General features: G+C 45.7%; 94 protein-coding genes and 2 pseudogenes (2 of these 96 running past the window's edge). 48 read left to right on the top strand and 48 right to left on the bottom strand.

Going from position 1 to position 115343, the window contains the following annotated elements; all coding sequences use genetic code 11:
• Both LY387_RS06640 and LY387_RS06645 read right to left on the bottom strand, forming a co-directional pair.
• A protein-coding gene (locus tag LY387_RS06640) for an ester cyclase (RefSeq protein ID WP_234495779.1) crosses the window boundary here: on the bottom strand, positions 1-383 show its beginning. 637 nt of this gene lie to the left of the window's left edge; the window shows 383 of its 1020 coding nt (coding positions 1-383); its start codon is at positions 381-383; its stop codon lies beyond the left edge, outside the window.
• A gap of 54 nt (positions 384-437) precedes the next feature.
• Complete coding sequence (locus LY387_RS06645) at positions 438-1454, bottom strand: ester cyclase (RefSeq protein WP_234495780.1); 1017 nt, start codon at positions 1452-1454, stop codon at positions 438-440.
• A 388-nt stretch (positions 1455-1842) separates the two neighbouring features.
• On the opposite strand from LY387_RS06645, the gene LY387_RS06650 reads away from it, so the two are divergent.
• The 6 genes from LY387_RS06650 to LY387_RS06675 all read left to right on the top strand — a co-directional run bounded on the left by LY387_RS06650 (position 1843) and on the right by LY387_RS06675 (position 8592).
• On the top strand, positions 1843-2970 hold the full coding sequence (locus LY387_RS06650; protein WP_234495781.1) for an ABC transporter ATP-binding protein: 1128 nt from the start codon (positions 1843-1845) through the stop codon (positions 2968-2970).
• Between the two features lie 107 nt (positions 2971-3077).
• On the top strand, positions 3078-4292 hold the full coding sequence (locus LY387_RS06655) for an ABC transporter substrate-binding protein (RefSeq protein WP_234495782.1): 1215 nt from the start codon (positions 3078-3080) through the stop codon (positions 4290-4292).
• A gap of 168 nt (positions 4293-4460) precedes the next feature.
• On the top strand, positions 4461-5486 hold the full coding sequence (locus LY387_RS06660; protein WP_234495783.1) for a carbohydrate ABC transporter permease: 1026 nt from the start codon (positions 4461-4463) through the stop codon (positions 5484-5486).
• Between the two features lie 24 nt (positions 5487-5510).
• Positions 5511-6743, top strand: coding sequence for a carbohydrate ABC transporter permease (locus tag LY387_RS06665; RefSeq protein WP_234495784.1), 1233 nt, complete (start codon positions 5511-5513; stop codon positions 6741-6743).
• A 49-nt stretch (positions 6744-6792) separates the two neighbouring features.
• Positions 6793-7761, top strand: a complete 969-nt coding sequence (locus LY387_RS06670; RefSeq protein WP_234495785.1) for an ester cyclase — start codon at positions 6793-6795, stop codon at positions 7759-7761.
• Between the two features lie 138 nt (positions 7762-7899).
• Positions 7900-8592 carry a hypothetical protein gene (locus tag LY387_RS06675; RefSeq protein WP_234495786.1) on the top strand — a complete coding sequence of 231 codons (693 nt, stop codon included), beginning with the start codon at positions 7900-7902 and terminating at the stop codon, positions 8590-8592.
• A 207-nt stretch (positions 8593-8799) separates the two neighbouring features.
• Here the strand turns inward: LY387_RS06675 and LY387_RS06680 are convergent, their stop codons facing one another.
• Positions 8800-10098 carry a carbohydrate porin gene (locus LY387_RS06680; protein ID WP_234495787.1) on the bottom strand — a complete coding sequence of 433 codons (1299 nt, stop codon included), beginning with the start codon at positions 10096-10098 and terminating at the stop codon, positions 8800-8802.
• Between the two features lie 479 nt (positions 10099-10577).
• Between LY387_RS06680 and LY387_RS06685 the strand changes: the two genes are divergently transcribed.
• Positions 10578-11465, top strand: a complete 888-nt coding sequence (locus tag LY387_RS06685; RefSeq protein WP_234495788.1) for a MalM family protein — start codon at positions 10578-10580, stop codon at positions 11463-11465.
• A 105-nt stretch (positions 11466-11570) separates the two neighbouring features.
• Here LY387_RS06685 and LY387_RS06690 read toward each other — a convergent pair whose 3' ends face one another.
• Positions 11571-13877: a di-heme oxidoredictase family protein gene (locus tag LY387_RS06690; protein ID WP_234495789.1), complete on the bottom strand. Its 2307-nt coding sequence runs from the start codon at positions 13875-13877 to the stop codon at positions 11571-11573.
• Positions 13878-14281: 404 nt separating this feature from the next.
• Here LY387_RS06690 and LY387_RS06695 point away from each other — a divergent pair, with 404 nt between their 5' ends.
• Both LY387_RS06695 and LY387_RS06700 read left to right on the top strand, forming a co-directional pair.
• Positions 14282-16030: a family 31 carbohydrate-binding protein gene (locus LY387_RS06695; protein ID WP_234495790.1), complete on the top strand. Its 1749-nt coding sequence runs from the start codon at positions 14282-14284 to the stop codon at positions 16028-16030.
• Positions 16031-16308: 278 nt separating this feature from the next.
• Entirely contained in the window at positions 16309-17352 is a 1044-nt protein-coding gene (locus LY387_RS06700; protein WP_234495791.1) for an aldose epimerase family protein, read from the top strand.
• Positions 17353-17429: 77 nt separating this feature from the next.
• Here the strand turns inward: LY387_RS06700 and LY387_RS06705 are convergent, their stop codons facing one another.
• Complete coding sequence (locus tag LY387_RS06705; protein ID WP_234495792.1) at positions 17430-19466, bottom strand: HAMP domain-containing methyl-accepting chemotaxis protein; 2037 nt, start codon at positions 19464-19466, stop codon at positions 17430-17432.
• Positions 19467-19851: 385 nt separating this feature from the next.
• On the opposite strand from LY387_RS06705, the gene LY387_RS06710 reads away from it, so the two are divergent.
• From LY387_RS06710 to LY387_RS06730, 5 genes are all read left to right on the top strand, one after another.
• Entirely contained in the window at positions 19852-21117 is a 1266-nt protein-coding gene (locus LY387_RS06710; RefSeq protein WP_234495793.1) for an ABC transporter substrate-binding protein, read from the top strand.
• 117 nt (positions 21118-21234) lie between these two features.
• Entirely contained in the window at positions 21235-22185 is a 951-nt protein-coding gene (locus LY387_RS06715) for a carbohydrate ABC transporter permease (protein WP_234495794.1), read from the top strand.
• Between the two features lie 9 nt (positions 22186-22194).
• Positions 22195-23022 (top strand): carbohydrate ABC transporter permease, encoded by an 828-nt coding sequence (locus tag LY387_RS06720; RefSeq protein ID WP_128649500.1) that lies wholly within the window; start codon positions 22195-22197, stop codon positions 23020-23022.
• A 21-nt stretch (positions 23023-23043) separates the two neighbouring features.
• The gene (locus LY387_RS06725) at positions 23044-24141 is read left to right on the top strand and encodes an ABC transporter ATP-binding protein (protein WP_234495795.1); all 1098 of its coding nucleotides are present in this window, start codon (positions 23044-23046) and stop codon (positions 24139-24141) included.
• A gap of 104 nt (positions 24142-24245) precedes the next feature.
• Entirely contained in the window at positions 24246-25712 is a 1467-nt protein-coding gene (locus tag LY387_RS06730; RefSeq protein WP_234495796.1) for a glycosyl hydrolase, read from the top strand.
• Between the two features lie 155 nt (positions 25713-25867).
• Here LY387_RS06730 and LY387_RS06735 read toward each other — a convergent pair whose 3' ends face one another.
• The 3 genes from LY387_RS06735 to xylA all read right to left on the bottom strand — a co-directional run bounded on the left by LY387_RS06735 (position 25868) and on the right by xylA (position 29379).
• Positions 25868-26068: a hypothetical protein gene (locus tag LY387_RS06735; RefSeq protein ID WP_234495797.1), complete on the bottom strand. Its 201-nt coding sequence runs from the start codon at positions 26066-26068 to the stop codon at positions 25868-25870.
• A 249-nt stretch (positions 26069-26317) separates the two neighbouring features.
• A complete protein-coding gene (locus tag LY387_RS06740; RefSeq protein WP_234495798.1) occupies positions 26318-27934 on the bottom strand; it encodes a glycoside hydrolase family 43 protein in 1617 nt (538 codons plus the stop codon).
• 125 nt (positions 27935-28059) lie between these two features.
• Complete coding sequence (gene xylA, locus LY387_RS06745) at positions 28060-29379, bottom strand: xylose isomerase (protein ID WP_234495799.1); 1320 nt, start codon at positions 29377-29379, stop codon at positions 28060-28062.
• Positions 29380-29714: 335 nt separating this feature from the next.
• On the opposite strand from xylA, the gene LY387_RS06750 reads away from it, so the two are divergent.
• The 3 genes from LY387_RS06750 to LY387_RS06760 all read left to right on the top strand — a co-directional run bounded on the left by LY387_RS06750 (position 29715) and on the right by LY387_RS06760 (position 34828).
• Positions 29715-31103, top strand: a complete 1389-nt coding sequence (locus LY387_RS06750; RefSeq protein ID WP_234495800.1) for a glycoside-pentoside-hexuronide (GPH):cation symporter — start codon at positions 29715-29717, stop codon at positions 31101-31103.
• Between the two features lie 96 nt (positions 31104-31199).
• Positions 31200-32312 (top strand): substrate-binding domain-containing protein, encoded by a 1113-nt coding sequence (locus tag LY387_RS06755; RefSeq protein WP_234495801.1) that lies wholly within the window; start codon positions 31200-31202, stop codon positions 32310-32312.
• A gap of 149 nt (positions 32313-32461) precedes the next feature.
• A complete protein-coding gene (locus LY387_RS06760) occupies positions 32462-34828 on the top strand; it encodes a glycoside hydrolase family 3 N-terminal domain-containing protein (protein ID WP_234495802.1) in 2367 nt (788 codons plus the stop codon).
• 58 nt (positions 34829-34886) lie between these two features.
• Here LY387_RS06760 and LY387_RS06765 read toward each other — a convergent pair whose 3' ends face one another.
• Positions 34887-36179 (bottom strand): DNA-binding transcriptional regulator, encoded by a 1293-nt coding sequence (locus LY387_RS06765; protein ID WP_326492000.1) that lies wholly within the window; start codon positions 36177-36179, stop codon positions 34887-34889.
• Between the two features lie 150 nt (positions 36180-36329).
• Here LY387_RS06765 and xylB point away from each other — a divergent pair, with 150 nt between their 5' ends.
• Together xylB and LY387_RS06775 are read left to right on the top strand one after the other, a co-directional pair.
• On the top strand, positions 36330-37781 hold the full coding sequence (gene xylB, locus LY387_RS06770; protein ID WP_234495803.1) for a xylulokinase: 1452 nt from the start codon (positions 36330-36332) through the stop codon (positions 37779-37781).
• Positions 37782-37840: 59 nt separating this feature from the next.
• On the top strand, positions 37841-38815 hold the full coding sequence (locus LY387_RS06775; RefSeq protein ID WP_234495804.1) for an aldo/keto reductase: 975 nt from the start codon (positions 37841-37843) through the stop codon (positions 38813-38815).
• 54 nt (positions 38816-38869) lie between these two features.
• Here LY387_RS06775 and LY387_RS06780 read toward each other — a convergent pair whose 3' ends face one another.
• The 5 genes from LY387_RS06780 to LY387_RS06800 form a co-directional block, all read right to left on the bottom strand.
• Entirely contained in the window at positions 38870-39829 is a 960-nt protein-coding gene (locus tag LY387_RS06780; RefSeq protein ID WP_234495805.1) for an aldo/keto reductase, read from the bottom strand.
• Positions 39830-40003: 174 nt separating this feature from the next.
• Positions 40004-41143: a permease gene (locus LY387_RS06785; RefSeq protein ID WP_234495806.1), complete on the bottom strand. Its 1140-nt coding sequence runs from the start codon at positions 41141-41143 to the stop codon at positions 40004-40006.
• A gap of 162 nt (positions 41144-41305) precedes the next feature.
• On the bottom strand, positions 41306-42673 hold the full coding sequence (locus LY387_RS06790) for an L-cystine transporter (RefSeq protein ID WP_128649488.1): 1368 nt from the start codon (positions 42671-42673) through the stop codon (positions 41306-41308).
• 167 nt (positions 42674-42840) lie between these two features.
• A complete protein-coding gene (locus LY387_RS06795) occupies positions 42841-43524 on the bottom strand; it encodes an oxidoreductase (RefSeq protein ID WP_234495807.1) in 684 nt (227 codons plus the stop codon).
• Between the two features lie 74 nt (positions 43525-43598).
• Positions 43599-44483, bottom strand: coding sequence for a sigma-70 family RNA polymerase sigma factor (locus LY387_RS06800; RefSeq protein WP_234495808.1), 885 nt, complete (start codon positions 44481-44483; stop codon positions 43599-43601).
• Between the two features lie 727 nt (positions 44484-45210).
• Between LY387_RS06800 and LY387_RS06805 the strand changes: the two genes are divergently transcribed.
• The 5 genes from LY387_RS06805 to LY387_RS06825 all read left to right on the top strand — a co-directional run bounded on the left by LY387_RS06805 (position 45211) and on the right by LY387_RS06825 (position 48651).
• Positions 45211-45501, top strand: coding sequence for a hypothetical protein (locus LY387_RS06805; RefSeq protein ID WP_234495809.1), 291 nt, complete (start codon positions 45211-45213; stop codon positions 45499-45501).
• A 155-nt stretch (positions 45502-45656) separates the two neighbouring features.
• Positions 45657-46685 (top strand): nicotinate-nucleotide--dimethylbenzimidazole phosphoribosyltransferase, encoded by a 1029-nt coding sequence (gene cobT / locus LY387_RS06810; RefSeq protein ID WP_234495810.1) that lies wholly within the window; start codon positions 45657-45659, stop codon positions 46683-46685.
• A complete protein-coding gene (locus LY387_RS06815; protein WP_234495811.1) occupies positions 46682-47470 on the top strand; it encodes an adenosylcobinamide-GDP ribazoletransferase in 789 nt (262 codons plus the stop codon). Before cobT ends, LY387_RS06815 begins: the two co-directional genes overlap by 4 nt.
• 12 nt (positions 47471-47482) lie before the next feature.
• On the top strand, positions 47483-48031 hold the full coding sequence (gene cobU / locus LY387_RS06820) for a bifunctional adenosylcobinamide kinase/adenosylcobinamide-phosphate guanylyltransferase (protein ID WP_234495812.1): 549 nt from the start codon (positions 47483-47485) through the stop codon (positions 48029-48031).
• Positions 48028-48651 (top strand): histidine phosphatase family protein, encoded by a 624-nt coding sequence (locus tag LY387_RS06825; protein WP_234495813.1) that lies wholly within the window; start codon positions 48028-48030, stop codon positions 48649-48651. Before cobU ends, LY387_RS06825 begins: the two co-directional genes overlap by 4 nt.
• On the opposite strand, the gene LY387_RS06830 is transcribed toward LY387_RS06825, so the two are convergent.
• Together LY387_RS06830 and LY387_RS06835 are read right to left on the bottom strand one after the other, a co-directional pair.
• Positions 48640-50355, bottom strand: a complete 1716-nt coding sequence (locus tag LY387_RS06830; RefSeq protein WP_234495814.1) for a bifunctional protein-serine/threonine kinase/phosphatase — start codon at positions 50353-50355, stop codon at positions 48640-48642. The two genes, LY387_RS06825 and LY387_RS06830, sit on opposite strands and share 12 nt — an antisense overlap.
• 19 nt (positions 50356-50374) lie before the next feature.
• Positions 50375-51208: a formate/nitrite transporter family protein gene (locus tag LY387_RS06835; protein ID WP_042472574.1), complete on the bottom strand. Its 834-nt coding sequence runs from the start codon at positions 51206-51208 to the stop codon at positions 50375-50377.
• 326 nt (positions 51209-51534) lie between these two features.
• Here LY387_RS06835 and LY387_RS06840 point away from each other — a divergent pair, with 326 nt between their 5' ends.
• The 4 genes from LY387_RS06840 (at position 51535) to btuD (ending at position 56341) form a co-directional block, all read left to right on the top strand.
• Positions 51535-53334 carry a M3 family oligoendopeptidase gene (locus LY387_RS06840; protein WP_234495815.1) on the top strand — a complete coding sequence of 600 codons (1800 nt, stop codon included), beginning with the start codon at positions 51535-51537 and terminating at the stop codon, positions 53332-53334.
• A 192-nt stretch (positions 53335-53526) separates the two neighbouring features.
• Positions 53527-54555, top strand: a complete 1029-nt coding sequence (locus LY387_RS06845; RefSeq protein ID WP_234495816.1) for a succinylglutamate desuccinylase — start codon at positions 53527-53529, stop codon at positions 54553-54555.
• A 45-nt stretch (positions 54556-54600) separates the two neighbouring features.
• A complete protein-coding gene (gene btuC, locus LY387_RS06850) occupies positions 54601-55599 on the top strand; it encodes a vitamin B12 ABC transporter permease BtuC (protein ID WP_234495817.1) in 999 nt (332 codons plus the stop codon).
• A complete protein-coding gene (btuD, locus tag LY387_RS06855) occupies positions 55583-56341 on the top strand; it encodes a vitamin B12 ABC transporter ATP-binding protein BtuD (RefSeq protein ID WP_234495818.1) in 759 nt (252 codons plus the stop codon). The genes btuC and btuD overlap by 17 nt, the downstream gene beginning before the upstream one ends.
• An 83-nt stretch (positions 56342-56424) precedes the next feature.
• Here btuD and LY387_RS06860 read toward each other — a convergent pair whose 3' ends face one another.
• The 5 genes from LY387_RS06860 to LY387_RS06875 all read right to left on the bottom strand — a co-directional run bounded on the left by LY387_RS06860 (position 56425) and on the right by LY387_RS06875 (position 59843).
• Positions 56425-56997 carry a nucleoside triphosphate pyrophosphohydrolase family protein gene (locus tag LY387_RS06860; protein WP_128650266.1) on the bottom strand — a complete coding sequence of 191 codons (573 nt, stop codon included), beginning with the start codon at positions 56995-56997 and terminating at the stop codon, positions 56425-56427.
• Between the two features lie 336 nt (positions 56998-57333).
• A complete protein-coding gene (locus LY387_RS06865) occupies positions 57334-57594 on the bottom strand; it encodes a hypothetical protein (protein ID WP_234495819.1) in 261 nt (86 codons plus the stop codon).
• 132 nt (positions 57595-57726) lie between these two features.
• Positions 57727-57855, bottom strand: a complete 129-nt coding sequence (locus LY387_RS27175; RefSeq protein WP_267967701.1) for a hypothetical protein — start codon at positions 57853-57855, stop codon at positions 57727-57729.
• A gap of 133 nt (positions 57856-57988) precedes the next feature.
• Positions 57989-58549: a DUF1415 domain-containing protein gene (locus LY387_RS06870; protein WP_042472588.1), complete on the bottom strand. Its 561-nt coding sequence runs from the start codon at positions 58547-58549 to the stop codon at positions 57989-57991.
• Positions 58550-58631: 82 nt separating this feature from the next.
• Positions 58632-59843 (bottom strand): MFS transporter, encoded by a 1212-nt coding sequence (locus tag LY387_RS06875; RefSeq protein WP_234495820.1) that lies wholly within the window; start codon positions 59841-59843, stop codon positions 58632-58634.
• A 104-nt stretch (positions 59844-59947) separates the two neighbouring features.
• Between LY387_RS06875 and LY387_RS06880 the strand changes: the two genes are divergently transcribed.
• On the top strand, positions 59948-60817 hold the full coding sequence (locus LY387_RS06880) for a LysR family transcriptional regulator (protein WP_234495821.1): 870 nt from the start codon (positions 59948-59950) through the stop codon (positions 60815-60817).
• Here the strand turns inward: LY387_RS06880 and LY387_RS06885 are convergent.
• The 3 genes from LY387_RS06885 to LY387_RS06895 form a co-directional block, all read right to left on the bottom strand.
• Positions 60801-61547 carry a hypothetical protein gene (locus LY387_RS06885; RefSeq protein ID WP_234495822.1) on the bottom strand — a complete coding sequence of 249 codons (747 nt, stop codon included), beginning with the start codon at positions 61545-61547 and terminating at the stop codon, positions 60801-60803. The two genes, LY387_RS06880 and LY387_RS06885, sit on opposite strands and share 17 nt — an antisense overlap.
• Positions 61548-61610: 63 nt before the next feature.
• Positions 61611-61841, bottom strand: coding sequence for a glutaredoxin family protein (locus LY387_RS06890; protein ID WP_042472593.1), 231 nt, complete (start codon positions 61839-61841; stop codon positions 61611-61613).
• 86 nt (positions 61842-61927) lie between these two features.
• A complete protein-coding gene (locus LY387_RS06895; protein ID WP_234495823.1) occupies positions 61928-62827 on the bottom strand; it encodes a DMT family transporter in 900 nt (299 codons plus the stop codon).
• Positions 62828-62944: 117 nt separating this feature from the next.
• Between LY387_RS06895 and LY387_RS06900 the strand changes: the two genes are divergently transcribed.
• A complete protein-coding gene (locus LY387_RS06900) occupies positions 62945-63427 on the top strand; it encodes a MarR family winged helix-turn-helix transcriptional regulator (RefSeq protein ID WP_234495824.1) in 483 nt (160 codons plus the stop codon).
• 82 nt (positions 63428-63509) lie between these two features.
• Here LY387_RS06900 and LY387_RS06905 read toward each other — a convergent pair whose 3' ends face one another.
• Positions 63510-63947, bottom strand: a complete 438-nt coding sequence (locus tag LY387_RS06905; protein WP_128650261.1) for a GlcG/HbpS family heme-binding protein — start codon at positions 63945-63947, stop codon at positions 63510-63512.
• A gap of 84 nt (positions 63948-64031) precedes the next feature.
• Entirely contained in the window at positions 64032-65648 is a 1617-nt protein-coding gene (gene aceB / locus LY387_RS06910) for a malate synthase A (RefSeq protein WP_234495825.1), read from the bottom strand.
• Positions 65649-65959: 311 nt separating this feature from the next.
• On the opposite strand from aceB, the gene gcl reads away from it, so the two are divergent.
• From gcl to LY387_RS06930, 4 genes are all read left to right on the top strand, one after another.
• On the top strand, positions 65960-67753 hold the full coding sequence (gcl, locus tag LY387_RS06915; RefSeq protein WP_234495826.1) for a glyoxylate carboligase: 1794 nt from the start codon (positions 65960-65962) through the stop codon (positions 67751-67753).
• Positions 67754-67763: 10 nt separating this feature from the next.
• Complete coding sequence (gene hyi / locus LY387_RS06920; RefSeq protein WP_234495827.1) at positions 67764-68540, top strand: hydroxypyruvate isomerase; 777 nt, start codon at positions 67764-67766, stop codon at positions 68538-68540.
• A gap of 25 nt (positions 68541-68565) precedes the next feature.
• Positions 68566-69459 carry a 2-hydroxy-3-oxopropionate reductase gene (locus LY387_RS06925; RefSeq protein ID WP_419153426.1) on the top strand — a complete coding sequence of 298 codons (894 nt, stop codon included), beginning with the start codon at positions 68566-68568 and terminating at the stop codon, positions 69457-69459.
• A gap of 261 nt (positions 69460-69720) precedes the next feature.
• On the top strand, positions 69721-70335 hold the full coding sequence (locus tag LY387_RS06930; RefSeq protein ID WP_234495828.1) for a TetR/AcrR family transcriptional regulator: 615 nt from the start codon (positions 69721-69723) through the stop codon (positions 70333-70335).
• 108 nt (positions 70336-70443) lie between these two features.
• On the opposite strand, the gene LY387_RS06935 is transcribed toward LY387_RS06930, so the two are convergent.
• From LY387_RS06935 to uraH, 4 genes are all read right to left on the bottom strand, one after another.
• On the bottom strand, positions 70444-71805 hold the full coding sequence (locus LY387_RS06935; protein ID WP_234495829.1) for an 8-oxoguanine deaminase: 1362 nt from the start codon (positions 71803-71805) through the stop codon (positions 70444-70446).
• Positions 71806-71946: 141 nt separating this feature from the next.
• Complete coding sequence (locus tag LY387_RS06940) at positions 71947-73356, bottom strand: nucleobase:cation symporter-2 family protein (protein ID WP_234495830.1); 1410 nt, start codon at positions 73354-73356, stop codon at positions 71947-71949.
• A gap of 165 nt (positions 73357-73521) precedes the next feature.
• Positions 73522-74865, bottom strand: coding sequence for an NCS2 family permease (locus LY387_RS06945; protein WP_042472615.1), 1344 nt, complete (start codon positions 74863-74865; stop codon positions 73522-73524).
• A gap of 229 nt (positions 74866-75094) precedes the next feature.
• The gene (uraH, locus tag LY387_RS06950) at positions 75095-75448 is read right to left on the bottom strand and encodes a hydroxyisourate hydrolase (RefSeq protein ID WP_234495831.1); all 354 of its coding nucleotides are present in this window, start codon (positions 75446-75448) and stop codon (positions 75095-75097) included.
• A gap of 356 nt (positions 75449-75804) precedes the next feature.
• Between uraH and puuE the strand changes: the two genes are divergently transcribed.
• From puuE to LY387_RS27245, 6 genes and pseudogenes are all read left to right on the top strand, one after another.
• Positions 75805-76722, top strand: a complete 918-nt coding sequence (gene puuE / locus LY387_RS06955; protein ID WP_234495832.1) for an allantoinase PuuE — start codon at positions 75805-75807, stop codon at positions 76720-76722.
• 23 nt (positions 76723-76745) lie between these two features.
• Positions 76746-77261 carry a 2-oxo-4-hydroxy-4-carboxy-5-ureidoimidazoline decarboxylase gene (gene uraD / locus LY387_RS06960; protein ID WP_234495833.1) on the top strand — a complete coding sequence of 172 codons (516 nt, stop codon included), beginning with the start codon at positions 76746-76748 and terminating at the stop codon, positions 77259-77261.
• A 67-nt stretch (positions 77262-77328) separates the two neighbouring features.
• Complete coding sequence (alc, locus tag LY387_RS06965; RefSeq protein WP_234495834.1) at positions 77329-78315, top strand: allantoicase; 987 nt, start codon at positions 77329-77331, stop codon at positions 78313-78315.
• A 20-nt stretch (positions 78316-78335) separates the two neighbouring features.
• On the top strand, positions 78336-78905 hold the full coding sequence (locus LY387_RS06970) for an ureidoglycolate lyase (protein ID WP_234495835.1): 570 nt from the start codon (positions 78336-78338) through the stop codon (positions 78903-78905).
• A 21-nt stretch (positions 78906-78926) separates the two neighbouring features.
• Positions 78927-79862, top strand: a pseudogene (locus LY387_RS06975) (urate hydroxylase PuuD); the annotation flags it as partial.
• 75 nt (positions 79863-79937) lie between these two features.
• Positions 79938-80195, top strand: a pseudogene (locus LY387_RS27245) (hypothetical protein); the annotation flags it as partial.
• 116 nt (positions 80196-80311) lie between these two features.
• Here LY387_RS27245 and LY387_RS06980 read toward each other — a convergent pair.
• A complete protein-coding gene (locus tag LY387_RS06980) occupies positions 80312-81781 on the bottom strand; it encodes an HD-GYP domain-containing protein (protein ID WP_234495837.1) in 1470 nt (489 codons plus the stop codon).
• Positions 81782-81956: 175 nt separating this feature from the next.
• Positions 81957-82889, bottom strand: a complete 933-nt coding sequence (locus LY387_RS06985; protein WP_234495838.1) for a 2-dehydropantoate 2-reductase — start codon at positions 82887-82889, stop codon at positions 81957-81959.
• Between the two features lie 101 nt (positions 82890-82990).
• Between LY387_RS06985 and LY387_RS06990 the strand changes: the two genes are divergently transcribed.
• Positions 82991-83461, top strand: coding sequence for a DMT family transporter (locus tag LY387_RS06990; protein ID WP_234495839.1), 471 nt, complete (start codon positions 82991-82993; stop codon positions 83459-83461).
• A gap of 13 nt (positions 83462-83474) precedes the next feature.
• Here LY387_RS06990 and LY387_RS06995 read toward each other — a convergent pair whose 3' ends face one another.
• The 9 genes from LY387_RS06995 to LY387_RS07035 form a co-directional block, all read right to left on the bottom strand.
• The gene (locus LY387_RS06995; protein WP_234495840.1) at positions 83475-83837 is read right to left on the bottom strand and encodes a YgiW/YdeI family stress tolerance OB fold protein; all 363 of its coding nucleotides are present in this window, start codon (positions 83835-83837) and stop codon (positions 83475-83477) included.
• 290 nt (positions 83838-84127) lie between these two features.
• On the bottom strand, positions 84128-84799 hold the full coding sequence (locus tag LY387_RS07000) for a helix-turn-helix domain-containing protein (RefSeq protein WP_234495841.1): 672 nt from the start codon (positions 84797-84799) through the stop codon (positions 84128-84130).
• 592 nt (positions 84800-85391) lie between these two features.
• Positions 85392-86063, bottom strand: coding sequence for a hypothetical protein (locus LY387_RS07005; RefSeq protein WP_234495842.1), 672 nt, complete (start codon positions 86061-86063; stop codon positions 85392-85394).
• 1007 nt (positions 86064-87070) lie between these two features.
• Positions 87071-88405, bottom strand: coding sequence for a guanine deaminase (gene guaD, locus LY387_RS07010; protein ID WP_234495843.1), 1335 nt, complete (start codon positions 88403-88405; stop codon positions 87071-87073).
• Positions 88406-88469: 64 nt separating this feature from the next.
• The gene (gene xdhC / locus LY387_RS07015; RefSeq protein ID WP_234495844.1) at positions 88470-89297 is read right to left on the bottom strand and encodes a xanthine dehydrogenase accessory protein XdhC; all 828 of its coding nucleotides are present in this window, start codon (positions 89295-89297) and stop codon (positions 88470-88472) included.
• Positions 89298-89309: 12 nt separating this feature from the next.
• The gene (xdhB, locus tag LY387_RS07020; RefSeq protein WP_234495845.1) at positions 89310-91700 is read right to left on the bottom strand and encodes a xanthine dehydrogenase molybdopterin binding subunit; all 2391 of its coding nucleotides are present in this window, start codon (positions 91698-91700) and stop codon (positions 89310-89312) included.
• The gene (gene xdhA, locus LY387_RS07025; protein ID WP_234496071.1) at positions 91693-93081 is read right to left on the bottom strand and encodes a xanthine dehydrogenase small subunit; all 1389 of its coding nucleotides are present in this window, start codon (positions 93079-93081) and stop codon (positions 91693-91695) included. Before xdhA ends, xdhB begins: the two co-directional genes overlap by 8 nt.
• Before the next feature lie 466 nt (positions 93082-93547).
• A complete protein-coding gene (locus tag LY387_RS07030) occupies positions 93548-94285 on the bottom strand; it encodes a GntR family transcriptional regulator (RefSeq protein WP_234495846.1) in 738 nt (245 codons plus the stop codon).
• A gap of 190 nt (positions 94286-94475) precedes the next feature.
• Complete coding sequence (locus tag LY387_RS07035) at positions 94476-94664, bottom strand: hypothetical protein (protein WP_042472651.1); 189 nt, start codon at positions 94662-94664, stop codon at positions 94476-94478.
• 553 nt (positions 94665-95217) lie between these two features.
• Between LY387_RS07035 and LY387_RS07040 the strand changes: the two genes are divergently transcribed.
• Complete coding sequence (locus tag LY387_RS07040; protein ID WP_234495847.1) at positions 95218-96444, top strand: DUF819 domain-containing protein; 1227 nt, start codon at positions 95218-95220, stop codon at positions 96442-96444.
• A 94-nt stretch (positions 96445-96538) separates the two neighbouring features.
• On the opposite strand, the gene LY387_RS07045 is transcribed toward LY387_RS07040, so the two are convergent.
• From LY387_RS07045 to LY387_RS07060, 4 genes are all read right to left on the bottom strand, one after another.
• A complete protein-coding gene (locus LY387_RS07045) occupies positions 96539-98032 on the bottom strand; it encodes a tripartite tricarboxylate transporter permease (protein ID WP_234495848.1) in 1494 nt (497 codons plus the stop codon).
• A 9-nt stretch (positions 98033-98041) separates the two neighbouring features.
• Positions 98042-98488 (bottom strand): tripartite tricarboxylate transporter TctB family protein, encoded by a 447-nt coding sequence (locus LY387_RS07050; protein ID WP_234495849.1) that lies wholly within the window; start codon positions 98486-98488, stop codon positions 98042-98044.
• Positions 98489-98562: 74 nt separating this feature from the next.
• Positions 98563-99489: a tripartite tricarboxylate transporter substrate binding protein gene (locus LY387_RS07055; RefSeq protein ID WP_234495850.1), complete on the bottom strand. Its 927-nt coding sequence runs from the start codon at positions 99487-99489 to the stop codon at positions 98563-98565.
• Between the two features lie 14 nt (positions 99490-99503).
• Entirely contained in the window at positions 99504-99974 is a 471-nt protein-coding gene (locus tag LY387_RS07060) for a hypothetical protein (RefSeq protein WP_234495851.1), read from the bottom strand.
• 387 nt (positions 99975-100361) lie between these two features.
• On the opposite strand from LY387_RS07060, the gene LY387_RS07065 reads away from it, so the two are divergent.
• Positions 100362-101477, top strand: a complete 1116-nt coding sequence (locus tag LY387_RS07065) for a phosphoserine transaminase (protein ID WP_234495852.1) — start codon at positions 100362-100364, stop codon at positions 101475-101477.
• Between the two features lie 124 nt (positions 101478-101601).
• Positions 101602-102771 (top strand): phosphoglycerate dehydrogenase, encoded by a 1170-nt coding sequence (locus tag LY387_RS07070; protein WP_234495853.1) that lies wholly within the window; start codon positions 101602-101604, stop codon positions 102769-102771.
• 62 nt (positions 102772-102833) lie between these two features.
• Here LY387_RS07070 and LY387_RS07075 read toward each other — a convergent pair whose 3' ends face one another.
• Positions 102834-104252, bottom strand: coding sequence for a DUF3131 domain-containing protein (locus LY387_RS07075; RefSeq protein ID WP_234495854.1), 1419 nt, complete (start codon positions 104250-104252; stop codon positions 102834-102836).
• Positions 104253-104488: 236 nt separating this feature from the next.
• On the opposite strand from LY387_RS07075, the gene LY387_RS07080 reads away from it, so the two are divergent.
• The 3 genes from LY387_RS07080 to LY387_RS07090 all read left to right on the top strand — a co-directional run bounded on the left by LY387_RS07080 (position 104489) and on the right by LY387_RS07090 (position 108247).
• Complete coding sequence (locus LY387_RS07080) at positions 104489-105124, top strand: hypothetical protein (RefSeq protein WP_128650073.1); 636 nt, start codon at positions 104489-104491, stop codon at positions 105122-105124.
• Between the two features lie 108 nt (positions 105125-105232).
• Positions 105233-106933: a type I secretion system permease/ATPase gene (locus tag LY387_RS07085; protein ID WP_234495855.1), complete on the top strand. Its 1701-nt coding sequence runs from the start codon at positions 105233-105235 to the stop codon at positions 106931-106933.
• A gap of 9 nt (positions 106934-106942) precedes the next feature.
• Positions 106943-108247, top strand: coding sequence for an HlyD family type I secretion periplasmic adaptor subunit (locus LY387_RS07090; protein ID WP_234495856.1), 1305 nt, complete (start codon positions 106943-106945; stop codon positions 108245-108247).
• Positions 108248-108634: 387 nt separating this feature from the next.
• Here the strand turns inward: LY387_RS07090 and LY387_RS07095 are convergent, their stop codons facing one another.
• Entirely contained in the window at positions 108635-113074 is a 4440-nt protein-coding gene (locus tag LY387_RS07095; protein ID WP_234495857.1) for a beta strand repeat-containing protein, read from the bottom strand.
• A 242-nt stretch (positions 113075-113316) separates the two neighbouring features.
• Positions 113317-114300, bottom strand: coding sequence for a hypothetical protein (locus LY387_RS07100; protein ID WP_234495858.1), 984 nt, complete (start codon positions 114298-114300; stop codon positions 113317-113319).
• A 151-nt stretch (positions 114301-114451) separates the two neighbouring features.
• On the opposite strand from LY387_RS07100, the gene LY387_RS07105 reads away from it, so the two are divergent.
• Positions 114452-115343, top strand: the 5' portion of a protein-coding gene (locus LY387_RS07105; protein WP_234495859.1) for a fused response regulator/phosphatase. The gene runs 335 nt beyond the window's last position; 892 of the gene's 1227 nt are visible here — the first part of the coding sequence; the start codon lies at positions 114452-114454; the stop codon falls past the right edge of the window.

Raw genomic sequence — 115343 nt, forward strand, 5'->3', positions numbered from 1 at the left:
ACTATTTTGCCGTCTTTTACTCGGTAGAACTCATGAAAACGCATAGAGACTTGTTTGCCGGTGGGTGGAATATCAAGCCAAGGCTGTTCAAAGGTTCCTGTGTAGTAACCGCCCGCACCAACCCATTCGTCACCATTTGCTTCATTGGCCATGAGGATGTAAGTGCGTTTTTCTAGATCTGGAATAGCGTTGAAAAGAGGCTCGAAAGCTTTAGTGTAATATTCTTGTGGTCCTTGCAAGGTTTCAAAAGGGAAACACATGTGAACGCTCGCATCCTGTGACAAGGTATCATTGAGTAGGGTAGAAAATTGCTCAGGCTGGCCGTTATAAAGCGCGTCGTTAAGCGTGTTGATTAGAGCTTTATTTGATGAATACATTGTCATTTTTTCTCCGTGTTAAGGATTGTAGGGAGTGGTCTAAAAGAAAGTTATACGAGATTAAGCATTTTCTAATGCCGTGTCAGACAAGGCAGGAAGTCTATCAAGAAGGTCGACACCACACTGTTGCCCAAACTCAATGAGGTCTATGAGTACCCAGTTCTCATGAAGCTTGTCATCGCGGCGAACGTAAAAGTCCATAATGTTCATGCCTATCGCGCGATTTGTCGGTTGAAAGCCTCTAAAGGGTTTTCCAGTAAAGTGGCCTTTCAAACTTGGCCACCCCGTAAAGGCTGAAGTTAATCCATCTGCTATTCGTGCTTGATGATAGCCGCCGGTGCGACCGGGAAAACTCGCGACAGACGGCCCTTGAGCAAACTCTTGGAACTCTCTGAATCCGTAGCAAGATCCAACGCCCCAAGGACCATGCCATACCATATCTTCATGCCAAAAATCGGCCATTCCCATGCTCGCGAGTTTGCTACCTTTTAGGCGGTTGCACCCCCCGAGCATATCTTCGACAAGCTCTAGAGTTTTGCGTGATTCATTGGGATCTTGGTCGTTGTAACAGAGCCCATTATCAAGGGCAGGGCCGGGCGCTACATCGCTACGACCTTCGAAGGGAGGAAGGAGTGGGAAACCGGCTTGAGCCGCCAACCCCAAAATGTCGAATAAACAGCGGATCTCGATAATCTGTTCATTTTCTATTTTGTAGAATTCGCCAAAGCGCATTTTTACGGGCTTTTCACTCGGTGGAATACCTAAATATGGAGCTCGCATTTCACCGACAAATTCGCCCGCAGAGACGACCCAAGTTCCGCCTTCAAACTCGCCACCTAAAAAGAGGTACTCCTTGCGATGCACGACTGGAAATGTTTTTGCGAGTGGCTTGTACACATTACTAAAAAGCGTTTCGATGCCAGAGAGTTCACCAATAGGTTGCGGCCCAAAAAACGCGATGCTGTTTGAGAAGACGGCTTCGTCTGGTAGTTGGTAAGTTGATTGAGGTTCGGCGAGATGCTTCCAAAGGTGTTCGACAAGCTTTTTTGCACGTTTAACTGATGTTGAAGGCGACATAGAGTTCTCCGGGAGGGTGCACATATCAAGGTGTAGTCATGATTGGTAATGAATTTTGCATACCTATCCATTTGTTGTTTGCGTAATATTTACTCAATGAATCGGTTTTTGTAAACAACCTGTTTCATCGATTGTGAGGTTTTTTAGTGCGGTAATGTTTTATTTTGTTCTTTGTATAATTGACCCCGGTTGCTTAAAAAATCTCTATTTGGTTAAAAGTTGGTTTTTTAATTTGTTAATTACGGCGAATTAGAGTGTATTTTTCTGTTGGGTGTTTTTTGCTCAAAGTCTCATTATTAACAATACGGCCATTTAAAAATTTGCATTCGTATCCATTGTGTGAAAACTTTTGGTTAACTTGTTGCGTAAATGTTACTTCGGAGGAAGTGTGGCTAGAATTCAACTCAAATCCCTGACCAAAAAGTGGGGAAAAGTCTACGGCGTAAATGACGTTAACCTAGATATCCAAGATCAAGAGTTTGTGGTCTTTCTCGGGCCATCTGGTTGCGGGAAGACGACAACGATGCGCATGATTGCCGGCTTGGAAGATCCTTCTGGTGGTGAAATACACATTGGGGATCGTGTCGTTAATGAGCTCGACCCTAAAGACCGAGATGTAGCCATGGTGTTTCAAAGCTACGGTCTGTATCCCAACCTAACTATCTACGAAAACATCCGCTTCCCACTCAAGGTTCGCAAAGTCGATCCAACGACTCATGATGAAAGAGTCAAACGCGCCGCGGAAATGGTCGAACTGGGGGACTTGCTGGATCGCTATCCTCGAGAACTATCGGGTGGACAGCGTCAGCGTGTGGCACTTGCTCGCGCTGTTGTCCGTGAACCCACAGTTTTCTTGATGGATGAACCGTTATCTAACCTTGATGCCAAGTTAAGGGTATCAACGCGAGCTCAGCTCAAGCACCTCCAGCATGAGCTGAAAGTGACGACCATCTATGTTACCCACGATCAAATTGAAGCGATGACATTGGCTGATCGCGTGGTTGTGATGAACGGCGGCGAAATTCAACAAGTGGGTACTCCAACAGAAATCTACAACAATCCGGCCAACGTGTTTGTTGCGAGTTTTATTGGCTCTCCGGCAATGAATCTCGTTGAAGGTACGATCAATGACGGTGTTTTTGAGGCTGAGAATATTCGTATTAGCGGGCTACGCACTGAAGTGACAGGCGAGGTTATATTGGGTTATCGCGCAGAAGATGCACAAGTTACCGAGCATCAAGCGTTAAGCAGTGTACCTCTCTACAAAAGCTACAGCGAACTGGGGGCAGCGGCCCGAAAGCGTCAAGAATTTGAGCCGCAAGTTGCTATCAGTGCACCCGTTTACAGCATGGAATTGTTGGGTGATGCCACTATGGTGACGGTTAAAACAGGTAATGCTCTATTTGCTGCGAAAGCCGATAAACATTTCAGAATTGATATCGACCAGCCCGTGAGTTTTGAACTGGATGTCTCTCATTGTCACTTGTTTGATAAGAAAACAGGTCAGCGTATTTAATTTCAATCTATATAAGTATCGGCTTGTTTATGTGGTTCTTAGCGCCAATACGCCGAGTTTTTACTTATCTAGATTGATGCAACGTACAGAAATATAAAGGATTAACAATGTATAAACGTATATTGACTGCCGTCGCCATCACTTCAACTTTGTTTGCTACTTCTGCGAATGCTGACTGTGGGTTTACTAATGAAACGGAGATCAAGTCACTCTCAGCTAGCTTTCAAGCATGGAAAGTTATTGCGGGAGAAATGCAAAAATGCGGAAAAGTCTCTACTGAGCTAGATAACGAATTTAAGATCAAACAACCAGCAGCGTTTGCGACTCAGCCTTCGCTCTATCATATCGCAGGCGTATCCAATGAAACGCTTCAGCCTTTGCTGAATGAGAAAACGGTTCGCCCTCTGGATGACTTGGTTGCTAAATACGGTGAGAATTTATCCCCAAATCAGCTGATTAAGGTCGATGGAAAAATCATGGCAATCGCGATGATGATTAACACTCAGCATCTGATCTATCGACAAGATATCTTGGAGGAGCTCAATATCGCGACCCCAACGACGTATGATGAGGTGCTAGAGGCAGCGAAGAAAATACGTGAAGCGGGCGTGATGCAATATCCGTTGGCAGGAACCTATAAAACGGGTTGGGATCTGGGTATGGAGTTTACCAATTTGTACATCAGCTATGGCGGCCAGTTCTTTAATGACTCTAATCAGCCGATGGTGAATAGTGAAGCCGGTAAGCGAACACTGATGACGATGAAAGCGTACACGGAATATATGGATCCTGAGTACCTCATCGCAGACTCAACTCAAGTTCAGAAAAAACTCCAGCAAAACAAAGCCGCTATTGCCAATTTATGGGCATCACGTGCTGGCGCTGTTGATGATGAAGCCGAGTCTTTAGTGTCAGGTAAGATCGCATTTGCAGCAGCTCCTTCAGCACTTCCCGGTGGAAAGCCTGCGGCGACCTTGTGGTGGGATGGTATGACTATCGCTGCCAATATTACCGATGAAGAAGCCGAAGCAGCGTTCCGTACTGCTGTGTCTGCACTGACCCCAGAAATGGCAAACGAAAACAGCACAGTCGCAACATGGCTTATCAAAGGCTATGAGCCTAGCAAGTACTCAGCGGGCTCTATCGCGAATGCTCAAAAGGGCACCCCAGCGTATCCCGCTTCGGTGCCTATGGGCATGATGCAAGCTGCCTTAGGTAACACAGTGTCAAACTACCTAATTGGTAGCACTTCTCTTGATGCAACCTTACAAGAGATTGAGTCTAAATACCTAGCAACGGCTAAAGAGTCAGGGCTACTTTAATGCCTTTATAACGTTACCTCTCGGTAAATGAGGGGTAACGCCATCATTGCCTATCTCTTTATCGCCTAGATCTAGCGGCGTCAACTTAAAGTGCGTAAGACAAAAATGCACTCCGGCCCTGCCGGACGCTAGGCGATTCAAGGACGACGTATATTTCAGGAGAAAGTAATGCGACGCAGTACCTTTCTGGCATTTATTGCCCCCTCCATTTTTATGATGGTGTTTTTTATTGCCGCACCATTATTGACCGTTTTTTGGCAAAGCCTACACGTCACTAAACCTGTTTTTGAGGAAGTGAAGATAGAAAAGTGTTCGCCCGGCTTTATGGAACAAATCTGTACGACGGAAGTGACCAGTCGCCCAACGTTTGATAGTGAGGGCAAACCGATCCAAGTTACGGAGTTCGTTGGTCTAAATAGTTATCGAGAGATGCTTCAGCCAGAGCGAGTAATCGCAGCGTTGACGGAAGAAGGTGGAAGCCTAGCGAATGTATTTTCTATCGACTTCTACAAAGCACTGCGCTTTACCTTAACCTTTACCCTTATTACCTTGCCGCTGGTACTGGGTTTAGGGCTCGCACTAGCCATCGCCGTTCAGAACACGGTGAAATCGTTGCGCGGTCCGATCATCTTTGTCTCTTTGTTGCCATTTATCATTACGCCTGTCATCGGTGCATTATCCATCCGTTGGCTATTTGTCAGTGATGGCATTTTGAGTGTTGGCCTAAATCACTTGTTGGGCTATGAATTCTCGATGTTTGCTCAATCGTGGACCATTGAGATATTGATGATGTTTTATCGGGTTTGGCACGTCGCTCCGTTCGCTTTTATCATTTTTTATGCCGGTTTGCAGTCCGTTAATCAAGATACACTCGATGCCGCTATTGTCGATGGCGCGTCACGTTGGGAGCGCACGCGCTCAGTGATTATTCCGCATTTAATGCCTTTGATTATCTTTGTCTCTATGGTGCACCTCATGGATGCTTATCGGGTGTTTGAAGAAGTCATAGGCTTTAGTAGTGAAGCTCATGTGATTTCATTGCAATGGCTCACCTTTGATTTGCTCACTCCAGACAACACGGGCAACCGTTCTATATCACGTGCTTCGGCCTCATCTATGTTGACCCTAATTGGAATTGTGGTGCTGCTGATCCCCGTTCTACAACGTACTTGGCGCGATCATAAACGCAGCTAATCAAGAAATCAGAGGAATAAATTTATGGTTATTTCAGAAGTACCACGCGCGTTTCGTCAGCCCGTTAGCCTTAAGCTAACCACAAATGCGTTATTGGCAGTATGGGTGGTCGTGGCCTCATTTCCGCTGGTATGGATCGCGGTAATGTCGTTCAAACTGCCGATGGATTCGTTTGCGAACAATCCACTGCAGGTGTTAATGGGTTTTGAAACCCTGCAGAATGCTGGTGGCCTGTCGACATTTCAAGTGATGCTTTGGGCAAGTTTTGCTTACATTGTTTTTAAGGCGCCGGCGAAATATGGCGCTAAGCTAGTGAGCTACTTGTCGAGTCGCAGTGACACGCCTCGTCCTCAGTGGGTCAGTTACTCCTACGCGGTAGGGATCTATTTATTAGCGCTTACTGGCGGTGCATTCGTAATTATACCTACAGTGAGTTTCCTGGCGACATTTGCGCTAGGGTCGATTCCGTTTATTGGCGGACTAGTGGAGCCAATAATCGGTTTTACTTGGCAACACTATCAATCTGTGTGGATAGATAACGGATTTTATAATCAGTTCACCAACTCGATGATTGTTACCGCTGGGGTAGTATGTATCTCGCTATCAATTGGTACCCTGGCTGGCTATGCGTTGTCTCGAACGAACTCAAATCTGGCATTTTGGCTGCTGATTATTGCGCTGATCTTACGTGCGCTGCCACACTCAGTACTGGTCGCAGGGTATTTACCCGCGTTTATTAATTCCAGTGAGATCTTAGCGCCACTTTGGGAAAGTGCTTGGACAGGGTGGTTGTTCGGTTTGTTTAGTGATACAGCGCCAACTCTCTATGGCAAACCGATGGCAATCATTATAGTGCTGGTTGCTATCAACCAACCTTTCACGATTTGGATGTTGCGTTCATTTTTCCAAAATATTCCACAAGATCTAGATGAGGCTGCGATGGTGGATGGTTGTACTCGCTTTGAGGCGTTTCGACGTGCGGTTTTACCGGTTGCTTGGCCGGGCATTATCACCGCAGGGCTGTTTTCATTCTTATTGGGTTACAACGACTTCCTTGTCACTTCGCTGTTACTGGACGCTCAGTCTCAGACCATGGTGCCAGCTATCAGCCAGTACTTTAATCGCGAAACGACCATGACGGATCAAGTGGAAGCCGTTGCCGCAGCAGTATCAATCACAGCGCCGCTTTTCTTGCTCGTTATCGTGTTCCAGAAGCAGATAGTATCTGGCTTAACTCAAGGCGCAGTGAAAGGCTAGGGTGCCGGCAGTGAACACTATCTTTAAACTACGATGGAAGAATATTTAAATGAAAGGCTTTAATCCGAAGTGGAAAGATTTTCCTGACTACATTATCGGTGTGACCAAAGAGATATGGGAAGATCGTGGAGTCCACACATTAAAACATTACTATGCGCCCGACATTATCGTGCGTTCACCGGCCTCAGTGGTTCAAGGTAACGAGGGCGTGATAGCGGCAACCATGTCAACGCTGGCAGAGCTGCCAGATCGCCAACTTTTCGGCGAGGACGTGATTTGGGCGGGTACGCCTGAGCAGGGGATGTTGTCGTCACATCGCTTGTTATGTACTGCGACACATAGCCACTTTGGTGCTTACGGGGAACCGACGGGTAAACAAATCAAGTATCGAATCTTGGCGGATTGCCATGCCATCAATGACCAAATCAATGATGAGTGGTTGGTTAGAGATCAGGGGGCGATTGCATTACAGCTTGGTAAAACTCCAATGGAATACGCTCGAGAGCTCATAGATATAGAGGGTGGTGTAGAGAAGTGCGTGAAACCCTTTACACCAGCCCTCGATATAGAAGGGCCGTATCAAGGTTACGGAAACGAGAGTGAATGGGGCGAGGCATATAAAGACACGTTGAATCGAATCATGCACGCAGAGTTTTCCGTTATTCCGGCTGTCTATGATCGTGCTTGTATCGGAGAGTATGCAAGCAATAAAACGGCGCTGTCTCATGGTGAGATCGACCAGTTCTGGATGAGTTTGAGATCGAGCCTGCCAGATGCCGAGTTTAAAATTGAGCATGTGATGGGCAATGACGATGCCATGATGTCGCCAAGGGCAGCAATACGTTGGTCACTGCATGGCACGCATAGTGGATATGGATTGCTTGGCAAACCAACTCAACAACCTGTCTACATTATGGGGATCTCTCATGCGGAGTTTGGGCCTTGGGGCATTCGCCGAGAATACACACTGATCGATGAGGTGGCGATTTCGAAGCAAATTTTGCTCGGCCAAGGCTAGAGCTTCGTGAAAGGTTCTTTAATATCATTTACTCTCTGATATTCAGAGAGTAAATATCAGAAATAGATTTTGCCCTATAGTTTGTGTGAGTCGAGGTGGTTAGGATTTACACATCACAAAACATGAAGGCAAAACATCATGAAATTAACCTCGATTCAAAAATCTAAACTCCTTTGCTCTGCACTTGCTGTCGCTCTACTTGCCGGTTGCTCATCAAGTGGCGGAAGCTCATCCCCAACAGAACCGTTACCTGAGTTTGATGGTGACCTAGGTTTTGAAAATGTGGATCCTGGCTATGGCAACAGTGCGCCAGAAGGCTCAGAACCCACAGAGCCGGATTTTGGTTTTGATCTCGGCTATGTTTACATTCCAGATTTAGGTCTAGATGTCCCTGTGCATCTGCCGGAGTATGAATCACCGGTTAATCCGAATGCGAAGATCTCTACGGTCAAAGAGCGTGATTTGGATGGTGAGACCTTGTACTCGATTACGTACAACGGTAAGCGTATTGGTGAAATATTAATCAAAGATGATGTAATTACTATTTCTTCGTTGCACTCTGAACACACTATTACAGGTAGCAAGAATGACAATGGAACGTGGACGGTCCGAGATTCTTATGGCAATGTTCGCGGAGATGTAAAGCGTATCGATGACGGTAAGTGGATCGTTCGAGAGGAGATTAGCCGTGCGTCTTATATCGTTGTTTATCATGAGGGTGAATGGAAAGCCGTTCCAGTGGCAGATATTAAGCCCAAGCTAAAAGAGCAGGTTAACAAAGAGCGTATCGATCGCGTTAAACAACGCGTCAAGATGAGCCGTCCGAGTTAATTTATCGACTGCATAAAAAAGAGGTCGAACCCTTGCTGCCGCTTATCTTGGGATGGTTCGACCTTAAAACCCCGCAAAAGGGGTGGGGGTTATTGCTGTTGCTAGCAATGAAAAAAAACACTAGAAACTGATACGTCTATCGAAATTGCTCACCTCCTTCCATTGAGATAATGCTGCCCCTTCAAAAGTGAAGGGGCAGACAATCGGTTACCACCACATGTCCACTTGAACACCTACGATAAAATCGTGGTCGTCTTCACCAGCGTTTGAAGAAACGCCAGGGTTACCTTTAAGGTATGTCGCCAATAGACGGATTTCTGGAGCTGGACCGAATCCAGTACCTACTGTCCATGTTGGAGCGATGGTTGCTTTATAAGTCGCATTGCCGCCATTGTCGCGGTTCGCACTGTTGTCGGTGTAGCCAAATTCAGCTGCGATTGCGAAGTCATCAATAGAAGGCATGGTGTAAACAGGGCGAACCATTGCATACCAGTATGAGAAGTCATCTACGTTGTCTTCATACGATGTTTGTTCGTAACCCACAGCAGGGAAGAACAACCAGTTTTCACCGATATAGCCACCGTATGCTTGTGCGCGAACTGTTCTATCACCGTCTTTTACTGCAGACATCAATGTTTGCTCAGTCGAACCATCAATGAAGCCAACGCCGCCTGGACTGTATGCGTTATAGTTGGTAAATGTACGACCTAGCATGGTTGAACCACCCAGACCTTGACCGTATTGAACACCGACTTTAGAGAAGCCGTTTCCAAAGCCAAAGAAGTTAGAAGGAGAGTATTGAACGTGACCTTCGAAACCAGATTTCGCGAACTCATCGCCGTTCACGTTTTCACCCATCTGTTTTGCCATACCTTCGATACGCCATTGACCATAGTCTGCACGAACGTGGAAAGCATTTAGCATCTCGTTGTCACCAACTGAGTTGTTACTAGCGATATAGGCAAAGTCCCATAGGCCACCACCTAATTCAGTACCTTTAACACCGATACCAGTACCGGAATAATCAGTGTAGAAGAAGTCAGTCATGAAGATATAGTTGTCACGACCGTAGTAACGCTGACCGCCCCAAAGTGTACCCGTGTTCGTTACACCATCAAATTCAACGAATGATTCGATCAGACCTGTCGCTTTACCATCGATATTCGCATAGCCGTTACTACCATTGCCATTAGGGTTGTCCTGACCTAGACGCGCGTTGATACGAACACTTTTACCGTCTGAGTCTTCCGTTTTTTCCCAGTCCCAGCGCTGCATAAACGCCAGCTCCCAGAAATCGTCAGCTTCTAAGCCTAAACGCCCCAATGTCTCCTTTTGCCCACCCCATTGGTGCTGTTTGAAATTTTCTTTGGCACTAGTGAATGCACCTGCACGGAAATAACCGTGAAATTCAAAATCTGAGGTTGGTTTTTCGGCTAAAGCTGGCATTGAAGATATTGCAGCCACTCCTGCAATAAATAGAGCTTTGCTTAATGCTGTTTTTTCCATGTTGTTCTCCAACTAATTATATGAATAGCATTGAGTACTTATCGTGTATGGTAAGAGATAAGTTGCCATTGATAATAAGTAGAGAATCTATATATTTAGGTGATGTTGATCACTTGTGAATAATGAATTTTGTTGACATTTGTCACGATAAAAAAAGAATGAAAAATATGAAAATTAGAATGGGATATTACGTAATAGTTACGTTTTTTTACAATGATGTTTATCTATCTATTACTAGCCGAGCAGATGCCTTTTTACAAAATTTATCAATTGGATTTCGAAATTTATCATTTTAAATGAAACCCAGTTTATCTCACATAACGGCCATGGATTAAAGTGATGTCGTTAATTAGAATTAGGAGGTGAATATATAAAGAATAAGCAAGTTATGTGATGGTTTTATTGCTTCTACAAAAATATGACGTGATAGACTTAACCTGAGTTATTTAGCTTGATTAGTTTCCACATGGAGGAGTTCAATGAAACGTGTGTTTTTAGCTGCCGTCGTCGCGTCTTTGATAGGATGTACGTCTTCACAAGTTCAAACTAGTGAATCTAGCCCTTTAGGCATTACCGAGCTAAGTCGTCAAAAGGATTGTTGTACCACGCTGAGTAAAGTGGGTTATGAACCTATTACCAAATCGGGTGATCTCACCGCGGTGATTGATACCAACTCAGAGAAAGTGGGTTTAGTAAGTGGAGTTAGTTACGTGAAAGGCTATGAACTCCCAGTTTTTGATGGAGAGGCAAACTTAGAGGTTATCTCTCTGGTTGGTAATCAAGTCTTTGTCCCATCGATCCTTATTTTAGACAATGAATACAAAGCACTGGATGTACTCTCTAGTTCGGATTTGAGCTATCGCAACAGTGGAATTATGTACTCTACACACTACGCGATGGAAAAAACGATTTCCCAAAAATACCCGAATGAGAAGTCCCCCCGTTACTTGGTCATTTTCACCACGGATAAAGACCTTAAGGACTCTACACTAGTTAAACCTTCAAGTGACTCTGCAATTCGATCTGGAAGTGTAGAAGCAAATCTTGCGGCTAACACGGAGTGGAATATCCCACATGCAGCCGTTGGAACTGTGGAGCTTGAGCTCGACTATTCTGGTCCCGCAGTAAGACAAGAGTCAAAACAACAGCAGCAAGACCGAGAAGCGGCACTCGCTGCCGTAGTGGTTACAGATCAGCAATCGGTGATGGATACAGAGTTCGTTGAGTTGTTCGATGACAGAATTCGCGCAGCCGTTCGAGCCGGTGAGTTTGATCGTGCTTTGGATATAATGAAACAAGCCGAAAAGCAGGGATCGCCCACGGCAAGAGAGACGTTTGTTGAAGCGATGAAGAAGTTTGAAGGCTAGGCATTTTCTTTTAGTGCTTCTGATTCCACCCTTTTTTTAAACTAAAAGCCCACAATATAAATTGCGGGCTTTCTTCTTGGTTAATTATCAGTACTAACCAAAAACCTAAAGCGCCATTAGATATTCAACCAGTTCGTTTCGAGCTTGCTGACTCGCATTGAAGTAGTTATCTGATTGAGCTTGGGCATCACCGCCGTGTCTTTGCATTACGGCATCAACGCTGGTCGCTTGTCCATCATGCATTAGCGTCAGCGCATTGGCATCGCCACTTTTTACGTAGCCGCTCAAACCGACTCCCCAGAGTGGGGCAGTACGGAATGCGCCCTCACCAAGGTCGTGAAGGAGTAGGTCGGTATACGGATGAATCGTCTGATTCGATAGCTCTGGAAATTCAGTGTCAGTACCAGTTTGTACCGTCATTTTATGGCAAGAGTTACACCCAAACTCTTGGAAACGGTTATGTCCAGGCATGGTTGTTAGGTTTTGACGAGGCGTGGGTACGGCCACAAGCTTCGTATACACTACCATATCTTGAACATGATTATCTGCGAGCTCCACGGGGCCAAAGCCCTCGAAACTGGTGCCAATACCCATATCGTCATGCAGCGCCTTAGCGATTTGATGCTCAACACTCATAGTTTCTGCTCGCCATCCAAAGCGGCCAACGTACTGTTGTCCTTCTACCGTCACGTAGTTAACCGTTCCTCCATTTTCCTGAGCCCACTGTTCAATAGTTTCTTGAGGGATGTTCTCGAGTAAACCTAAACCAAACATCTTAGGAGGGACAACATCCTGTCTTGCTTGCATATCTCCCACGCCATTGAGCGTGTGACATTGGGTACAGCTTGGTTGAATGGGGTCAGTGGTTAATCCTGCCATTTCAGGGAAAGGTAGGTTGCCGTTGATCGCTTGTGGACCCGGTAGGAACTCCTCGACGTGATCACCCGTTGTAAAGTTAGTGTGGATCAGGCGACGTCCGTCTAGCCATGATTGTACGTTTCCTCTATCAAGATTGTATGCATGTTGCATAAAACTTAAGCGTTGCTGTGCACCACCGCTTGCAGAGAGCTGCGGTACAGTTGTATCTCCACCGAGCTGAGCGAAGCTGTCATTAATGTTGAGTGGTCCTACTGCATTATCGCGATTGTTTACGGTCAACCCCTGCCCCAAGACATATCTAAAAGTTTGTCCGTAGTAATTGACGTTATCGCCTGTTGTTTGAGCTCGGTCGAAGCTGATAGTGGTCTCAAACTCAATCTGCTCGCCGGCTTCAAATGGTCGATTGATATGAGGCCAACGTTGCATAACGGCGCGCCATGTCGTGGCTGTCGCTCGTTGGTCACGAGTTGCTTGGCACGCAGGGACAACTGAACCATCGTTTAACACCACATCCATAACATAGCCGTAGGAGAAGTTTGTCTCATCACCATAAATCTTGTGGTAACGCCAGTTAGGTGTTTGTTGGTTGCAAGATTTTTCATTGCCAAACACATCGGTCATTGCGAGCGGTATTGCGCTGTTTAATGTCACAACGACACAAGGTTCCGTCGTGTCACAGGCTGATTGTCTTAAATCACTCGCGCTTGGCTGAGTATAGTCCTCTAATACAAAGGAGCCGAAGCGACCTTCCCAATACTCCACATTAAAGTTGTTGAAGTCATTACCCGAAAGTTCATGTCGGACACGATAACGTTCCGCGATTTCATTAACTACGACACCATCACCGCCCGAAACGGGATTCCGAGCGAACACAGAGTCCGTGAACTGACCCGTTTCACCCTGGTTATCAGTAGCTTGGTAGGTAACCTGATAAGTCCCTTGTAATGAAGGTGTGAACTGCCATGCACCTTGTGCTTGTGAAATAGTTTCGTTTAATACGATTTGATTATCTGGCGCGGTTATGCGAACTGAAAGTGTAGTAATTGAAGCCTGTTCACTGGTAGCAGTTGCAGAAATAGAAACGACCTCGCCGACGGTTGCATTGCTCGGTGAAGCGCTTGTGCTGATTGTAGGAGCGTCGGGTTCAATCGGGGGCGGTGTTGTGCCGCCTCCATCGCCACCTGCGTCTGCAGTAATGGTGTATTCAGGTGAAATGTACTGCGAGAGCACATTGTCTTGGACTTTTAGCTGCAATCGATAGGATTCGCCGGTAACAATGGCTTGCTCTGCCACCGTCCTTTGCCAAAATCCATCGACGAGCTGTGCACTACCGCAGTAATCATCGACACACAAATAGGCCCATTGGCCTGTCCAACCACCATCTTCCGCATACGCAATCGCAGGGTTGCCTGACTCGATGCGGGTATTGATCTCTGCGTAAGAGAGTGGACTGTATATAGCGACGATTATAGAGCCTAACCCTAATGCCTTTAGGTATTTGTGGTTAGGAGGAGAGTACTCGCTTTTATGCATAACATTAACTTCCATATTAATTGATGTTATTGGTTTGATTTCCCTATTATCTCTAGCAGCTGATGAGGGGAAGGGTATTACGAAAACTCACTTGTTGTTTACCGAATTTAATTAACTTGAGATGAATTTGTTTTTCTTGTTACGCAGATGACAATTGTCACATTTTGCTTCTTTAGTAAATTATTTTTGATCTTTTCATAACTAACGAATTTTTGTGATGTGAGTCATTGCTGCTAGGTATTTTTCGTTGGTTGGATCAACTTTATTATTATCATAGTAATCAATATCAATTATGATTTTTTCTGATTATATTTTCATATTTTTCTTGTGTGATTTTGCTCAAATAATATATCGACATCTTTAATCTATGCTCTTTCTCGATTCGTCATACATGGAGAAAAGTAATGAAACGAACCTATTTGTCATTAATCGCTGCAGGAGCAATGTCACTATCTGCGTCAGCATGGAGTTTGGACGGAGTGTTAGTGCCCGAGAGTGGTATTTTAGTCTCTGTCGGTCAAGACGTGGACAGCGTAAACGATTATGCAAGTGCTTTGGGAACAATACCGGCGGGTGTGACAAACTACGTCGGAATCGTCAATTTGGATGGTCTGAATTCCGATGCGGATGCTGGCGCTGGTCGCAACAATATTGCTGAACTTGCTAACGCTTACCCAACAAGTGCACTAGTGATTGGCGTGTCGATGAATGGTGAAGTCGATGCGGTTGCTAGCGGGCAATATAACGCTAATATCGATACGTTATTAAATACCCTTGCTGGTTACGATAGGCCTGTTTATCTTCGCTGGGCATATGAGGTTGATGGACCATGGAATGGCCATTCACCGAGTGGTATTGTGACTAGCTTCCAATATGTCCATGATCGCATCATTGCCTTGGGACATCAGGCGAAAATATCCTTAGTGTGGCAAGTGGCTTCGTACTGTCCGACTCCAGGTGGTCAACTTGATCAATGGTGGCCGGGCTCTGAATACGTAGACTGGGTAGGTCTATCTTATTTTGCTCCTCAAGATTGTAACTGGGATCGTGTTAATGAAGCCGCTCAGTTTGCGCGAAGCAAAGGCAAACCACTTTTCTTAAATGAATCGACGCCTCAACGCTACCAAGTTGCCGATCTTACCTATTCAGCAGATCCAGCTAAGGGCACTAATCGACAGAGTAAAACTTCTCAGCAGCTGTGGGATGAGTGGTTTGCACCTTACTTTCAGTTTATGAGTGATAACTCAGACATTGTAAGAGGTTTCACCTACATCAATGCTGACTGGGATAGCCAGTGGCGTTGGGCCGCTCCTTATAATGAAGGATATTGGGGTGACAGCCGAGTTCAAGCTAATGCATTGATTAAATCGAACTGGCAGCAGGAGATTGCGAAAGGACAATACATCAACCACTCTGAGACACTGTTCGAGACATTAGGCTATGGCTCAACTGGCGGTGGTGGTGATAATGGCGGTGGAGATAACGGTGGTGGCGATAATGGAGGAACGAATCCAACAGAGCCGTGCAATGAAGACTTCGGGTACCGATACGTGAGCGATTCTACCATAGAAGTTTTCCACAAAAATAATGGCTGGTCAGCGGAATGGAACTACGTCTGTTTGAATGGACTCTGCTTGCAAGGAGAACTCAAGAATGGTGAGTATGTCAAACAGTTTGATGCGCAGCTGGGCTCGACATACGGTATCGAGTTTAAAGTGGCAGATGGAGGAGCGCAGTTCATAACCGACAAGTCTGTCACTTTTGAAAATCAACAATGTGGCTCTACTGGCACACCAGGTGGTGGCGATAACGGCTCTGGCGTTGACAATGGAGGTGACAACGGAAGTGGTGGCGACAATGGTTCAGGTGGCGGCACCGATCCCAGTCAATGTAGCGCTGATTTTGGTTACAATTATCGCTCGGACACAGAGATTGAGGTATTTCATAAAGATCTTGGTTGGTCTGCAAGTTGGAACTACATCTGCTTAGATGACTATTGTGTACCAGGTGATAATTCTGGAGATCGCTATAGTCGTAGCTTTAATGCAACTTTAGGTAGTGACTATAAAATTACATTTAAAGTAGAAGACAGCGCCTCTCAGTTTATTACCGAGAAAAACATCACGTTCGGGAATACAAGTTGCGCTCAATAAGTAACCACTAAAAATAGAGGGGTTAATAGCCTCTCTATTTTTATTTAAATAAGACAATATATCTTACTGTTATGGTTTCATATGGTGAAGTATGAGGCCCAGTTTATTTGTAATACTACTTTTTGTTGTCAGTTCTTAATTCTACCTTACAACATTTCATACTCTTCATTCACGATGTGATCTCGCACATCGTTATCATTTTACATCAACCTAGAGCTAAATATCATAATAGCGCAATGCTATCCGCTTTCTAAAATCGTAATAAAAAAGGAGTGGATATGGACCATAAAACAACATTAGTCGAGCCTTCTGCCTGGGGCGACTACTCACTGTATTGTTTAGAAAACAGTAACGGTGTCCGCGTCGAAATTAGTGACTTAGGCGCATCCATAGTGAGCTTCAAACTCAAAGATAGATACCATAGAGAAAGAAACATAGTTCTTGGTTACAACCGTCCAGAGCATTACCTAGCGGGACAAGCGTACGTGGGCGGTGTTGTTGGACCTTGGGGCAATCGTATTGAAAATGGTCGCTATGATCACGCTGGAAATCCTATTCAGCTATGCCAAAACGAAGGGAGTAACCATCTACATGGTGGTGATTGTGAACTTCACAAACGTCGCTGGGACGTTACTATCTTGGCCGCTCAGGGGGTTACGCTTGAGACGCAGGTAAACAAAGGAGAGGGGGGCTATCCTGCAAATTTGAGGATTTGCGTAACCTATCGTTTAAGTGACGCTAATGAACTGACGGTTCACTATTGGGTTGAATCGGACGATGATTGTCCCGTTAATCTGACGCATCACGCTTACTTCAATCTAAGCGGAGGCAAGCATGATGTTCAGGGGCATATAGTGGCGATTGATGCTGACGAGTACTGGGATACTAATGCTGAGCAAATCCCTACGCAATCACGTTCAGTGATGGGCACTGCCATGGACTTCCTTCAACCGAAACGAATTGCTTTGGGCTTTGCCACAGAAGAAGCGGCGCTTGTCTCCGCTGGTGGCTACGATCATTGTTTTATTCTGAATGGTGAGGGGTTGAGACCCGTAGGGTGGGCATTTGAGCAATCAGGTGGGATTGTCCTCGAGGTGATGTCAGATAGACCCGCAATGCAGTTCTACACTGGAAATCACTTGGGTGACCATAAAGATTCATTCGACAAACCGTTTGGTACACATATGGGATTTTGTTTCGAGACCCAAAGTTACCCAAATCAAGTCAATATGCCAGATATCGCTGATCAAGTATTAGTAACACCTAATCGTCCTTTTAACTCTACAACGGTGTTTAAAGCGAGCGTGGAGGGTCACGCGTAACATTCTGTTTTAAAGCAATAAATAAAAAGGACAGTCAATAAACTGTCCTTTTTTGTGGTCAATAATAAATGCTCAAGTTAGGTGGGTTTGATGTCTGTACTCGTGCTGATATCGAACCTTTGAATAATGTGAGTATTAATCTGTACGACGTTCTCTAGCTCTTGGCACTGCGCCTCTGTCTTCTGACACATGTCGCTGATTTGCACAGATTCGTCTTTTAGTACATTCATGCTTTCAACGAGTTGTCGTGCCACTATGCTTTGTTCTTCGGCGGATGCGCTGACTTGAATGCTCATGCCGTTAACAATATTAATGTCTTCAAGTACCTTGGAATAACTGTTTCCAACTAAGGTCGCATCGTCAGCGTTTTGTTTTGAATGACTCACACATTCACGCACTTCTGTAGCGATATCAGCAATCTCAGCGTTTAAGTCACCCAAAATAGATTGAATCGTCAAGGTTGAGTTTTGAGTCTTCTCTGCTAATTGTCGAATTTCATTTGCGACTACAGAGAACCCTCTGCCGTGTTCACCAGCGCGAGCTGACTCGATTGCCGCGTTCAGTGCAAGAAGGTTAGTTTGCTCTGCAATGTTTTGAATAACTTGTAAGACGGACTCAACCGATTGACTGCGCTCCAGCAAGCTGTCCATTTTCTTATCACATTGGCCAAGCTGTTCGGCAAGCGACAATATAGAGTTGATGCTGTTGTTAGTAACTCCCGCGCACTCATCACCGTTAAGCTTCGCACGACCAATGGCATCTTGAGTCGAGGTTGCAGCCGAAGCGACTTCTTGAATGGCAAGATTCATTTGCTCTAGAGAAACAGACATAGCCTCGATGTTTAGATTCTGCTTGTTAGTGACTTGCGCAGTGTGTTCTGTGCGAGTCGCAATAGTATGACTCGCTGACAATAAAGATTTAGAACCAGATTGGAGCTGAGACACGATATCAAGTAAGTGGCTCTGCACTTGGTTCGTTGCCGAACTAAGTTGTCCAAACTCATCTTTACTGACGGGAATATCTTCGTTAGTTAAACGTCCGTTGGCGATACGAGTTAGAGAAGTGATGAGTTTGGACATAGCAGAGCGAATGCGAAGAGTAAGCAGCGAACTCGCACCTATAGCAATGACCAACGCCATCGCTAGCAGACCTAATGTTACCTGTGTCGCTGTCGTGGCGGATTGGCGTGAGCTATTTATCTTGTTCTGTGTCATCAAAACGAGTTGAGCCTCCACTTCATTGAGTTGGCTCTTAAGGGAGCTGTTGGCTTGCATTAACAGTGCTTGCTGCTCCACAGTCACGTTTTGTTGCTCTAAGTTATTTAGGTGCAGTGTCAGCACACCATCAGCGGAATTTATGGCTGTAAAAAGCGGTTCAAGTATAGATGCTGCTTCTAGAGAAAATGCCGGGTTTTTCTTGGCGATGAAGTCGATTTTCTTTTCAAGCATACGGTTGTGTCGGTCTAGCCCGGATTTAACCACCCAGACTTCATCTGATGTAGTAAGTAATAGTATCTGACGGATCAGTTTATCGGCGGAATTAAAATGAAACTGCAAAAATTGTATGTCTCGTTCTCTTACCCCTTCTGTTGCTTGCAGTTTATTAAGGTTATTCCCTATGGTGTCTGCCGATTGACTGTATAAAACCGCACTAAGCTGAGCACCGATAGAGGCTTGCGCCGAGATATCCTTACTTGCGAGCTGTGCCTCCATCAGAGGTACGAAGTCGGCTAGGGTGGTCGACAGCGTGTCGAGTTTAACTTGATCAAGAGTTGGCAACCAACTCACGATATCGAGCGCTGACAGCCAAGTGGCAAGCGCCTCCAGCTCATTAATGAGTTCACTGCTGTCTACTGCCGTGGTTTCATTTTGTCGTACGCTTTCATCTCGGCGTGAGGTGTCTGGGTTGTATAGCGCGACTAAGTTAGACGCTTCTAAAAGACGATTCCTTAATTGGTTAAACTGATTGAGAGGGTCGATAACTTGAGATTCAACACTGTCGATTTGCTCGGTCATGTGTTGTGCATTTCGGTATGCGCTGGCAGACAATAAGAATACACTGAGAGAGATAAGCGCGAAGACAAATATAATTTGTTTTATTATAGAATTTAGCATCTGATTCCTTCCTATTATTGTCCTTTAATTGTAGTTTTGGTTCGATAATACCAAGTGTGATGTGAAGCATGATTAATTGATAATAATATTGATGGATGTCTCATATTCGACTAGTCTAAATTCTGAATATATTTTCAAGGATTGAAACAAAAACTATGGCAAGTATTATTATATTTCTCACCACATTTATTCTATTTATTTCCAGTGAATAACAATATTTAGTAATGTCATTATGAAAAGTGATATTTATTATCTGATGTTACGCTGGTCACATTTCAAAGCTTGCCAAAGTTTCCATAACAACAAAAATAATATGTAACTCTCACGTGAAGCTTACCCAGTTCGAGAGTCATATTGGATAAAAATTAAAAAATGGAGTAATACCATGCTAAGAAACCACAAACTTAGTAAAGTGTTTAGTGCTACAGCGATTTCCCTATTTCTTTCTTCTACAGCATTCGCTGACACCACGGTTCGAATGATGCACATCGAAACGGACCCGAACGTGCTTGGTGTATGGGAAGAGATTGCCAAAGACTTTGAAGCAAAGAACCCAGACATCAAGGTTAACCTCGAGTTTCTAGAGAACGAAGCGTTCAAAGCAAAACTGCCAACGCTACTTCAGTCACAACAAAAACCTGACCTTTTCTATAGCTGGGGCGGTGGTAACTTCCAAGTTCGCGCCGAGTCTGGTTTGTTGGAAGACATGGAAGGTTACTCTGCAACTCTTAATCAAGAGCTGTCTGCTGCGGGCATGAATGCTTTCAAAATTGACGGCAAGCAGTACGGCGCGCCATACATGGTTAGCCAAGTGGGTTTTTGGTACAACAAGAAATTGTTCAAGCAAGCAGGAATCGATGGCGAAAGCATCCAAACATGGGATGAGTTCCTATCCGCTATTGAGAAACTAAAAGCAGCGGGTATTACTCCTATCGCAGTCGGTGGCGCAGATAAGTGGCCAATGCACTTTTACTGGAGCTACCTAGTAATGCGTGCGGGTGGTCAAGAAGCGTTTGCCGCAGCAATGCAAGACCAAGGCGATGGATTTGCTGGTGAAGCCTTTGTTCGTGCAGGTGAAGAACTTAAGCGCCTGGCTGCGCTAGAGCCGTTCCAGCCTGGCTTTATGGCAGCGGGTTATGGTGAATCTGCAGGTTTATTTGGTGACTACAAAGCCGCTATCCACCTAATGGGTGACTGGGATTATAACTTCCAAGCCCAACAAGCGGTTGATAAGAAAGGTGTGGTTGATTCAGACCTTGGCTTCATGAACTTCCCGGTTCTTAAAGGTGGAGCAGGTGCGGGTAGTGACACGCTTGGCGGTATTAATGGTTTTGCATTCGCTAAAGGCGCTAAACCAGAAGCTGCAAAATGGCTCGAATTCTTCCTAAACGAAAACAGTCAAACCAAACTTGCTGAAATTGACCAAATCATTCCAGTTGCAAAAGGTGCAGACAAAGGTCTGCAAAATCCATTCAAGCAAAAAATTTCCCAAACGATTTCAAGCGCTCAATGGCACCAAGTGTTCTTTGACCAAGCTCTAGGTGCAGATGTTGGTGGTGTTGTTAATGACATCTCTGTTGGCATCGTTAACGGCGACGTAACCCCGAAAGAGGCTGCTGAGCAAGTGCAAGAAGCGTGGGAGATGCGTTAATTCAACGTAATGGATGACGTTTAACGTTATTTAGCGTTCGTAAAAGCTGGCTATACCGACCTTGTCGGACTTCGTTCACCTATTAGCCAGCTTTACCTCACAAATTAAGGAGTATGTATGAGTGAGAAGTTAGCAGCCATGGTTGACGATCCTCAAGAAAGTAAATCCGCTGGTTTTGGCCACTGGCTAAAAGAAAGGAACCACGGGAATCGATTGTTAACCCTAGTGTTTTTCCTGCCGCCCGCACTATTGCTGTTTACTGTTTTTGTCATGTTACCGCTCGGAGAAGCTGCCTATTACAGTTTTTTCAAGTGGAACGGTTATGGTGAACCAACACAGTTCGTCGAGTTTAAAAACTATGCACGAATTCTAAAGCACAGTGCGTTTGAAACCGCTGCGTGGAACACAGTAAAAATCATTTTAGTTTCATTGGTCATTCAGTTGCCTTTGGCATTGATTGTCGCCTTGAGTATTTACAAACAAAGCTGGTCAAACAGCGTCTTTCGCTTGATCTTCTTTTTGCCTTACATTCTTGCAGAAGTTGTCGCGGGTCTGATCTGGCGTTTCGTATTCGACGGTGACTACGGAATGATGGCAGGTATTGCCGAATCATTGGGCACCGACCCTTGGTACATTCTCGCTGACAGAGATTGGGCATTTACCGCTATTTTGGTGGTCATTGTTTGGAAGTATTTTGGTTTCCACATGATGATCTATATCGCCGCACTTCAAGGTGTGCCTAAAGATCTGATCGAAGCCTCCAAGCTGGATGGAGCGTCAAAACTGCAAGCAATCTGGCATGTAAAAATCCCACTTATTATGTCGGGGATAAAGGTTTCCATATTCTTCAGTATCTTGGGTGCTCTGCAAACCTTCGATCTCATAATGCCATTAACAGGTGGTGGACCATCGCATAGCAGTCACTCATTGGTGAGTTATTTATATACCTTCGGTATTACACGAATGAATGTTGGTTTTGGTAGTGCGGTTGGTGTCGTGTTGTTTATAGCCTGTGTTGTGTTCGCATTCACTTATCAGAACACCATCATGAAAGAAGACAAGAAGTAGGGGCTCATCATGGAAAAGATTAAGAATATTCAGTGGGTCAGGATGTCCTTCTTGATGCTGGTAGCCGGGTTTGTACTTTTGCCGATGGTGGCAACGCTATTTGGTGGCTTTAAAAGCCTCGGCGAGCTTCGTACTAACCCATTTGGTATCCCTGAAGTGTGGGAACTCGAACACTACGCGACCGTATTTGCTGATGGCAGCATTTGGATTCTGATGAAGAACTCTCTCATCATCGCGGCACTATCGGTCATTCTTACGCTACTCGTTGGAACAATGACGGCGTTTACGTTCTCGCATATAAAATTTGCTGGTTACAAGTACGTCTATAGCTACTTTCTAATGGGGATGATGTTCCCAGCGGCGGCGGCAATATTACCTCTGTTCCTGCGTATACGAGACCTAGCGCTGCTTGATACTTTACCAGGTATCGTCATTCCGCAAGTCGCGTTTGGGCTTGGGTTTAGCATCCTTTTATTTAGAACCTTCTTTGAACAGCTACCAGCTGAGTTATTTGACGCGGCACGTGTTGATGGTTGTAGTTATGCCAAGTTCTACCTACACATTATTCTTCCGCTATCTACGCCAATACTTGCAACCGTTGGGGTATTTGTCTTGGTGGGCAGTTGGAACAACTATCTACTGCCACTGCTCGTTTTGAATACTGAAGATATGTATCCATGGACCCTCGGTATCATGAAGTATCGCGGAGAGTACGGTATCGCATGGAACAAGATCCTAGCGTATGTATCGGTGACGATTACCCCAGCGATCGTATTCTTCTTGCTGGCACAAAAATACATAGTTGCGGGTTTGACCGGCGGCGCGGTGAAAGGTTAATTAGGAAAGGAATTATCAAAAATGGCTTCAGTTTCATTTAAGAATTTAGAGAAAGTGTATTCTGGCGACGTTCGTATAGTAAAGGACTTCAACCTAGATATTAAAGATGGTGAATTCATCGTATTTCTTGGTCCATCAGGCTGTGGTAAGTCGACAACATTGAGAATGCTTGCGGGTCTCGAGGACATCACCGGTGGGGAGATTTCGATTGGTGGTCAGGTAGTAAACAACCTAGAGCCAAAGGATCGTAATATCGCAATGGTATTCCAAAGCTACGCGCTTTATCCGCACATGACAGTGTATGAAAACATTGCCTTTGCGCTCAAACTTGCAGGTGCTAGCAAAGAGGAAATAGCAAATAAGGTTCGCCCTGTAGCCGACATGCTCCAGCTCACGCCGCTACTGGATCGTAAACCTAAGGCGTTATCCGGTGGTCAACGCCAACGCGTGGCAATGGGCCGTGCAATGGTTCGTACACCAGAGGTATTTTTGTTTGATGAACCACTATCAAACTTGGATGCAAAACTGCGTAACGCAATGCGAAGCGAAATCAAAGCACTTCATAAGAAACTTCAGAAGACAACCATCTATGTGACGCACGACCAAGTAGAGGCGATGACGTTAGCAGATCGCATTGTCATTCTTCGTGATGGTCGTATAGAGCAAGTCGGTACACCGAAGGAGATTTACCAAAACCCTGCGAACAAATTTGTCGCTGGTTTTATCGGCAGCCCAACAATGAATCTATTGCCCGCTGAACTTGCGAATGACGATAGCGGCTGGCACCTAGAGCTAGCAGGTCAGAAGTTATCTCTAGCAGGCGATGTTGATGCACAAGTGGATAGAGAAAAAGTCACTATGGGGATTCGCCCAAGCGATGTTCATTTAACACCAGAGCTTCTTGAACACCCAATTAAAGTGACTGCAACAGTGGAAAGCTACGAGTTACTGGGGTCAACCATTCAGGTAATGAACCGATTTGGTGACCATAGTCTGGTGGTTGAAGCACCTTCGACACAGGCAGTCAAAGAGGGTGATCAAATTGATTTATATCTAGATGGCTCACAGCTGCATGTGTTTGACACAAGCAAAGAAAAATCTGTGTATGTCGCACACTAACTGCCATTAAGTAGACATTAACTCTCAAGACTCGATAAGCAAACACTCATCGGATACCAAAGGCCCTCCGGGGCCTTTTTTTTACCTCAAAGAAAGGATTTTATATGAGAAAACTTATTATCCCTGTTATTGCCTCTGTGGCCAGTGCTGTCATCATTGCGGGGTGTAGCAGTCAGCCAAACACGGTGGCGGTGGATACGGCGCCGAAAGCACTACCTGCAGACATTGCAGAAAAGCCCATTGAACTATTTGTAGGCCAAGACCTTGGTGCAGTTGGTGGGTTAAAAGATTACGACCAAGGCTATGTCGACTATTTTGGCATCCCAAGCGGTGTAACGGTTTATACCAGTCTAAAAGATCTTGAAGGTCTCGAGCAGAAGGTGAACTACGGCGCGGGTGATAACCACGCAAATCTCTACTTAGAAAGTGACGCGTTTAAGGGCGTTGATATCGCGATGGGGCTCTACTTGGTAGACCAACTTGATGATATCAACGCGGGTAAGTTAGACAGTAACATTTCCAAATTGGCTAACTGGATCAGTCAATCAGAAAGAACGGTTTACCTGCGAATCGGTTATGAGTTTGAGGGTAGTTGGAATGGTTACGCTTCTGATGATTATAAAGAGGCATACCGACGTATTGTTGATGGTTTAAACAAACTTAATGTTGATAACGTTGAATACGTGTGGCAATCCAGTGGCTATGAAGAAGATAGAGAGGAACTATTGAGCTACTATCCAGGCGATGCTTATGTAGACTGGGTAGCCTATTCATACTTCAACCACGACCCAAAACTGGCGGGACAAGAGATGCTGCGCATTGCTCGTGAACGTGGAAAACCGGTAATGATTGCAGAGCTTACTCCGCGCGGTTATAACCTGATGCTGGATGATGGTAAGAAAACATGGGATAGCTGGTTCAAGCCTTTTTTGAATCATCTAAAAGAAAACCAAGACGTTATCAAAATCATCGCGTACATCAATGCCGACTGGGATGTACAGCCGATGTGGAAAGGTCAAGGTTGGGGTGACACACGCCTTCAATCGAACTTATACATCGCGAATAAATGGCGCAGAACCATCAAGAGAGAAGAGTGGTTGGTTACGTCAACGGTTGCCATTCCACCAATCTTCTTGCTTCCAGACGACTACGATGAGTTGAAACAAGCACGAAACAAAGCCGCTGAAGACACTGTACCACAAGAAAACCAATGGCAGGCTGAAGATGCGACGCCAACCGGCAATGTACGTATCTACCCAGATGGCGCTGCAGCAGGCGGCAAGGGGATGGCATATATGTATCAGTTGGGTGACTCTTTGACCTTTAAAGGTGTCCCTCAGTCTAACTATTTTGTGATTCGCTATGCGTCGGAACGGTCAGGCAAAATTGGCCTGTTTGTCAACGGTCAACGATCTTATGACATAGAGTTCGATTCGACAGGTTCTTGGGTTGGAACGTACAACAAAGTAGAGATGCGAGTTGATATCCCAGAAGGGGCTGATGTAGCCATCAAGTGGGAAACCGGTGATACGGCACTAAACACGGACTACGTGGTTTTTGACAGACGATAATTGTCGAAAGGTCTCAGAAACATTGATTTATAAGGCGCTGCGTTTACGTGGCGCTTTTTTGTTTTTTCGTAGTAAGGTCGAGGCTTGGGGAGGATTAGAGCTGATCTAAGGAGGACGACACCGCCCACCCTGATTGATTTAGAATTGATAGATTATTATGCAGCACGTTTTGATACCTCGTGACGATAAACGCGCATACCCGTCTTTGTATTTTCATACACGGCTGATTCGTTTAGGTACGACCAAGCGTGGACATCTGTGTTAGTTTGCGCTGCTAGTCGTTCGATCACTGCGTCAATGTTACGGCCTGCATAGTCTTTTGTTGGTACGAATAGATTCTTAATTACTGATAGCATATTAGTGCTCCTTGTAAGTTTGTTACCAAAGTTGGTGTAATAACTATACAATGAAATAAAAATGTGATCAATGTCCGTAATAAACTTTCATAAAATTTTAATGCTCGTAATTAATAGATCAGAATAAGAGCTTAGTTTACGGACGTGCAACATAAAAAATGGCTATCGAACAAAAGCTCGATAGCCATAGTTTAGTAATTAGATGCTATTGGTATTTCAATCTATCGCGACGATTAGGGGAACTAATACTTATGCTTCGTGTTCCTGATAGCTGAAGTAGTCAAAATCCGCGGGCTGCATTCTGCCTGTGATGTCGCAAGCAAACAACGCTGCAAAGCTACCTGTGAATCTAAAGATATCCGGTCCACCTTCGTCAGATAAAGGGGTACTGTTGAGCGCAGGACCAATAGTTAGCCAGTTTTCACCATCAAGTGAATAAGAGAACTGATACCACTGGCACTTAAGCTCTAGGCGAAGATAGACCGCGTCGCAATCACCAATACGGACCTCTTCACTATACTCGCCATAAACATCGTTAATGTTTCCCGCAATCTGTAGCACTTTCTCGCCGGCATCGTTAGCAGTCATTTTCAAGAAATAGTGACCATTTCGAGCATAATAAGCGCTTAGCCCCGCCATTTCGTAAGGTGTTGTTGGATTAAACTCCAACTTAGTTTCTACCGTTGCATAGTGGCTTTGGAATCGGCGTGCAACCAAGCTATTTTGATAACGAGAACTTAAATAGTGACGTCCTTTTAGTCTCAGGTAACCTGGCTTTTCAGTCAGTGAAGCCCAAGAATCATCTAACGGCTCTCTCAGTGTTTGGAAGTTGATATCAAGCTCTGGTGAATCGAAGTTGTCGGTCTTTGGCAGTTCTGGCCAAGGGCAAGGTTCGAGTTCAGGCGCGTTAACCTCCACGACCGGCGTCTTACCTGTAGTTACGTATGGCCAACCATTTTCCCAATGTGCTTTTTGGATTGCACTCTCACGCCCAAGAATAGAAAAGCCATTGTCATACTTGGGAATAAACTGATAGCCCTCGGGATTTGGAATACGTCGACCACAGAGGTGGCTTAAGTACCATTCGCCTTGCTGAGTTTCGACTAAAAATCCGTGGCCAGCGCGAGACAATTCAGCGTCCTCTTGGAAGCGACTTGTTAGAATTGGATTATCTGGATGCACCTCGTAAGGTCCCCAAACATTCTTTGAACGGCAAACTGTCACTGCATGGTTGCGTTCAGTGCCGCCCTCTGCAGTGATGAGATAATAGTAACCATCTTTCTTGAGCATCTGTGGACCCTCTGTACAGCCCAGATACGTGCCTTCAAAGATGTTTCGAGGTTCACCCACGAGCTCACCACGTTCAGCATCGAACTCTTGCATGACGATGCCGCCGAAGAAGTTGGTTTTTGCTCGCCCATCCCAGATCATGTTTAGCATGTATTTTTTTCCATCGTCATCATGGAAAAGCGATGGGTCAAAACCGTAATTACCGATCGGTGTTGGCTCACTCCAGGGACCCTCAATATTGTCTGCGGTCACCACAAAGCTTGGTGTTGCCATCCAGTTACCACCACGGCAAGAGTGTACATTCGAAAAACACACCCAGAATTTACCATCCGCATAGGTTAGGGCAGGAGCGTACACACCCTCTGAGTTGTCCATACCAGTCATGTCAAGTTGAGAGGTTCGAGTAAGGACATGGCTGACTAAACGCCAATTGACTAAGTCTTTTGAATGATGAATTTGAATGCCAGGAAACCATTCAAATGTTGACGTCGCAATGTAATAGTCATCACCAACACGAACAATTGATGGATCAGGATTAAAACCTTTAAGTACAGGATTTTGAATAGTTTGCGTCATTGGAAAATACTCACAAAGAAAGGGCATTGAAAAAGGTGCTGAGAAAACTCAACACGCACGCAATAAAAAAGCCCAAGCACATCCCCCGATTATACTTGGGCTTGAAGCAAATGTTCACACAAGGATTACTTGTAGATGAACCCGTTCACAATGTTTTCTAGATGTTCTTGACGGCCAGATTCTTTCACTGGAGATAGGTTGTTATCCACCGCGTAATTAGCCACCTGCTCTAGGTTTAGATCGCCCGTTAGGATTTTCTTACCAAGATCTTCGTTCCAACCAGAATAACGCTGTGCAATATTCTTAGATAGAACGTCGTTCTCAATCATGTCAGCTGCACGCTCAAGTGATAGAGCCATTACGTCCATACCACCGATGTGACCATGGAAGAAATCCTCTAGGTCGATAGAAGGGCGACGAACGCGTGCGTCGAAGTTGAAGCCACCTGTAGTGAAACCGCCTGCTTTTAGGATTTCGTACATCACTAGTGTGTTTTCTTCAACACTGTTAGGGAACTGGTCAGTATCCCAGCCTAGTTGCGCGTCACCGCGGTTAGCATCGATAGAGCCGAATAGACCTAGTGATGTAGCTGTTGCTACTTCGTGGTGGAAGCTGTGACCTGCTAGCGTAGCGTGGTTCGCTTCGATGTTTACTTTAACTTCGTTCTCAAGACCAAACTGCTTCAAGAAACCGTAAACTGTTGCAGTATCGTAATCGTACTGATGCTTAGTTGGTTCTTGCGGCTTAGGTTCAATTAGGATTGCACCTTTAAAGCCAATCTTGTGCTTATGTTCTACTACCATTTGCATCAAGCGACCTAACTGCTCACGCTCTTGACGTAGGTCAGTGTTTAGCAGTGTCTCATAGCCTTCACGACCACCCCAAAGTACGTAGTTTTCACCACCAAGGCGCTTAGTTGCACCCATAGCGTTGAAGATTTGAGTTGCAGCATAAGCAAATACTTTAGGATCTGGGTTTGTGCCTGCACCTGACATATAACGCGGATGTGAGAATGCGTTAGCCGTACCCCAAAGAAGTTTAAGACCTGTTTCTTCTTGCTTCTGCTCTAATACATCAACCATTGTTTGGAAGTTGTTTACGTACTCTTTGATAGAAGCGCCTTCCGGTGCAACATCAGTATCGTGGAAACAGTAATATGGGACATCTAGCTTTGAGAAGAACTCAAATGCAGCATCCGCTTTAACGCGAGCGTGTTCCATTGGGTCTGATACCTTTAACCACTCGTGGTCGAAAGTACCGTCACCAAATACGTCAGAACCAGGCCAGCGGAAGTTATGCCAGTAGCAAGCAGCGAAACGAAGATGCTCTTTCATCGACTTACCGAGAATCATGCGGTCCGCATCGTAGTGACGAAACGCTAAAGGATTCGTCGATTCTTTTCCTTCAAATTTGATTTTATTAATGTTCTTAAAAAATTCAGTCATAGCCTAATTTCCAATTTTCTGGTTGTGGACTTCGTTCGTATTTAATATTCAACCTTTTCGACCACACCATCAATTATGATTTTTGATACCAAATTTCACCTATTTACTAAATGTGCCCTAGTTCTCAAAAATAAGGTTTGTTTTTCCATTTTTTGCTTAGGGGGTTTTTTAAGTTATTGATTTTTAATAAAACTAAGACTTTATGATATGAGATTAGGCGATTTGAATCACATATGAAAAATATCGTAAATTAGTAACCAGATTGGGTAAATTGAATTAATTTATCGATGCGTCAAGAATGTGAAGCAGACACATTAGGTACCCGGAGAATTAAAATGAACACTATCAAGTTATCCGTAAAAGAGAAGATAGCTTATGGGTTAGGCGATACTGGCTGTAACTTTGTATGGCAGACAGTAATGCTATTTCTTGCATATTTTTATACCGATATTTACGGTTTGTCGCCTGCCCATATGGGAACCATGTTTTTGTTAGTCCGCTTTATCGATGCGGTAACTGACCCAATCATGGGCTCTATTGTAGATAGAACGAAATCGAAACATGGTCGTTATCGCCCTTATTTGTTATGGATGGCGATTCCGTTTGGGGGAGCTTGTATGGCAGCCTTCTTTACCCCAGACTTCGGCGAGACAGGTAAGATAGTCTATGCCTATGTTTCTTATATATTTTTAACGTTAATGTATACGGCTATTAATGTTCCGTATTGTGCTATAGCGAACGCGATGACTAACGACTCGAAAGAGCGTACTTCTCTTCAGTCTTATCGTTTCGCACTGAGTACTGCTGGTGGCTTGGTCGTGGCTATGGTTGCGCTACCGCTAGTGGATGTTATTGGTCAAGGGGACGTGCAAAAAGGCTATATGGGCGCGATGGCAGTTATGGGCTTGGGCGCGATTGCATTGTTCTTTTTCAGCTTTGCTAACACCACCGAGCGTTGCGTTCCAGAGATTGAAGAAAAGCAGTCTGTATGGGATGACTTGAAGCTTCTAATGAAGAATAACCAGTGGCGCGTATTGTTTATCGTCAATGTTGTCCTTCTGACCGGTATCGTTCTTAAAGGTGCTTCCACCATGTACTACGTGAACACGGTTATGGGACGAGCGGACCTGGCTACTGCCTTTATGGTTACTGGTATGCTAGCTAACATCGTCGGCGCTATATTCTCTGCGCCAGTGCTTGGTAAATACGACAAGCCAAAGGTATATCGTGCGCTGATTGTTGCTTCAGGTTTCTTATCAGCGGTTCTGTTCTTAGTCGACCCTCAGAATGTATTTATGGTGTTTGCCCTAGTGATTATTCTTGGTGTGGTTCAAATGAGTACAACGCCAATTCTATGGAGCATGATGTCGGACGTTGTCGATTATGAGAAAACGCGCAGCAATCGCTCACTAAGCGGTATGGTTTTCTCAACCAATCTATTTGCGATTAAGCTCGGTATTGCGATTGGTGGCGCAGCAGTAGGTTGGATTCTCGCTTGGTCAGGTTATGTGGGCGGTGCGGAGACGCAAACTGCTGAGGCAGTCACAGCTATTAACTTACTTTACACAGTAATACCTGGCGTATTCTTCGCTTCAATTGCGGTATTTATGATGCTCTACAAACTAGACAACGAACATCTAGAGAAGATCAAAGCACTCCTTGTTCTTGATGCGAAAGAGAACGAACAACGTAAACCTGTTGCTCACAATGCAGAGCTAGGCTAATGAGAACCCCTAAAACGTCTTGTCGCTCCTGATAAGCCGTTATAAGCCCTACTCACCAGTAGGGCTTTTTTTAGCACTAATCTTAGGAAGTAAGTTATGAAAAAGCTGCTTATTCTTCTCGACAGCATGGTCTATTTTGACCGCCAAGTGCTTAAGGGTATCAAAGCTCGTTCTGATGAATCCGATCTCAAGCTCAGTCTTTATTTAGAATGTGCGAGTAACTTAGACTACATACTCAGCGAAAGGTGGGATTACGTTATTGCGGATTACAATAAACCAGCAGTAAAACACCTCGTTAATACATTGGGCGCAAAGCGTGTGGTGTATGCCAATCATTCACCGGTTGATCTCCCTGATACTTTGTCTTCTGTCATTCTCGATAATGAAGGGCTAGCTCGTTTAGCAATCCGCACTTTTGCAAAAAGCGGACTTATGCATGTCGGGTATTTCGCAAACCAGCAAGATCTTGTTACGCCATGGAGTCAAGAGCGACACAAAGCGTTTCAAAGAGCGGCCCCTAAACACTCTCTTAACTATTGCGACAATGTACACGATGCCATTAAAAGTCGGATGTTTCCTTTAGGTGTTTATTGTTCGTCAGACAGGTCAGCTCGTCGCATAGCAGAGGTATGCGAGTTAGAAAACATCAATGTGCCAGAGCAAGTCGCGATTATTGGTACCGACTATGACGACACTGAACGTTTGTTGTCACCTATGCCGTTAAGTTCGGTAGAGCTTGATCCGTTTGAACTTGGGCGTAGCTGCATGGAGACGCTAGAACAGGTAATTCGTTACAAGCGGTCAGTATCTAAGCTGTTCTCATCAAACACAGTCATTCATGCGAAAACTACTGCAAGTGAAGGGGATGAAGATAAGGTTGTGGTAAAAGCCGAGCTTTATATGCGAAATCATTTCCATTCTAATATAAAGATCAAACAGGTCACGGATTTCTGCCGAATCTCACGCAAGACATTGGATACTCGGTTTCTAATCGTTCACGGTGTCACTGCTCATCAATATTTAACCAATCTCCGTGTAGAGCGTGCTAAACATCTGCTAGAGACCACAAATGACCGTATGGAGAGTATTGCAAAACAGTGTGGTTACCCCAGTCAGTCTTACCTATCTCAGGTTTTTATTAAGCAGCTAGGCTTGTCACCGGCGAAGTACCGTCAACACAATGCGAAGCATGCCGTGGTTGTGTTGTAAATCATGCAGTCGTTGAGTTGTAAATAAGGATCAAAAGGACGTTATCTGGTAACTGAATGTACGAATTTGGCAATTAGATCGAGTCGCCCATAATCCAATGCAGGATTGATACATAGTACGGATATCAAGAACGAAACAGGTATCAGACTATGCTTTACAAAGACCTTTACAAGAATCCAAATGTTGACACAGCAGAGCGCGTTAACGATCTTCTATCACGAATGACCCTGCTGGAGAAAATGGCGCAGTTAGGTGCTCAATGGCTTATCCTCGACGAGCATGGTGACCACCAAGACCGAGATTTAGAGATGGGATCTCATGAGTCGAAAAAGCCAATTCATGAACGCCTTAAACATGGTATTGGACAAATTACTCGTCCTCTTGGTACTCACTCTGTCTCGCCTGTCGAAGGAGTAAAAGCTCTTAACGCGTTGCAAGATTATTTGGTTAATCAAACGCGGCTTGGAATACCAGCACTTTCTCATGAAGAATGTTTGGTCGGCTTGATGTCAAAAGATGCGACGCTTTATCCATCTTCACTTAACTACGGTCATACATGGAACCCTGCACTCATCGAAGAAATGTCATCCGACATTGGCAGGCAAGTTAGGGCAGTGGGTGCCCATCAGGGGTTGGCGCCTGTTCTGGATGTATCTCGAGATGTAAGGTGGGGGCGAACCGAGGAAACCTTAGGAGAAGACCCTTATCATGTCGGCTTGCTCGCAACCGCTTATGTCAAAGGTTTACAAGGTGCGAAGCGCGATGTATTGGCAACACTCAAGCATTACGTTGGACATTCATTCAGTGAAGGGGCTCGCAATCATGCGCCGGTCCACATTGGCTTTAAAGAGTTAAATGACACTTTTCTTTTACCTTTTGAGATGGCGGTTAAGCTTGGTAACGCGGGATCTATTATGCCTGCTTACCATGACATTGATGGTGAGCCTTGCCATTCTTCTGAATACCTACTGACCGAAGTGCTTCGTCATCGCTGGGGATTTGATGGGTTATTGGTTGCTGATTATGGTGGTGTTGACTTGCTGTACTCTCATCACGGTATCGCTTCGGACTCAGCGGGTGCTGCCGCTCTATCGTTTAATGCTGGTCTTGATATCGAACTGCCTGATGATGCGTGCTCAACAAAGCTGGAACTTGCCATGGAACGAGGAGAGTTCTCTATCACTAAGCTAGACGAAATTGTGACACGCATTCTGACGATGAAATTTAAACTAGGACTGTTTGAAAATCCCTACTGTGAGTTACCTGCTGAGCCTTTGCACAATGAAGAATCAGAGCGACTTGCGTACCAAGTCGCTGCGGAGTCTATAGTGCTGCTCAAAAACGATGGACTGCTTCCTTTGTCTAATCAAACAAAAGTTGCCTTATTAGGGGCGACGGCGGATGATCAACTCGCTCTATTAGGGGGTTATAGCTTCCCTGTCCATCTAATTCTTAGCAGTGAAGAGAGTGATGCGCGAGTTGCGGCAACCTTGCGCGAAACATTTGAGCAAGCTTTTGATAGTGTGTGCTTTGCAAAGGGCTGCAATATCCTGACAGAAAGACATGCGAATGCCCCTGTATTTCCAGGAGATGTCGACCTTGCGCTATCGCAGTGCTTAGATTCTCCAATCGATATGGATACATCAGGATTTATCGAAGCTGGTGGTGTCATTCAAGACTCAGAGGTTGCTGTTGTTTGCGTGGGTGACCTTGCTGGGCTTTTCCAAACAGGAACGGTTGGAGAAGGGTCTGATGCTGATAGCCTCGATTTACCGGGTGTACAACAAGGGCTTATCGATATGGCGTTAGACTCTGGCAAACCCGTTGTTGTGATTGTTACTGGCGGTCGTCCATACAACTTAGGGCGAGCCGAGAGCGAAGCTGCGGCTATTTTGTATGGCTGGGCTCCAGGACAATGCGGCGCGCAAGCTATTACCGATGCGCTGCTTGGCAAGGTAAATCCGAGTGGTCGTCTGACGGTATCTATTCCGAAGAATGTTGGCGCTGTGCCTTACTACTATAATCATAAGCTAAAGAGCGGCGGTACTCCGATTGCCTACCACTTTGGTTCGAACTACCCCTTCGGATACGGTCTGAGCTACACGACGTTTGAGTATGATGATATTAACATCAAAGCTCATGAGGTGGAGCACGACGAATCTATCGAGGTTACCATGAGCGTGCGGAATACAGGTCAGGTGGCAGGGTATGAGGTTGTCCAGTTGTACGTGAGAGACTTGATTAGTTCACTAGTCCGCCCGATTCGAGAATTAAAAGGGTTTGGTAAGGTGTTTTTGGAGCCAGGAGAACAGAAAACGTTATGCTTCTCGTTACCTGTCGATATGCTCAACTTGACCAACCATCTTCATCAGAGAATTGTGGAAGCGGGTGACTTTGACATTATGATTGGAAAGTCATCAACCGATATTGTGTTTAAAGAGACTATTACCGTGAAGGGTAAGACACGAATTCTGCCGCAACAGTGGCGTATGGTGTGTGAAACTTCGATTTCATAGCATTAAAAAGGAGAGGGGGGCCTCTCCTTTTTAATTTGGTTGGGTAAATGCAGTCTGATTAGTCAGCAGTGTTAACAGACGCCTCGCGGTACTCTTTCGGTGTTTGGTCCAAGTTCTTTTTGAAGACTGTGTACATATATTGTAGTGAAGGGTAACCGCACAACTCGGCAATCTCGACTATCGGCAGTTCCGTGTTACCAAGCAGGTTACATGCACGCTTGAGCTTGGAGTTGTGGATTTCTTGATGGATTGAGTGTCCACGCTCCGCTTTAAATCTCGCCTCCATATTCGAGCGAGAGATACCGACATAACTTAGCACTTGATCAACTTTGATTCCTTTACAGGCATTGTGGCGGATAAAGTGCATCGCTTGAATAACATAGGTATCTTTTAGCGCTTGATAGTCAGTACTTTGACGTTCAAATACCTGAGTCGGTGGAACCATAACTCGGGCATGTTTCAATACTTGGTTTGGGTTAGCCGCTTCGTCTTTGTCTTTGGCATCTAGAAGACGATGAAGCATCTTAGCTGCACGATAACCCATCTGTTTGGTACCTTGCCCTACAGAGCTCAATGATACTCGCGTAAGGTATCGCGCAAGTTCTTCGTTGTCGATGCCAATAACGGACACCTTGTCTGGCACCATGATGTTAAGGTGCTGGCAAACCTGTAACAGGTGACGAGCTCGTGAGTCAGTAACGGCTATGATTCCTGTCGGGGTAGGTAGGCGTTGTAGCCAATCCGCCAACCGATTCATATCATAGGTCCAGGTTCTAGAGTTGGTCTCACTGCCCCGATAAATTGAGCCTGTGTAACCCTCTTTTTTGACAATATTTGAGAAGGCTTTCTCGCGCTCGTGCGCCCAGCGGTTGCACTTGTCGTGTGGCTTACCGTAAAAGGCGAAGTTTTCTAACCCTTTTTCTCGTAAATGTTGGTATGCCAGTTCAACGAGTGCTTGGTTATCGGTAGCGACATAAGGGATGTCTGGGTAGTCTTCATCATTTTCATAAGATCCCCCTACACCGACAACCGGTATATCTGAGTCTTTTAGCAGTTCAGCAATTTTGGGGTTGTCGAAATCGGCGATGACGCCATCGCCTTTCCAGTTATGAAAATTATCTAGGTGTGTTGTGAATTCCTCCTCAAGAAAAATATCCCAATCGCACTGAGATGCTTGTAGGTATTCACCAATACCTTCGATGACCTCTCGGTCATAGACCTTATTGGCATTAAATAGCAGCGTAATTCGAAAACGTTTATCCATGGTGCCCTGATTTTTATTAATGGTGTTATCAGTTTCGAAATTGAGTTTATCAGCGACTCTCTGCGCGTGGTGTGATCTCAGACTCACTCGTGAAATCCGTGAATTCACCTGTAAAAAAACATAATTGTTTGACACGCCTGCTAGGCAGATACTGAATACAGATTAGACGCAGTAGGCTATGCGGAAAAATGCAAGTCTGATCGCGCAACTAAATATGAGAAGTTAAAGGAAACAAATATGTATATAGGTATCGACTTAGGCACTTCGGGAGTTAAGTCTGTCGCGATGACGGAGCAGGGTGAGATCATTGCTTCTTGTACCGTCTCTTTGGAGGTCTCTCGCCCTAAGCCATTATGGTCGGAGCAAGATCCTAGCGCTTGGTGGGAAGCGACATGTGAATCTATTAATGGTCTCAAAGCCTCAGTAAACCTGAGTGATGTTATTGCGATTGGTCTTTCTGGACAAATGCACGGTGCGACGCTTCTTGATGCAAATGGTGATGTATTGAGGCCTGCGATCTTATGGAACGATGGACGCTGTGAGGCGGAATGTAAAGAGCTTGAAGCGGCTGTGCCAAACTCTCGTGATATTATCGGCAATATTATGATGCCTGGCTTTACGGCACCGAAGCTAAAATGGGTGGCAAACCACGAGCCTGAAGTGTTTGCAAAAGTCGATAAGGTACTGCTGCCTAAAGACTATTTGCGTTTCAAAATGACCGGAGACTTCGCGTCGGACATGTCTGATTCTGCTGGTACTTGTTGGTTGGATGTAGAGAAGCGTGCGTGGAGTGAGGAGCTTCTTGTTGCAACGGGGTTATCTGTCTCTCAAATGCCAGAGCTTTTTGAAGGCAGCGCAGTAACTGGTATTTTGAGTCCTGAGATCGCGAATGCATGGGAAATGCCTCAGGTAGCTGTGATCGCTGGTGGCGGAGACAATGCTGCGGGTGCGGTTGGCGTCGGGATTACTCAACCAGGACAAGCGATGCTATCGCTGGGTACATCTGGTGTGTATTTCGCAGTAAGTGATGGTTTTGTCTCGAATCCTGAGTCAGCGCTGCACAGTTTCTGTCATGCGCTGCCGAATACCTGGCACACCATGTCCGTGATTCTTAGTGCGGCTTCCTGCTTAAGTTGGGTCGCTGAGCTGACTGGGTTTGAAGACGTTGGTGAGATGATCGCAGACGTTGCCAAGAACGCAGATGAGTCGTCACAGGTGGTGTTCTTACCTTATCTATCGGGTGAAAGGACCCCCCATAACAACCCGAATGCAAAGGGCGTATTTTTCGGAATGACTCACTCAACAACCAAGCTTGAACTGGCGCAAGCAGTCCTTGAAGGCGTTGGTTTTGCATTTGCAGATGGATTCGATGCCTTGCACGTAACCAAGAATATTCCAGACGAAGTGTCGCTGATTGGTGGCGGTGCTAGAAGTGAGTATTGGCGTCAAATGCTTGCCGATATTGTTGAAATGCCGCTGGTTTACAGAAAAGGTGGTGAAGTTGGTCCTGCGCTTGGTGCAGCAAGACTTGCTGTACTTGGTACAAAAGAGGGGGCCACTTTATCTGACGTGTGCCCAGTACCTGAACTCGTACAGAGCCACATGCCAAACCCAGACAAGCAAGCTTACTATCAAAGTAAACGAGCAACTTATCAAACACTGTACAAACAATTAAAAGGTCTGTTTTAAAACAGTCTAAGTCAAACCATTGCCACCCACTCGGGTGGCATTTTTCAAGGAAGATAACGATGATTGAATCTCGCAAATTAGGCGACATCGAAGTAAGCGCGCTCGGTATGGGCTGCTGGGCTATTGGCGGCCCATTCTGGGAAGGGGATACGCCTCTTGGCTGGGGAGAAGTTGATGACAGAGAATCTATTCGAGCTATACACGAGGGGCTCGATAACGGCATCAACTTGATTGACACTGCGAATATTTACGGGGCAGGGCACAGTGAGTATGTCATTGGTAAGGCAATCGCAGGTCGCCGAGACAAGGTTGTGCTTAGCAGCAAATTTGGCTTTGATGCCAACGAAGAGACCAAGCAAGTGCTGGGCGCTTTTCATCAACCCGGTGAGATTAGAGCCATGCTTGAAAACAGCCTTCGTCGCCTAAAAACGGATTACCTAGACATATTCTATTTCCACATCGGTGACCACCCAGTAGAGCACGTTGATTGCGTGGCTAACACGCTAGATGTCTTAGTAGCAGAAGGTAAAATTCGCAGTTATGGCTGGAGTACGGATGACATAGAGCGAGCTGAGTCACTCACTGACCGCAACGCTTATACCTCTGTTCAGTTTGAAAGTAATGTGTTCAATCGAAATCATGCCATGATGGCTGTCTGCGAGAAACATAACTTAGCGGGTCTGAACCGAAGCCCTCTCGCAATGGGACTCTTGACTGGTAAATACACCGATGGTTCAAGCTTATCGTCGTCAGACATTCGAAAGATTTCTCCGGAGTGGATGACCTATTTTAAAGATGGCAAGCCAGCACCAGAGCTTCTTGCTAAGCTTGAACAACTTAAAGCAATTTTGACCAGTGATGAGAGAACATTAACTCAAGGTGCATTGGCATGGCTTTGGGCTGCAAGCCCAAATAATGTTCCCATCCCGGGATTTAGAACGGTAGAGCAGGTGCGCGGACATATTGGTGCGTTGGAGAAAGGAGCACTGACTCAGTCACAATTGTCTGAGATAGACCTACTGCTGTCGAAGTAGTTGATCTATGTTGTTACGGTAGAGTCAGCACTAGCTGAACTACCGTAAACTCACTTATTCGTCCCAAACATTTTCTAGCGTATATGGGCTCCCCTCCATCACCCAGAACTCTCCGTGTAGATAGCGATAATGTCTGTCCATCGCCGCGATGTCAGCCATGTCATTTTCACTTAATTGCAGCGCCGAAGAGGCTAAGTTGAGTGCCTGCCTATCAGGATTACTCGACTTTGGAATGACGGTCAGCCCGCGATTGAGTTGCCAGCCGATAAGCACTTGCGCTTCGGTCATTTGATGCATTGTTGCTATACTCTTGATTGTTGGATGATCGAGAAGTGATGGTTCATCGAGTTTTGTCAATGAATCTGGACGATCGCCTGAGCCAAGCGGTGCGTAGGCGGTAACACAAATTTTGTTATCACGGCAAAACTCTATGAGAGAGCTTTGTTGTAGATAAGGGTGCGACTCAATTTGATTCACTGCTGGTACAATCGAGCCTGCATCGATGATTTCCTCTAACTTTTTGACGCTAAAGTTGGAAACGCCAATGTCTTTTGCGAGCCCTTGTTTTACTAGATTTTCCATCGCTAGCCACGTGACGCTTAAAGGCAGTTCATCGAGAGAAATGAAGTCACTGCCTTTCTCAGGAAAACCAACATGTGATTTAATAGCCACTGGCCAATGCATAAGATAGAGATCTATATAGTCCAGTTGAAGATCGTCAAGGGTGCGCTCAAGAGCTGGCTGCACATCATATAGGTGATGAAAAGCGTTCCATAATTTAGAGGTAATAAACAGCTCTTCGCGAGTAATTTCGCCCTCCAAAATCGCGTCTTTAACAGCGAGACCGACTTCCTTTTCATTGCCGTAGCCTGAAGCACAGTCAAAATGTCGATAACCCAGTTTTAGAGCGCTTCTTATCGCATTGTAGGTTTCATTAGGTTGGTCACTTTTCCATGTGCCTAAACCTATACTGGGCATTGCTCTACCCGTAATGAGATGGTGCGTAGGTGTCATCTGTTTATCCTTTTACTGAATGAAGTAACGCAATGGAATTATGTTATTTCAGCGAGTAAGTGATAGGAAGACGGACATTAGTTTTCATAACGGGATTGATAGATCTGATAAAGAGAAGTGAGACCTGAAAAGCAGTGAGACAACTTACACTGTTGTCTCACTGATTTGATACGATTAACCAAACATAAAGCTATATAGATAACCTGCACTGATAGCCATGCTTAGAATAACCACCAAAAATGCTGCAATCATCTGATTTTTAAAGATAGATTTTAGCAAGATGACTTCCGTTAGACTTGCGCCAGCACTACCAATGATTAAAGCCATTACTGAGCCTAGCGCCATGCCTTTTTGCACGAGTGCTGCGCTCAGTGGGATGACCGCTTCCGCACGAATGTAGAGTGGAATACCAATTACTGCTGCAATAGGAATCGCATACCAAACACCTTCGCCTGCGTATTGCGCGATAAGGTCAGTTGGAATAAATCCATAAATAAATGACCCTAGAAGAATACCAACCATTAGGTACGGGAAAACCTGTTTGAAGTCTTTCCACGTTGATTTCCAAATGCGAACCCAACGATTGTCCTCTTTTGGTGTTGCAGCTGTTGTGTCACAGCAAGCCGTCCCGTCAGCATTGATGTTAGTAATAGTCGGCTCTGGCGTTTTCTCCGAGCAGCAAGATGTCGCAGGAGCTGGCGCTGAGCAAGAGCTGTCTGCCGTACAACTAGCGGCTACTGGCTTTAATGACTCAATCTTCGGTGACCCACAGCTTGTAGAGGTTGCACAAGATGATTTTTCATCTTTTGCAGGTTTGCTGTCACCACATGATGTGCCGCATGAACTCGCAGCTTGTGCCTCATACGCCTCGGGTTTTACATAACGCTCAAAGCCTAGTTTCTCTAGTACATAGCCTGCAGTCACAGAAACAAACATAGCAATTGCAAAATAGAAGACCGCGACCTTGATACCAAACGTCACCACAAATAGTCCAATGATGACAGGGTTAAGTAGTGGGCTTGCAAACAAGAATACCATCATAGGTCCAAACCCTGCGCGAGCGCGAAGCAATCCTTTTAAGAAAGGAATGGTCGAGCATGAGCAAAACGGGGTAATAGAACCAAGCAAGGCTGCGACAAAATAGCCTCTGCCGTTTTTTGAGCTCAGGATAGATTGGATCTTTTCCGGAGTCAGAAACTCTTGTAGTACACCGACGATGTAGCTAATTGCCAAAAACAGAATGATTAACTCAGTTGCGAGAAAAGCGAACATGTTCGCTGTCTCGGTCGCCATGGAAAGGAATTCAGGGCTCATATTAGTTCCTCCTAATAATTCGATATGTTTCGAATTATAGAAATAACTAGGCATAGATCAAGCTTTTATTTCGATAAAATTCGAAATAAATATTAACTCATTGAATATAAACAAAAACAGCGCCATCAGGCGCTGTTTTACTAGAAGGGGTTGTTAAGCGGGTTAGGCTTTCGCTTCTTCGAGCGATGCTTCTTTCTTTTTGAGCAATCGACTTGTAATAGTACCCGCTGTCATTGCGCCAGAAACGTTTAATGCAGTACGTGCCATATCGATTAGAGGCTCGATAGAAATCAACAATGCAGCGATTGTAACAGGCAGTCCCATTGCCGGTAATACGATTAGGGCTGCAAATGTTGCACCACCACCAACACCAGCAATACCAAATGAACTGATGGTAATAATAGCAATCAGAGACAGGATGAAGTTGATGTCCATAGGGTCGATACCAACGGAAGGAGCAACCATTACCGCGAGCATTGCTGGGTAGATGCCCGCACAACCGTTTTGACCGATTGTCGCGCCAAAAGAAGCTGATAGGTTAGCAATCGCTGGTGGTACGTTAAGTTTCGTTACCTGAGCTTCTACGTTAAGCGGAATAGTCGCTGCTGAGCTACGAGATGAGAATGCGAACGTCAGCACAGGCCAGATCTTCTGGAAGTACTCTTTTGGGCTAACGCCAACTAGTGACACAAGCACACCGTGTACAACAAACATCAGGAAGATGGCTAGATAAGATGCAACGATAAATCCAAGTAGGTTTAAAATGTCACCAGCGCTTGACGTCGCGACGACTTTTGCCATCAGTGCGGCAATGCCGTATGGAGTAAGCGCCATAATCATCTTAACAAGACGCATCACAACAGATTGAGTCGCTTCCACAAATGTGCGGATTGGGGATTCGAGTTCTTCTTTTTCTGCCATGACTTTACGGGCAGCAATACCCGTTAGTACGCCAAAGATAACCACGGCGATAATAGAAGTAGAACGAGCGCCAGTTAGGTCAGCAAATGGGTTAGTAGGGATAAAGCTTACTAGCATTTGCGGAATCGTTAGGTCGCTAACACGGTCAACTCGGTTTTCAAGTACTGCAATGCGAGCCGTTTCACGAGCGCCTTCTGTCAGACCTTCGGCGCTTAAGCCAAACGCTTGAGTAACGACAATACCAATGAGCGCAGAAATCGCCGTAGTAGCGAGTAGGACAGATATTGTTAATCCACTGATTTTGCCAAGTGAACCGCCTTTTTCAAGCTTCACTACCGCGGCAATCATAGATACCAATACGAGCGGCATGATGATCATCTTCAGAAGACCAACATAACCACGACCGACTACGTTGACCCACTCTAACGTACCACCGATTGCTGCGTGTCCTTCGCCAAAAATAAGCTGAAGCGACAAACCAAAAGCACTGCCTAATACAAGACCAAATAGCACAAGACGGGATAGAGTATGGTTTTTTTGTTGCTGCCCATACAAGAAATAGAGAATGCCCAAAAATACCGCTAGCGATGCGATAACTGCAATTGACATGTAAATATCCTTTTTTATTTCAACTGACGTAATCCCTATAAAGAATATGGGGATTGGATGTGTAGACGGCTAAAATACCGTTTGATGAGAAGCGTTCACAATAAGTAAATGTTATGAACTAGAACTGAAAGTTATATAAATGGACGTGGTTCGTTGGTTTTTGCGAGTTACTTTGTATATTGGTTAAGAAGGTCGCGCATGTTTGCAGAGTTATATGCGACTGACTTAGCATCACTTAGCTCTAACACACTGTAGAGCATTGCTTTTGCGACATAGTCTGCGGGGATAGGAGCGATAGCACGAAGAGGACCACGCATTAAAGGTGAAAGTACGGTAAATAGCTTCTGTACAAATACCTCATCTGATCGGATCTCTTCTTCACGCCCTGCCAAAGGACCGGGACGCATAAATACCACTTTCTCGAAGCCCATTTGATTGATTCGGCTTTCAACTCGGCCTTTACACTTGAGGTAATGTGAAAGAGAGCGAGCTGATGCTCCTAGACTTGAGACCACGGCGATACGTTTAACACCAACCATCTTCATCGTTTGTGCCACGTCGCAGACAAGATCAACATCGACTTTTTCAAGTGCTTGCTTGCTGCCTGCTTTTTTAAGCGTGGTGCCTAAACAGATAAAGCCAAGCGTTGGAGTAGGGCGACTGTCATCCCATTGAGTGACTCTAAGCGCGCCATCCATGATCTGAGTGGTTTTGCTATGTTGATGTTTTAGAGGAGAGCGACAAAGTGCGTAGATAGACTCAATGTGGTCAGTTTGCTCTAGTAAAGTCAGCAGTTTGCTGCCTACCAGACCAGAAGCGCCAGCGATCATTACTCTAAAGTCATTGTGCATTAAAAAGTCCCACTCATCGAGATGTAGTGGGACTATAGTCAATTATTCGCTAACGTGTTGTGATAGAGGCAAAATTAATCAATTTCCGCGGCGGTGAGATTCTGCTTTCTGAGCTGATCGCGCAATGCTTCCATCGCCACTTTTTGAATCTGCCTTACTCGTTCTCTTGTCACACCAACGATCAATCCGACTTCTTCAAGCGTTTTTGGCTCATCATCGAGCAGACCGAAACGATGGTAGAGGATAGTTTTATGCTTATCCGGCAAGCCGTCGACAAGATTAACCAATGCCTTGTTCATATTTTGCGTGACAATGTCACGTTCAGGCAGTTCGAACACATCATCGTCATCAATAGTTTGAAGGTGGTCTTTCTTGTCCCCGTCGTCATCCCAGCCATTATCTAGAGATAATGATTGCTCAGAGAGTTTAAGTAGTTTGCTTACTTCTTCTGGTGAGCGTCCAGTTCTTTCAGCGATTTCAGCAGACGTGGGTTCATGTTTGCCTTCTTTACGAAGTTGGTGCGCCGCTTTACTGCACTCACGAATTTGCTTAGTCACGTGTACTGGAACACGAATCGTACGACCTTGATTCATGATGGCACGATCAATAGATTGCTGAATCCACCACACTGCATAGGTGGAAAAGCGATATCCAAGCTCAGGGTCAAATTTGTCCACGGCTTGTATTAATCCGATGTTACCTTCATTAATAAGGTCGTAGAAATCGAGACCGCGATTAGAATAACGTTTGGCAGTTCTAATAACTAAACGTAAATTCGCGTTAATTAAGCCTTGTCTCGCTTGTGTATCACCCGCACGAGCCTTGCGTGCTAGTAATTTCTCTTCTTCAGCTGTTAACAGGTTGTGGTTAGAAACCTGTTTAAAATAGCTAGTACCAATATTGGCAGCGTCTTCCCTGTTCGTTGAACTGTGGTGAGTATGCTTCTCTACTACTTTCAAAATACCCCCTTACCAACTGCTTAATTGGTTATTATTAGATTTATAAACGACATGAATTTCGTTTCCTGTCGAAATATCAAATTACTATATTTTTTTATCGAATGACAGCCCGTGTTAATAAAAATCAAACACGGCGTTAACATTTTTTTAAGCAGCTATTTAGATTAAAGACTCAATAGAAACTAAGTCAGGTGGCTGTTATAGCAGCTAGGAGAATTTATAAAATTGGATGCATATTTATCTTGTTGATAAATAAGGACTAATATTATTGATAATGATAATTAATATTGAGGGTAACAATAGGGAGGAAATATAGTGATCGCTTGTAAACCATAATGAAAATACAGGGTTTACAATAATGCGTTAATTGACTAACTGGTCACTAATGCTTGTTCGTTCGCTTTGTGTAACCAAAAGTTCTAGAAACCTATCCTAATTTTGTATTATCTACTTTTTGCTTGTAAGGGTTTGGAAGGTTTTGTCGTATTTTTGTAAGGGTGAAAAATTGTGACATTGTGCCCAAAATGCTTTGTAAGAGAGAGGAGTGTAGGTGGTTGTTTTACAAGAATATTACATAAGAGAGTGACTTTATATAATTTATATAAATATGTAGAATATGATAAACCTATCACTTTTGGTTAAGTTATATGTCGAAACGGCACAACGACTTAAACTTTAGTCTAAGCTAACGATAGAGTGCTTAGTTTCTAGTTTGGATACAGTTACAATGAATGAACAATTACAACAAAAACTCGAAGAGCTACTACTGCTCGCTAAATCACAAGGTGTTTCTATCGTAGGGGTCGTAGATATTCCAGGCGCAGAAGAATGCCATATATTTAAGAACATAGAGGCTGACTGCAAGGCAGGGACACGCAACTTAGACAGCGTGTTGATGAGCCAGCATTGCACTCAAGGCCAAAAAAACTGTCAATCTTGTCATCTATCTAAGTCAGGAATCTCTGATGATGGACTGGCACTTCTGTTCACTGAGTTGAATGCAAACGAACCCGCTTAATCGGGTTCAAACCCTTTCCTATAATTTATTGCGGCACATCTAGTGTTGGTTTGTCGCACTGACATGCGTACACTACGTCTTAAGGATTAAATACATGCAGAAGTGCATGTATTTTTGTAAGTATTGCCACCTGGCACTCTTTAAGAACGGAAACCATGTTAGACACACAATTCGATGCTCAAATTCAAAACCATATCGACCAAAAAACGAAACCCCTGGGCGCGCTTGGGCAACTCGAGACGATTGCTGTTCAGCTTGCTCGGATCCAGAGCCAAGCATCAGGCTCTTTTCCCAATTCGATAGATATCTCTTCTCCAAAAGTTATCGTTTTTGCTGGTGACCATGGCATCAGTGATCAGGGTGTGAGTATCGCTCCGAGCGCAGTTACCCAGCAGATGGTAATGAACTTCTTAGCGGGTGGGGCGGCTATCAACTGTTTTTGCCGTGCCAATAATATTGACTTTCAAGTAGTGGATTGTGGCATGGTTGCTGCGGTTGAATCTGATTCTGACCAGTTAGTATTGAGTAGGCTTGGAGAAGGCACGAAGGATTTTTCAGCCTACCCAGCGATGACTGCGGCTCAATTGGAACAAGGACTGAGCGCTGGCTCAAAGATTGCTACTCAAGCGATTAAAAACGGAACGAACGTTTTGATGTTTGGTGAGATGGGGATCGGTAATACCAGTTCAGCCTCTGCCATACTGTCAGCTTTGACACCGTTAGCTATCGAACAAAGTGTTGGTCGCGGCACAGGCATAGATGCGCAGCAATTGACTAAGAAACAAGATCTAATTGCAACGGCACTAAATCGATTTGACCAACGTGATGTGAAAACGGTTTTGCAGCAGGTCGGTGGCTTTGAAATCGTTCATATGGTTGGCGCGTTTCTAGCCGCTTATGAGCAGAAAATACCCGTACTGGTGGATGGTTTCATCGTATCTATCGCCGCGCTTGCTGCCTGCCAAATCGAGCCAAACGTCAGAGATTATTTGATATTTGCCCACGTCTCCAACGAGGGTGCCCATCGCTTTGTTTTAGAGACACTCAATGCGACCCCGTTGCTCGATTTGTCGCTGCGTCTTGGTGAAGGAACGGGCGCGGCGTTGGCGTTTCCACTTCTGAAAAGTGCAGCTGAGTTCTATAACTCAATGGCGAGTTTTGAAAGCGCTGGAGTCACCGTGTGATTAATTCGGAATCAACATCAGGCTGGCGATATCAGTGGCAGCTATTCTGCCTTGCCGTGAGTTTTTTCTCTCGTCTACCGATTCCAAGTAATACGCCATACTCATCAGAACGAATGAACCGTGCTGGGCGGTATTTTGCTCTGGTCGGTCTATTGCTTGGCGCACTGTGTGGCGCCGTCTTCACTGTTGCTGACTGGATGCTACCAACCAGCGTTGCTGTCATTCTAACAATGATCTTCAGCTTACTGTTAACTGGCGCATTCCATGAGGATGGGCTAGCAGATATGGCGGATGGGATCGGCGGTGGAATGACTCAAGAAAAACGCCTGTTGATCATGAAAGATAGTCGACTTGGTACTTATGGTGTCGTCACGATTGTATCCGCCTTATTACTAAAGTATGCAGCGCTTACCGAGCTTGCTCTTGGCAAACCCCTGTTTCTAATTTTCATCATCGCCTATTCATTTAGCCGAGCGGTTGCCGCATCGTTGATATCTGCAATGCCCTATGTCTCCGACCCAGAAGGTAGCAAAAGTAAGCCACTAGCCAACACCCAAACCCAAACTGAGCTTGTCATTTTGGCAGTGTGTGGTCTTGCACCCGCTTTGCTGTTAGGGCTTGATTTCACCATCGCGTTGATAGTGACAGGTTTGGTGTTTCGTGCGTTTTTTACGAAGTGGCTTACCGCTCGTCTTGGTGGGTTCACCGGAGATTGTTTGGGCGCAGCTCAGCAAATTGTCGAGTTGCTCACTTACCTCCTCATGCTCGTTTTCTTAGTAAATTAATAGGGTGGCGGAATGTCGATTAAACTGGTACTAGGTGGAGCACGTTCGGGTAAGTCCCGGTTTGCTGAGCAGCGCATCAAAGAGCTTTGCGACGCGCTCCCAAACGTAACCAAGCACTATGTCGCCACATCGGAGCCTCTTGATGATGAAATGAGAGCGCGTATTTCTCATCATCGTCAGCAAAGAGGGGACGGCTGGATCGAGTGGGAAGTGCCTGTTGAGCTTGTCGATACTTTGTCCAAGTTTGATAAGTCAGATGTCGTATTAGTCGATTGCTTAACTCTTTGGCTGAATAATGTGATTTATTATTTGGGTGAGTCAGTTAACAACGATGAAATTGAGCAGGCAGTGTCGAAGCTAGCTTCTGCTTTAAGTCACAGCGATGCGCACATCGTGCTGGTGTCTAATGAGGTGGGGCTTGGTGTCGTCCCTTTAGGTGAGGTCTCTCGTATGTTTGTTGACAACGCGGGGCGCATGAACCAAGAAATCGCAAAAGTTTCTGATAACGTCACCTTAGTTGCAGCGGGATTACCTCTGGTGCTCAAGGGGAGCGAGCGATGAAAGTGAACATCTTGCTTCTTCGTCACGGTAAAGTTAACGGACCTGCCGCGCTATACGGTCATACCAATGTGCTTGTTGAGCCGAAGTTGGATAACCAAACAACCACTGCCTTGGCTTCCAAGACGCTGCATCTTAGTATGGTTGTGAGCTCACCTTTATCGCGATGCTCTAACCTCGCCAAGCAACTGAGTTGTGAGCTTGGGATACCACTAAATATCAACCCTGACTTAGCCGAAATGAATTTTGGCAGATTTGATGGTGTGGCATTCGATTCAATGTCTTCGGAAGATTGGCAGCAGCTTGCACCTTTTTGGGATAGACCCGCAGAGTGTACATTGCAAGGTGGTGAGCGATTGGTTGATTTTCACCAGCGAGCCATTTCGGGATGGCGAAAAGTACTCAAAGCCGAACAAAATACCCTAGTGGTTTGCCATGGAGGTGTGATCCGTCAAATATTGGCAGATGTCCTCGACCTTGATTGGAGAAACCCGAAGCTCTATTCGTCATTAGCGATCGGCAACTCGACCATTACACAGATCCAATTTGATACCGACTACCCAGAAAACCTGGTGGTTAAAGTCATCGGGCAGCCAGCACAAGATTTTAACTTAGTACCATAACGCGATAAGCAAAAGTACCGACAACACGAGAGAAATTCTTTGCCAAAACAGCACGGGGTTTCTCTCGGCAATCGGCAATTTGCCAAGCTTTTGACTTTTTGGATTGGGTACTTTTAGGTCGAAGAGAAACTCTGAGACTTCTTGATAACGTTTTTCGGGTTCAATTCTGACCGCATTTTTAAGGGCATAGTCTATCCAGTGCGGTACCTTTTGATTGATGCTTGTAGCGGGGATATAGCGAAGTTTGCCTTGTGCTTTTACGGTGAGTGATTTCGCAACATCTGTACCATACGGAAATTGCCCAGTTAGCATGAAGTAGGTCATGACACCCAGAGAATAAATATCAGACCGAGTGGTTCCGAAGTAGCCAAGCAGATACTCTGGCGCGCTAAACAGCGCTGTGCCGGGGACCGTCGGCTCCATAGGTGCCATTTCCTCTAACCCTTTTACCTGTGTTGCCCCAAAGTCGATGATGGTGACGTGTTCATTCGCGTCAATCATGACGTTTTCTGGGCGCAGATCTTGATGAATCATTTCATGTCGATGCATGGTCTGCAGCCCCTTACATAGCTGACCAATTATATGCCGAATCTTGCTAAGTGGTGGGTTTGGGTTGTCTCTCACCCATTGCGCCAGTGTTATCCCTTCGACAAAAGAAGCCACACTGTAGGTATAAGAGTGGCGTAAACTTGGTTTGTAGGCTTTGAGCAGGTGGGGGCTGTTTAGTCGGCTCGCTATCCAGCTTTCCATCAAAATAGATTCAACGTGTTGGGGATCATGGCGACTCTCCGCAGAAGGCGTCTTTAAAGCAACTTGCTCGTTATTGCTGAGGTCCTTTGCCAAGAATACGTGGCTTCGGCTGGTGATTTGAAGAGGGCGAAGGATTTCAAAATTGTCGATGCAACGACCTTCTTCAAGCTCTGGTGGCAGCGGCAGCGTAAACAGTGATTCTTTCCAATCTTGGAGTGGATTATCTGGCAGAGCCTCGATACCTAAAACGATCGCCGAGACATTATCGTGACTACCGTTTTCCAACGCGAGGTTAACCAGGGCATCTGCTTTTGTCTGCTCACAAATCGACTCTTGGTTGAGGATCTCTGATATTTCATGTTCGGTGACGTAGTCATACAGCCCGTCGGTGGCCAGAAGTAATTTGTCTCCAACTGACAGCTCAATCGCAACATGCTCTATATCAACAGATGTATCCATACCAAGAGCTCGAGTAAGGTAACTCGTCGTTGGATCGATGAAATGTTGATGGTCGTGAGTGAGCTGTTCGAAGTCATTATTGCTTTGGCAATAAACCCGCGAATCACCGCAATGAAATACATACGCAGTGTGGGATTTGATAATGACAGCGCTGGCGGTGCATACATAGCCCTCGTTGAAATCAAACCGATATTCGCTATTTTTGGTTTGTGCGAACAGCCAATGGTTTATCGATTTTAATACACGCGTTGCCGAGTTCTTTACTGACCAAGCATCTGAGGTAGCGTAATAGTCTTTGATGAATCCGGTGACCGTTGCTTCGCTGGCAACCTGACTCACTGAACTTGAGCTTATGCCATCACAGATAATGGCAGCAAGCCCTTTACTCTCCAGCTCCAGATTAGATGGAATAAGGCATCCGATAGCGTCTTGGTTGACAGGCTTCCGTCCCGCGACGGAAGCCTGACTAACGCTCACTTTGAGTTTGCGTTGCACAGTAATTAATCCGAACTAATTAGTTAGCTGTGCTTTTAGATAGCGACATTTTACGCTCTGGGTTGGTGCGCACGTGTGTTAGGTAAAGCGGAAGACCAACCATCAAGAAACCACCAACTAAGTTACCTAATGCTGTTGGGATTTCGTTCCAGATCATGTAATCCATAATCGTGAATTCACCACCCATGATCATTGAAAATGGGAATAGGAACATATTAACGATCGAGTGCTCAAAGCCCATAAAGAAGAACAGCATAATTGGCATCCACATTGCCATCATTTTGCCACTGGCAGACGTCGAGATCATTGCGCCAACGACACCCATAGATACCATCCAGTTACATAGCATGCCGCGAATGAAAATAGTAAACCAACCCGCAGTGCCATGCTCTTGATAGCCTAGGGTGCGTGACTCACCTATGGTGCTTACCTTTGCAGCGAGTGTGCCGCCATCGGTGTTATACCCGTAGGTCAGAATAAACGAGGCGAAGAAGGCGACGGTCAGCGCGCCAGCAAAGTTGCCAACGAAGACTAACCCCCAGTTTCGGAAAAGCTGGTCCATGGTACAACCGCGTCGTTTATCTATTACTGCTAGAGGAACGAGCGTGAACACGCCAGTAAGAAGGTCAAACTTCATTAAATAAAGCATGATAAAGCCGACAGGGAAAAGAATGGATCCAATTAAAGGGCTACCTGTCTTCACGATGACCGTGATAGCAAAAAAGGCAGCAAGTGCCAAAATTGCACCCGCCATGAAGGCTCGTACTAGAGTATCTTTTGTCGACATAAAGACTTTTTGCTCTCCAGCATCGACCATTTTTGTTACGAACTCTTTAGGTTCTACATATGACATACTTTCTCTCCTTAGAATAAAAGTCATTATCGTTTTAGCGAGTTTCGTGCCATGTCGATAAAGTTGTTAACAATCAGTACCTTGAAATATTTTGATACATTCTGTGAGTTAGTAAGTCATTGATTATGATGCAAGGTGCACAACTCAGGTGCGCTCTGGTGTACCACTAAAGTAGTATTTGAAGGTTGTTCTTGAGAAGTTAGTGAATTAGAAGTCATTGATTTTTATCTGGTCTAGCCCCATGTTATCGATATAGATGGTTTGTCCATCAGTCTTTTCGCCAATCTATTACGCTTGAGTGGCGACTACAGAATTAGGGAAAGCATATGAAAAACGCGGTTTGGGATTTATCTATTGCCTACAAAGGATTGAATGACCCAAAAGTCGAGCAAGACATCGAGCTTATCCAACGCTCTATCTCTCTTCTTAACCTTCACAAAGACGAGCGCCAACATGTTGTCGCGATGCAAAATGCGATACAGACTATGGAAGCGGCTGGTACCTTGTTAGCCACGGTGAACACACTCGCCAACTGTTACGCTTCGACCAATGCTCAAAACTCACAAGCGAAGCAACTGATTGGTCGTATTGCCCAGCTTAGTTCTGAGCTTGAACAGGCATTTAGCCCTTATGAGGACACGTTGTCTTTTGCGGATGTTTCGTTCATAGAGCAAGTGCTAGACCATGACAACCCATCAGTTGCAGGGCAGGGGTTTCAAATAGAGCTGTTGCAGCGTAAAGCGCAAACACAACTCTCAATTAGCGAAGAGCAGCTTTTGTCAGCCATGCAAGTTGATGGTCGTGACGCGTGGGGTCGTTTATACGACAACATCACGGGTTCATTATTGATCGACATTGAAAGCGAAGATGGCATCGAGCAAGTGGGCTTTTCAACCGCTGCGAGCCTTCTTTATGGTGGAGAGTTCACCAAACAAGAAGCGGCTTGGAAGGGCATTCAAGCAGCAATGAAAGCGAATGAGACTTCGTTTGCGGCGATTGTGAATGCTTTAGCGGGCTGGCGACATAACGAAGGCAAAAAGCGTTCATTACAGCAAGAAGAGCACTTTTTGGATTCAAGCCTACGTGCAAACCGAATCCAGCGCGATACCTTAGATGCCATGATGAATGTGGCAAAGACTAACAAGCATATAGGACAAAAAGCGGGACGCTTAATGGCTAAGGTTCACGGTTTGGAGAGCATGACTCCGTGGAATCACCTCGCTGCGATGCCGCCAATGAACAACAGTGAAGCCAAAGTTTACGAATTTGCCGAAGGTATCGAGGTCATCAAGCAGGCTTTCGAGCAAGTAAACCCAGAAATGGCAGAGTTTGTACAAACCATGGTTGATAATGGCTGGATAGATGCAGCGCCTTCTGAGAACCGCCGTTTAGGCGCTTATTGTACCAAACTCGCTGCGACGCGAACGCCACTTGTGTTTATGACATGGGGCGGGAGTCGTTCGGATCTGCTGACGTTGGCTCATGAGTTGGGGCATGCTTTCCACAACTGGGTAATGCGCGACTTGCCGCTGTGCCGAACTGAATACCCAATGACGTTAGCGGAGACTGCATCTATCTTTGCAGAAAACATTGTCCGAGACTTCCTATTAGAGCAAGCTCAAACACCGGAAGAAAAATTAGAGATGCTGTGGGAAGAACTGTCTTCAGCGTATGCATTGACGATCAATATTCCAGTCCGATTCGAGTTTGAAAAAGCCTTCTATGAGGCGCGCAAAGAAAGCGAGTTGGATGCGAGCCAGTTGTGCGAGCTGATGTCGACCACATGGGCTGACTGGTATGGGGATTCCATGAAGGGAACCGACCCATATTTTTGGGCAAGCAAACTTCACTTTAGTATCTCTGAGTTAAGCTTCTATAACTATCCGTACTTGTTCGGTTACCTGTTTAGCCAAGGCGTTTATGCTCAACGCGAGCAAAAAGGTGAACAGTTTTATGCAGATTACGTTGCTCTTTTGCGTGATACTGGCTCGTATTTAGCTGAAGATGTCGTGGTCAAACATATGAATAAAGACCTGACCGAAGCGACGTTTTGGCAAGAGAGTATGGAGAGACTGTCAGACAAAGTCGATGAGTTTGAAAACCTATTCAATCAATTGAGTAGCTAGGCTTTTCACTTCTCTGGGTCGTGAGAAATCGTGACCCAGAGGAGCGGTTTAGAGCACCAAAGTTGAGGGTTTTTCGACCAGATCGGAGTATTTATCTCAAAGAAGCGCGACTTACTTCGATAAACGCGATCATATCCGTATAATTTTCTGTCTTGTTTCATTACCATACCGCTGTTAGATAGGGAGCAGCGCATGACGAAATCGTTTTTTCGCCAATCATTTCTGAAAGATACTTTAGAAACCGAAACTGAATTCACCGCAACATCAATAACCACACCAGACGGTGTGAAGTTAGATCATCGTTACCGTGGTGTTCTTGAAGTCACGCCGAGTCACATGGACGAGGACAGCGAGCACATCATCATTTCTTGTGGCATCCACGGCGATGAAACCGCGCCCATGGAACTGGTTGATAAAATGGTCGATGACATCGCATCGGGCTTTTTGAAGCTTAAAGCGCGCTGTCTTTTTATTATTGCTCATCCTGAGGCGACCAACCGCCATACTCGTTTTATCGATGAAAACCTCAACCGACTGTTTGGTAACAAAGAGCGTGCGGTTAATCGAGAGGTGGCGATAGCAAAACATCTCAAGCAACTTGTAGAGGCTTTCTATCAAGATACGGCAGTAGCGCGTCGCTGGCACCTTGACCTTCACTGTGCGATTCGTGAGTCTAAGCACTACTCATTTGTTGTGAGCCCTAAAACGCGCCACGCAGTTCGTAGCAAAGCATTATTTGACTATGTAGCAAGCGCTCATATGGATGCTGTTTTGCTCTCTAACGCACCTTCGAGCACGTTTAGTTGGTTCTCTGCAGAAAACTACGGCGCTCAAGCATTAACTATGGAACTTGGTCGTGTGGCGAGAATTGGTGAGAACGATCTAGAAAAACTGCTTGCCTTTGACTTAGCAACGCGCGATTTGCTTGCAGCGGAGCAGCCAGAGCACTTAGCAAAAGCACCAATTATGTATCGCGTCTCTCGCACGATTGTGCGTCATCACGATGACTTCGACTTCCTATTTGATGATAACGTTGAGAACTTCACCGAGTTTAAACATGGTGAAGTTTTTGGTCACGATGGTGATAAACCTCTAATGGCGAAGAATGATCACGAGGCGATCGTATTCCCAAATCGTAAAGTTACGATTGGTCAACGCGCTGCACTTATGGTAGTTAATGTCGCAACTCGCTATGAGGATGACCAACTGGTCTACGATTAATCGAAAAGCAGTGGCGTTCTCTCGCGCTGCTGTTATGCTTCTCTAATGGAATTCAATCAGTTACTGAATCAAAACCAGAGGCGCTGGCACACGCTTATGCTCGTGATGTTTGGCGTCTTAATAGGTTGCGCTTTTCTTCATCTCTCCGTGGGTGAGATATTCATCAATCCTTTCTCACCGCAAACTGCACTCGAGTCTCGGCTTCTTTACGACTTGCGTTTACCAAGGCTACTCGCAGCGGCTGCAATTGGCGCGGCGCTCGCTCTTTCAGGGGCATCTTTGCAAGTGCTGTTAGGTAACGTCCTTGCCGAGCCAGGTGTGCTTGGTATTTCGGGTGGGGCAAGCTTAGGTATGGTATTGATCCTATTCGCCTTTCCCGCCGCCGCAACTCCGCTAGGGTTTATGCTGGCTGGCGTGGCAGGCGCGTTAGGCTTTACTTTAATTTTGGTGTCGATGGCGAGAACCCTCAGGTTGACAACGACTCGTTTGCTGCTGGTGGGCGTGGCGCTTGGGATACTATCCGGTGCAGTAGTTACTTGGGCATTTTACTTTAGTGATGATTTGAGTATTCGCCAGCTCATGTATTGGCTAATGGGAAGCGTCGGGGGCGTCAGTTGGTATCAACATATTCTCACTCTGGTGATGATACCCGTTGGAATTTGGCTGTGTCTGAAGGGGACGATACTCGATAAACTCATGGTTGGCGAGATCCACGCGAAACAGCTTGGCGTCGATGTTATGCGCATACGGTGGCAACTGATTTTAGCGGTTTCATTGCTCGTGGGCGGCTCCGTTGCTCTTGGCGGTGTGATTAGTTTTGTTGGTCTTGTTGTGCCACACTTGCTTCGTTTGTCTTTTGGAACAGAGAATCGTTATTTGCTGCCGCTGTCTGCATTGACGGGTGCAGCACTGCTCGTTGTTTCAGATATCTTGGCGCGCACTGTTCTTGATTCAGCTGAACTCCCTGTTGGTGTTATGACGACGACTATCGGTGCGCCCGTGTTTATATGGATGCTATTGAGAAGCCATGATACAAGCTCATAATCTATCGGTTGGAACTCGCTTATTACCCGTTAGCCTCTCATTACCCGAAGGGAAGCTCACTCACATCATTGGTCCGAATGGCAGCGGAAAAAGCACCTTGCTCGCTGCGTTATCCGGTGTGATGAGCTATCAAGGGGTCATTAAAGTGGGCGACCTGGATTTGGCTCAAATGTCACTTCCCGATATCGCTTTACTGCGTGCTTATCTTGCTCAGTCCGCGCGACCGGCGTTTAACATGCCCGTTTACCAGTTTCTGTCGTTGTCGATCCCCAGCAACAAGCAATGTTCAGATGAGACTCTCAATCAAGCGATAGCGGAGCTCACTGAGCTACTTAATATCAACACTATGTTGTCTAGAACGGTCCATCACTTGTCGGGTGGTGAATGGCAACGTGTTCGGCTAGCCGCATGCTGTTTACAGGTTTGGCGTCCGATCAACCCTCTGGCTCGAGTTCTGATTCTAGACGAACCCGCAGCGCCATTGGATATTGGTCAAGAGAAGTACTTAAATGAGCTGATCGATATCGTAACACGACAAGGAACATCGGTCATTGTGGCGAATCACGACCTTAATACCACACTGAGACGTGCCGATTACGTAGTCCTACTCGCAAATGGGGTAATGGAGGCTGTAGGGACGAGCGAAGAAGTGCTGACGGAAGAGAACATCAGTTCGGTTTACAAGACCACGGTCAAAAAGATTGAGTTTGAAGGAAAACCCTTGCTTATCTTTAATGAGTAGAAATGAAAAACGGTCTCTAATTTAGAGACCGTTTTGCTATTTTTTAGCTGACTCGCTGATTGCAGCTCAATTCATATTAGCAATTAAACCAGCGGAGAAAGATCGGCAGGGCGGTAGTAGACCGACTTCAAAACCTTACCTTTGCGAATAGTCTTCGCTTCAGAAACAAAGTCTTCTGCACATTTCGCGATGATGTACTCACCCTTTGTTACCGCCATAAGCTTGATACCTTGCTCAGCGTAGTGCGCTTCTGTTTCTTGGTATTCGCTTTCGTTACGGCATACTTTACTCATGTTGCTAGAGTGAATCTCATCCCAGCATTTGATGAAGTCGATATCGCGGTTGGCAGCCACGTGCAAAAGCAGTTCAATCAGATAGCTAATTGCAACGTTATCTTCGACTTTGCTATCGCCTAGGTGAACCAAACGACCCATCAAAACATAGACTGAATCGATGATAGCGTCCGCTTGTTCTACTTTACTGTCCGCTTCTGCCAGTTCGGTCATTTCTTCGATAGCCAGTGAGCTGTGTAGAGTGTCAGCTGCATCATCTAGCGACTCTGCATCATTCACAGGCAAATCAAATGTAGTACGGAACTCAGTAATGTCGCGGTATAGGTGATCGAAGATCGGTTGGGTAAGTTTGGTTAGTTTCATCGATTTTGCTGTTTGATAATTGGTGACAAGATCCTATCAGAGCAGGAAGCCATTCGCTACACCGATGAGCATTTTCTTGGCGTTAGGATATTGAACTACACTGATTAGCGATGTCAGATATTGTTTTAAAGTCGGAATACGGTTAACATTTCCAAACAATTCAAATGGTTGAGCGGATAATATCTCACCATTGATACGAGTATTGATGAGATGAGAGGCGTTAGGGCTGACCATCTTATTCCCAGTTTCAAAAGGTACACGTACTTTTTGGAAAACGACGTTTCGGATTAGGGTCCCGAGTCGTCGTATTTAAAGGCCACCTTTCGAGGTGGCCTTTTAACCTTCTTGGAACTCTTGATAAAAACTATCAAAATTTCCCCACATCTCCAGTAGCCGCCCAACGTATTTAGCGTCGATAAACTTACTATCTATATGATCGTTACCTTCCAAAAGAACAAGGTAGTGCAGGGTGACTTCTTTTGCTCGAGGAATCTTGTCCCATACTTCTAGTACATGTGATGAAGAAGGGGCTTGGTAACTCGCCAACTCAACACCGTTATCACCGATATTAGTAAAAATAGTGAGCGCTAGACCCATTGATGATTCTTATTGATGGCCATTAATGATTTGTGAAGATTATCAATTGAACTGGCGTTAGGGAAGAGATGGAATGTAAGAGTTCAGTCTGATCTCTGAAGTCCGATAAGTAATCCCGACGATTAATAGCAGTTACTTTGTTTGTTCGATGACAGTTTGCTGTGAAGCCGGTTGGTTGTGATTGTACTGGTCGACAACGTCATAAATAATCACGTAGCTAACCAAAAGGCAAAGCGGAATAAACTTGATCCAAGGTTTCATAATGATGCTCATAGTCGGATAGATGCCACTACCTTAGCAGTGGCATTGCCTATTGAGTATCTACATTATCGCAACCTAATATTGACGCTATCTATTGCAAGTAGAAGATAAACGCAACTATGACGGATCGTGCCTAGGAGAATAAGTAAGGGAACAATCGTTTTCGCTCGTGTTCGTCGAGTTCACTGACACGTGCAATGTTGTTGTCAGGGATCGCCTCTGGATCGGGATAGTGTTTAAGTACTCGCTCCATACTTTCTTCGCGAATAAGGTGGAAAATGGGGTATGGTGAACGGTTGGTGAGGTTTTCTGGATCCTCAGGTTCAGCACCACCAAAACAGTAGTTAGGATGGAAGGTCGCGACTTGATAAATGCCTTCCCAGCCATTTTGTTTTATCAACGCCTCAACCCAGTCGATGAAGAAGTTGTAATCGACAAAATCATGCAGCATCTTAGGCACGACAACTAATGTGGTTTCTAGATCTCGCGCATCTGTTTGCTCTAGCAGCATCAGTTCACTTAGAATGTCTTCTAGTAACCCTTCCTCTTTGTCTGCAAGGCTAACAAAGGTCTTAATTTGCTTATTGCGTTCTGGTTTAGCGGCGAAAGGGCATAGGTTTAACCCGATCACGACCTCTTTTAACCATTGCTGAACTTGTTGCTCGATCTTTACTACTTCTTCACGTAACGACATAACACTTACCACTTTTAACACTATGGCAATTATATGCTGCTAAGCGGTCGATAGCGAACGTTTCTCGCGGCTGGCGCCATTATCAAGCGTGCTTGATGGGCTTCTCTGAGAGCGTATTACGTTGATCGACTTGATATAACTTGTAGCAGAGCCCGAACAATGCGGCGTAGAGTAAAGCACCTCCCTCAACGACGCTAGGCCAGCGACCGACTTGCCAGCAATAGAGTAGGAAAAATCCGCCTAAGCTTCCGCCGATGTAGTAGTGGACCAAGTAAAGCGCTGTTGCTGTCGCCTTCGCATGCGTCGCCTTTTGGCTTACCCATGCATAAGCAAGGGTGTGAGTAAAGAATGCACCCCCACTAATGAGGAGTAACCCTAACAACATGGCAGGAATGGATTCAAATAAAGCGACCAGCATACCCAGCATGCTTAATAATGTACCCAATACCATCCCTGGAATAGGTAGGTACCGCTTGCGCCAGTTTGCGCTTAGTTTTGATGATAGCGTTCCGGCCAAATAGCACAGAAAAATTAACGAACTTAGGGCGAGAGGAAGGTTGTGTGGCGGCTCAACCAAGCGGAATCCCATAACTGAATACAGGTTAACGAACAAAGCGAAGTTGATGCCTCCAATCAGCATGGCTATCCATACCGTAGGATTAGAGATATGCGCGACTAGACTTCGATTGTGATGATAGAAAAGCCCTCTGGTCGGCTTAAAGTGCTGCTGTTTTGGCAGTATCGCAACGACAATTAACGCCGACACTAAGGTAAACGTAGCGATAACAAACACCGCGGTTTTCCAGTCAAAGTAGCCGGTTAACACACCGCCAGCGACTCGTCCGGCAATACCACCAAGGGAGTTTGCTGCAATGTAACCGCCAATTGCTTTGGTGAAGGCGTCGGGTGTGAGTTCTTCTACCATGTAGGCAACGGCGACTGACGCAAATGCCGCTAGAGCGATCCCCATTGCCGCTCTCAAAAAGACTATCGCAGTCAGGCTTTCAGTCAGCATCATCGCATAACCGATGATAGGCAGAGCCAGCAATCCCCCTAGCATTACTGAGCGACGCCCGATACTTTCAGAAGTAATAGCCCAAGGCACTAGGCACAATGATAGCGCGAGCGTAGAGGCTGCGAATACCCAGTTGATCTCGGTCTCAGACACACCGAAATGAACACTCAACTGAGGCAAAATTGGCTGGAAAATATACAAATTGCAAAACACCAGAAACGAACCCAAAGCGAGTGCGAGAGTAATTCGTCGATATTGAGGGGAGTGCAATTCAATCACGGTGAAGCCTTACTGCTAAATGGTGAACTATGTGATCAAATTAGCATTGCAGTTTGGATTAATGAAATATATTAAAGATATAGTTTGAATATATTTTATCAATAATGGACGTTAAGCAGCTCACGCATTTCCTCGCCGTTGTCGATCATCAGAACTTTACCCGCGCTGCGCAAGCCGTGATGATTGCGCAGCCTGCACTGAGTATTTCAATTCGCAAGTTCGAGCAGCAACTCGGTATTCAATTATTTACCCGACTCGACAAACAAGTTCGCCTGACACAAGAAGGTCGAGCACTTGAACCACATGCAAGAAAGATCTTGCAGCAGGTCGAAGATGCGAAGCTTGCAGTGGATGAGATGAAGGGGCTGTTGAAAGGCGAAGTTCGCTTAGGCACGCCTAGTATGATGGGGTCGTACTTTTTCCCAGAGATAGTAATGGCATTTAAGACGGCTTATCCCCATCTTAAAATGACGGTTGTCGAAGCGGGCACGCAAGATATACGCAGAATGCTACTCAGTGGTGAGATTGACCTTGGGGTGATTAGAAACAAAGAGGTGCCTGATGATTTAGAAGTTGATCAGATATTTCGTTCCGAAATGGTGGCAGTCGTCAGCCAACATCATGCCTTTGCTCAAAGAGATTCGTTGGATTTTGATGAGTTTTTTGACGAAGAACTGGTGATGTTTAAACCAGGTTATTTCCATCGAGACTTTATTGACGAAGAGTGTAAAAGAAGGCAAATAGAAGCAAAGTTCTCATTTGAAACCAATCTACTACCCATGATTCTCTCGATTGTTAAACATGAGTACGCGATCACCGCTTTGCTGGAACTGGTCACCGAGCATGAACCCGAAACTCGCGGTATTTCATTTGAGCCGCCAGTTTTTGTCGACTTGGCGCTAGCGTGGCGAAAAGACGGTTATTTGTCTCGTGCCGACCGAAGCTTTATCGACTTTATTAAAAAGCAGATGTAGCGCAGAGCTGCTGGGGTGTTAATCGTCGTAAAGCGGGTTCTATTGATGTCACCTGGTAGCGTATGAGTCCATCTGCGTGCTCTTGGTCTGTAACTAATCCAATTAACGTCGTTTTCGCTCCTATTAAGCTAAGAACTGGGGTTCCAGAGACAATCTCACTCAGCTCATCGCATTCGGTTAGCCAAAGCTTCCCATTGCTTTCGGAATCCAATAAGCACGTCTCAACAGACAGTACATCTCGTGCTGTATCTAGAACAGCGATCTGAACGGGCTCAGCGTCCCATTTCTTGTTTGCCATATTGATTAAGGTTGGCAGGTTCTGGTGGCAGCCTAACTCAGCGTCTACTTCTAAAATAGCCCAGTCCTCGTCTGCGCTGACGTTAGATAGCTTCTGATGATCCGTGGTTACGGATACAACAGATGCGTAGGTGTACCTGTCATCCTGAGAAAACAGCGGCGTAAGTCTTAGGTGTCGCAATGGGTAGAATGTTGAGTCAGAGCTTGAGAACACACAATGAGCGGGTACGAGTAAGGTTTGATTGCCTACTTGTGTCGCTAAGCAGTTTAATGCTGGGTACTCGGCCTCTGTGAGCTGTAGGTTGTAGAGCCGCTGATTGGTAATTCTTGCCTCATCGAGGGGGAGGGTTGCGTTTGCTGTTTTAGTTATTAGCAGCGCTGACATGAGTGCAGTGAAGGTGGCTACTAAGCGTAGATACAAGCAATTTGGCATATAGCGCCCCCATCTCGGCTAAGGATAACTTTATGTGATAGGGGCAGTATAGGAAATAAAGCGTTAATTACTGTTATACATACGCTCAAAGTTTTTTGGATTCCAGCCGATCATATAGCGGTCACCAATTTTAAGAACAGGCAATGAGCGAGCGCCGATAGCATCGAGTTCTTTTCTGCCGCGCTGCATCTTGGCGTTAGTGAGGCGATATTTATAGCCTTTGCTATCAAGATAGCGCTGTGCATCTTTGCAATGCGGGCATTTGTCTTTTACGTAGAGAACAAGTCGTTTCATGTTGATCGCACTGTAATAAATAAGTGGCCGTATGGTACGTAGTTAACTCTAGAACCTCAAGCCACTTTCGATCTCAATGGTTTTAATCAAGAACCATGTTTCGCTAAGTTTTGCAGTCTATGGTGTTTGGCGGCTTGAATGGTCTGAGGAACGAGTGACATTACGATCATGCCCATCATTAGCGCGTATTGGGTTTGAGTAAACGACTCACCAAGCAGAACCATACCGCAAAGGATACCTGCAATAGGGTTAGCAATACCGCCAAAGGTGAAATCAACCACACTCATGCGTTGCAGCAACCAAACGTACATCCCATAGCTCAGTGCTGTATTCAGACCGACAACCCAAAGCAGACCAATGAGGTTTTGGCTTGAGAAGTTAGCGATCACCGTTTGATAAAGTTGTGGCTCAAACGATGCGTGAACGCCTGATACCAAGCCAAGTACGGCACCGCCTAAAATCAGCTGCCAAGTGAGAATGGTCCACCAGTGAATACGACTGCCTAATGCCTTAGTAATTCCGCTGCCCGCTACGATACACATTATGGCGGCGAGCATAGCCCCTAAGCCAATAGGATTGAGTGAAATAGTACCCGGTGAAAACAAGAAGAACGCAAACAATACTAGCGCCAATCCACTTAGCGTTTGCACCCAACTTGGACGCTTTTTATTGACAAACCATTGGTACAACATAGCGAATACAGGAACAGACACCATACCGACGCCGGATATGGTAGAAGGTAGAGTCTGCGCCATAACGAAGATAAGACCGAAGAAGGTCGCAATGTTGACCGTCCCTAAGATGAACAAGACTTGCCATTCGCCTTTTTTAGGCAATGACGGTTTAACTAATAGCAATAGCAAGCCAGCCGGAAGTGCTCGGAGCGCTCCCAGTAGGATTGGTGGCCAGTCTGGAAGCGTGAACTTCGTGACGGCGTAGGTTGTGCCCCAGAAAAATGCAGGGATCATTGCTAGAAGTATATTCATGTCATTTATCTTTACGTTAAGATATCTGCCGCCACTTTAACGATCTTTGGGCTGCCTGTAAAGTATCTTTATGTTAAGCTAGTTTGAACAGACATAAGACAGTGGGAAAAGATCGAAATGGATGCGATTGATCGAGTGGTCGAGCAGTGGGCAAAACAGAAGCCAGAGTTGGATACAGACCCAATGGCGATGATGGGACGACTCATGCGGATCGCTAAGTACATGGAAACGAAAGTTGCTGATTTGCATAAGAAGTATGACCTAAAACTCGGAGAGTTTGACGTACTTGCGACGCTACGTCGTAGCGGTAAACCTTATCGATTAACACCATCTGAACTTATTGACACCATGATGTTGACCTCGGGTGCAATGACAAACCGTCTCGATAAGCTTGAAACTAAGGGGCTTATTTTGCGCGAGCACAGCAAAGAGGACCGTCGTAGCGTTACCGTGCAACTCACAAAAGATGGATTCATACTGATTGATAAGTTGATTGAAGAGCATGCGGATGTGCAAAAAAGTCTCGTTAAATCCATGACGTCTGCACAAAAAAAGCAGGCAAACCAGTTACTGAAGGTGTGGTTAAGTCAATACGAGTAGTTTAGGTCAATAGAAATAGTGGTTGAGCCTCGTTTCCTAGAATAACGCTCGCGCTTGTCTAGGAAACGAAGAGGTACATCCGTTATGCGGCTAGCTCATCACTAAATAGATCGGCAGCAGCAATACCTATCAATGCGCAGCGTTCGTCGGCATCGGAGAGATCTCCACTCACGCCAATTGCACCGATCACCTGTTGTTCTTTGTCCCGAATGAGCAAACCTCCTGGTACTGGTACCATATTTCCATGTGCCAATACATTAACTGCTGAAATAAACGCAGGTCTTGCATCGGCATCTTGTGCTAATTTCCTAGACGAGCAACCAAGCGCTAGCGCTCCCCATGCCTTTGCGATGGCAATATCGGGTCTCATCATACTCGAGCCATCTTGGCGCTGAAGAGAGATGAGCTTGCCACCGCTATCGAGAACCGCTGCAGTTAACGGCGCGCATTCGTCGGTTTTTCCTGCCTGGAAGGTGGCGTTAATAATCGTAAGTGCTTGGTTAAGAGTTAAACTTCCCATGTTGTTTCCTCGTCGTCTAGTCGCTTGCGCTAAATCTTCTAGGAGGATTAGCCAACGTTGTTTACGTTGGCTAAACGGCAAAACCTAAAGAAGGGAATAGCTTGGAAGGGTCAGGAAGCTAGCAAACTGTTTCGATGTAGACAGCTCGTAGAAAAGGTCAGCGGTTTCGTCAAAGCGTCCAGCAAAGTAACGAGTATCACCCACTTCCTGTTGAATAGTACTAAGCTCTTCGTAGAGCCAAGTGTGAAAGAGTTCGGCAGTAAATACCTGACCGTCATCGAGCGTGACACCATGATGTATCCACTGCCAGATATTGGCTCGAGAGATCTCTGCCGTCGCCGCATCTTCCATCAATCCGTAAATAGGTACGCAGCCGTGACCTTGGATCCATGCTTCAATGTAGTAAAGCGCGATACGTATGTTCTTGCGAACGCCCGCTTCATCGCGAGTTCCATCACACGGTTTTAGCAGGGTTTCTGCAGTAATTTCAGTGTCCGGACTAACAAAATCGAGCTGATTAGTCTTGCCACCAAGCTGCTTATCAAAGGTAGACATTGCCAAGTCGACAAGTGCAGGGTGCGCGACCCAAGTACCATCATGACCGTTTTGGGACTCACGTTGCTTGTCTTCAATAACTTTTGCTGTAACGCGTGCCATTTCTTGCGGATCTTTCGCTGGGATAAACGCAGACATGCCACCCATCGCCAGAGCGCCTCGAGCGTGACACGTTTTAACCAGAAGTTGGCTGTACGCATTGAGGAAAGCTTTATCCATGCCTACACCGTGGCGGTCGGGTAGGATACGATCTTTATGGTTCTTTAGGGTTTTGATGTAGCTAAAGATGTAATCCCAACGACCGCAGTTCATGGCAACAATATGGTCTTTCATTGCATACAGGATTTCATCCATTTGAAATACAGCGGGCAACGTCTCGATGAGTACCGTCGCTCGAATCGTCCCTGTTGGTACACTAAAGTAGTTTTCAGTGAAGGAGAATACATCATCCCACCACTTAGCTTCTTCCATACTCTCAAGCTTTGGAATGTAGTAGTAAACACCGAGCCCTTTGTCCGCACGTGTTCGGTAGTTGTGGAAGAAATACAGCGCGAAGTCCATCAAACACCCGGCGATAGGCTGGCCATTAATAAGAATCGATTTTTCAGGTAGGTGAAGACCCCTTGGACGAGCGATAAGCAATGCAGGGTTTTCATTCAGCGTGTAGTGCTTGTCTTTATTTTCATCATAATGGCTGATAGTACCTTGATTGGCATCTCGTAGGTTTATTTGACCATCAACCATATTGCTCCAGGTCGGCGCAGACGCGTCTTCAAAACAACACATAAATACTTTAGCGCCAGAGTTTAGGGCGTTTATCACCATCTTACGGTCAACGGGACCGGTAATCTCAACACGGCGATCCAACAACGGCTCTGGAATCGGTCGTACTCGCCAGTTTTTATCGTCCCGAATTGATTGCGTATCTGTGCGAAAGTTAGGTAGTTCGCCAGCATCAAAAGCGGCTTGTTTGATTTCTCTCTGCTTTAACAACGCGTCTCTTCGGCTGCCGAATTGATTGACTAGCGCATTGAGGAAAGCCAACGCCTCTTTGCTTAATATTGATTCGTAGTCACTGTTGCATATCGAGCCGATGATATTTAATTGATTCGCCGATGCGATTTTCGTTCCTTCGATTACGGTCATTACCTGTCTCCTTTACACAATATTTTTATTTTTTGTATACAAAGATGTATTGCATATCTACTTATATGAGAAAAAACACAAATGATCAAAGACTATTTATCATTAATTTAACGAAGGGAAATTTGGAAATTATTTTTACGTAAAGATAATTTACATTAAGCATTTATTTTCAATGTTTATGGGGTTAGTGGTTGCTTAGTGCTTCTGCTCTATGTGAATGAAATGTGAATTTATTACTTGCCAATGCTCCATTTTGGTTCATAGTACACAAAGTAATCGAAAATTGTACACAATCCAGTGGAGGGGTTGGAATGGCAAGAATGAAAGCAATAGAAGCGGCAGTAGCAGTACTAAAAAAAGAAGGGGTTCACATTGCATTTGGTGTCCCAGGAGCGGCAATCAATCCTATGTACGCGGCAATGAAAGCACTGGGTGGCATTGAGCATGTACTCGCCCGCCACGTCGAGGGTGCTTCGCACATGGCAGAAGGGTTTACACGCACAGAGCAAGATAGCATTGGAGTATGTATAGGAACATCGGGTCCTGCTGGTACGGATATGATCACTGGCCTTTATTCCGCATCGGCGGACTCGATCCCTATTTTATGTATTACAGGCCAAGCGCCGCGAGCTCGTCTTCATAAAGAAGATTTTCAAGCGGTTGATATAGAGTCAATTGCCAAGCCTGTCACTAAATGGGCAACGACAGTATTAGAACCCGCTCAGGTGCCGCGTGCGTTTCAAAAGGCGTTTCATATCATGCGCTCGGGACGTCCGGGTCCAGTATTGATTGATTTGCCACTCGATGTGCAGTTGGCAGAAATTGAGTTTGATATTGATACTTACGAACCCTTGGATGCTTATAAGCCGTCAGCAAGTCGTGAGCAAATAGAGAAAGCGCTCGATATGTTAAGGGCTGCAGAAAAGCCGGTCATTGTTTCTGGTGGTGGTGTCATTAACGCAGGGGCTTCTGATTTGCTTCAGCAGTTTGCGGAAATCACTGGGGTTCCTGTTATCCCAACTTTGATGGGGTGGGGGTCTATTCCTGACGACCACGAGCTAATGGCTGGCATGGTAGGTCTGCAAACGGCGCACCGCTACGGTAATGAAACCTTACTTGAATCCGACTTTGTATTTGGTGTCGGAAATCGATTCGCTAATCGACACACCGGTTCGCTCGACGTCTATACCCAAGGTCGAAAGTTCGTTCATATTGATATTGAACCGACTCAGATTGGTCGAGTGTTCTGCCCTGATCTTGGCATCGTTTCAGACGCTAAAGCGGCACTAGAGTTAATGGTAGAGGTGGCGAAAGAGCGAGCTGCGAAAGATCTGCTACCTGATAGAGCTCATTGGGTAGGTACGTGTCAGCAACGCAAAGCAACCATGCTTCGCAAAACCCACTTTACCGACACTCCTATTAAACCAATGCGCGTTTATGAAGAAATGAACAAGGCATTTGGTCCGGAGACATGCTATGTCAGCACGATTGGACTATCGCAAATCGCGGCGGCTCAGTTCCTCCATGTCTATAAACCAAGACATTGGATTAACTGCGGACAGGCGGGTCCATTAGGTTGGACGATACCTGCAGCTCTTGGTGTGAAAGTCGCCGACCCACAACGTGATGTGGTGGCCGTCTCTGGTGATTATGACTTCCAATTCATGATTGAAGAGTTGGCGGTTGGGGCTCAGTTCAATCTTCCTTACATACATGTTGTCGTGAATAACTCCTACCTAGGTCTCATTCGTCAAGCCCAGCGCCAATTTGACATTGATTATTGCGTGCAATTGGCATTTGAAAACCAGAACTCGCCGGAGGTTGAAGGCTATGGCGTCGACCATGTGAAGGTCGTTGAAGGTTTGGGTTGTAAGGCGATTCGCGTTACCGATCCTTCCAATATTCAAAGTGCGTTTTCTGAGGCGCGAGCATTGATGGCGGCGCACCAAGTACCTGTTGTGGTTGAGATTATTCTAGAGCGTGTCACTAACATCTCAATGGGGGTTGAAATCAATACTATCAATGAATTTGAACCGCTAGCTGAGAGTGCAACGGATGCGCCAACTGCACTGTCGTCGATAAACACCACAAACTCAACGTCTTAAGGAGAAGATAATGCCAAAGTTCGCAGCTAACCTATCGATGCTGTTTAATGAAGTCGACTTTCTCAGTCGATTTGAAAAAGCGGCAAACGCAGGATTCCACGGAGTCGAGTATCTGTTTCCTTATGATTTCACCGCAAAGACCATTAAGTCGCTATTGGATGACAATAATCTAGAGCAGGTTCTGTTTAACCTTCCTGCAGGTGACTGGAATGCGGGAGATCGAGGTATCGCGGTCGACCCAAGCCGTATTGAAGAGTTTCAACAAGGGGTGAGCAAAGCGATAAGCTACGCACAGATCTTAGGTTGTAAGCAAATCAACTGCTTGGCGGGCATTGTTCCCGCAAGTGTAACGGGACAAGATGCGAGAACCACGTTCGTAATCAACCTTCGTTATGCTGCGCAGCAACTTGAAGCAGCAGGCATCAAGTTGGTGATTGAAGCGATTAATACACGTGACATTCCAGGCTTCTTCTTGAACACCACAGAACAAGCCAAGTCCATTATTGAAGAAGTTGGTAGTGCGAATCTATCGGTGCAATACGATATCTATCACATGCAAATCATGGAAGGTGACTTAGTTCCGACTATCAGTAGCAACCTATCGCAAATCTCCCATATTCAATTGGCTGACAACCCAGGGCGTCATGAGCCGGGTACTGGAGAAATCAATTATGACTTTGTGTTGAGAGAGCTCGATGCGATGGGATATCAAGGTTGGGTGGGTTGTGAATACAAACCGAAAACAACCACTGAAGACGGTCTGTCTTGGTTAAACACTTTTCAATAATTCGACACGTTAAGGAGAACACATCATGAAAATTGCATTTATCGGTACTGGGATTATGGGGTTGCCAATGGCTAAAAACCTGCAAACTGCAGGTTACGAGTTGGTCTTGTCGGATCATTTCAATACGCCACCAGCCGAACTGGTCACTCGTGGAGCAACCGTATGTCACTCGCCGAAAGAAGCGACGGAAATCGCGGATGTTACGATTCTAATGTTGCCTAATACCCCGCAAGTTGAAGAAGTGCTGTTTGACGCTGACGGTGTTGAACAAGGTTTAGTCAACGGTAACAGTAAGCTGGTTATTGACATGAGTTCTATCTCGCCGATGGCTACTCAGTCATTTGCTAAGCGTATCAAAGAAAGTGGTGCTCAGTACCTCGATGCTCCAGTGTCAGGTGGTGAAGTTGGAGCGGTGAACGCGACACTCAGCATTATGGTGGGTGGTGAACAAAAGGCGTTTGATACAGCTAGACCATTGTTTGAAGTGTTAGGCAAAAACATCACGCTGGTGGGTGACAGCGGAGCAGGACAAACTTGTAAAGTCGCCAACCAGATTATCGTAGCACTTAATATCGAAGCGGTGTCAGAGGCATTGGTGTTTGCATCGAAGGCTGGCGCTGATCCTGCCCGTGTGCGTCAGGCACTGCTTGGAGGCTTTGCGAGCTCGAAGATACTCGAAGTACACGGTGAGAGAATGATCGAAGGCAGTTTCAATCCTGGCTTTAAGATTGCCCTTCACCAGAAGGATCTCAACCTAGCCTTAACTGGCGCAAAAGAGTTGGGTGTTGCGCTGCCAAATACAGAAAATGCTCAGAACTTGTTTGACGAGTGTGCTGATCAAGGTGGAGAGAATTGGGACCATTCTGCGCTAATTAAAGCGCTTGAAATGCGTTCTAGTCATTCGATTCGTAATGATTGAATCTCATTGAGTTAGAGGCCTCCGTTACCTTTAGTTTCCGCATAAATCGCGTAGTTTTGTCTCCTTTTATACGCGTTCCCGAAGTTATACAAACTGCGCAGAAGTTTTCGGCTTCAAACTTCAACAACCAGGCGCAGAGCGTATTGGCTTCGGGATTTTTTATCTCTTGCGCTTGCTCAGAATTCAACACCTCACGCTTTGTACTTAGTGTTTAAATTCATTAAGATGAACCAAGTATGAGTAACGACAGTAAGGACAAGCATGTCGCGCATTAGACGGAAGAATCAAGATCTTATCATTGAAGTCGCCAGTGAGCAGTTTGCTACACATGGCTATGCTGCTACCAAGATGGTAGACATCGCTAAGGCGGCAGACATTCCTAAACCTAATGTGTTCTATTACTTCAGTTCAAAAGATAAGTTGTACTATGCGGTTCTTGAAACCGTAACCCAGCCACTTCTAGAAGCATCAATGCCTATTGAAGAGCTTGATGATCCTGTTGAAGCACTCACACAGTACATTCGAACAAAACTCATGATTTCCAGAGATCACCCTCACGCATCTCGCGTATTCGCCAGTGAAGTGATGTCTGGAGCCAAAGTACTGCCCGAGGGGATTCGAACCAAACTATTTCAACAGTCACAGCTCATATTAGAAAAGTTTGCAAACTGGGCAGAGCAGGGGTTAATGGACGATGTGCCACCACATCATTTGATGTTTGCCATATGGTCTGCAACTCAAACCTACGCCGATTTTAGTTGGCAGATCTGCAGTGTAATGGATAAACCAGAGTTAACAGACAGCGATTTTGATGAGGCTGCAGCGTTTCTGACCAAGATGGTGATTCAAGGGTGTGGTGTAAAGAGTCGGGTATAAGCTCATGTTTGAAATGGAGTAGTGACACACTGCTGCTCCACCAGTGTGAACAGAGTAAAAGCAGCGGTGTTTGATAGTCTTTTCTACCGTTATAACTCTATGAATAAGTTACATGCTTAATGCTTTTTGTCTTAAGCGAAGTGCGGCGGCTTTATGGCGCTCAATGAGCTGTGGCATATCCACGCCCATGACAGCACCATCGTGAACTCGCCATTGACCAGCCACCATCACTCGGTCTGCCTGTTGAGCTCCACACAATAGAAGAGCAGCGAGTGGATCGTGACTGCCAGAGAAACGAATGTCATCGAGCTTAAACATGGCAATGTCTGCTTGCTTGCCGACGGAGAGTTCACCTATATCCGTGCGACCCATAGCGCGAGCTGATCCTGATGTTGCCCAGCGAAGCGCGTCAAAGTGCGTCACGTTGTTAGAGCCGTAGCGAAGGCGCTGCAAATACATCGCCATGCGAACTTCCGCTATTAGGTTTGAACCGTCGTTGGAAGCTGAACCGTCTACACCCAAGCCTACTTTCACACCCGCTTTCTCAAGCTCGTTATTTTTACAGATACCAGAAGCTAGCATCATATTAGAAGTAGGGCAGTGACTTATTCCTACCTCTGCTTTACCAAGTCTTCGAATCTCTTCACTGTTAAAATGGATACCGTGAGCTAACCAGGTGCGCTCATTAAGCCAACCTACGTCCTCTAGGTAATCTACCGGACGCATACCAAATTTCTCAAGACAGAAATCTTCTTCGTCCAACGTTTCACAGAGATGCGTATGCGTCATCACCGATTCATTTTTGGCGATTCGCGCCGTCTCTTTCATTAAATCCGTGGTCACAGAAAATGGCGAACAAGGTGCGAGAGCTATTTGAGTCATCGCGCCATCCTCACGTTGATGATAGCTATCAATTAAGCGCAAGCTATCGTCTACGATGGTTTGTTCCGTTTGTATTGTGTGACGCGGTGGCAGTCCGCCATCATCTTCTCCTAGACTCATCGAACCGCGAGTAAATATGGCTCGTATTCCTAGCTTTTGCGCCGCTTCAACTTGCAAATCTATCGCATGTTCAAGGCCTGTTGGGATTAAATAGTGATGATCCGAGGCTGTCGTACAACCCGAGAGTAATAGCTCAACGAGTGCCAGTTCGGTGGCGACACTCATCATCTCTTCGTCGAGATTTGCCCATACTGGATACAAGCTTTTCAACCAATGAAACAGCTCTTTGTTAAGTGCATCGGGGTAAGCTCTGGTTAGCGTTTGATAGAAGTGATGATGGGCATTAACAAGCCCTGGCGTGACGACATGTTGTGACGCGTCGATAACTGAAGTAATGGTTGTGGTGGGTTCTTGGTTGCTTGCTACTAGCTCGACAATTCGACTGCCAATTACGACGATACCGCCGCCAGCGTCTTCTGTCGTGCCAGTGTAAATAGCAAGTGGATTCTTAATCCATACGGTTTCCATTCATAATAATCCTTAGCCATCTCAGCCTTTTCAGGGAAGAGGGTCTTTTTTGAGTTTTTAGTTGATGAAAAGTGCTCTATGTCATTGATTAAGATATGATATAGAGCACTATAGTTATAGCCACTTTGTTGTTAGTTGGTGTTAATTATTGCCTTTTGCAGACAGCTCTGTCTGTGATACTTCTTGGTTTTCTTCTTGTTGCTGAAGCTCATGAATTTCTTGCTTAACCATAGCGCGGCTCTCTTCGTGCGCTTCTTGCTCTTCACGCTTGCTTGATTTCGGTAAGAACTGATGCAAAAGCACGGTAACGATCGTTCCGGTAGTAATCCCTGAATGAAGGAAATTTGAAAGCTCATGGGGGAAGTGTTGAAGCAAGCGAGGTTCAAACGTGACCGCCAGACCTGATGCCAAACCAACGCAGATGACGAGGGCGTTACGTTTAGTATCAGCCGCTTTAATGAGCATACGAATACCCGCGTAAGCTATCATGCCAAACATGACAAAACCTACACCACCTAACACGGGCTTTGGAATCGTGACTGCAATCGCCGCCAATTTCGGGAACAATCCGCCCAAGATAAGCAATCCACCCGTTGCAGCTACAACGTAACGGCTAGCGACACCGGTAATGCCAACGATGCCCACGTTTTGACTGAATGACGCTAACGGCATTGCCGTTAAACATGATGCTAGTGTGCTGCCCAGACCATCACCAAGTAATCCGCGCTTAAGGTCTTTACCATCGATTTTAGTGTGACAGTTGTTTGCGAGTGCCATGAAGTCACCCGTTGCTTCCGCTATGACAACAATATAAACCAAACTCATACTGACAATGGCGCTGGCCGAAAACGTGAGACCATACTTAAATGGCTCTGGACCACCTACCCATGCAGCAGTGCTTATTTGGTTGAGGTCGACCATGCCCATGGAAAGAGCGACGATGTATCCGCCTGCAAGGCCGATAACAATAGCAGAAGCCGCAACTGCCCCTTTACAATAAACAGACACCGCAATCACAATGCCAAGTGATACAGCGGCAAGAAACAGTTTAGGTAAGGTGGCAAACTCACTGCTAACGGCGGGGGCATCACCAACCCAGTTCATGGCAACAGGGAGTATGGTCAGTCCGATTAAGGTAACCACAACACCACTCACAACCGTTGGGAAGAGCTTGCGTACTTTGTCCATGTAGAAGCTCGCCAATATGACGACAAACGAGCCAACTAAGGCAGCCCCCATAATGCCGGATACGCCAGAGTCTTTTCCGATGGAGATAGCAACGCCAAGAAAGGCAAAGCTTGATCCCATAACAACAGGTAGCTTAATTCCGATAGGACCGAAACCGATGCATTGAGCGATGGTGACGATACCAGATGCAAGTAGGGCGGCATTAATGAGCGAGACGATTTCGTCATTCGGTAAGCCAATGGAGGCGCCAACAATGAGTGGTACAGCGACGATACCACCGATAGAGGCCAGCATATGTTGGACGGCCAGTAAAAAGGTCATGCCGTGAGGCGGTTTTTGATTCAGGGTGTACAGAAGTTTCATACTTATTCCTTTAGAGAGCGATGAATCGACTCTTCCTTGGTAGTGACATGGTGACTTCTACAAACTGCGTAGTGATAGTTATCCTGCTCGTCCTTTGCGCTGACCTAAACGACAGGGATGAAAACAAGCGGTAACCGTTAAACACGATTAGCGCTTGAGATTGGTTTAGCCAATGAATACCAGTTTGGCGACGAAAATGGCGCTAAGTAGGTACATTGAAATAGACACGTCTTTGGTTTTACCCGTTGCAACTTTAAGAACGGTGTAAGTGATAAAACCAAGGGCGATACCATTAGCGATAGAGAAAGTAAGTGGCATCATTAGCGCTGTAATGGCTGCTGGGGCACCATTGGTAAAGTCTTTCCAATCGACGTGCTGCATACTGCTCATCATGACAAACGCGACATAGATAAGAGCACCCGCGGTAGCGTATGATGGGATCATACCTGCTAATGGAGAAAGGAAGATTGCCGCTAGGAAAAGGGCAGCAACGACAATCGCGGATAGTCCGGTTCTCGCACCTGCTGCTACACCCGCCGCGCTTTCTACATAACTGGTCACTGGTGGGCAACCCACACATGCGCCAGCAACACTAGAAATACTGTCGGCTTTAAGTGCCTTACTCAATCCTTCAATTTTGCCTGTTTCTTTGTTGATTAGGTGAGCTCGCTCAGCGACACCCATCAGGGTACCTGCTGTGTCAAACATGTTCACAAAAAGGAATGCAAGAATCACACTAACCATAGAAACGTTAAGAGCACCTGAAATGTCCATCGCCATGAAGGTTGGAGCAATGCTTGGTGGAGCAGAGAAGAAGCCATTGTATTGAACAAGACCCAGCATCATGCCAACAATAGTGACGCTCAGAATGCCGATCAATACCGCTCCGAACACGCGACGCTCGCTGAGCACAGCGATGATCAAGAAGGCAATAGCTGCTAGTAGCGCATCGGGCTTAGTGAAGTCACCTAGAGAGACCAATGTGGCTGGGTTTTCAACAACAATACCTGCGGTTTTCAGACCGATAAGTCCCAAGAAGAGACCGACACCTGCCGTCATAGAATAGCGTAAACTTTCAGGAATACTCTCAATGATCCACTGTCGTATCTTGTAGAAACTCATACCCACGAAGAGCACACCTGAAATAAACACTGCCCCAAGTGCAACCTCCCAGCTATAGCCCATCTCACTGACAACAGTAAAAGAGAAAAAAGCGTTAAGCCCCATACCGGGTGCTAAGCCTACTGGCCAGTTCGCGAACAGTCCCATAAGTAAACAGCCGATGGCCGCACCGATACATGTCGCAACAAAGACAGCGCCTTGATCCATTCCGGAAGCCGCCATGATGCTCGGGTTAACAAAGATGATATATGCCATAGTAGCGAAGGTAGTGACGCCACCTATCAATTCATTTTTAACGCTAGAACCATGCTGTTTTATCTTAAAAAAGCGCTCTAAGAGGCTATTTTGGGATGCTTCATTGAGCACTTCTGCTTTGGTTTCATTCATTTTGAGTAAGTCCTTTTCGCATTACCCTGTTTAGTTGAGTGGGTAAAATTTTGTTGCTTATCCTTAAATTGAAAACAGCAGTCCCCATGACTCGACGCGTCCCAAAAAGAACGAGTTAAGAGCCATTCCTCACGTGAGGTGGTTCATTTCAATTTGTTGGTGATGCGCGATGACGCGCGGCTCATTTAAAGCTGCATGTGACAACTTCTAAGAGATGGTGAACACCGAGCTAACTGCCTCTGTATGTCGAGAAACTGTATGGCGAGACCAACAGTGGAACGTGATAGTGAGCGTCTTCATCATTGAGGCCAAATCGAATAACAACATCGTCTAAGAATGGTACATCGTCGAGTTCAACCCCTTTAGCTTGATAGTAGGAGGCGACATGAAACACCAGCTGATACTTGCCAGACAGAAACTGTTCACCCTCTAGGATAGGGGTGTCGGTGCGTCCGTCTGAGTTAGTTACTACTTCTTTGATGAACTGGATGTCGTTTCCTTCTACTCGAAATAGCTCTACTCGAATCTCTGCACCTGGAACACCGTTGGTCGTATCCAAAACATGTGTAGTCAGTCTTCCCATATTGCTTTCGTACCTAGGTACGCTCCTTGATTAGCTGATTCAATCTTGTATACAACGAGGTCGTATCAAGAACTTTATTGATATTAATATGTACACAATTAAATCGATTAGTAAAGTTTTACGTTACAAATATGTTGAATCAATCCTCTGCTTTGTGATGGTGCAATGCGCACTAAAATGTAGCTAGGCTAGAGGTTTTTGATTTTAAGCTGTTGATTTTGTTTGTATTGAATTTAGAAAATAATTCAACAAACAAAATCTTTACATTAAGATAAATTATTGTATACAATTAAGTTAACGAAATGAGTCATGAACTTGCGGTGGCAGGTTCATTCAGATGGTTAAGGAGTCTGTGGATGAATAAGGATTATTCACGTAACCTCGTCGGCTATGGAGCCAACCCTCCAAACCCTAAATGGCCGAACAACGCACGAGTTGCGGTCTCTTTTGTATTGAATTACGAAGAAGGGGGAGAGCGTTGCGTCTTGCATGGAGATGATGAGTCGGAAGCGTTTCTCTCAGAAATTCCATCGGCAGCACCGATCAAAGGTGAGCGTCACATCAGCATGGAATCCATCTATGAGTATGGCAGCCGCGCAGGTGTATGGCGTGTTCTGCGTTTATTTGAACAATACGATATTCCTCTAACGATATTTGCTGTTGCGATGGCGGTTGAGCGTTATCCAGAGGTGGCGAAAGCCATGAAGGAAGCAGGTCATGAGATATGCAGTCATGGCTATCGTTGGATTGACTATCAGTATATGGATGAATCACAAGAGCGAGACCACATGGCGAAGGCCATCTCTATCATCAAAGAGATCACGGGTGAACGACCTCTTGGCTGGTATACAGGACGTACCGGTCCTAACACTCGTCGCTTAGTTGCTGAAGAAGGCGGCTTCTTGTATGACTCTGACGCCTACGACGATGATTTGCCGTATTGGCATACAGAAACAGGTCGACCACAGTTGGTGATCCCGTACACATTAGACGTTAACGATATGCGATTCGCAACCACACAAGGTTTCAACTCTGGTGAGCAGTTCTATCAGTACCTAAAAGACACTTTTGACACCTTATATGAAGAAGGTGAACACGCACCTAAGATGATGTCAGTGGGGCTTCACTGTCGTTTGATTGGTCGCCCAGGAAGAATCGCTTCTCTTCGACGTTTCTTAGACTACGTCAAACAACATGACGATGTATGGCTTTGTCGAAGAGTGGATATTGCGAAGCACTGGCACGAGCATCATCCATACGACCCGAATCAATAATAACAATCACAAGGAGCAAAGTGATGACGCAATTTAAACACTGTAAGCCAACGGAAATGGTTCGAGACGAGTTTGTCTCTTGCTTTGCTGATATCTATGAACACAGCCCTTGGGTCGCTGAATCGGTTTTTGATTCAGGAATTGAGCCTGATGATGACCACATTGAGGGCCTGCATTTGAAAATGTCGATGACACTGTTAAATGCAACGGAAGCCAAGCAACTCGACTTGATTAATGCTCACCCTGACTTGGCAGGGCGAGCCGCTATTAATGGCGAACTAACTGCAGCCTCGACAGCTGAACAAGCTGGTGCCGGTATAGACCAGTGTTCAGAGGAAGAGTTTGCCAAATTTACCACCTACAACAACGAATACAAAAGTCGCTTCAACTTCCCTTTTATCATGGCAGTAAAGGGGGCCAATCGTTACCAAATTCTTGAATCGTTCGAGATGCGATTAGGCAATGATAGTGAAACTGAGTTTGTTACAGCACTTAACGAGATCAACAAGATAGCGTTATTTCGCTTAAGAGATATGTAAGTCAGGGAAACGGCAGCTATCTCTCTCATTTTATTATTAATTGAATAATTGAACTGGATGACAAGAAATGTCTTTGAAAATTGAACAATACATTAATCTAGCAGATGACAAACTGGGTGCTGAATCGCTCTACGCCACGGATGACTTTTTCGCGGATAAGAGCCGCTTGCTCAGCCGATTAGACCCGGTATGGAAAGATGACGTCTATGACGACAACGGCAAGTGGATGGACGGCTGGGAAAGTCGTCGAAAGCGTGGAGAAGGTTACGACTACTGTATCGTTAAACTGGGCTTGGCGGGCACAATCGCTGGCGTTGATATCGATACGTCCTTCTTTACTGGCAACTACCCACCATCAGCTTCTATTGATGCTATTTATAGTCCAGAAGCTGACCCAACGAACTCAGAAGAATGGGAAGAAATTCTACCCTCACAGAGTCTATCTGGGGATCAGCACCATATCAGTGAGATCGTCAGTGACAAAGTTTACACCCACGTAAGACTTAACATCTATCCCGACGGTGGTGTTGCACGTTTACGCGTCTATGGCACGCCAAGTGTCGATTGGGATGCCATTGACGAGCTGCAGCAAATTGACCTCGCCGCCGTAGAACATGGTGGGAGAGCGTTAGCATGTAGCGATGAGCACTACGGGAACAAGTCCAACATATTAGGACCAGGTCGTGGTGAGAACATGGGTGATGGCTGGGAAACCGCGCGCCGCAGAACGCCAGGTAATGATTGGGTTATCGTTGCGCTAGGTCATGCTGGCAACGTAGGTCGAGTCGTTGTTGATACCGCACACTTTAAAGGTAATTACCCTGACAGCTGCTCGATTCAAGCTGCTTATGTGGAGGGTGGCACGGATGATCAGGTCGCAACTCAAAGCTTGTTTTGGAAAGAGTTGCTGCCGTCTCAAAAACTCAATGCGCACTCGATTCATGAGTTCGTATCAGAGGTTAATGAGATCGGACCGATCACCCATGTACGATTGAACATCTTCCCCGACGGCGGTGTTAGTCGCTTGCGCCTATTTGGCACCAAGGCGGACTAAACTTAGTAGAGGGAATTGTTATGAGTACTGGTATACGCCGAATTGAAATAGAGCCTCTCAACAAGCATGCGTTTGCTGAGTTTGGTGATGTCATCGAGGTGGAGAATAGCGACTATTTTATGATCAACAACGGATCAACACGTCGCTATCACAAGCTAGCAGAAGCCGACGTGGAAGAGCAGGGTGGTAGAGCCATCATGAGTATCTTTCAGGCGACGCCTTTGCAGTATCCGCTGACTATCAAAATGTTAGAAAGGCACCCACTTGGCTCACAAGCGTTTATACCATTACTCGGGAAACCGTATCTTATCGTCGTTGCGCCCAAAGGAGACAACCCTTCTTTGGAGCACTGCAGAGCATTTTTGAGCAATGGTCAGCAAGGTGTGAACTATCACAAGGGCGTTTGGCATCATCCAGTTTTAGCGTTAACCGACCAAGACCAGTTTCTAATAGTAGATAGAGCTGGCGATGGGAATAACTGTGATGAGGTGTTCTTTAGTGAGGGACTGGTTGAGCTAAGCCTAGAAGATCTGCCCATTGACCTAGATGAGATACAAAAAGATAAGGATGAGCAGCGAGTCTCTGTCTAAGCTGCTGACGAGGAGTGTGTTATGGATCCACACGTAACAGAATGGCTGAACCTGATTATTCGTTGGGTTCACATGATAGTAGGTATCGCATGGATTGGTGCGTCATTCTACTTTGTATGGTTAGAGAATAACCTTAATCGCACAAATCCCCGAGATGGTCTTTCCGGCGATTTGTGGGCGATTCATGGTGGTGGGATTTACCACCTTGAGAAATACAAGCTTGCGCCACCTAAGATGCCAGAGAATTTGCATTGGTTTAAGTGGGAAGCGTATTTCACTTGGATAACCGGTGTGCTGCTCTTAGGCGTGGTGTACTACCTCAACGCTGAGATCTATTTGGTTGCTCCGGGCTCAGGTATCGATCCCACTACCGCGATAATGATAGGTGTGGCGTCTCTAGTAGCCGGCTGGGTCATTTACAACGTGCTTTGTAACTCAGCTTTAGGTAAAACGCCAATAGTCTTAGGTATTGTGTTGTTTGTCGGCTTAGTGGCTGCAGCGTATGGGCTGACTCAGGTGTTCAGTGGTCGCGGTGCCTACATCCATGTTGGGGCCATTATCGGGACCATTATGGTGGGTAATGTGTTCTTCGTTATCATGCCAGCTCAGCGTAACCTAGTGAAAGCGATTGAAAACAATCAAGAGCCTGATCCTGCGCTACCTGCAAAAGGGTTGCTGCGCTCAAGACACAACAATTATCTGACGTTGCCAGTGCTGTTCATTATGATCAGTAACCACTTTCCAAGTACCTATGGCCATGAATATAACTGGGCGATCTTAGCGGGTTTATCAGTGTTCAGCATCTTAGTGAGACACTATTTCAATACACGTCATGGTAGTCAAAAATTTGCTTGGACGATTCCAGCAGCCGCTTTGGGTATGGTGACTCTTGCTTTTGTCTCTTCTCCGTATGCGAACAGACCATCGACGCCAGTCGCTAAAGCACCGGTGACACAAACTCAGGCAAGTTCTGAAGAAGTACTAACGGGCAATGAGCATATCGCTCAGTCTCAAGGTCATGATGGTTCGATTTCGTTTTCACAGATTAATCAGGTCATTCAAGAGCGATGTTCTGTGTGTCATTCGGCAACGCCAACACACGCTGCATTTCAGACTGCGCCTGGTGGAGTCGTATTGGATACGCCAGAGGAAATCAAAGTGAATGTGCCGCGTATTGTCGCTCAGACAGTAACAACAAAAGTGATGCCACTTGGCAACCTCACTCAAATGACCGATGAAGAGCGTACTCTAATTGGAGAGTGGGTAGAGCAGGGTGCTCAGATTCAGTAGCATGTTTATCTAACATAGTTATCTAACATAGTTAATGAGCGTCGTTCATAACAAAGGCCGTCCGAACTGGGACGGCTTTTCTTTTTGGAATTACCTGGAATATTGGGCATCAGAGCTTAGGCTGCGATCTCGTGCTCTTTGTCTTTATATTGCTTTGCTATGTCGATGAATTGTTGTTCAACAGCCAAAAACGCATCAACAACTTCAGGGTCGAAATGCTGCCCGCGTCCTTCGACGATGATTGCTTTGGCCTTGTCGTGACTAAAGGCGGGTTTATAGACGCGTTTCGAAATAAGAGCATCATAGACATCTGCCAATGCCATTAATCGTCCTGACAAAGGAATATCGTCTTTGGCCAGCCCTTTAGGATAGCCACTGCCGTCCCACTTTTCATGATGGGTCAGAGAAATTTCTTTCGCTACTCGCAGGAAGGAGCTGCTGCCAAGTTGCTGCTCAGCGATGGAGAGCGCTTCCGCGCCGATCACTGGGTGCGATTTCATGATGTCGAACTCCTCATCAGTCAGTTTTCCTGGTTTGAGTAGAACATCATCAGGGACACCAACCTTTCCAATATCGTGCAATGGAGCCGACTTATAGAGAAGATCTATATAGCTAGGTGAAAGCAGGGTGCTGTGCTTCGGGTGCGCTGAGAGCTTGACCGCTAACGCCTTAACATATTCTTGTGTGCGTAGAATATGCGCCCCGGTTTCGTTGTCGCGAGACTCCGCAAGTGCCGATAAGCTAACAATCGCCACATCGCGAGTGACAGCCACTTCATCTTGGCTATCTTGTAGGGTATCGATCATCGCATTGGTCATCCGAGCCACAGCACCAAACTCATCGTTATTGTAGATCGGCAACCTAGTGTCTATGTGACCAGCGGCAACTTTCTTAAGCGCAGCTTCTTGGTCCGCTAGGATGCGCTTCATTAATTGGCTCCACAGTTTCATGATGTAAATAGAGTAGCCAATGAGCACGGAAGCAATGTAGGCGAATTCTTTGATTATGCTGATCTTGCCACTGCCGTCGAGTACACGCTCTGGATTGTGCTCCAACCAGAATACGTCTTTTAAAGCGACCATGCTTAAGGTAATAGTTAGAGTCACTAGCAGCACCAAAACAAGCGCGATAGCCTGTCCCATCATTGACTGACGTTCATTGGTTTGTAATGTGATAGGAGATGAATCCTGATCGAATTGTTCGACGTTCTCTAACTGCGCTCGAAGGTTGAGAATAAACCCAGTGAGAAACCCGAACATGGTCAAACCAAACACGACCTTGAGGTTACTATCGATCGGAAACTCATAACTGAGGGAATAAAACATCGCTAGAGGAATGCTCGCTATCAGGAACAAACCAGCATCCAACTTAGCGAGGTTTGAAAAGCCTAGATACTCTAATCTCGAAGAGATTATGTGTCGCGCCGCGAATAACACAGTAAAAGTAATTCCAGTATGTATTGAGACTTCTGAAAGTGTCAGCGTCTCTAACATAGGGCACACGCGCCCGCCATAAATGCCAAACAAAGTGCCAGCTAACAGGTAGAGCCAAAAGGTGAAGGAAAGGTCGTATCGTGGAGTATTCATTAACGCGCTTTTATAAAGTCCATTTTGAGGCGAATATCAATAACACAAAATTTAACAATTAGTAAGCGGAGTGGTCACAACCCATTGAATTTTTGGAGACTAAACAATCCATTGGGTTTGAGATTAAAAGGTGGGGATACAATGAAAAGCGACCCACGTAGGGTCGCAGAGTAGATTAAACGCTCTTGATTTGTTTATTAATGAAGCACAGTTGCTCGTAAAGCGCTGTTGTTTTTGGCATCGTGACGCCATGACTAGCGGCTAAATCAATGGCGTTTTTGTACATATATTGAATCTCAAGCTCTCGATTATTGCGCCTATCTAGCAGCATACTGGTCAAGTAGGGTTTCATTTTAGCGGTGTTGCTAAGCATGGTGTCAATGAGTGACATCGGGATCTCTGTGTCAGTCGTTTGGGCGGCATGCTGAACTTCGATCATGATGGCCTTTGATAAATCTACTAACTCAGCGCAATCCATCATTGTTGCAGTATCTGAATCCAGAACTGCAGACAATCCGTTGAATGGCACGTTCCAAAGCAATTTTTTCCAACGCGCATCGATGATTTTGGGGTCTACATCGACTTCGACGCCACTTTGGGTCAAATCACTTGCGAATGCGCGTAATGCGTCGATTCCACTTTGGCCGTATACGCCAATAGTAATGCGTCCGTAATCAATGTGGTCAATATGTCCAGGGCCCACCTTGTTCGAGCAAATAAAACACAAACCACCACCAACGAAAGGCAGGTCGAACGCCTCTGCTATCTCTTGTTCTGCACCGATTCCGTTTTGGAGCAGCATGACTAATGTGTTTGGTTTTAGCAATGGTTGAATGAGGCTTTCGAGTAGATGATTCTGGGTAGTTTTGAGCGCGACGAGTACGACGTCTGCTTTTGGCATGTCAGTCGGCGTGCTGTATGCGTTGAGGTCACATGAAGGAATAGAAAAATCGCCATAGTGCGAGTCGACACGTAAACCGTTATTAACAACATGTTGGTAGTCACTGTTTAATAGGAAGTGGACGTCATGACCTCCATGATGGAGTCTTGCACCGTAGTAACCTCCAATCGCGCCTGTTCCAATTACTGCGAATACCTTTTTGCTCATGTCCTGTCCCTATTTCTAATATGTACTCGTATTACTGTACAGGAAAATAGTTGGGAATGAAGTGCTACGCTTGAATGAGTGCAGCAATAAGGAAATAAACAGTGGCGAATTTTACGGGCGTGATTTTGGTGTTGCTCAGTGTCATAGTCGGCACCACGTTAGCTTCACAGGCAGGCGTTAATGCACAGCTTAGAACAGGGCTAAGTTCTCCACTTCAGGCAGCGTTTATTTCGTTTGTGATTGGGACCATAGTACTCGGTACATTAGTCGTGCTGGAAGGAAAGCCTTGGTTTCCGACAGGAAGTTTAAAGAATCTTCCTTGGTGGGCGTGGTTGGGTGGTTTTTTAGGGGCCTTTAATATTGCGATGTCGATCTATCTAGCACCTAAGTTAGGGGCTTTAGCGCTTGCGATCTCGATTGTTTGTGGGCAGGTCATCGCGTCTCTTTTTTACGATCAGTACGGTCTTTTGGGCTACCCTAAGATCGAACTATCGCCCCACCGGATTGGAGGGGCGATCTTGATAGTGATCGGCGTGATTCTTGTCGCTAATCACCCTAGCAAAGGTAATTGACTCTTGAGTCAGATTAGCCTGCAATTGCTACGCGTTTAATGTCCAGCTTGGTGTCTTCGAATGTGTCTTTATCGACCTTACCAGAGATAATCACTGTATCGGTTGGAGACACTTCAACACCACGCCAGTCTTCGTTCTCGACCTCGATAACAATAGTGTTTTGACCGTCAGTGAATTGGTACTTTTCATCACCAAGCGAGTGGGTAATGTTGCCAGTGATTTGGACTGCCGTGTCGTCTTTTGCTTCCAACGCTTGTGCAACAGTCGTTTGTGCACCAAGTGTAGGACCGTTAAAACCGCCTTGAGCAGGCATTGATTTAGCTGCTGCGAAACCAGACGTTAGGATTAGTGCTGTAGCGATGATAACTTTTTTCATAATAACCTCGATTTAGACATCTTTGTTTAGTTGACGATGTCAGTATGCATCCGTCTAGATTAACTAACCTTGAAATGAATATTCAGAATTCGTTCATGTTTGAAAAAAGTTTGTCTGCTACTGCTTGAGCTATGTACTCGACTGATGACAAGTAAAACCCTTGTATGCTTGGAGTGACCGCTAGAAACTCGCTCTGTCTACTTAGTGCGACAGAGCATTGATGAAAACGTTATGATGCTGAAAGGCGTTTGCCAATAAAGGTGGCAATATGGCTTTTTTTAATCAGGGTGTTACCACTCTTTTGCGGGTTGAGTAAACACTTTCTTATAGGATGGCTCCAGATAGTAACCACCTATTACCTTAAATACATAGTCGCTATCAACGATGGGTACGTAAGTCACTTTACCTTGAAATATCATATTGACTGCCCAAGAGTCATCATCCAAATGCGCTAGTTCGCCCATTGCTTTAATTTGTTTGTTGCTATCAAAGAGAGCGACTTCAGTTGTTTCCCTGCAAAGAGTAGTGGTTGTATCACATATCATCAGCATACCTTCTTTGTATGCGTAGTAAGGTTTGTCGATCTCAATAGCTACTCTATCTTCGTAGGTATAGTGTCCACTAATCGCCACAGATTTAGGTGGGTCATAAACCTCACCTGATAGTTTATGGGTAACTTGAATCACAGCAGGCGCAGGGATGATTCTTCCCTGATACCCCATCATCGCTAAGTCTTCATCGAAGAAGGTGGGTTCTTGGTTTACCAATCGCGCGAATTTAGCGATGAAAGATACATTTAGTGGCACTGAGCCCCTAAGGTATTGCGAAAAAGCGGATTGATTCATCCCAAGGGCTTCAGCTGCTTTAGCTTGGGACATGCCTGTAGCTTGCTTATAATCATCCCATGATGACCTGATCTTTTGTAAAACGACGGGATCGTAGTGCGCTGCTTTGCGTCCCATATCAAATAGCCTTCTGATAGCTGTTATAAGTAGAATAAAGTACCAATACTAATATTCACTTAAAGCGAAGTCTATTGTATTACTAATATTTATGGATAGCTTGAGGTGGAATTGAAGATTTACTCAGGTCTTACTCCTTCTAGGGTGCTGATGAAGCGATTTACAGAGGTAAACTGTAAGAATAAAAATGACAGTTGTGTTTGGGATTCTTCAGTTTTTCGTCGCAGAAAAGAGCCCCTGATACCAAACTGTCAGAAAAATATCAGGGATGCAGAATACCTGCTAATACGCTGAAATCGTGGCGGATTCAGCGCTTTCTGTAAGCAACTGATGTCAATATACTTAATGGAATTTGTTTTGTTAAAGCAGTATTACTGCTGATTAGTGTTGATTTGGTTTTTATCGGCAGTTAGTTACTCATAAGTTTACTTGCATATCTCTATGTCATTATCTGTTAGCGCAACCAATTTGATGATCACCAACGCTACAATCAGGTAGGGTAAGCATAGCGTATTGATTAATAGATGTTTCATGGGAGAGCCCTGATGAAATGCCGCTTCCATGCGGCTGTGCTAAAACTATTGATAAACGGTTAACCTTGAGGTTGGTAATCACTGATTCGGAACACTTCTTCTGGGGTTACCTCATTTGGTCCTGACGAGCGGAAGAAGTAGTTACCACGTACCATTCTTAGCCCGTCCAGGCGTTCGATGTAGTCTGTACGTACGAATGCATTTTCAGTGACAAGCTCGAGAACTTCATCCCATGAGATTCGAGTTTGAATGTATTCTCTTGCTTCACTATCCCATAGGCTGTAAAAACCGTCGTGGTGCATATCAATTCGTTTTTTGTGCCCATTTGAATCGATATAAATGTTTACGTACCAGCCCGATGAGGCGTAAGGGTGACACTCTGCCGGTTTCGCTACATCACAATTTTGTACTCGATAAACTGGCTCATTCATTTCTCTTACGAGGATTTCTTCGACTTCATAGCTAGGTACGTAGATGTAAACAGGCTTTCCAAACACTGATTCACCGAAGCCATCTGTTCGCTCTGCAGGAACTTGGAAGTAGAACACGCCATCCTCATTCGTATGGTTGGTATCGGTATTGATTACGTAGGCTGGATCCACCATTGCTTCTGGAGCTGGTGAGATGCCTGGCATATCAGGTGGGATAATGTTTCCATTCTCGTCAGTCTTACAGCCAGTTAATACCACTGCTGCAATTGCAGTAGCTAAGATGGTTTTTAAGTTAACCACAAAAAATTACCTCTAGTGTTATGAAAAATATCGCTACGTATAGCATCTGTGCCTACATATAAGTTGTTGTATTACCGAATATTTGGTCGGTAACAAGGAAGTTCATAGTTGGTTCTTATTTTTCTTTGATAATCGCTGCCGCATATGCTCGGGTTTCTGTTTCCACAATTACACCCAATAAGTGCTTTTAAGTAATTCGGTTAGTTTTTTGCAACCATACTCTGACAGCAGGTCATTCTGTGGTGACGTTTTTAGTTGGCTCAACGTAAGCCTGTTAGCCTCGAGCCATTTGTTTGTTGAGTCCGCGTTACCATGGGCATTAACGAGTTGCCAGATTTTCCAATCTATGAACGCGGCGAACTCGTCTTGACCTATTAAACGTTCGTTAATCGCTAGGCACATCGCCGCGTAATGCGGATGCCTTATTGTTTTTTCGGCCTTTGAGTTTTGATTCAGGAACTCATCGTAACTTGGTGAAGCTGTTGCAAATATTGGTATTAGTAATACTGCTAGTAATGGCTTTATCATTAGTGTTTTAACCTGAGTTCAGTGTGCCGCTCAAAATGGTTTTGGATTGGAAACAGTTTACTTATGGTTTGTTATTGTATTTCAAATAGTATTACTACTAATTGTTGGCGCAAAGACTACCATACGTTTGTCGATGGTGAACACATTCTAAATGTAACGAGTTATCTCATGCGTGATTGGCTAATATGATTCGGGTTGTTTAGTGGGTGTTTTTAGAAGACCCAAGTTTACGTAGGTAAGCTTCTGGTGGGTAGACGATAATTGGAGAAATTATGAACTCTACAACGTCGTCATTCCACTGGCGATGCGCTTACACAGGCAGGAATCTTCTTGAGGCTTGGTGCGTGTGTTGAGTAGATCTCTGCCTGCGCAGAGATGACGACTATTTTGAATGTGAGGAACTTACAACTCGCGTCATTTCTGCACAGGCGCACGGCTAGTGGGGTGATAATTGTTTGATGTAATACAGTTGACTAACCCTAACTCACCATTCTCTTATCACGTTCACCTTTTGCATCATAAGCTAAGTCACCATAGATATAAGTTTCACAAACCGTTCGGTCATCTCCGAGGCTCATTAACACAAACAGCTTTTCTTCAAGCGTTGTTGCTTGATTCATTCTAAAGCGCATTAGCTGCGTCGCGTGCAGATCCAGAACCACAAAGTCAGCTTCTTTGCCTATTTCTAGGTTGCCGATTTTATCTTCTAAGTGCAGAGCTTTTGCACCGCCCAGTGTGGCAAGAAACAGCGATTTGATCGGGTGCAGCTTTTCTTGTTGTAGTTGCATGATCTTATACGCCTCACTCATGGTCTGTAGTATGGAGAAACTGGTGCCTGCTCCTACATCCGTACCCATGCCAACCCTTATGCCCTTATCTTCCATCTTGTTGAGCTTAAACAAGCCAGAACCTAGGAATAGGTTAGAGGTTGGACAAAAAGCAATGGCGGATTCGGTATCCGCTAGACGTTGACATTCGCAATCTGAAAGATGAATACCATGGGCGAATACCGAGCGCTTGTGAAGCAAGCCGTAGTGGTCGTAGACATCTAAATAGCTTTCTCGCTCTGGAAATAGGTCCAGTACCCATTCGATCTCTTTCTTGTTTTCTGAGAGGTGAGTGTGCATATAGACGTCAGGGTATTCTTCAAGCAGCTTTCCGACTATAGCGAGTTGCTCGGGTGTGCTAGTAGGAGCAAACCGCGGTGTGACAGCGTAATGTAGGCGTCCGCGATTGTGCCACTTCTCGATGAGTTCTTTTGAAGCCTGGTAGCCAGATTCTGGTGTATCAGTAAGGTAATCCGGAGCATTGCGGTCCATTAACACCTTACCGCAAATCATTCGCAGGTTTCGACGTTCGGCTTCGCCAAAGAAGACATCGACCGACTCCTTGTGCACGGTACCAAACACCAGCGCGGTTGTTGTACCGTTGCTGGCAAGTTCATCTAGAAACAGCTTCGCCACCTTAAGTGCATAGATAGGGTTTTGAAAGCGTCGCTCTTCGGGGAAGGTATAGTTTTCCAGCCAATCAAGAAGCTGCTCCCCATAAGAGGCAATCATGCCTGTCTGAGGGTAGTGGATATGAGTATCGATAAAGCCGGAGGTGATGAGCTTATCTTTATAAGTCTTAATCTTCATTGGCTTTGTGTGTCTGGCCAATATATCGGTTGCGCTGCCGATGTCGACGATGTGACCATTTTCCACCACGATCATGCCGTCTTCAAAAAATTGATATGAGTTCTCTAGACCCACATCTTTGGGGTCAGCAATGCTATGTAAAATGCTGGCACGGTAGGCCTTGCGTTGTGTTGTCATGACACTTCCTTTCTCTGCCCGAATTCTTCAGGCAGTATTATTATTTTAATCCTTTAGCGGCCTTTTAGCCTGCTTGGTCGAGCTCTTGGCGAGAGTGCGCTGGGCGCTTTTGCTCTAACGGGTTGCCTTGGTAATGCGAAATCAGCTCACCCGCAACCGAGACAGCAATCTCTGCTGGGTGCTTGCCAGTGACCGCTCCAATACCTATCGGGCAGGTCATGGTGTTGATTTCATCTTGATTAAAGCCACGTTGTGCCAAACGGAAATCAAACTTCTTACGCTTGGTCAGTGATCCAATCATCCCAAAGTAGGCGCTGTCACCGCGTTTGATAATCGCTTTTGCCAGATCGAAATCGAGTTGGTGATTGTGAGTCATCACTAGGTAATAACTGTTTGGTGGCATTTGAGCGATTTCACCAACTGGGTCGTCACTCACAAGCTTGTTGACGCCTTGTGGCAAGGTTTCTGGGAATTCAGCCTCACGTTCATCAATCCACGTTACTCTGAAGGGCAGGGTAGCGACAATATGAACCAATGCTTTTGCCACATGACCTGCACCAAAAAGTACCAAATGCTTTTGCGAAGTGCCAATAGGTTCAAAGCTGAGCGTTGCCATACCACCACAGCATTGTCCTAATCGAGCACCCAAATTAAATCTTTCTACTTTTAGGCTTTGCTCTCCAGAAAGAAGCATTTCTCGAGCCATTTTAGAGGCGACATGTTCTAAATGGCCGCCTCCAATGGTCGCGAAGATGTTGTCTCGCGTTACCAGCATTTTTGTACCTGCATCTCGCGGCACGGAGCCGCGATCTTCAAGTACTGTCACCATGACACAAGGTTCGTGCTGTTCTTCGAGCCTAGCAAGCTCATGAATCCAGTTGTCCTTAAACATAGTGACCTCCTGTTAATGGGTTTCCGTGAAGGATGCCGTGTTAACACTCTGTCCTTGTGTCACGGCTTGTACCGCCATTAACACGCGTTCTGGTGTTGCTGGGGTATCCAGTTTGGGAATCGCACCATCAACGGCGACATAAGAGATGGCATCTTTTAGAGCACTCCAAACGGACATGCCGAGCATGAAAGGCGGTTCACCCACAGCTTTGGAGTTGAACACGGTGTCTTCTGGGTTACTTCGGTTTTCGAGAAGATGCGTTCTAAAATCGATCGGCATGTCAGCAATCGCAGGGATCTTGTAGCTTGCAGGACCATTCGTCATCAAACGTCCTTGCTCATTCCAGACGAGCTCTTCGGTTGTCAACCAACCCACGCCTTGAACGAAGCCACCTTCTACCTGACCAATGTCGATAGCTGGGTTAAGCGACGCGCCTACATCATGCAAGATATCCACGCGTAAGATTTTATACTCGCCCGTTAAGGTATCGATGATGACTTCTGAACACGAGACGCCGTAAGCATAGTAATAGAAAGGGCGGCCACGTGCTTTCTCATGGTCGTAGTAGATTTTAGGCGTGCGATAAAAACCTGTGCTTGATAGTGAGATTTGGTTCATCCACGCCAGCTGCGCAAAGTCAGCAAATGTCATTATTTGGTCGCGTATTTGGACCATACCATTTTTAAACAGCACTTCTTCAGGAGTGACTTTAAAGTGAGAAGAAGCAAATTCAATCAGACGCTGTTTAATAGTTATTGCGGCGTTTTGTGCAGCTTTACCGTTGAGATCGGCGCCCGATGAGGCCGCCGTGGGCGAGGTGTTCGGCACCTTGTCGGTGTTGGTAGCGGTGATTTGGATACGGTCAACATCTACTTGAAACTCCTCTGCAACGATTTGCGCCACTTTGATATTCAGACCTTGACCCATCTCTGTACCACCGTGGTTTAAGTGGATACTGCCGTCGGTATAGATATGAATAAGTGCGCCTGCTTGGTTTAGGAAGGTGGCGGTAAACGAGATACCAAATTTGACGGGCGTGATAGACAAACCCTTTTTCAAAATCGGACTGTTTTTGTTGAACTCAGCGATTTCTTTACGCCTTGCGTGGTAATCACTGCTTTGTTCTAACTGCTCAGTGATTTCAGGAAGGAAGTTATCTTCCACTGTTTGGTAGTAGTGGGTAACGTTTCGACCCTCTTCACCGTAGTAGTTGGCTTTGCGAACTTCTAACGGGTCTTTGTTTAGGTAGCGGGCGATTTCATCCATGATGTGTTCAATGGTCATCATCCCCTGAGGACCACCAAAACCACGGTAAGCGGTGTTCGAAGCTGTATTGGTTTTGCAGCGGTGTCCGGTAACGGTCGCATCACCCAAATAGTAAGCATTGTCAGAGTGGAACATGGCACGGTCGACAATCGAGCTCGACAGATCTGGCGAGTAGCCACAGTTACCGGCGACAACAATATCGGCACCTTGAATCACACCGTTATCATCAAACCCAATCTTATATTGGTTGTAGAATGGGTGACGTTTACCGGTCATGGTCATATCTTCATTACGAAGCAGTCGCATCTTGGTTGGTCGACCGGTTAAATGAGCGATCACTGCCGCCATACAAGCAGGCGCAGCAGCTTGCGTTTCTTTACCACCAAAACCGCCGCCCATACGGCGCATGTCGATAACCACTTTGTGCATCGCAACTCCGAGTACTTCAGATACCAGCTTTTGCACTTCTGTTGGGTTTTGTGTGGAGGTATAAACAATCATGCCGCCGTCTTCGGTTGGCATCACGCTGCTAACTTGTGTTTCGAGATAGAAGTGTTCTTGACCGCCAATTTCGATTTCACCCTCGATGACGTGTTTGGCGTTGGCAAGGGCTTTGGCTGAGTCACCGCGCTTTTGCTGGTGGCTTTCCGTCACGAAATGTTTTTTCGCTAGTGCTTCTTTGACATCCAGAATGGCAGGTAGCGGTTCGTATTCAACAATGGCTGCGTGCGCTGCTTTTCTTGCAGTTTCGAGATCGCTCGCCGCCACTGCGATGACGGGTTGACCGTAGTATTCGACAATGCCATCGGCAAGCAGAGGGTCTCCTGGGAGGATAGCGCCGATGTCGAGTTGTCCTGGCACGTCTTTGGAGGTAATCGCAATGGCAACGCCGGCGAAGTCATAACAAGGAGAGACGTCTATCTTTGTGATTTTTGCGTGTGCTTGTGTGCTCAGTAGCGCGTAGACATGAAGTTGGTTTGGGAACTCAAGTCTGTCATCGATATAGACAGCCTCACCCGTCACTTGTTTTGGCGCGCTATCGTGCTTTACGCTTTTACCAACACCTGTTTTAATATCTTGTTTGACGATAGCAACCATCTCTTCGTGAGTCAGCTGCTGATGATTCACATTAGACATAAGATGTTACCCTCGTTTCAATCAGATTGTTGATGTTATTGGTTTCAATGTAATAGCGTTTGAGCATATTGGCTGCGGTGAGGCTTCGGTAAGTTTGGCTTGCGCGAAAATCCGATAGCGGCTCAAAGTCATTGCTAAGTGCTTCCATTGCGTTACTAATGGTCTCTTCATTCCAAGGCTGTCCGACTAATGTCTTCTCACAAGATATTGCTCGTTTAGGTGTTGCAGCCATGCCGCCAAAGGCGATACGAGCACTCACTACATTGTTATCTTTCACTTCAATACTGAAAGCACCGCAAACTGCAGAGATGTCATCATCGAGACGTTTCGAGAGTTTATAAGCTCGGAATGTACTTGATGATGGCTTAGGTATAACAATCTTTTCGATAAATTCGCTAGGTTGCTGCGCGGTGACTTTGTAGCTGATGAAGTAGTCCTCAATAGGCATGACGCGTGTTTCATCACCACAGCGTAGTTGGATTCTTGCATCAAGAGCGATGAGCAGAGGAGGTGTGTCTCCGATAGGCGAAGCGTTAGCAATATTGCCACCTATGGTGCCTTGATTTCTAACTTGCAAAGAGGCGAAGCGGTGTAATAGTTCACCGAAATCGGGGTAGTGCTTGTTTAGCAGCGTATAGGCATCGCTGATTGGAAGGTTTGCGCCAATCTCTAAGCTGTCTTCTGTCTCTTGGCAAACTTTCATCTCTTCGACAAGATTCACGCTGATAAGTGTTTCTATCTCGCGATGGAACTGGGTAACTTCGAGCGCCAGATCTGTACCACCAGCAACCAGTTTGGCTTGGGGATGAGCTTTATATAGTTTGGCAAGCTCATCAGTGTTCTTTGGAGAAAATGCGGTAAGGTGTCCCAGACGAAGACTTGCTTCCTCATTTTGGATTCTTTCAAGCTTAGCGATGGTTGCTCGTTCAAGCTCTGAAAATTGGTCAACGATTTGTTGTTCCGAACACAGTGACAACGCAGAATCGACGATAGGTCGGTAACCCGTGCAGCGGCAGAGATTGCCAGCTAGAGACTCCATCACATCGGCTTTGTTAGCATTCGGCTTGTTCTTAGTCAGTGCGAACATCGACATGATAAATCCTGGCGTACAGTAGCCGCACTGAGAGCCATGAAATTCGACAATGGCCTGTTGAACTGGGTGAAGTGACTTATCGCGAGCTTGCAGGTCTTCTACCGTGATAAGTTGCTTGCCGTGAAGAGCAGAAATAAAAGTGAGACAGGAGTTAACGCTGAGATACTCGAGCTTGCCATCGACGAGCTCACCAAGTACCACGGTACATGCACCGCAATCACCAGAACCGCATCCTTCCTTTGTGCCTGTTTTTTTAACATGAGTGCGCAGATAGCTCAGCACCGTCATGTTTGGGGAGACATTTACTTCCTGTCTGATTTCTTGATTGAGTAAAAAAGTAATCAAGAGACCTCCTTATACAGTGTGTTCATGAAATTATTTTTCTGACCTTCGGGTCAATAATTGGCCAAATTGACCACGAGGTCAACTATTAATTTACAAGTTAGCAACATTTCTAATGGGTTGAGATCGAGGTCAAATTGGGAGTTGTGGCTAGGTTGTTGGTTTGGAAAGTATTGTGTGGTGGCGAGTACCGCTGTGTGCGATACAAAAAATCATCGTTGAAAAAGTAGGGGGTTTTGGCATCTATGTCGCCATCCCCTTGTAAAAGGGGATCTTTTGCAGCGCGTTGAAAAATCGATTTGGCAAGGTATGTATGTGTTTGAGATGAGTTACTCGCGTCAGGAGATCCTCACTTGCGTGAGGATGACGAGCTTTCTTTGGGTATACAACTTAGTTTTAGAGAGGTTTTAAGTTAACTCGCTTTGTTCTTCAAAACATCTGAGAACACGACATGCAAGTCGTTGGAGGCCATACTGTCATCGAGGTTGAGCTTAGAGCGAATATGGTCAAGGTGCTCGCTCATCAACGCGAGTGCTTTTTCTCTATTACCTGCTTCTATGGCGTCTAGTAACTCGCTATGTTCATCTTGGGAGCAGTTGGAGTGATTGCCCGTCTCATACATTGCGATGAGAAGAGATGATTGAGATACGATGCTTCTTTGGAAGGCCAAAAGGGGAGCATTATCTGCCATCTCGGCAAGTTTGATATGGAACTCACCTGAGAGCCTTAGCCCTTTACCGTAGTCATCTTGGGCGAAGGCTTGGTTTTCCTGTTCTACCAACTTGCGGCACTCGGCAATTTGTAGTTTCGTCGCATGCTCGACTGCAAGCTCTATGATAGCGATTTCAAGTATTTCTCGAGCTTTGAATATTTGCTTCGCCTCTTCAACAGATGGGGCTGAAACGGTCGCGCCTCGGTTGGGTTTGATATCGATGACTTTTTCAATGGATAGTCTCAGTAGCGCACGACGTATTATGGTTCTGCTAACGCCAAAGATCTCAGCTAATGCTTCTTCGCTAAGTTTTGTCGCGGGTGGCAGTCTTTGCTCGAGAATAGCGTCGAAAATATGGCAATAAACCACGTCGTCTTGGGTCTGTCCTGCGACTTTGGTCTTCACGCTTTTGTTTACTGAGTTTTTCAGGTTTCCCATTTGGATACAGCACTCTACAGTTTTCATTCCTTGTTAAGACAATAATACTTCACTTTGTATACAAATAGCCACTACGACCAGATTTTGTGAAACAACCTGCAATAATAAGAACAAAAAAGGTTAAGAGTCGATTTGCGTTGATGAGAAGGAGGAACATTTCCTCCTTCGATTGATGAGAAGTAAGTTCGAGTTAGATCCCGAAGTCATAGCCTTTGTAGATATCAGAGAGCGTTTTCGGCTTTTTACTGCGTTTTGACTGCGCAGTGTGTTGTTGACTCTGCAGCGCTTCTGCATGAGCTTGCGCAGATTTCATGAATTCAGGATTGGCCATCGCTTTTTTACGCAGCTCGTTGATGCGTTCTAGTCTTTCTTGCAACATAACTACACCTCATGAATTACTGTATGTACAAACAGTATATGTAGTAACTGTATAAAGATCCAGTATTGATGTGCAATCGTTAGATTTTCTGTTTGTTAGGTCAATTGTTGATGAGGGAATACTTGGTGCAAATTGACTTGGAAATTACCATTCTTGACTATCTATGTGATTTAGATCAAACAATTGTGATTGTCTTGGGGTACAAAATTTGAGCGCTTTAACATAAGTGGTGCGCTTGGTTGCATTTGTTTGGTTATTGAAAGGTAGGTAAAGATTTTTGGGGTTAGCAAGATGTTAAAATCACAAGTCTACGTCCTAACTTAATGTAAATTAAAAAAAATATAGAGGTTAGCTTGTTTTTTGAACATTGTTTTTCATGGTTTATCGTTATGGATCTAGTATTGCTAATGATGATGAATGTTTAATTATTCATGCGCTGTGCGTAAAGATTGTTAAAATTTGTGACAGGCGAGGGTTGTGGGTATAGTCTCGGCCAACTAACAAAATGTGTCTAATTGTTTCAAGAAGACATCAGTTAAGGAGATTTATCGACATGATCACTAATGATGCTGTCATCATGGGTTTGCTAGCCGTAATCCTCGGCGCTGTGTTTATCACAGAAAGCAGTAAAAACCCATTCTGGAAAAAATTCTATTCCGTCGTTCCTGGTCTTTTGCTGTGTTACTTTCTGCCGTCGCTACTCAATACGACTGGTTTGATTGATGGCTCAGCCTCTAACTTGTATTTCGTTGCAAGTCGTTATCTGCTTCCAGGTGCGTTAGTACTACTTATCGTATCGGCTGATCTGAAGAAGATCTTCGGGCTTGGCTCTAAAGCCGTCATCATGTTTTTGACAGGTACCCTTGGTATTATTATTGGCGGTCCAGCGGCGATTATTATTCTAAACTTCGTGAATCCTGACCTTGTTTCTGGTGATGTATGGCGAGGGCTAACAACGGTAGCGGGTTCTTGGATCGGTGGTGGTGCAAACCAAGCGGCGATGAAGGAAGTGTTTGGCGTTGGTGACCAACTGTTCTCCGCAATGATCACTGTTGATGTCATCTGTGCCAACATTTGGATGGCCGTGCTGCTTATCATGGCTGGTCGTCAAAAGAAAATGGATGCTTGGCTAAAGGCGGATACAACGTCGATCGACGAACTTAAAGAGACGGTGGCGAAATACGAAGAGGAAAACTCTCGCCCGATCACGACAACAGATATGATGAAAGTCGTCGCGATTGCGTTTGGTTTGACTGGCTTGGCTCACTTTGGCGCAGACTTAATTGCACCATGGATTGCAACCAACGCACCTGAGCTTGAAAAGTACAGCCTGACTTCAGGATTCTTCTGGCTAATCGTATTGGTTACGACATTCGCACTGATCGCCTCTATGTTTAAACCTGCTCGCACCCTAGAACATGCTGGCGCATCAAAAATCGGTTCGGCATTCATCTATATTCTCGTCGCGACGATTGGTATGCAAATGGATGTGACTGCGATTCTAGATAACCCAGGTTACTTCTTTATCGGTATTACATGGTTAACGATTCATGCACTGCTGATGATTGGTGTCGCGAAGCTTATTAGAGCGCCACTATTCTTTATGGCGGTAGGTAGCCAAGCAAACGTGGGCGGCGCAGCATCGGCACCAGTTGTAGCGGCAGCATTCCATCCATCACTGGCGCCTGTCGGTATTTTGATGGCGGTTCTGGGCTATGCATTGGGTACTTATGGCGCGTATATTTGCGGCATATTGATGCAAAGTGTTGTTGGCTTTTAGAATTAGCTGAATACTGTCTCGTCCTAAAATACATTGAAAAGAAAGGCATGGTTTTTACACCATGCCTTTTTTACACTTTGAGTATCTGCTTCAGTTATTCTGTTGCTTGTTGAAGCTTTTGCCGTTTTTTCATACGCAACGTTGAGTACACAGAGAAAACAGCTAATACGATGAACGCGAGTGCGATCGGTCTCTCATATAAGAATGACCAGCTGTTATCGTACATAAGCAACGCTTTTCTTAGGTTAGTTTCAGCCATAGGACCCAAGATTATGGCGAGTAGAATTGGTGACGAAGGTATCTCTAGCTTGCCCAGAACAAAACCAAGGAAACCAAAGCCAATCGCAATGCCGACATCAAACATTGAGTTGTTGATGGCATAAGCACCAACGACCGACAAGAAGATGATGATTGGAATCATGAGTATCTTCGGCACCTCAATGATGCGGCAGAAGAATCGAATACCGATCAACCCAACGATAAGCATGACAAGGTTAGCCACCAACATTGAACTGAACACGCCATAAACGACTTCTGGGCTTTGTGCAAACAGCAGAGGACCAGGCGTTAAACCTTGAACAATCAGAGCGCCAAGCAAGACCGCGGCCACCGCATCTCCCGGAACACCAAGAGTAAGCAAAGGCACGAGTGAGCCACCTGTTACACCGTTATTGCCAGCTTCCGCGGCAGCTAGCCCGCGTACAGACCCTTTACCAAACTCTTCTGGATTCTTCGACGAGCGCTTCGCTTCGTTGTAGCAAACAAACGCTGAGATATCCGCGCCAGCACCGGGAACTGAACCAATAGAAGTTCCTAATAAGCCACTTTTGACTGCTGTTGGCATCATCTCTTTGAGATCTTGCTTGCTCATTAGGCTTCGATCGAACTTCGGCTTCGCCATTTTCTTTTCTGACGTAATTTTTTCGATTTGGTTGAGCGCTTCGGACAGAGCAAATAAACCAATCAGTACAGGAATGACGTTGATACCGCTATATAGATCCATGACGCCAAAAGTAAACCTAGGGACGCTACTAATTGGGTCTAAACCGACCGTTGAAATGAGAAGTCCAATCGCACCAGCGAGCAGGCCTTTGAGAATATTTTGAGCTGATACGCTAGCAATGATGGTTAAGCCAAACACAGCCAATGCAAAATATTCAGGTGCGTTAAATCTCAGAGCGAAGTCTGCTAAAAGCGGTGAGATACCGATGAGAACTATGGTACTGATTAAGCCACCAGTAAATGAAGCCACAGCAGAGATACTTAACGCACGAGCCGCTTGCCCCTTAGCAGCGAGAGTATGCCCATCTAGAACGGTTGCTGCAGATGCTGGCGTACCTGGAGTTTTTAGCAAAATAGCTGCAATAGAGCCGCCGTATATTCCGCCAATATAAACACCGATTAGCATCACGAGTGCGGCGGTTGGCTCCATTCCAAAGGTAAAAGGCAGCAAGATGGCCACACCCATAGTGGCTGTTAAGCCAGGTAGGGCACCGAGAATAATTCCTCCAAGAACACCAAACACAAGAACAGGGAGAACAGAGAAACTAAATGCGACCGCTAGGCCATTGACTAAATGTTCAAACATAGCGGTCCCTTAATATAATAAGCCTTCTGGTAAAGCGATGATAAACACCTCACCAAACAGATAGTAAATTCCATAAACGAATGCCCACGCGACGGCATAGTAGAGCGGCTTTTTAACCTTAAATATGATGAGGTAGATGGTGAATGCGATAAATGACGCAATGAGATATCCAACTGCATGGATTAATAGAGCGTAGCCACCTAAAAACGCGAGACCAAACACCGATAATTTAGTGAAAATTGGCAGCTCTTCTTTAGCGAGCTTCTTTTGCATGACATGTTGGATGATCAGTAAACCGGATAGAAGAATGATGGCGATGGCGACAACGCTAGGAAAAAATTTGGCATCTACACTCGCGTCTTGAAAGCGAGGCTCTGCAAACTGACTTATGAAATAAAGGCTTAGAGCACCAAAGATGATCATAAGCGAAGGGAAAATAACATGACGACTTTTCATAGACTCACCTCAACTGCGTGAGAGATGCGGGGGAGAGAAGCGCCCCCGCAGGTAATACATACTAGATAATTGAATTAGTTAATAAGTTGACCCAGTGCTTTCGTATCTTGCTCGACGAACGAGGTAAACTCTTCGGCATTTAGGTTATGGATTGTCATGGCACCTTTTTCCATGAACTCGATAAACTCAGGCGATGCCATAGCTTGGTCGAATGCTTTGCCAAGTGTTTCGATAACTTCATCTGGCGTATTTTTAGGAGCGCCAATACCACGCCATGTACCTGTTTGCACGTCTACACCTTGCTCTTTAAGCGTTGGAACGTCAGGAATGTAAGCAATTCGCTCTTCTGACATAACACCTAGCGCTTTTAGTTGACCTGAGCGTAGTTGAGCAATAGCTTCTCCCGGCGTAACCATAGTCACATCAGTATGTTTACCAAGAACCGCTGGAATTGCTTCAGAAGCTCCGTTGTAAGGAATGGCATTGAGCTTAATGCCTTGGTCTTTTTCTAACGCCATCAGATAGAAGTTAGGCGCTGCTGTTGAGGCGAACTTAACCGCGCCATCTTCTTTCTTCGCCTCAGCGATCAGATCGTTAATGGTGTTATATGGGCTGTCAGCGGAAACAAGTACAACAGCTGGGTCAAGGTTGACCATACGAATAAGTTTGAAATCATCAGCCGTATGCTGCATTAGTCCCATTTGTGGAAGAGAGGCAATCTCGCGAGTGACAACCGTTAGTGTATAGCCATCTGCACGTTGCTGAGCACCAAAGCTCATACCAACAGCGCCAGCACCACCAGTACGGTTCATTACCGCAATGTTCTGCCCAAGAACGTCTTTTGCTGAGTTTGCTAGTGTACGACCGACTGCATCGGTACCACCACCTGCACCAAATGGAACAACAAGGCGAATATTCTTAGCTGGGTAGTCGGCAGCGATGACCGATGTCGAAAGGAGAATACCAGCGGTAACAAATAGTTTTTTAAGTAAGTTGCTCATAGTTTTGACCTTAATTATCTAAATTGTTGTGTAGGGGTAGTGTTTTTTATTGATTGATATTCACTGATAGTGAGTTGCTCTATAGCTAGAGCAATCCAACTGCTAATTAGCATGTCGTACCATTGTTCAACGCCACTACATGCGACGACGATATCGCCATAAACAAAGGAGCCATAAAATAAGACGTCGCCTTCACGCAGTGAGGAAGGGTGAACAGACTGCTGATGAATATTTGGAGTGTTGTTCCTCCATGCCTGCTGAGCTTTCTTTCTTGCCAACTTATCGAATTCAATCGTCCATTGAGATGGATTGCCTAATGAAGACTCGATCAAAATAGACTCTTCAAAGCTGCCTTCCCAAGGCTTGATGGATGGGTCCATAACGACGATGTGTAGCTCTTTGCGATTCGTACGCTCAAACAGTTTTTCAATTGCGGGTTTCACTAATTCGATAGCATCTAACGCGATCTCTTTATTGCTTTTCATAACACCTCCAATGGCAATGAATTTACTATATTGTAAGACAATAATTGCCCGCCACTTGTCGTCGAACAAAATGATAGAGAGGTCACGTTGGATAGATTTTATTTGCCACTAAGATCAATTTAATTAATTAAAATAGCCATTTAAGTGTGATTTGGAATAGGTTTTTACAATTCAAATAAACTGTGAGTTATTAAAATATAATTGTACTAATAAATTACAAAAATATGACGAAGTTACCGCCAAAATATTCCATGTTATGAACTGTTTATTAGACTGATATTCGTCACTAGCTCTCAAAACCTGCAAGTTGATGGTGAGGGGGCTTGCCTTAACTGGTGTGTTTGTGACAATCTTTTGAATAGTTATTCATTTTTAGGCAGGAAGCCCATGAAACCCATAATTAAACCAAGCAATCCTAACTTCTCTTCAGGACCTTGTAGCAAGCGCCCAAGCTATCAACTATCGAATCTCGATACGGCATCTTTGGGGCGTAGCCACCGTTCCTCACTTGGCAAAGCCGTTTTAGCTGAGTCTATCGACAAGACTAAGGCGATTTTAGGCATCCCGGACGACTATCGCGTCGGTATTGTGGCAGGTTCAGATACCGGTGCGATGGAAATGGTGATGTGGTCAATGCTAGGCGCACGACCTGTTGATGTATTTCATTGGGAGTCGTTCGGTTCTGGTTGGTTAACCGATATCACTAAGCAGCTAAAGTTGGATGAGGTATATAGCTATCTTGCGGAATACGGCGAGTTGCCGGATCTCTCTTTGGCTAATCCAAGTCATGATGCGGTGTTTACGTGGAACGGTACTACCTCTGGTGTGAAAGTCCCTAACGGTGATTGGATCAGTGATGAGCGTGAAGGACTGACTATTTGTGACGCGACTTCGGCAGTATTTGCAATGGACATGCCTTGGGAGAAGCTGGATGTTGTGACTTACAGCTGGCAGAAAGTACTTGGTGGAGAGGGTGGTCATGGCGTGATTGTTCTAAGTCCAAAAGCGGTTGAGCGTCTAGAAAGTTACACACCATCTTGGCCACTGCCGAAGATCTTCCGAATGACGAAAGGCGGTAAGCTGATCGAAGGCATTTTTAAAGGGGCAACCATCAATACTCCTTCTATGCTGTGTGTGGTGGATTACATTGATGCCCTAGATTGGGTGGATGGCTTAGGCGGGGTCGATGTGGCGATTGAGAAATCTCAAGCTAACTTAGCCGTGTTAACGAACTTTGTTGATTCTCGTGACTGGATTCACTTCTTAGCGAAGAAGCCAGAGCAGCGCTCAAATACTAGTGTGTGCTTAACCTTAGATGCGACGGAAGATCAGGTTAAAGCCATGATCAAGCTTCTTGATGAAGAGCAAGTAGCGTTTGACATCGGTGCTTATCGTGATGCCCCCGCTGGTTTGAGGATATGGGCGGGAGCGACCGTCGAGGCAACAGACATAGAAGCATTGTTGCCGTGGCTAGATTGGGCTTACGCAGAAGTCACTAAATAAAGAACAAAGCACCTGCTTATCAGGTGCTTTGTTGTCTCTGGCGCAACATAAAAAAGCCAGCATTGGGACGAATAAAGTGCACTGATGGGTAGAAAAGGATTTTCAACTTAAAGTGGAACCAATAATGAAACAAATAAAAACCTACAACGCGATTGCTAATAAAGGACTCGATAAGTTTTCACGTGATCAATACGAAGTCTCAAGCGAGTTTAGTGCGCCGGATGCAATTCTTCTTAGAAGTCAAAAACTGCATGAAGAACCGATAGCTCCAAGCGTAAAAGCCATCGCTCGCTGTGGAGCTGGGGTGAATAATATTCCGATTCAAGCCTGCACAGAAAATGGCATTGTGGTATTCAACACACCTGGCGCTAATGCGAATGCTGTAAAGGAATTAGTATTAACAGGGCTGTTACTCTCGGCGCGCGATGTTTTTGGTGGAATGCAGTACTCCCAGTCGCTTACCGAGCTTTCGGATGCTGCTGCAATGGACAAACTACTGGAGAAAGAGAAGAAACGCTTCTCAGGGTCGGAAATCAAAGGTAAAACGCTGGGTGTTATTGGTCTTGGTGCAATCGGTGCGTCTGTCGCGAATACCGCTATCGATTTAGGTATGGAAGTCATCGGTTTTGACTCGGCGCTCAGTGTTGAGGCAGCATGGCGCCTTTCAAGTCGTATCCAGCGAGCGGAGAACTTGCAGTCGCTAATCGGTAAGTGCGACTTCGTTACGGTCCATGTTCCAGCACTTCCGGCGACCATCGGACTTATCAGCAGTGAACTGCTCGCATCCGCTAAGCCGGGTCTGGTACTACTTAACTTTGCTCGCAAAGAGATTGTCGATACTGACGCCGTGGTTACGGCACTAGAAAATGGTCAAGTAGGTCAGTATGTAACGGATTTTCCAACACCGTCTTTAATCGGCAGAGAGGGCGTTATTCTCATGCCACACATCGGCGCGTCTACGGCAGAAGCAGAAGAAAACTGCGCGGTGATGGGAGCCATGCAGCTTATAGATTTCCTCGAAAACGGCAATATTACCAACTCGGTTAACTTTCCTCAGATCACATTAGAACGCGCCGAAGGCTATCGAATCACGTTTGCCAACGACAATGTTCCTAAAGTGCTTGGTACGGTTCTTTCTTTACTTGCGGATCTCAACATCAACGTACTTGATATGCTCAACAAGAGTCGGGATGAAGTGGCGTATACAATACTGGATATCGAGCAAGAGCCAAACGCGGAGCTTCTATCTGCGATCAGTGGGGTGGAGCACGTATTCAACGTTAGGGCGCTGTGATTGTCAGTTATTTGCGAGGATTGCTAGCACCACCAACGACAATGACTAGGTTGGTGGCCCGTTTATTGGGTCACCAGCGAGTCATTGGTGACAAAGTCATAAATCGAGTTCTTCCCTAACGCTTTGTACCAGAGTGCGGTAAGCACGAGCGAGTTGGTATTAATGTTATAAGCCGTATTGGTGCCGCCATTTTCGTAGATACCGGTAGGTATACTGCGTGAGCTTAAACTGGAGTTAAGAACAGTTTCCGTTAGCGTAACGGCGAATTCATCTTCAAAGATTACGCTAAGTCCGAACCCCACTTTGTTACTGAAAATCTGAGGGTTTTCAATGGGTTTTCCTCCCGGGCTAACGCTTATCCATGGCTTTCCATAGTAATAGACGTTGTTGTAAGCAAACCAAGGGCTTTTATTCATCGCATCTTCTGCATAGACTTTGAGTTTCCCAGACAAGGCTGACTCACTTTTATGAAGTTCGTACAAGGCGTCTAGCTGGTTCCACCAGGCATTCACATTACCGATTTCAATCGCAAGAAGAACATAAGGATCAGTGGTGAAGTAGGGGAGGTTTCGCTGGTCGATAAGTAACTTTTGATTGTCGACTTCCACGGCTTCAATGTGGTTCCAACTGAAACTCTCATCCAAATCGTAACCAAACAACACAAAACCTTGAGCAGCATATTGCAGGTATCCTAAACGCCCTTCTTGACGATAATACTCTTTACCTTGGTAAAGCTTGGTTCCAAACAAGTTGCCATCTTTAACGGCTTTTTCAAGCGACCATCGCTGTAGTATTTTTTCAATGTCACGGCTTAGGTCTGGAAATCTTTCTTGTGTCACTTTGAGCCAGATAAGTAGACGGCCAATGTCGAGTGCCGACCAGCCATTGCCATTACTATCGGATTCAGAATAACTGCCTGAAGGTAGGCCAGACTCGGTGCTGTACTCTCTATTGGGTAGGGTGTTTTTGTAGAGAGGAAGTTCGGCGAGTGTATTTAGCGTCAGTGTTAACGTGTCCTTTGTAACTTCACGCGATGCGAGTTCTAAGTCATAGGCTGCAATGGTTGCAGCAATGCCACTGGCCACATCCCACATCGTGGCGTGATGATAGCCTTGTACTGAATCCCAAAGGCCGGTCTTTGGGTGATAGTTACGGTCAAAGTAGTGCTTCGACTTTTTTGCTAATAGCCAGTCATTGCGATCTAGCCGCGAGAGGTCGAGGGTTATTTTTTGAGGGGTAACGTCATCTATTGGTAGGACAGACGACGACTCAAATTCGTTGAGAGGTTCGCCATTCGCTTCGACGATGATCGATGGAGCTATCGCTCGGCGCTGAAACTCTATCTCACTTTTTGGGCCAGTTGCCTCTCCCTGAGTCATACCCCGTCCGCCATAAAAACTTGGCGACGCCTCTTCAGAAGCAATCACTTGAACGCTAAGTATACAACCCAGTAGGGGCAACATCACTTTGTGTATACTCACTGTTCGCTTCATCCTTGGTAATTGGCAATCCTAAACTAATGATAATACATGGTTTATGTATTTCGAGAATAATTAATCTGGCGTACATCAAATCTTCGAAAAATCGCAACATTAGACGTGTATAAAAAACGTACAAATAAATGTCATTCTGCGTTAAGTTTTGCTAAGATGTTGGCGTCAACGGACTGTAATGGGTCAACGGATAGGCAGGGCTTCGAAGTCAATAAGGTGCTCCTATGCGAAATTTCATTCAATCGCTCACCCGTTCAGAGAATATTCTTGTCAGAGATTCTGCATTTAAACTTCATCACTTCTTGGATAAAAGCGTTGCTGACTATCGCCTCGACGATACCCAAAAAGCACGCCTAGAAGACTACCTACATTCAAATGAACTCACCCATACCGATTTTGGCGACCCGTTAAAAGCTCACGGGATTATCGCTTTTTCGTTTGGCGATAGTGAAGATGTGAACAAAGAACTTGCCGATGTTAGTGTGTCACTCATGAAAAACAATGCGTTTCTAGACGCACACTTACAACAAGAAGTTGCGGTACACGCATTAGATAAAGTGACAAACATCAATGTGATTCGAAATGATGACTACCAAACAACAGCGGACGTCGCGAGAGTCGCCTTGGAGCATTCCGTTGGTCGCAATGTCATTGTCGTCGCACAATCTTGGCATGCGAAGCGTTGTATCGAGACCTGCCAACAAGCTGGTTTAAACGTGGTTGGATTAAGGACGGTACAGAGCTTTCCAAAAAATGATCCACAGCCTTGGGTGCGTAATCCAATCAACTGGGTACTGAAAGAGAGTAACCGCCGTTTTGCTACTGGCTACGAGATCAGTAAAGAGCTTCAGCTCGCATAAGCTATGGAGCTCTAACATCTTGTTTTAATGCCGAAATTAAACTCGAATTGTGCGACTTGATTACTATACTTCCCTTTATAACGTTATAACTGGGTTTATAGGTATTGCATGGAACGCATCACTGAGGCTTTTAACGAGACCAAAAGAGAAATGTGGGTTGCGGGTTGGTTTAGTTTAGCAATCAATTTTCTGGTTCTTTCTCTGCCAATCTATGGTCTTCAACTCTTTGACCGTGTTTTATCAAGCTACAGTCTCGAGACTATGTTCGCTTTGCTCGCGATTGTACTGTTCTTGGTGACTGCACAATTTGCTCTTGAGTATATTCGTACTGAGTTGCTTCAGAAATCCGGCTTGAAATTAGATTCAAAACTGAGTGGTATTCTTTTAGCTCGAAGTATTGCTCAATCCTCACAAACCAACAGAATTGAGAAGCAAGGTCTGCATGATCTATCTGAGATCAGAAACTTCTTAGTGACACCTTCGACTTCTGCCATCTTCGACATACCCTGGACGCCATTCTTTCTCCTCATACTATTTATGCTCCATCCCTATATCGGCACTGTCGCTCTGATAGGCAGTGTCATCTTCGTGATGTTGGCATTTGTCATGTTGCTTCAATCTCGAAAGCCCAATGAAGAATCTAGCTTGTATTCCAACAGAACCAACATGGAGCTCAATGATTATCTGAGGAATGCTCCAACACTGAATGCAATGGGCATGTCAGACAACATCGGTAAAGTTTGGGAAAAGAAAAGCGAGAAGCTCTTAGCCTATCAATGGGAGGTCAACTCTCGCGCGGGTAAGGTGTTGGCCGTTAGCCGCTACTTTCGAACCATTCTTCAAGTTGCGGTTCTATCTGTTGGTGTGTATCTGGTATTGAACCAACAGCTAGGTACTGGCGCTATTATCGCTGCTTCAATCATTATGGGGCGAGTACTTTCACCTTTTGAACAAGCCGTCGGTGGATGGAAATCATGGTATGTTGCATTCAAGGCATGGCAGCGATTGAACTCAGCTCAGAGTTTGAAAGCGCCAGTGGAAAAAACCAGGCTTCCTCGACCGAAAGGGCATATTCATTTCAAAAACGTGGGCCTTAAGCTTCCCAATGCCAACGAGCCGATATTACAAAACATCAGCTTCAAACTGGGTGGCGGACAATCTCTCGCTATATTAGGTAACTCTGGCTCAGGAAAATCAACACTCGCGAAACTCATCATGGGCATCTATCAACCAAGTGTTGGCATGATAGAAGTCGACGGAGCAGCAGTGAGCCAATGGTCTGAGGTTCAATTTGGCGAGCATGTGGGCTACCTACCTCAGCATGTAGGTCTCTTGGCTGGAACGGTAAGGGATAACATAGCCCGCTTTAGCGATGCCAAAGATGAAGATGTAGTCGCGGCCGCGAAACTCGCGTGTATCCATGAGTTGATAATCTCTCTCCCTGATGGTTATCAGACGTATTGCGGAGAAGGGGGCGTCCAACTCTCGGGCGGACAAATGCAGCGTATAGGACTGGCTCGCGCTATTTTTTCGAACCCTAAGGTGTTGGTGTTAGACGAGCCAAACTCAAACCTCGATCCTGAAGGTGAGGTGGCGCTGGCTATTGTGCTCCAGCATTGCAAAGAAAATGACATTACTGTGGTGATGATAAGTCACCGTCCGGGCTTTATGCGTCAGATGGACTGGGTCATTTTGCTGAAAGACGGCAAGGTGGAAAGAGCAGGCAAGAGCGAGCAGTTCTTGGGCTTAAGTTCAGATGTCGATAACGATAACAAGGCAAGCAAGCCGCAAACACGCAGTGCAGGCTAGGGGGTAGTGATGGTATTCGATACGTCAAAAGTCATTCGCAACGGCATCATTCTTACTCTTGTGACAACCGTGGGTTTTATATGGTGGAGTACGTCGGTAGAACTCAGTTCGGCGTCTATCGCTCGTGGGGTAGTTGTTGTTGAGTCAAAGCGTAAACAAGTACAGCACCTAGAGGGTGGGTATGTTAAGCAAATCTATGTGAGGGAAGGACAGCATGTCGAGCAAGGGGATGTGCTGGTGGAGTTATCCAACTCTCGAGCGGAAGCAGACTTTCAGCGACTGACCTTAAAATCGATTTCATTGGATTATCAAATTAGACGTCTACGCGCACTACTGGAAGAGCAGCAGACAGTGGATTGGACTTATGATGATCCGGATTCAACGGCCGATACTGTTGATAAAACCCAAGTGGTTGCCAACATCATTAGTAATGAACAAGTTCAGTTTCAGCAAGCGCTGCTTAAGAATGAGCTTGCGGAAGGTCAGTATTTACAGAAAAAAGCACTATTGGATGAGCAAGTACGAGGCGGCACTTTCCAACAGCGAGCAGTAAAGCGTCAGCTGTCTTTGGTTAAACAAGAAATTGATATGACCAAGGGGTTAGTGGACAAAGGATATGTATCCAAAACTAGGATGTTAGAGCTTCAAAGGGCGTTAGCTCGCATCGATGCCGAACTGGCAGAGGTCACGGCAGAAACCGAAGTGGGAATGCGACAACTAAAAACGCTTGAGCAAACTCATAAAGCGGAGCAGTTAGCGCTTAAGCAAACCTATTCTGCTGAACTTACTGATACTCAAAAAGAGGCTCGAGATGTCAGTGAGGCTTTGCGTGCAGCCTCTGACGTACGCTCTCGCGTCACAATCCGAGCTGAGCATGCTGGAACCGTAGTTGGGTTGGGTATTGCGGGCGTGGGTATGGTAGTGAACTCTGGCGACGTCATCATGCAAATTGTTCCGGATAGCGATGAACTTATTGTAGAGGCTCTAGTTCCACCACAAGACATCGATGTAGTGAGGATTGGGCAGAATGCCAAGGTTAGGTTAACGGCTTACAACATTCGTAGGACGCCACCTGTTGAAGGTGAGGTGACTTATATTGCCGCAGATAGGCTCGGTGATGAGAGTGATGGAAAAACGGCAGGATATACCGTTCAAATCAAGCTAAATGGTGAGAGCCTTGAAAACCTTAAGCACATTGAATTGTACCCAGGAATGCAAACAGAAGTCTTCATTGTGCTCGAAGAGCGTACATTATGGGATTACCTGACTGCGCCGCTAAGCGTCAGTTATTATCGCGCGATGAGGGAAGTGTAGATGGAATCAGAAACGTTATTTTGGCTTATGTTCTACGCGTCATTTTTAGTGGCGACCAGCATAGTCGGAGCATTAAAAGGGCGCTTAATCGCGGGTGTGCTATTGGGTTATGTTTTAGGTCCAATCGGATTTGTAATCATGCTATTTAGTAAGGACAAACGGATGCTACCGTGTCCCCATTGTGGACAGAAGACTCACCGCCATTCGTACCACTGCCAAGTCTGCCACGAGAAGGTATATGGTTGTTTGAACTAGACTTAGCGAAATACTACCCTCTCTTGAGAATGCCCTCGTAAACGAGGGCATTTTTTTGGTAGTAATCCTTAGTGGAAGTGAAAAAAAGCCCTCCAATTGGAGGGCAAACAGTCAAGAAAACAAGGAAAGGAGTTAAGCAATATCAGATGGGAAGTTAATGCTGTCTTGGTCTAGATCACTCCAGATAGTGACTTCTTTGCCATCTGCACTTTCAAGTTTGTAACCATATAGATTTGAGGTATCAAGGTTTTGAGCTTCGTAGGCATCTTTAAGACCCTGGTCCATTTCGGCGACTGTACTCTTAAGCTCCCATCCCCAACCAGTAAGGTCGATAGAATTAGCGCCTGTACACACAAACTGACCGTTTGCTTCGCCAGCTGTGTCGTTAACAACAATCTTGTCTAGCGAGATTGAGATATCAGTGTCGGTAGAGTTCACCTTAACCCCCTCAATCTCTTGGAAAGCAGTTTTGGACATGTCGATGGTTTGTCCATCACCGTCATTGCCAACTACCAGTACGTCGAAGCCCTCACCACCGCTGAAGTAGACAGAGTTAGCGTCGCCAGTAGTCAACTCTTCGCTGTCAAAGATCAAGGTGTCATCGCCGCTACCAGCAAATAGTTGGTCAAGACCAGAACCACCATCAAGAGAGTCATTGCCTTCTTGACCAAAGACCAAGTCGTCACCAGAACCGCCGCGAAGCGTGTCGTTACCTACACCGCCATCAACGAAGTCGTTGCTGCTACCGCCGTCTAGAGTATCGTCACCTTCTTTACCAGATAGGTTATCAGCACCTGAGCCACCATACATTTTATCGTTACCCAGCTCACCATACATTTGGTCATCGCCTGACTGGCCGTACATAGTGTCGTTGCCGTCTTGACCAAACAACGTGTCATTACCAGAACCACCTTCAAGTCGGTCGTCACCTTCACCACCAAACAGTTGGTCAACACCCGCATCACCTTTCAGTTTGTCGTTGCCTACGCCACCAGTTAGCTGGTCGTCACCGTCGCCGCCAAACAGTTGGTCGTTGCCCGTACCACCGTCAAGGGCGTCGTTATCACCATAACCATACAGTTTGTCATCGCCTTCGTTGCCCTCAAGGACATCATGACCCGCACCAGCGTTCAGAGTATCGTTACCATCGCCACCGTATAATTTATCGTGTCCATCTCCTGAGGTTAGGGCATCGTTACCTTCACCACCGAATAGTTGGTCGTCGCCAGCACCCGATGTGATAGCATCGTTGCCTTCATCACCGTAAAGCGCGTTATTACCACCAGAAGCAGTAATAGTATCGTTGCCAAGGCCGCCACGAATGGTATCGTGACCTGAACCAGACTCGATGGTATCTACACCTTCACCACCATCAATCGTGTTGTTGCCAGAAAGTGCTGTGATGCTGTCGTCGCCTTCATCGCCAGACAGAGTATTATTGCCAGCCTCAGCGATGATCTCATCATTACCCAGACCACCTGATACAGTATCGTTGCCTTCACCAGTCTTGATGTAGTCAGCGCCTTCACCACCCACAATTGAGTCGTTTCCTGTGCCACCAAACAGAATGTCATCACCGGCACCACCGTCAATCGCATTGTTACCGGATTCACCAAAGAGTTGGTCAACACCCTCGCCACCGATTAGGGTGTCGTCACCAGCACCGGCGTAAACAAAGTCGTCACCAGCACCGCCATCAAGAGTATCTTTGCCTGCGCCACCAAGTAGCACGTCGGTTTCTTCTCCGCCGAACAACTGGTCGTTACCATCGCCACCATCTAGTGTGTCTTCACCTGCGCCTCCAGATAGAACATCGGCACCGCCACCACCGGATAGGTTATCGTTACCAAGACCACCGATGGCATTGTCGCTACCCGAACCACCGAATAGGGTATCGTCACCTTCGCCAAGATCGATGGTATTGTTGCCTGCTTCGCCATAGACAGTATCGTTACCCGTTCCAGCATTTACAGTATCTTTGCCATCACCCGCGAACAGTGTATCGTCACCTGCGCCACCGGTGATTGTGTCATCATCTTCGCCTCCGTATAGAGTGTCAGAGGCATCACTACCGATGAGTGTGTCATTACCAGAGCCACCGAAGATGTTGTGCGAACCGGTTGAGGCTGCGGTTAGTGTGTCGTTACCTGCTTCGCCAAGCAGGGTATCTTGACCATCATCGGTCATGGTGTCATCGCCGGCCCCGCCTGCTAGGAAGTCGTAACCTTCACCACCCACTAGGACGTCGTTACCTGCACCACCAAAGATAGCGTCGTTACCATCCTCACCGTATAACTCATCATTACCGTCACCACCATCGATATGGTCATCACCGAAACCTGCGTTAACAACATCATCGCCTTTGTCTGCAAATATCGCATCGTTACCCTCGCCAGTACTGACTGTATCGGTACCGATACCACCATAGACAGCATCATTACCTAAACCTGTATTGATGGTGTTATCGCCAGCTTCACCAAATACGGTGTCATTACCTTCGCCGGTCTCGACGGTATCTGTGCCAGAACCCGCAAATACAGTATCGTCGCCTTTGCCTGAGATGAGAGTGTCGTTATCTGCGCCACCTGCAAGTACGTCATTTTCATCTGAGCCAGTTAGAGTATCATTACCTGAACCGCCAAATAGCTCACTTCCATTCAGGCCAGCAACCAACGTATCGTCACCACCTTCACCGAACAGTTTGTTATTTCCTTCTTGCCCTAGAACTGTATCGTTTCCGCCACCAGCGAAAATCGCATCATTGCCTAAACCTGCCTCGATGGTGTCGTCACCGCCGCCTGTAAACACTTCGTCATCTCCAGTACCCGCGATAATATTGTCGTTGCCAGCACCTGCGTATAGCTTGTCGTTTCCTTCGCCACCGTCAATTTGGTTGTTACCATCACCAGCGTAAATGGTATCGTTGCCCTGACCAGCGTTTACTGCATCATCGCCACCGTCTGCGTAGACAGTATCGTCACCTGTTCCAGTGTCGATTTGGTTTTGACCGCCTCCAGCAAAGATAGTGTCGTTGTCAGCGCCAGAGTTAATAACGTCGTCGCCCGCTTCGGTGTAGATAGTGTCAACACCTTCACCAGAATCAATAACATTGTTACCGCTTTGACCAAATACTAGGTCATCACCTTGACCAGTAGTGATCACATCGTCGCCTTCACCAGCGTATACTTGGTCGTTGCCTGTGCCAGTATCAATAATGTCGGCGCCTTGGTTTGAGTGAATAATGTCGTCACCTTCGCCACCAGTCATAGTGTCGACACCTTCGCCGCCGTACAGTTCGTCATTACCAGCTCCACCGACAAGGACATCGTTACCAGCGTCACCAATCAGTACGTCGTGGCCTTCACCACCAACGAGTTGGTCGTTACCGTACTCACCGACAAGCACGTCATCCCCAGCATCACCCTGCATGACGTCGTCGCCGTCGCCGCCTAGGAGAAGGTCATTATCATTGCCACCGTGGATTGTATCGTTACCAGAACCACCCATCGCGAAATCTGCACCCGCACCACCTACGATGGTATCGGCACCTTCTTCACCTTGGAGTTCATCCGCGCCTTCGCCACCTTCCAGGTAATCATCGCCTTTACCGCCGAATACTTTGTCGTCACCAGCGTCGCCATATAGAGTATCTGTACCGTCATCACCGATAACGACATCGTTACCTTCGCCGCCATAGATAACATCATCACCGAGTTCACCTAGAAGAGTGTCGTTGCCTGCATCACCTTTCAAAGTGTCGTCACCGTCACTACCTAACAAGGTGTCATTACCTTCACCACCGGATAGGAAGTCGTTTCCGTTACCGCCAACTAGAACGTCGTCACCTTCTTCACCGAAAAGGCGGTCGTCGTTGATATCACCATCTAGGAAGTCATTGCCTGTGCCACCGAAAATAGTGTCGTCACCTTGTTGGCCTTTTAGGATGTCATCACCGGCACCACCGTAGATTTGATCATTGAAGATGTTGTGAACCTGAATATCGACAGTGTTGATTTCGGATACCGGAGCGCCACTGGTGTCCGCCAGAGAGAAGAAGAGAGGAGCGTCACCTGATACTTGTTCATCTGTGAACTCGAAATCGACAGAGATGTTGCCGTTTTCATCAACGATGGCTTCTTGGGTGTGAACGATAGCGCCAGATTCATCTTTGATGGTGATAATGACTTTGTCGTAGCTGCCTTCAACGTTGAAGTTAGCAGTGAGGTTACCGGTTTGATCGATGATATAATTGCCCAATCGAACACCGTGAGCATCGACATTGGTGTCAGAACCCGCGTCACCGCTTGAGTATGTGTAGACTGACGTACTTGTGCCCCAGTTGTCGTTATTGTTATCACCGTTAGATTGGTTTGCATTGTTGTCGTTGTCGTACTCAACATCACCTAGAACAACGTCTGCGCCGTCACCTGCTTGAATGTGATCAGAACCTTCACCACCCGCGACGAAATCATCGCCTTGTTTCGCATGTATCTCGTCGTTACCAGCCTTTGCGTTTACGTTATCAGCTTGCTCTGTACCTGTAATTAGGTCGTCGTGTTTAGTTCCTTCCATGGTGTCCTCTCTTAAGCCATGTTTTTGCTAGCAGCGTTAGTTAGTGATTTAGGAGGTTTTGACAACTTTTCAACAAAACCAAGTTGCATAGACAAGAGCAGGATATGTGCCAAATAGAGATATTTCTTTTAAAGGTTTGAATTTATGGGATTTATCAATTGTGATGAAGATTAATTGATATTTCTGTAAATGACATTCTTAATTTGAGAATAGATTTGAGTTAGCTATTCACTTCATTTTAATTAAAATGCGAATGAGTACGCGATCATAATGGAGCCATCGAGAAAACGCCCTGTATTTTCACCTGCACTGCTTGGATTCCAGCGATTTCCGGAATAATTGTTATATTGCAAAGTAATGGTACCGGGACGCCAATCAAAATAACCAAAACCATAGGTATAATCAGGGTTCCAAGGTTGTTGCTGGGACTTGTCAAAATAGTAGAACGCGGTCGCGTTTACGTACCAATTACCCCAAATTGCGTATTTGCAACCTAGCGATGCGGTTCTATGGTGCGCTTTATAACTACTAGATTCCAAATCAAAATAAGAAGGCGTCCAGTTGTAGTCCACTTGACAGCCGATACTTCCATCTTTGGTCAGTCGGGTCCATTCAAGAAGCTTTCCTGTAATAGGGAACTTCCATCCAAGAGAAACCGTGCCCTCATCAAATTGGGTTCTTGAGCCCCCCGGCTCTGGGTTAAATCGGTTACCCCCATAGTTCGAATAGATGAGACTAAAAGTATATGGACGCCAATCACTGTAACCGAAAACGTAGGTAAAATCGGGGTTCCAAGGCTGCTGTTGGTCTTTGTCGAAGTAATAGTAGAGTGTGCCTGAAGCAAACCAATTACCCAAAAGAACATACTTGAGAGAGAGGTTAGCGGTGTAATTGACGTTAGATGGACCATTGACCGCGCCTGATGGTAAGTTAGCAGCCGGTGTTTGGATTAGTGGTAGATTCAAAGAAAAATTGCCACTCAGACCTGAAAGGCCTTCTCTCTCTTTTAATTCGCCAAAGGGCAGTTCGAAGGAACTTTCAACGCCCCTCCAAATTAAATCAAGTTCTGTTTCTTCTTCCTCTTTTATATCGTGGCTATTACCAGTGGTAATGTTGGGAGAGCTAGGTTGAGGTGCATGTTGCCTTGTATTCGACAGGTACTCATCTGCATTAGTTGATGATGAAAGTAGCACTAACAACAACGGAATATTAAGACTTACTTTCATAGAGTTGAGCATCCTTGCATTCACCCCTTGGGAATCTGATTTAACTATAGAACGTCGCTAAGGTGAAGAAAACCAATAATTTTTTTGTTTTTTCGTTCATAGATTCTATTCTAGTAAATAGTTGCTCCAAAGATGAGACGATTTCTCAAAAATGATACAGCTGACACCTAACTCGCAAAATGAAAAACAAGAGATCTTACTCGTCGAGGATAACAAAACGACGCGTATTCTCATGAGTTCGCTGTTGAAAAAGCGAGGTTACAAGGTAACGGTCGCTGAACATGGTCAAGAGGCCTTAGATGTTTTAAATGAAAGTGAAAATATTCAGTTTGTCTTGAGTGATTGGGTGATGCCAGAAATGGATGGTGTGGAGCTATGTAAAGCGCTTAAGTCCAATGATTACAATCGCTATATCTTTTTTGTGCTCCTGTCTTCTCAAGACGACAAAGATTCAATTGTTTGTGGAATCGATGCTGGTGCGGATGATTTCGTCGCTAAAAACACACCAATCGATGAGCTAGACGCACGAATTAGGGCAGGATTTAGAAATCTCCAGCTTCATAACGAACTGCTTATGAAAAATCAGGCACTCGACACGGCGTATGCGACGATGCGTCAAGACCTCGATTATGCGGGAGAGTTTATAAGGCAGTTGCTACCCACGAAGAAAGTGTTCGAGAAGGTGGCGATGGACTATACCTCCATTCCCAGCGCCCAAATTGGAGGAGACATACTTGGGTATTTTGAACTTGATGAAGACCACCTTGGTTTCTATCTACTCGATGTCTCGGGGCATGGGGTTTCGTCTGCCTTGTTGTCGTTCTCAGTTCAGCAAACCTTGTCTGTCGTGAATGGCGCGAATTCGGTTGTTTTTAAAGATACTCCAAATGGTCGAGAAATTCGTTCTGCAGATGAAGTGGTTACCAAGCTCAATGAGATTTATAGCCAAGATGACTCGAATACGCTTTATTTCACCATGGTCTACGCCGTTCTAAATCGAAAGACGGGAGAAATGAATTATTGTGTGGCAGGTCATCCGCCCA

This window comes from Vibrio maritimus (genome assembly GCF_021441885.1).
Taxonomy (GTDB): Bacteria; Pseudomonadota; Gammaproteobacteria; order Enterobacterales; family Vibrionaceae; genus Vibrio; species Vibrio maritimus_B.

Bases quoted from the DNA above. Each gene is read 5' to 3' on its own strand.
- LY387_RS06645 (WP_234495780.1), bottom strand. From the start codon at position 1,454: ATGTCGCCTTCAACATCAGTTAAACGTGCAAAAAAGCTTGTCGAACAC.
- LY387_RS06655 (WP_234495782.1), top strand. From the start codon at position 3,078: ATGTATAAACGTATATTGACTGCCGTCGCCATCACTTCAACTTTGTTT.
- LY387_RS06660 (WP_234495783.1), top strand. From the start codon at position 4,461: ATGCGACGCAGTACCTTTCTGGCATTTATTGCCCCCTCCATTTTTATG.
- LY387_RS06665 (WP_234495784.1), top strand. From the start codon at position 5,511: ATGGTTATTTCAGAAGTACCACGCGCGTTTCGTCAGCCCGTTAGCCTT.
- LY387_RS06670 (WP_234495785.1), top strand. From the start codon at position 6,793: ATGAAAGGCTTTAATCCGAAGTGGAAAGATTTTCCTGACTACATTATC.
- LY387_RS06675 (WP_234495786.1), top strand. From the start codon at position 7,900: ATGAAATTAACCTCGATTCAAAAATCTAAACTCCTTTGCTCTGCACTT.
- LY387_RS06680 (WP_234495787.1), bottom strand. From the start codon at position 10,098: ATGGAAAAAACAGCATTAAGCAAAGCTCTATTTATTGCAGGAGTGGCT.
- LY387_RS06685 (WP_234495788.1), top strand. From the start codon at position 10,578: ATGAAACGTGTGTTTTTAGCTGCCGTCGTCGCGTCTTTGATAGGATGT.
- LY387_RS06690 (WP_234495789.1), bottom strand. From the start codon at position 13,877: ATGCATAAAAGCGAGTACTCTCCTCCTAACCACAAATACCTAAAGGCA.
- LY387_RS06695 (WP_234495790.1), top strand. From the start codon at position 14,282: ATGAAACGAACCTATTTGTCATTAATCGCTGCAGGAGCAATGTCACTA.
- LY387_RS06700 (WP_234495791.1), top strand. From the start codon at position 16,309: ATGGACCATAAAACAACATTAGTCGAGCCTTCTGCCTGGGGCGACTAC.
- LY387_RS06705 (WP_234495792.1), bottom strand. From the start codon at position 19,466: ATGCTAAATTCTATAATAAAACAAATTATATTTGTCTTCGCGCTTATC.
- LY387_RS06710 (WP_234495793.1), top strand. From the start codon at position 19,852: ATGCTAAGAAACCACAAACTTAGTAAAGTGTTTAGTGCTACAGCGATT.
- LY387_RS06715 (WP_234495794.1), top strand. From the start codon at position 21,235: ATGAGTGAGAAGTTAGCAGCCATGGTTGACGATCCTCAAGAAAGTAAA.
- LY387_RS06720 (WP_128649500.1), top strand. From the start codon at position 22,195: ATGGAAAAGATTAAGAATATTCAGTGGGTCAGGATGTCCTTCTTGATG.
- LY387_RS06725 (WP_234495795.1), top strand. From the start codon at position 23,044: ATGGCTTCAGTTTCATTTAAGAATTTAGAGAAAGTGTATTCTGGCGAC.
- LY387_RS06730 (WP_234495796.1), top strand. From the start codon at position 24,246: ATGAGAAAACTTATTATCCCTGTTATTGCCTCTGTGGCCAGTGCTGTC.
- LY387_RS06735 (WP_234495797.1), bottom strand. From the start codon at position 26,068: ATGCTATCAGTAATTAAGAATCTATTCGTACCAACAAAAGACTATGCA.
- LY387_RS06740 (WP_234495798.1), bottom strand. From the start codon at position 27,934: ATGACGCAAACTATTCAAAATCCTGTACTTAAAGGTTTTAATCCTGAT.
- xylA (WP_234495799.1), bottom strand. From the start codon at position 29,379: ATGACTGAATTTTTTAAGAACATTAATAAAATCAAATTTGAAGGAAAA.
- LY387_RS06750 (WP_234495800.1), top strand. From the start codon at position 29,715: ATGAACACTATCAAGTTATCCGTAAAAGAGAAGATAGCTTATGGGTTA.
- LY387_RS06755 (WP_234495801.1), top strand. From the start codon at position 31,200: ATGAAAAAGCTGCTTATTCTTCTCGACAGCATGGTCTATTTTGACCGC.
- LY387_RS06760 (WP_234495802.1), top strand. From the start codon at position 32,462: ATGCTTTACAAAGACCTTTACAAGAATCCAAATGTTGACACAGCAGAG.
- xylB (WP_234495803.1), top strand. From the start codon at position 36,330: ATGTATATAGGTATCGACTTAGGCACTTCGGGAGTTAAGTCTGTCGCG.
- LY387_RS06775 (WP_234495804.1), top strand. From the start codon at position 37,841: ATGATTGAATCTCGCAAATTAGGCGACATCGAAGTAAGCGCGCTCGGT.
- LY387_RS06780 (WP_234495805.1), bottom strand. From the start codon at position 39,829: ATGACACCTACGCACCATCTCATTACGGGTAGAGCAATGCCCAGTATA.
- LY387_RS06785 (WP_234495806.1), bottom strand. From the start codon at position 41,143: ATGAGCCCTGAATTCCTTTCCATGGCGACCGAGACAGCGAACATGTTC.
- LY387_RS06790 (WP_128649488.1), bottom strand. From the start codon at position 42,673: ATGTCAATTGCAGTTATCGCATCGCTAGCGGTATTTTTGGGCATTCTC.
- LY387_RS06795 (WP_234495807.1), bottom strand. From the start codon at position 43,524: ATGCACAATGACTTTAGAGTAATGATCGCTGGCGCTTCTGGTCTGGTA.
- LY387_RS06805 (WP_234495809.1), top strand. From the start codon at position 45,211: ATGAATGAACAATTACAACAAAAACTCGAAGAGCTACTACTGCTCGCT.
- cobT (WP_234495810.1), top strand. From the start codon at position 45,657: ATGTTAGACACACAATTCGATGCTCAAATTCAAAACCATATCGACCAA.
- cobU (WP_234495812.1), top strand. From the start codon at position 47,483: ATGTCGATTAAACTGGTACTAGGTGGAGCACGTTCGGGTAAGTCCCGG.
- LY387_RS06825 (WP_234495813.1), top strand. From the start codon at position 48,028: ATGAAAGTGAACATCTTGCTTCTTCGTCACGGTAAAGTTAACGGACCT.
- LY387_RS06835 (WP_042472574.1), bottom strand. From the start codon at position 51,208: ATGTCATATGTAGAACCTAAAGAGTTCGTAACAAAAATGGTCGATGCT.
- LY387_RS06840 (WP_234495815.1), top strand. From the start codon at position 51,535: ATGAAAAACGCGGTTTGGGATTTATCTATTGCCTACAAAGGATTGAAT.
- LY387_RS06845 (WP_234495816.1), top strand. From the start codon at position 53,527: ATGACGAAATCGTTTTTTCGCCAATCATTTCTGAAAGATACTTTAGAA.
- btuC (WP_234495817.1), top strand. From the start codon at position 54,601: ATGGAATTCAATCAGTTACTGAATCAAAACCAGAGGCGCTGGCACACG.
- btuD (WP_234495818.1), top strand. From the start codon at position 55,583: ATGATACAAGCTCATAATCTATCGGTTGGAACTCGCTTATTACCCGTT.
- LY387_RS06860 (WP_128650266.1), bottom strand. From the start codon at position 56,997: ATGAAACTAACCAAACTTACCCAACCGATCTTCGATCACCTATACCGC.
- LY387_RS06865 (WP_234495819.1), bottom strand. From the start codon at position 57,594: ATGGGTCTAGCGCTCACTATTTTTACTAATATCGGTGATAACGGTGTT.
- LY387_RS27175 (WP_267967701.1), bottom strand. From the start codon at position 57,855: ATGAAACCTTGGATCAAGTTTATTCCGCTTTGCCTTTTGGTTAGCTAC.
- LY387_RS06870 (WP_042472588.1), bottom strand. From the start codon at position 58,549: ATGTCGTTACGTGAAGAAGTAGTAAAGATCGAGCAACAAGTTCAGCAA.
- LY387_RS06880 (WP_234495821.1), top strand. From the start codon at position 59,948: ATGGACGTTAAGCAGCTCACGCATTTCCTCGCCGTTGTCGATCATCAG.
- LY387_RS06885 (WP_234495822.1), bottom strand. From the start codon at position 61,547: ATGCCAAATTGCTTGTATCTACGCTTAGTAGCCACCTTCACTGCACTC.
- LY387_RS06890 (WP_042472593.1), bottom strand. From the start codon at position 61,841: ATGAAACGACTTGTTCTCTACGTAAAAGACAAATGCCCGCATTGCAAA.
- LY387_RS06895 (WP_234495823.1), bottom strand. From the start codon at position 62,827: ATGAATATACTTCTAGCAATGATCCCTGCATTTTTCTGGGGCACAACC.
- LY387_RS06900 (WP_234495824.1), top strand. From the start codon at position 62,945: ATGGATGCGATTGATCGAGTGGTCGAGCAGTGGGCAAAACAGAAGCCA.
- LY387_RS06905 (WP_128650261.1), bottom strand. From the start codon at position 63,947: ATGGGAAGTTTAACTCTTAACCAAGCACTTACGATTATTAACGCCACC.
- aceB (WP_234495825.1), bottom strand. From the start codon at position 65,648: ATGACCGTAATCGAAGGAACGAAAATCGCATCGGCGAATCAATTAAAT.
- gcl (WP_234495826.1), top strand. From the start codon at position 65,960: ATGGCAAGAATGAAAGCAATAGAAGCGGCAGTAGCAGTACTAAAAAAA.
- hyi (WP_234495827.1), top strand. From the start codon at position 67,764: ATGCCAAAGTTCGCAGCTAACCTATCGATGCTGTTTAATGAAGTCGAC.
- LY387_RS06925 (WP_419153426.1), top strand. From the start codon at position 68,566: ATGAAAATTGCATTTATCGGTACTGGGATTATGGGGTTGCCAATGGCT.
- LY387_RS06930 (WP_234495828.1), top strand. From the start codon at position 69,721: ATGTCGCGCATTAGACGGAAGAATCAAGATCTTATCATTGAAGTCGCC.
- LY387_RS06935 (WP_234495829.1), bottom strand. From the start codon at position 71,805: ATGGAAACCGTATGGATTAAGAATCCACTTGCTATTTACACTGGCACG.
- LY387_RS06940 (WP_234495830.1), bottom strand. From the start codon at position 73,356: ATGAAACTTCTGTACACCCTGAATCAAAAACCGCCTCACGGCATGACC.
- LY387_RS06945 (WP_042472615.1), bottom strand. From the start codon at position 74,865: ATGAATGAAACCAAAGCAGAAGTGCTCAATGAAGCATCCCAAAATAGC.
- uraH (WP_234495831.1), bottom strand. From the start codon at position 75,448: ATGGGAAGACTGACTACACATGTTTTGGATACGACCAACGGTGTTCCA.
- puuE (WP_234495832.1), top strand. From the start codon at position 75,805: ATGAATAAGGATTATTCACGTAACCTCGTCGGCTATGGAGCCAACCCT.
- uraD (WP_234495833.1), top strand. From the start codon at position 76,746: ATGACGCAATTTAAACACTGTAAGCCAACGGAAATGGTTCGAGACGAG.
- alc (WP_234495834.1), top strand. From the start codon at position 77,329: ATGTCTTTGAAAATTGAACAATACATTAATCTAGCAGATGACAAACTG.
- LY387_RS06970 (WP_234495835.1), top strand. From the start codon at position 78,336: ATGAGTACTGGTATACGCCGAATTGAAATAGAGCCTCTCAACAAGCAT.
- LY387_RS06980 (WP_234495837.1), bottom strand. From the start codon at position 81,781: ATGAATACTCCACGATACGACCTTTCCTTCACCTTTTGGCTCTACCTG.
- LY387_RS06985 (WP_234495838.1), bottom strand. From the start codon at position 82,889: ATGAGCAAAAAGGTATTCGCAGTAATTGGAACAGGCGCGATTGGAGGT.
- LY387_RS06995 (WP_234495840.1), bottom strand. From the start codon at position 83,837: ATGAAAAAAGTTATCATCGCTACAGCACTAATCCTAACGTCTGGTTTC.
- LY387_RS07000 (WP_234495841.1), bottom strand. From the start codon at position 84,799: ATGGGACGCAAAGCAGCGCACTACGATCCCGTCGTTTTACAAAAGATC.
- guaD (WP_234495843.1), bottom strand. From the start codon at position 88,405: ATGACAACACAACGCAAGGCCTACCGTGCCAGCATTTTACATAGCATT.
- xdhC (WP_234495844.1), bottom strand. From the start codon at position 89,297: ATGTTTAAGGACAACTGGATTCATGAGCTTGCTAGGCTCGAAGAACAG.
- xdhB (WP_234495845.1), bottom strand. From the start codon at position 91,700: ATGTCTAATGTGAATCATCAGCAGCTGACTCACGAAGAGATGGTTGCT.
- xdhA (WP_234496071.1), bottom strand. From the start codon at position 93,081: ATGACGGTGCTGAGCTATCTGCGCACTCATGTTAAAAAAACAGGCACA.
- LY387_RS07030 (WP_234495846.1), bottom strand. From the start codon at position 94,285: ATGGGAAACCTGAAAAACTCAGTAAACAAAAGCGTGAAGACCAAAGTC.
- LY387_RS07035 (WP_042472651.1), bottom strand. From the start codon at position 94,664: ATGTTGCAAGAAAGACTAGAACGCATCAACGAGCTGCGTAAAAAAGCG.
- LY387_RS07040 (WP_234495847.1), top strand. From the start codon at position 95,218: ATGATCACTAATGATGCTGTCATCATGGGTTTGCTAGCCGTAATCCTC.
- LY387_RS07045 (WP_234495848.1), bottom strand. From the start codon at position 98,032: ATGTTTGAACATTTAGTCAATGGCCTAGCGGTCGCATTTAGTTTCTCT.
- LY387_RS07050 (WP_234495849.1), bottom strand. From the start codon at position 98,488: ATGAAAAGTCGTCATGTTATTTTCCCTTCGCTTATGATCATCTTTGGT.
- LY387_RS07055 (WP_234495850.1), bottom strand. From the start codon at position 99,489: ATGAGCAACTTACTTAAAAAACTATTTGTTACCGCTGGTATTCTCCTT.
- LY387_RS07060 (WP_234495851.1), bottom strand. From the start codon at position 99,974: ATGAAAAGCAATAAAGAGATCGCGTTAGATGCTATCGAATTAGTGAAA.
- LY387_RS07065 (WP_234495852.1), top strand. From the start codon at position 100,362: ATGAAACCCATAATTAAACCAAGCAATCCTAACTTCTCTTCAGGACCT.
- LY387_RS07070 (WP_234495853.1), top strand. From the start codon at position 101,602: ATGAAACAAATAAAAACCTACAACGCGATTGCTAATAAAGGACTCGAT.
- LY387_RS07080 (WP_128650073.1), top strand. From the start codon at position 104,489: ATGCGAAATTTCATTCAATCGCTCACCCGTTCAGAGAATATTCTTGTC.
- LY387_RS07085 (WP_234495855.1), top strand. From the start codon at position 105,233: ATGGAACGCATCACTGAGGCTTTTAACGAGACCAAAAGAGAAATGTGG.
- LY387_RS07090 (WP_234495856.1), top strand. From the start codon at position 106,943: ATGGTATTCGATACGTCAAAAGTCATTCGCAACGGCATCATTCTTACT.
- LY387_RS07095 (WP_234495857.1), bottom strand. From the start codon at position 113,074: ATGGAAGGAACTAAACACGACGACCTAATTACAGGTACAGAGCAAGCT.
- LY387_RS07100 (WP_234495858.1), bottom strand. From the start codon at position 114,300: ATGAAAGTAAGTCTTAATATTCCGTTGTTGTTAGTGCTACTTTCATCA.